Here is a 115,343-nt window from a genome sequence, read left to right as displayed (position 1 = left end):
ACGGTTGTCGCCGCCTCATCTTCCCAACTGGCTTAAACAATCGGTGGAGCCTGCCCATCTACGTCGTATGCCGTATGCCGTTCAAAAGCACATCCAATACCTGCGCCGCAGTCGCCTTCGCATCATAAACCCGTCCAGTAAACACCGCCGAGCTCAGCAACTCGTCGATCGCCCCGAACATGCAATGCGCCACCACCCCATCCGAGACGTCCGCCCGAAAGATGCCTTCCTTCTGCCCCCGCCGCACCACCTCCCGCACCACCTGGATGTACTTCACCAGATGATGATGCGAGAACTCCGCGATAAACTTTGCGCTCTGCCGCACCTCGGTCTGCATCAGAATCGCCATGCTCCGGTTCACCGCATGGCTCTCCAGATGCACCTGCGCAATATACTCCAACTGCTCTCGGGGCCCATGCAGCGTCTCGAACCTCTCCGCCACCTGCTTGTAGAACCGGTCGAACGTCGTATCGATCGCCGTCCGCAGCACCTCATCCTTACTCTTGAAGTACAGATAAATCGTCCCGTCCGCCACCCCGGCCCGAGCCGCAATCGCGCTCACCGGCGAACTAAAATACCCGTTCTCCGCGATCACCTCGACCGCCGCGTCCAGAATCCGCTGATACTTATCGCTCCCCGGCCCAGTCGCCGGGACACCCACGCGCTCGCCGGACTCTCCCTCGACCGGTCCAGGACCCTCCGGGCCAACACCCTGACCCCGAACACGTCCTCCCGCACTCTCTCTGCGCTTCAGTCGAGCCCCCACTTTCGAAAAACGTCCATCCTCGCACTCTAATCAAAACTGTCCCCCTTGCCAAGAATGAACCCACCCACTTACCCCAAAACCAGCAAAGGCAGGGTGGGTGGGATCGACAGACCCCCCACCCCGCCTGAAGATTACTCGACGAACTTCGCAGGAAACTCCGCAACTCGCTCCAGATAGAAGTACTGATGCCGTCCATCCTGGACAACCTCTTGGCCATTCGGTAAGGTCTTTCCGTTCACGACACCAAGCAGCGTATTGTCATCCACCTTGCGAAGATGCCCAAACATCGGCACTCCGTCATAGACCACCGTGGCCGAAACCTTCCCTCGAAACTCCATCATCCACAGGCTGGCCTCTCCATTCATCGCCTGACTCGAAGAGAGATTCCCCTTCTCGTCGAAGCAAATCAGAGGCTTCGCATCGAGCTTCGAGACGAGCCACTTCCCGTACCACTTCATATCGACCAACACCTGCAAAAGCCAGTGCCCCGTATCGAAACCGCCACCACGCCACTTCGACCGAATCTCTTCGCATGTCACTGGCTCGAGCGAGTCGAACAAATTCGATAAAGCGATATCATCCGCCACCACATGCTGCTTCTTCAGTTCTTGGAATCTTTCAACAGGCTTCATTTGTTTCATCCTTATCTTTTGCGTGTATCTTTCAAAAAAATGAGTACGTTCATTCCGTTGGCGATCGTCGACAAGACTCCGCAGTTACAAATAAATCCGTCCAACCTACTTCGAATAAGTGCGTCTTTACAGGAGAATTGCGTACCTCCCATCGCATCATCGAAAACACAGCATGTCGACAAAAAAAAGCATATATGGCACAGTTCTAAAAGAACAGTACGCACCTTTTTGTGCCTGCCTGCGAGGATCAAATGCCCGGAAAACCAGCCGATCTCTTCGATCCAGAGTGTCCCTCCCGCGATGTCTTGGAGTTAGTGGGCAGCAAGTGGTCCATGCTCCTGCTCTGCACCCTCAAGAACGGCCCGGTCCGCACCGGAGAGCTCCGCCGCGCCGTCACCGGCATCTCCCAGAAGATGCTCACCCAGACCCTTCGCGATCTCGAACGCAACGGCATCATCGACCGCATCGATCACGCCGAGGTTCCCCCACGCGTCGAGTACAAGCTGACCAAAGTAGGCCACTCGCTCAGCCGCCTCATGAAACAGATGGAGCACTGGATCGTCGATCACTACGACTACATCGTCGCCTCGCAAGGCCGCTACAAACCCCACCACGACCACACCGAAGATCAGATGAGCGCCTGAAGCAGCAAAAGGAACTCGCTACGGCGACAGACAAAGCAGACTACGAGTGAGTCGCGCCCTCAAGCCTCTTAGCCGTACTCTTACGAGCCACACCTAAAATCACCTCAGGCACCTTCTCATCCGCGCCGCCGAGAACATCCGCCTCTTGGATCAAAGCAGGCATGGAACGCGCGTCGAGGTATGCGCAGCACATTAAGATCAACTCCCGGCACAAAATATCGCGCTGCTTCTCAGGCGAATCCGATTCCAGGATCCTTCGGCTAACCCCCACCATCGCCCCTTGTATGACGGAGACAACAGTCTGCGGATCGACCGTAAACGGCTCGGAGGCACTCTCAAACATCTCAACGATCGCCCGATCGCTCCGGCCTCGCGTCTCTTGCACGATCTTCGCTCCATCCACATCGGAGCTGACAGAGTACAGAACGACACTCGACTTCGCATCCCGCATCTTGGCTTGAAGAAACGCAGTGATGAGAGCCGTCACCATCTGTCGCGGCGTCTCCCCCTTATGCTCCTTGCAAACAACCTCGATAGCGTCCGTAACCTCACCCAGATGTCGCTTCAAGACCGCTTTTAAAAGCGCGCTCTTATTCGGAAAGTACTGATACAGCGTTCCGACCGACACGCCCGCTCGCGCCGCCACCATCGTTGTGGTCATCTGCTCCTTGCCAGCACGGAGCAAAACCTGAATAGTGGCTTCGAGAATCGCGTCCACGCTCGCAGTGGAACGCGCTTGAACAGGCGATTTACGGGGCTCTAGCAGCACACGCGGATGAGAGGGCAAATGCGAACTCCTAAGCGGAAGCGTACTCCATCTAATCATAAGAACCCGACAAATTGGAGAAGAAAACGCTATGACCACACAGATAGATCTTGGGGGCAACTTCACTCTTCCCGGCACATCGATCGCCTTAAACCGTCTGGGCTATGGCGCCATGCAACTTAGCGGACCGCAGGTATGGGGCCCCCCGCGCGATGTCGACGCTGCAATCGCAGTCCTACGGGAGGCGGTTGGGATCGGAGTCAATCACATCGATACCAGCGACTACTACGGCCCACATGTGACGAATCAGCTGATCAAGCAGGCACTCCATCCCTACCCGGATGACCTCGTGATCGTAACGAAGGTGGGATGTCGCAGAGCTGCAGACAAGTCTTGGCCTCTTGCTCTTACACGTCAGGACCTTACCGATGCCGTTCACGACAATCTTCGCAATCTGGGACTCGACGTGTTGGATATCGTGAATCTTCGTGTCGGAGGCGTACACGGGCCAAGCGAGACATCCATCGAAGAACCGCTGACTGTGCTCGCCGAACTCAAGCAACAGGGACTGATCCGTCATCTCGGCCTAAGTAACGTCACCCCGAACCAGTTGGCACAGGCCCAAACGATAACGGAGATCGTCTGCATCCAAAACATGTACAACCTGGCACATCGCGAGGATGATGCCTTCGTCGAAGACCTCGCGAAACAGCACATCGCATACGTGCCCTTCTTCCCACTGGGAGGCTTCAATCCTCTCCAATCGTCGGTACTCGACGCGGCAGCAACTTCACTCGAGGCCACACAGATGCAGGTCGCGCTGGCCTGGCTCCTTCAACGCTCCCCCAACATCCTGCTGATCCCGGGAACATCCTCAGTCAAACACCTTCATGAAAACCTCAAGGCTTCAACCCTACAAATTCACTCTGATGGAATCACCAGCCTAGACTCAATAGCCGCAAGCTCCCACCCCTAACACCAATCCACCGCAGACCACAAAAGCGGGCGCTCATCCATAGCGTCTTTGTCCTTCGCAATGGGTGGGAACTAAACCCCTAACCCAGCCCCAAACCGGAGCAGCACAAAAGCGGGTGCCCCATCCTTTTTGCAGCTTCATCGCAAATAGGGTGGGGTGTCGTGCGAAGCACGACCGCCCTCCCTCCCCAACCCACACCACCTCAGGACAACCCCGTCTTCCTTCCATAACCCAGAGTTCAGGAGACGCTGTCTTCCTCTCCCCCTCCGAAACCGCCCGGGTACCCCATCCTTCGCGCCTTTGTCTTTCGCGAAGGGTGGGAAAAAAAACCTAACCCAGCCCCAAACCGGAGCGGCACAAAAGCGGGTGCCCCATCCTTTTTGCAGCTTCATCGCAAATAGGGTGGGGTATCGTGCAAAGCACGACCGCCTTCCTTCCCCAACCTCAAAACCCAATTAAAATCACACCACGTCCAACGGCCTCAACCGCTCTAGGTAGTAAGAACGACAGAAAACATTACTCTCGATCAAACCCATAATCCAATTAAGCACTACGAACAAGCAAGAATTTCCTTCCCGCACGCGACCCTGTCCGAGGATTGATCAGACAAGATCTAGGGGATGGCAAGAAAGCCTTCTAACGAGGAACCTAGACTTCGGGACAAATCAAGGTACGGAATTGGTCTCCCCCGCCCGTCTAACGAGCCCAAGCCGTGAGTCCCCCGTCGACGATCATGGACTGGCCTGTGATGTAGGAGGCGGCATCGCTGCAAAGCCAGAGAGCAGCCTGGGCAGCTTCCTCCGGCATCCCAACTCGGCCCAAAGGAACGCGTGCCGCATATCCTTTGAATGCATCCTGAATCTTGTCAGGATTGCCACCCACCATTTGACTGACCGCCGTTCGCAGCATCTCGGTATCGAAGCTACCGGCGACGAGTGCATTCACCCGAATCCCGTCCATCGCATACTCCTGAGCTGCTGATTTGGTAAGCGCCAGAATACCGGCTTTGGACATGGAATACAGAGCTCCGAACCCCGCTCCCCCCAGTCCATTAACGGAGGAAGTATTGACAATCGCACCACCGCGCGGCTCTTGTTGAAGCATCTGCTCCAGTTCGTATTTCATACACAGCCAAACGCTCTTGAGATTGGAGCTAACTTCGGTATCGAAATCAGCTTCGCCAAAATCTACTGTGCGGGCCAATTTGCTTAACGCAGCCGCGTTATTGAACGCACAGTCCAGCCGCCCGAACTTCTCCACGATTCGCGCAATCAATGCTTGCACTTGTCCGCCATCGGAAACGTCAGTCTGGACGAAAAGAATCTTGCCCCCCGCGACCCCGATTTCGTGTTCTGCTTGTTGTCCGCGCTCAACTCCGCGCGCGGCGATAACAACGCTTGCACCGGCTTCGACAAACAGTTTAGCCGCAGCTTTGCCAATACCAGCACTGCCGCCAGTAACTAGAACGACCTTTCCATTCATAGAAGAACCTTTCTAATGTCTCCAGACGACCGGCCAGAGCAGCCTCCGGATAGTCTCGCCTTTTTAAAGGGAGAGTTTCACGGAGGCCTTTTTTCGGCCACGAGCTCGCGCTGCCTTCAAGACAGCGACCTTTCGCTCCCGAATCAGGTTACGCTCGAACTCGTCGAGTGCCTCAAAGACATTAAGAAAATTGGTCATCCGTCAAGACGCGAGCGTAGCCGATGCACATGTCCTGAATTGGAAAGAAAGCCTTGTAAAAAGAAACCTAATTACCCTTCGAATCAGCCTGAGAAGCATGCAGTGTACTCATCTCATGCTTGCGCCGCATCCCGACATGTAACCGTACTCTCTGGCCCGGCTGAGCACTCACTCGAAACAATGCAGTAGATCCGACGATCTCCGTCGGCCGCGGATCCGAGTCGATCTGCCAATCCTGAGGAACGGCCTGCTCGACGACAAAGGTAACCGGCTCTGCCGTCACATTCTGCAGAAGGTACTCCTGCTCCGCGATGGAAACGACACTATGGCGCGCAACGCCCTCGACGGTCGTCTCCTCCGGATGGTCCGACTTGGACACACTCTCCAGATGACAGATCTCTGGATTCGCCGCCAAACCCGACTCAGAGCCACCAGTAACTCCGTGAACCTGATCCTGCAGAATGTGGCAGCTCTGGTCTACGTGAATCTCCTTCAACGCAACACCGGAGACCGTAGGAGCAACCGAGTTAGAAGCCAACTGTGAAGAACCGCGCGAGTGACACCCAGCAGCCCCAAGAGACACCACCGTGCTCAACAAAAATAAAGTGTGTGTGTAATTTGCCTTATGCATGCGCAACATCTTAGCAGTCGAATATTACGATCCTGCGATCAACCCCACGAGATCTACACCGTACATTTTTTAATCTTAAATCTCGTTCCACCCCTCAAAAACACCAGCAAAATCGAATGTCAAGCCCCAAAATCAACTAACCCATTGATCCGCCTCAACATAAAAGTGGCACGTTAGTTATGGTCCAATTCGTAAAATAGAACTAGAGATAAAAACAACAGGCCCGGCCAAAAGCCGGGCCTTCCCATTGAGCCGAAAAGGGGAGCGAAAAGTCCAAAGCTAAACCCTTTTCTTAGAAGAATCTGGCCCAAAATGCCGGGGGGAGGGGGTACCAGGAGGAGACACCATATGCCGCCACAAACAACAAGGAGCACCTCACCAGAGGTGCTCCTTGAAGAGACAGACTAGACAAACCAGATGCTAGACCTGGGGCTTAGGAGTCAACCGCACAAACGGAGCGGCCTTGGTCTCCCAGTCCGCCAGCATGGCCTTGGCCAGGCTGCTCTCGGAGCGCTCTGCATGCTCCTCCAGCAAAGCCTTCAAAGCCGCCTGCGACTCGGCATCGACGCTTCCGAACGACTCCGCATCGACGAACTCCGGATGATGCCGCTGCTGCGAGATAAACGTGCCGTCCGCGTCATAGACCCACGCTAGACCGCCCGTCATACCCGCACCGAAGTTCAGCCCGGCTGCGCCGAGAATCGCGACTACGCCGCCCGTCATGTACTCGCAACCATGATCGCCGACGCCCTCGACCACCGCCGTGGCGCCCGAGTTGCGCACTGCAAACCGCTCCCCGGCCCGTCCGGCTGCAAACAACCGCCCGGAGGTAGCGCCATACAACGCGACGTTGCCGAGAATCACATGCTGTCCGCTGTCCCTGGCTGCCAGACCGCGAGCGCGAATCACGATATCGCCGCCTGACAGGCCCTTACCAACAAAGTCGTTCGCTTGGCCCGTCAGAATCAGCTTCACGCCCTCAACCGTAAACGCACCGAACGACTGACCCGCGGTGCCCAGAAGATTGAAGGTAATGTCCGCTGGAACCTCAGCCTGAGCCCGTTGCAGAGCCAGCTCGCCCGAAAGCCTAGCTCCAATCGCACGGTCACAGTTCGCGATCGGTGAATCGACGACATAAGGAAGGCCCTCAGCAACGGCAGCCAGCGCAGGCTCAACCCAGGCCTCATCCAGCGGAGGTCCCGGAACTGGCTGTGTATTCCGGATTCCCATCCACTTGCCCGCACCGTCCGAGACCTTCGCCAGCATCGGCTGAAGATCGAGGTTCCCGTCAAAGCGAACCTGCTCCAACAGATCGGTCCTTCCGATCGCAGCTTCGATCGAAGGCAGTCCGTAACGCGCCAGCAGATGCCGCAGATCCGACGCAAGCTCCTCGAAGAACCGAGCGACATACTCCGGCTTTCCGCGAAACTTCGCCCGCAACTCCGGCTTCTGAGTAGCGATTCCCGTAGGACAGGTATTGAGATGGCACTGTCGAGCCATATCGCAGCCAAGCACCACCAGCACTGCGGTCCCGAAGGCGTACTCATCCGCTCCCAACAACGCGGCCACCAGAACGTCTCGGGCAGTAGCCAAGCCGCCATCGGTACGCAGACGAACCCGTCCTCGCATCCCGTTGTCCATCAGCACTTGCTGCGCCTCGGCCAGACCAAGCTCCCACGGATTGCCCGCGTACTTGATGCTCGAGAGCGCCGCAGCTCCTGTTCCGCCAGTGTTGCCCGCGATGACAATGAAATCCGCATAAGCCTTCGCCACGCCCGCAGCGACCGTTCCAACGCCGCAACTGGACACAAGCTTTACGCCCACAGCCGCGCGAGGGTTCACTCGCTTCAGGTCATAGATCAACTGCGCCAGATCCTCAATCGAGTAGATGTCATGGTGCGGTGGTGGAGAGATCAACGCGACGCCTGGCTGAGCATGACGTAACCGTGCAATCAGTCCGCTCACCTTGTGCCCAGGCAACTGACCGCCTTCACCGGGCTTCGCTCCCTGCGCTACCTTGATCTCGATCTCCTCGGCATGCGCCAGATACTCTGCCGTAACGCCGAAGCGGCCCGAAGCGACCTGCTTGATCTTGTTGTTCAAGGAGACATGAACCGCCGGAGCAGCAACCGCAGCCGCAGTCAGCAACGTGCTGCCTCCAGCCTGCGCCTGCATCCCGGAGTGATCGTTCCGCGAGAAAGAATCATTCGTCACCGGTTGCAGCCGGTAGACGTTTGGATCCTCTCCACCTTCGCCGGTGTTTGAGCGGCCACCAACCATGTTCATCCCTGCGGTGATGGTCTGGTGCGCCTCCGGACTCAGAGAACCCAAGGACATAGCACTCGCAATGAATCGTTTGCAAAGGCTACTTGCGGACTCCACATCCTCAAGATCCAACTCCGGCCCAGCGGGACGAATTTCCAGCAGATCCCGAAGAACCGCCGGATCGCGAGCAATGACGTCCCGCGTATAGATCGCAAAGGCTCCCGCCGGATCCGTAGGTTGCGCAACACCGCGAGCGCTCCCTACGACCGATTGCAGCGCCTTCACCGTCGGCGGCTGCCAGGCATGTGGCTCGGAGACATCAGCCTTGCGGAAACGCACCCATCCGTAATCGGGCAGATCCGCAGACGCTGGTGCTTCCGCTCCAAGAACCTTCCAAGTCTGCCGCAACTGCCGCTCGATCTCGGCAAATCCGATGCCCGACAAAGGCGCGGGAGTTCCGGTAAAGCAACGATCCACCACACTCGAGTGCAGCCCAAGGATGTCGAAGAGATGTGCTCCGCGATAGCTGTCCACCACCGAGATGCCCATCTTGGACATGACCTTAGCCAGGCCAGCGTCGAGAGCCTTCAGCATCTTCCGTTCGCACTCCGCCGGCTCAACTCCCACCGGAGCCAGATGGATCGCCGTCTCCAGTGCAAGCCACGGACAGACAGCACCTGCCCCATAACCGATCAGGACCGCTGCATGATGAATGTCCCTGCAATCGCCCGCCTCGACGGCCAAACCAGCCAAGGTTCGCAAACCAGCCGCTACCAAGGCCTGATGCACTGCTCCTGTCGCCATCGCCATGGGAATAGGTAGCAATTCAGCGTTTGCGGACCGATCCGTGAGCAACAGAATTCGCCCGCCGTTGCGCACTAGTTCAATGGCGCGAGAACAAATCTCATCCAATGCTTCAAGAAGCGAGATCTTTGGACTGAAGACGCACTGCAATTCAACCAACGTCAGTTCGTCAGCATGAGCATGTTTCCGGGTGCGAAGCGCCTCAACCTGTCCCAACGACAGAAACGGAGAGGACAAAGAAAGCCCAGGTAAAGCTGCATCCTTGTCGAGCATATGTGGCCAAGGGCCAAGACGCGTATGCAACGAAACCACGCAAGCTTCACGCAGAGGATCGATCGCGGGATTCGTAACCTGCGCGAACCGCTGCCGGAAGTAGGCATAGACCGGTCGCGGAGAGCGAGCGAGGAAGGCGAGCGGAGTGTCATCTCCCATGGACCAGACCGCATCCTTGCCCTCGATCGCCATCGGCTGCAGGATCATCTTGACGTCTTCCCGCGTGTAGCCAAAGCCTCGCTGGTTCGCCGACAACACCTCCGGCTGTATGGACGCGAGATCTACTGCCGGTAAAAGAGTGACATCAGCGACCAACTTTGCATAGGTTGCGCCCGCATCGAACAGCTCCAGCAACTCAGCGTCTTCATAAACCTTGTTGCGGTCGAGATCGACGACCAGCATCTGTCCCGGTCCAAGCCGTCCGCTGTGAGTTACCTCCTCAGGGTCAAGGTCAACTAGACCCGCCTCTGAACCGGCAACCACAAGGCCGGACTTGGTAATTGCAAACCGGCAAGGTCTGAGACCGTTGCGATCAAGTGCAGCGCCAACAACATGACCATCGCTGAAGGAGATCGCCGCTGGCCCATCCCAAGGCTCGGCACAGTCCGTGTGATAGCGCAGGAAAGACGAGGTCTGGTGCTCAGAGACGGCAGGAGGCATCAGAATTCTGATCGCTTCGGCCAAAGTTCTGCCGTTTTGCGATAGCAACTCGACAGCCTCATCCAGACTTGTAGAGTCGGTGCCACCCTGGGTCAAAACGGGTTTGCACTCCACCGGCAGAGTTGAATCGCGTGCGGCCATCCGCGCCCGATTGCCCCACACCGTATTAATCTCACCGTTATGTGCGAGTTTTCTTCCCGGTTGCGCCCGATGCCAGGTAGGCAAAGTGTTCGTCGCATATCGCTGGTGAAAGATAGCAAAAGGGGTAACGTACTGCTCAGAGGCAAGATCAGAGTAGAACTGGCTCAGTAGATTTCCTGAGCACATGGACTTATATATGATCGTGCGCGTCGAAAGGGAGCAAATATACCCTGTCACATCCCCTTGTTCCTGCAATCGCTCAAATTGTTTGCGGGCAAGATAAAGCCTTCTCTCAATTGTCTCTGGTTCCTTGTCTGCAGCGTCGACAACCAACACCTGTCGGATTCTGGGCATTGTGCTGAGCGCAATCTCGCCAAGGCATTCCGCGTGGACAGGAACATCGCGCCATTTCAGAATCTTCAGATCATGCGATCCTAAGCATCGCTCCAGGACCTCCTCCGCACGCGACTCCTCCATCGGAAGGAGCAGCATCCCGACACCGAGCGGTTCTTCATCAGATATCGAGAGACCTGCTTCTTGCACAAGGAGTGATCTCGGAATCGCAGTCATCACACCGACGCCGTCACTACTTTTCCCGTCGGCGGCGGTCGCACCTCGGTGCGCAAGTCTTGCAAGTGCCGTTAACGCCTGCCTCAGAATGGTATGAGACGGCTCTGCATTGACAGACGCTACGAACCCCACGCCACAGGCGTCACGGTCAAAACGACTATCAAGCAATGAAGATGACGATCGGGTGCTGCTGGTGTTAAGTCCGTCTTCAACACGAATTAATTTTTGGTTCAAGGAATCCATGATCCACTATACGTCGGACTAGCTGAAATCTTCGCCGAGTTCCTTCCCTGCAAATTGCTGCGCAACATAACGTCTTGCATATTTATACAATAAAAGCGGGTAATGGTGTATAAATATACACAGCCAGCATCACTGTATTTGGATGAAACCAAAATACAGTTCATATAAATGTTACTAGAGCGAATGCTTCCATGAAACAGCAACGTCATTCATCCATCCGAGAGCTGCTTAGCAAGGCGGCAGTAGCGAATCAGGATGAGCTGCGCATGAAATTGGCAGACCGAGGATTTCATGTCACGCAAGCGACTCTCTCGAGGGATATTCACGAACTGCGTCTGTCCAAAGGACCAGCCGGTTATGCACTCCCCTCCGAAGAGTCCGAGTCGAGTTCCTTGCCTGGAATACAAGATGTTCTGCGGAGTTTTGGACTAGAGGCTCGACAGGCTCTCAACCTTCTCGTGTTAATCACTACGACTGGTGGTGCTCAGCCGGTAGCTGCTGGCATCGACTACGAGGATTGGCCAGAGGTGGTTGGAACCATTGCAGGCGATGACACAGTTCTGATTATCTGCCCAGACAATCGTCGTGCTCAAAAGCTCAAAGCCCGGATAGATGCGTTCATTGGTTAATTTATTCCAAATCGGCGGAAATTCGAGTTCGACCCTGTCCTCAGCCTTTATGCAGAAGACGGTATGGACCAGTGTTTGTAAACTCAAGAGAGCGCTCTTAATAGAAGATCTTCGATCTCTTTGGCATCACGCTACGGATCGAAGTGCAAAACCTGAAGTTGTGTGGATGGGAACGGAGGGCATGTTTTGAAATTCGTCGTGAAATTAGGAGGCGCAACTCTCGAAGACGCGAAATTGCTTCACATTTGCGGCAAAGCCATCGCTGAACTTGTGGCCGATGGAAATCAGGTCGCAGTCGTCCATGGCGGCGGTGTGCAGCTAACGAAGACGTTGGCGCAGATGGGCAAGGTAAGCGAGTTCATCTCGGGTCTGCGCATCACGGACGCCGAGACACGAGATGCTGCACTGATGGTGCTGGCTGGGCGAGTGAACAAATCGCTCGTCGCTGCGCTGGGATCGCATGGACAGGCTGCCGTTGGACTTTCAGGTGGAGATGGCCACGTCTTTCGCGCCCGGAAGAAGAAGACAAATCCAGATCTCGGCTTTGTTGGAGAAATTGCGGCGACCAACCCACGCTGGCTCGACGCTATTTGGACGATGGGGGCCGTTCCCGTTATCTCGTCTATCGCGCTAGGCTTCGACGGCGAATACTACAACATCAACGCCGATGAAATGGCTGCGGCTTGTGCAATCTGCACCCGGGCAGATGCGCTCGTCTTTCTTACAGACGTACCCGGCGTCAAAGGTGCAGACGGCAATGTAATGCGTTGGCTCACCTTGCCTCAGATCCCTGCTTTAGAGAAGCAGCAGGTCGTCTCTGGCGGAATGTTGCCCAAGCTTAACGCTTGCCGCGAGGCTCTGACCCATGGCGTAAAACGCGTAAGAATTTTGCCTGCAGAGGCTGCTGCGCTCTTGCCTGACCTCTGCTCAACCAAGGTGGACTACGGAACGGAGGTCATGGTCGCATGACGTTAGCGTCGATTCAAGCAGCGGAGAGCAAACTGTTACTCCAGACATACGAGCGAAATCCACATCTCATCGTCAGTGGCAACGGTGTTTACCTTACGGACGGCGATGGTCGGGATTACCTCGATCTTCTCAGCGGAATTGGTGTGTCCGCGCTGGGTTATCGACATCCGGCGATCGAGGAAGCGATTCGCATTCAAAGCACTCGCTTGCTCCACACGTCAAACCTCTTCTACCACGAAGGAACTGCCGAACTCGCTTTGCGTCTCACAGAGATCAGCGGATTGGATCGAGTCTTCTTTTGTAACAGCGGCACAGAGGCCTGGGAGGCGGCGTTAAAGCTCGCCCGCGCTCATGCTGGCGTTCTCCGTTCTGAAGGTAAACAAGTTGGGACGAAGTTTCTCGCGCTGGAGCACAGCTTCCATGGCAGGACCATGGGCTCTGTCGCCACCACTCACAAAGAAAAATATCGCGAGCCCTTTGCACCTGTCATGCCAGGGGTGGAGTTCGTTCGATTCAACGATGTCGCCGATCTTCGCAGTAAATTCTCCAAGGAGTTCTGTGCGATCTGCATCGAACCACTGCAAGGCGAAGGCGGTATCCACCCTGTGACGCAGGAGTTTTTCGCAGCGGCTCGTGAACTATGCGATTCTACCGGCGCTCTACTGCTGGCCGACGAGATTCAGAGCGGCATGGGTAGAACTGGCGAATGGTTTGCATATCAACACTACGGAATCATGCCAGATGTAACGACTGTAGCTAAGCCTCTTGCCGGCGGAATTCCGATGGGCGCTATGCTCTGTTCCGAAGAAGCAGCTCGCGCCTTTACTCCTGGGATGCACGGTACGACCTTCGGAGGAGGACCACTTGCCTGCGCCGTGGCAATTGCTGTAATCGACACAATTCGTGCGACGGACTTGCTTGCCCATATTCGCGACGTCGGAGGCTACTTTAAATCGAAACTTAAGTCTCTCGCCGAGCAGCACGATTGCATCACAGATGTGCGGGGTATGGGGCTTATGTTGGGCATCGAACTGAACTCGTCTGAACTGGCTAAAAACATTGCGTCTCAGATGATGGAACGTCAAATCATCATCAACAGGACCAGTGAAAACGTCCTTCGTTTCCTGCCTCCTTACATTCTTGAGCGCAAGCACGTCGATATCGCCATTACAGCTCTCGAAGAGCTTCTCACTTCCAATGCAGCATTTGCCGGAGTTACGTCGACAGGAGGACATGCAAATGGGTAGTAAAACGGTAACGATTGGTTCCAAGCCTCTCGACGATTCTGGTGCAGAGGCTGCTCCACTCAAGTCCCTTGCAACACTGGGCATTCAGTCCGATACGTCTTTTAGCGAAGCATCGAAACGTCTTTGCGGACGAGATCTATGCTCTATCGCCGATCTAACCGTCGAAGAGATGGCTGCGATCATGGAGCTGGCTCACGCGGTCAAGACTCATCCGGAAGACTTTCGCCATGCACTCGATGCACGCCAGATGGTGATGTTCTTCGAGAAGGCATCGCTGCGCACTCGTCTCACCTTTGAATCGGCGATCAATACGCTCGGCGGAAATGCGATCTTTGTCGATCAGACACAATCGCCTCTTGGCGAACGCGAGTCGCTCTCGGACATGGCCCGCAACCTTGAGCGCTGGATGAGCATTATTGTGCTTCGCACCTACTCCCACGAGACCATTACGGAGATGGCGGCTTACTCCAAGGTTCCGGTCATCAACGCTCTCTCCGATCTCGAGCATCCGTGCCAGGCGATCGCCGACTTCTTCACCTTGGAAGAGCGTTTTGGCTCGGCTGAGGGACTGCACTTTGCTTACGTGGGAGACGGCAATAATGTATGTCACTCCCTGATGCTTACAGCGGCGCAGTTGGGAGCGCACTGCAGCGTTGCCTCGCCGAAGGGCTTCGCGCCGAAGCTGGATATCATCCACAAGGCGATGCAGATCAGCGAAGCAACCGGCGGAAGCATCACGCTGTTGCACGATCCCATCAAGGCTGTCACGGGCGCGGATGCAGTCTACACCGACGTCTGCACCAGCATGGGCTTCGAGCATGAGGCTACCAAGCGTGCGCCGATCTTCAAGCCCTACCAGGTGAATGAGGCGCTGATGGCTTACGCCCAGCCGGATGCGGTCTTCATGCACTGTCTTCCTGCGCATCGCAATGCCGAGGTGACGGATGCAGTTCTCGACGGACCACAGTCGGTCGTCTTCGATCAGGCAGAGAACCGGATGCATGCCCAGAAGGCCTTGCTGCTCATGCTGCTCGGCGGAGCGAAGCGTATCTCCAACAGTCGCAGCCGCGGCATTCAGGCTCGCAAACGCTCAACCTAACCGGCAGACATCCACAATCGATCCAAGCACGGAACTAAGGAGTTTCCAATGGCAGAAAAAGTCGTACTCGCATACTCGGGAGGTCTCGATACCTCCATCATCATTCCCTGGCTCAACGAGAACTACGGCTACGACGTCATCGCCTTCATCGCCGACGTCGGCCAGGGAGAGGACATCGACGCCGTCGTCAAGAAGGCCTATGCCACGGGCGCCAAGAAGGCGATCGTCAAGGATCTTCGCGAGGAGTTCCTGAACGAGTACGTCTTCCCGACCGTCCGCGCCGGCGCTGTCTATGAGCACAAGTATCTGCTCGGCACCTCCATCGCTCGTCCTGTCATCGCGAAGCACCAGGTCGAAGTTGCGCTCGCTGAGGGCGCGACGGCTCTTGCACACGGCTGCACTGGCAAGGGCAACGATCAGGTCCGCTTCGAGCATGCCTTTCAGGCGCTCGCACCCGAGCTGAAGGTGATCGCTCCCTGGCGCGAGTGGAATCTCGTCTCGCGTGAGGACTGCCTGGACTACGCCGAGGCTCATGGCGTTCAGGTCGAGGCGAGCCGTACCAAGATCCACTCCCGCGACAAAAACCTTTGGCACGTCTCGCACGAGGGCGGCGAGCTCGAAGGTACTGACAAGCCGGTTGATCCGAGCACCTGGCGCATGAGCAATTCGCCCCAGGAGGCTCCAGACCGCGAGGAGGTCGTCGAGATCGGCTTCGAGCGTGGAACGCCTGTCTCCGTCGATGGCCAGAAGCTGCCTCCTGTGCAGCTCGTCGAGCTGTTGAACGAGATCGGTGGACGCAACGCTATCGGACGTATCGACATCATCGAGAATCGCTTCGTCGGCATGAAGAGCCGTGGAGCCTACGAGACTCCTGGTGGCACTTTGATCCTCGAGGCGATTCGCCAGCTCGAGTCGCTTACGCTGGATCGCGAGACGGCCCATTTCAAGGAGACCCTCGCTCTGAAGTACGCAGAACTGGTCTACTTCGGCCTTTGGTTCACGCCGCTGCGCGAGTCGCTGGACGCTTTCTTCAGCTCAGTGGAAGAGAACGTAAGCGGTACGGTGAAGATGTCGCTCTACAAGGGCAACATCAGCTTCATCAGCCGCAAGAGCGATCTCTCGCTCTACTCGGCCGATCTCTCCTCCTTCACCATGGGCGAGAGCTACGACCAGAAGGACGCCGCAGGCTTCATCAAGATCCTCGGTCTGCCTGCCCGCGTTCGTGCCCAGGTGATGGGCAAGCATAAGGTGGTTGCCAAGTGAGCAAAATGTGGTCGGGCCGCTTCCGCGAGCCCCTCGACACCCAGTTCGAAGCCTGGCAGCGGTCCTTTCCCTTCGATTGGCGGCTTCTCCCTCAGGAGATAGCCGCCAGTTCGGCTCATGCGCGGGTTATTGCGGCTGCTGGCATCTTGACACCTGCAGAGGCAGACCGCATGATCGCTGGCCTTGAGGCGGTCGGCAAGCTTGCGCTAAGCGAGAGCGAGTTCCACAATCCCAACTCGTCCTCAGCCGCGTCGATTGCGCAGGCAGAGGATATTCACCACTTCGTCGAGCTGGAGCTGACCCGCGAGATCGGGGATCTTGCGCTCAAGCTGCATACGGGTCGCAGTCGCAACGAGCAGATCGCCACCGACATGCGGCTGTACGTCCGCGACTCCATCGACATCATCCTCGCTGGCCTCGGCAAGTGGGCGCTGGCGTTGATCGGTCTAGCGGAGCAGGCAGGCGATGCGGTGATGCCCTCGTATACCCATCTCCAGCGGGCTGAGCCTGTACTCGTCGCTCACTGGCTGCTGACTTACGTCAGCATGATCGAGCGGGACATCTCGCGCCTGCAAGACTGCCGCAAGCGCATGAATCTCTGTCCGCTCGGCTCTGGTGCGATCGCCGGAGCGACGCTGGCGCTCGACCGCACCATTGCTGCGCAAAGTCTTGCCTTCGACGGGCCGACTTCCAACAGCATGGACGCAACCAGCGACCGAGACTTTGCGCTTGAGTTCACCCAAGTGCTCTCCATCCTCGGGCTGCATATCTCGCGCTTCGCGGAGGAGCTGACGCTCTTCTCGACCGCCGAGTTTGGCTTCCTCGATCTGCCTGAGGCCTTCTCGACTGGATCGAGCGCGATGCCGCAGAAGAAGAATCCCGACCTGACCGAGCTGATCCGCGGCAAGTCGGGCCGTCTGATTGGGGCGGCGACTAGCCTTTCGGTGCTGATCAAGGGTCTTCCGCTGGCCTACAACAAGGATCTCCAGGAGGGCCAGGAGCCGGTCTTCGATGCTTCCAGCACCGTGCAAGGGGTTCTGGCGGTTTTGCCTGCGTTTACGAGCTCGCTGCGGTTCCGCTTCGACCGGATGGCTTCTGCGGCTTCGAGCGGCTACCTCAATGCGATGGCTGCGGCGACTTACCTGTCGAATAAGGGCGTGCCGTTCCGCAAGGCGCATGAGCAGATCGGCAATGCTGTCCGCTTCGGACTTGAGTCTGGCCGCGAGCTTGAGGCGCTGACGCTGGAGGAGCTCAAACAGTTTGGCGACCAGTTTGCCGAGGACTTCTATACGGCGATCACGGTCGAGGCTACGCTCGACTGCCACGACGTGGTTGGCGGAACAGCTCGTCGTCGCGTGCATGCTGCCTTGGCAGATGGGCGGTCGAGGATTCTGGCTGAGATCGATCAACAAACGGTGAAATCTGCGAAACTAGAGTAGGAGCTGATCGTCTTTGTCCATTTCTTCTCTCATGCCCGTGAGCGAATCGACCTCATCCTCGAGGCCACGGGTGGGTGGTGCGGCCGTGCGGAAGGCGAAGCTTCAGGATGCGGTGAACATCTTTGAGCTGGTCAACTCGCTCTCTGGCGATGGGACCTTGCTGCGCCGGAACTACGCCGAGATCTGCGAGAACGTTCGAGACTTCGCGGTTGCGGAGTCCGAGGGCGGCGTATTTCTGGGATGCGGAGCGCTGCATCTTTATGGGCCGCATCTGGCCGAGGTCCGGTCGATCGTGGTGAAGCCGGAGGCGAAGGGACAAGGCGCGGGTGGGAAGCTGCTACGCGCTCTACTGGAGGAGGGCGAGGAGCAAGGGGTGGCGAGCGTATGCCTGTTTACCCGAATTCCCGACTTCTTCTTCCACTTTGGCTTTCGGGTGGTGGACCGAACCGTGCTTCCGGACAAGATCTACAAGGACTGCCAGAATTGTCCCCGGCTGTATGCCTGCGATGAGGTGGCCATGGTGCGCGGTCCCTTGCCGAGGATTGCCGTTCTGGGGCCTAGCAAGATTCCGCAGCCTGAGTTGGTGAAGCTGCAGACCGGTACGATCCCGCCGCCGAAGTAAGGCTGGGCACCTGGGCCCCCTGCAGGTACAGACCCCCTCCCCCGGCAATTTGGATCAAAATATCCCAAAGAAACGGGTTAGCTTTGGACTTCAGAGCGCCTCTTTTCGTTCAATGCGAAGGCCCGGCTTTTTGGCCGGGCCCGTTTCTTGATCTCTAGTTCTATTTTACGAGGTGGACCATAACTCAAGTGCCACTCTTATGTTGAGGTGGATCAAGGGTTAGGTGCTTTTTGGGGTTGACATGCGATTTTGCTGAGGTTTTCGAAGAAAGTTTTTCGACGGCTAGATGTCTGGAGTTTGAGTCATTATGTCTGGAGTTTGAGTCATTTCTTTGGTGGTCCAAGAGGTGATTTATTGAAGACGAACTTGGGTGGAAGTTGGTTCCCTTCTCTTAGCGTCTTTGGAGATGGCTAATCTCGCGACGTCCCGATCGTTTCCTTCGATCGAGATATTTTGACGATTTCTTATTTATCCCAGCAACCCCTTTTACCCAGGTAGCATCTCTCATCGATAAATGTACCGTAGTACAAAAGTGTCATTTTGAACTTGACCGAGATGTGCTATGGGTAGGACCTTTCGCCCCTGATGTATTGGTACGGGACAGCGGCAACTTTAGATCGCGTCCGATGAGATAACCAAGCAAGTGAACGCTGTCCAGCCAAGGAACAGCCTCTCCCTCGTATGGGACAGGTTGTTCTGTTCGTTTATTTATGACTGATTTTCCAACTAATTCGCGCATTCCTGATTGAAGTCATTTTCGAACGTTATTCCAGGGAGGATCGTCTCATGACATCGGCCGAACCCATTCTGAAAGCGAGCTCATTCGATAACCCGGTAGTACCAAGTGGCAGCATTCCTGCAACTCCACCGTCTTTTCCTTCCGAACGTACACTCAGAACGTCACGAGTGGACGAAGGCAGGATCTATGGGACTAATTTCTCCCCCAAGCGAGAGATGATCCCACCATCGAAGTCTTTCACCGCAGCCCCACCGGCGCGAGAGCCTCACGTCGAGATCGGAATACGATTTGGAAACCGGATACGGGAGCTGCGTCAGGAACGATCGTTGACACAGGTAAGAGTAGCGAAGGAGTTTGGTGTAGATCGTAGCTATATCAGCGACCTGGAGCGAGGCAGAAAGTCCATCTGCATCCACACAATGGAGATCTTCGCACTGGGTTTCAGCTTAAGTCTCTCGGAGTTGTTGGACGGCATCTGAGGCTTCAGCAGAACGTTAATAACCACACGACGTGTTCACTGGTGCTGCCTCCGCTTATACAAACAACGGAGCCAACACCAGTGTGATCGTCGCCAGCAGCTTGATGAGTACATGCAGGCTGGGACCGGCGGTGTCCTTGAACGGATCGCCCACGGTATCGCCCACGACTGCGGCCTTGTGCGCCTCGGATTTCTTGCCGCCGTACTGCCCTGTCTCGATAAACTTCTTCGCGTTGTCCCAAGCTCCGCCACCGTTGTTCATGAGCATTGCGAGCAGCACGCCGGAGATCGTGCCCACCATTAACAAGCCTGCGACAGCCTCCGCTCCCGCGAGGTTGACGGGAACACCGCCGATCGCCGGGACGGGAAGAATCGTTCCTGGAGCGTAGATGGCCGAGCTCGCCTGGTAGCTGGCGCTGAAGTTCCGGAAGATGAGTCCCACTGCTACGGGAAGTCCAACCGCCAGCAGACCGGGAAGCACCATCTCCTTCAATGCCGCTCCCGTCACGATGCTGACGCAGCGGGCGTAGTCCGGCTTTGAGGTTCCGGCCATGATGCCGGGGTTTTCTTTGAACTGGGCCCTTACATCCTGCACCACCATCTGCGCGGTGCGTCCTACCGCCTTGATAGCGAGCGAGCTGAAGAGGTAGGTCAGCATCGCGCCCAAGAGAGCACCTACGAAGACAGGGACCTGTGCAAGATTGATGTTGGTGAAGCTCCAGCCGGGAGGCATATAGCCACCGGCTTCCATGACCTTGGCAGCGACAATCGTTTTGATCTCTTCGAGGTACGCGGAGAAGAGCAGGAAGGCGGCGAGTGAGGCCGAGCCGATGGCGTATCCCTTGGTGAGCGCTTTGGTGGTATTTCCGGCGGAGTCCAGCTTATCTGTACGTTCGCGTATCCCTTCCGGTTGCGATGACATCTCGATGATTCCGCCAGCGTTATCGGTGATAGGACCGAAGGTGTCCATGGCAAGGATATAGGCCGCACAGGAGAGCATTCCCATGGTGGCGATCGCTGTTCCGTAGATGCCTTTGGCGTAGTCGCTGATGCCGGTGACTCCGGCGAGGCCTTGTACGCCGAAGTAGTAGCTCAGGAGTAGCGCTGCAGAGATGACGACGACCGGGGCTGCCGGCGTCTCCATTCCTACCGCGAGGCCGCTGATGATGTTGGTCGCAGGTCCGGTCAGGGAGGCCTCGGCGATCGACTTTACCGGGCGGTAGCGGGATTCGGTATAGTACTCGGTGATCCAGACGAAGAGGAAGGCGGTGGCGAGGCCAATTACGCCGCAGCCAAGAAGCCACATTGGACGTACCAGCGGTCCGTTCAGCATCGTGTAGACAGCGCCTGCAAATCCGGCGAGGGCCAACGCGGAGGTCACATAGAAGCCCTTGTTCAGGGCGTGCATGGGATCTTCTTCCTCACGGGTCTTGACCACGAAGACGCCCACGATGCTCGCGATGAGGTTGATGGCGTGCACGATCAGCGGGAAGAGGATTCCCTTGATCCCGAAGACCGGATAGAGAGCTGCGCCAAGAATCATGGCTCCGACGTTCTCAGCCGCGGTCGATTCGAAGAGATCGGCGCCACGGCCTGCGCAGTCGCCTACGTTGTCGCCGACGAGGTCCGCGATGACGGCGGGGTTGCGTGGGTCGTCCTCGGGAATTCCGGCTTCGACCTTACCGACCAGATCGGCTCCCACGTCCGCCGCCTTGGTGTAGATGCCGCCGCCGAGCTGAGCGAACAGGGCCACCAGCGAAGCTCCAAAGCCAAAGCCGACCAAGCGGTATGGCACGGCCTGGGGATCTTCCAGACCGCCGAAGAACAGGAACAGCACTCCGACGCCTAGAAGCGAGAGCGCGACGACTACGAGCCCAGTCACTGCTCCGCCGCGCAGAGCCATCTGGAGGGCTGCGTTCAGGCTGTTCCGGGCGGCTGCCGCGGTACGGATGTTCGCGCGGATGGAGCAGTACATCCCTGTATATCCCGCCAGCGCGGAGCAGACCGCCCCGACCAGAAAGCTCACCACCGTCTTGAGCGCGTAGGGCGCAGTTCGCGGGGAGAGGTGATAGCCAAAGAAGACCACCACGGCCAGCACCAGCGCCAGCGCTCCAATGGTCCTATATTGCCGGCTCAGAAAGGCCTCCGCGCCCTCGCGGATCGCATTCGAGATGGCCTGCATCTCTACCGTGCCCGTATCCGAGGCGATGACCGATCGCGCCAACATGAACGCGGCCAGCAAAGCCAGTAGCCCGACTCCCAATGCAATCCAAAGGTATACGCGCCCATCATCCACAGGAACCCCGGACGGAACAAAAGGCCCACCTTGCTCCTGAACCGCCACAGCCAAAAGGCTTACTGCATCCATGCAAACTCCTCCTGAGGAACGTTAAAATCGTTCTAAGTCGAGCAGGGCGCAATTAGAGCATGCATGCTCCGAAGGGGTCAATTTGGCTCCCCCCAACGACTTCCGCCCGATGGGTCAATTGCAGAGAGTCGTACCCTCCGGTGGCCGGCATACTCCCCGAAGGAGAAGGATAATCGGAAGTATCTTGAAGAGTTCTGGAAAGAACGACGCTATCAAAGGTTTGCCCATAAGGGGAAACGATCTTTCCAGCCCTGGATGCTAGCGGCCCCGGAAGCGATGGATGAGTCGCCGGTCGCGCTTCGAGGGTCTGCCCTCGGTTACGCCGTCTCCCTGCAGCATGGCTTTCCGCTCCTCCGCTACCTTCAGCCGAAGTTCCTTGCTCTCGGCCGATTCGCGATACATGCCCTGCGCCACCGCGGCCGATCCCCTGACCTCGCTCAGCATGAGGACCTCTATCGAGAAGATCCCTCCCTCATTGGTGATCTGCAGCATGTCTCCCAGCTTCACGATGCGGGAGGCCTTGGCCGTCTGCTGATTCGACTCGACTCTTCCGAGCTCGCAAGCCCGCGACGCCAGCGCACGCGTCTTGAAGAATCGCGCCGCCCAAAGCCACTTATCCATCCGTACAGAACTCATATCTCATTCTCGTATAAACGCCCGTTTGGCAGCCACCCTCCGTATACTTCGGCCATGTCTACCCTTCCGCCAGTGCCTACGCCCTCCGCGACGTCCTTCACCATGACGCCTCTCTCACCTCAACCGGTTGTCATCACCGATATCAATATGTCCATCGGAGCGATGTGCCTCTTCATGATCAAGTGGATGATCGCGGCCATTCCCGCGGCCATCATCCTTTGGGTGCTGCTGCTGATCGTTGGCGCCATCATCGCTGTAGTCTTTGGAGGCGTCCTCCATGGCCTGCTCGGTCAGTATCCTGGCCGCTTCTAGCGGCATTGATGCGGCTTCGGAGAAGCGACTGCCGGTGGTTAATGGAACCGCTCCTCCGATCCGGTATTCTGGACGGGTGGCTTCGCACGATTGGACTGCCGCAGAGAGGAGAGAGAATGCCGCCGCCAGCCACCTTTAACGACTTCCTCGGGAACTCCGTTGCTGTCGAGCACCTGCGCACGGCGATTGCCGCTGGCCGCCTTCCCCACTCTCTGCTCATCAGTGGCCCCTCGGGGGCAGGCAAATATACTCTGGCGCTGATGCTCGCGATGGCGGTGGAGTGCGAACGGCAGCCGCGCGACCACTGGTCCAATGGCCAGTCTCTGGCCTCTTTCTGCGGCGTCTGCTCGAACTGCACCCGTATCGCCAGTGCTGCCGACCTCGACGAGCAGGTCGCCACGGCGGTTGCGGCCCGCGAGGATCTGCGCGAGACCGATAAGAAGGAAACGCGAGTTCTCATCCAGCCCCACCCGGATGTGCTGATCGTGCCGCCCGATCCGCCGCAGTTGCTCATCAAACTCGGCCAGATCCGGACGCTCATCCAGCGGGCCCAGCGCCTGCCCTCCGAGGCTCCGCGCAAGATCTTCATCCTGACCGCCTCCAGCTTTATGAAGGAGGCCGCCAACTCGCTTCTCAAGTTGCTGGAAGAGCCGCCGGCCACTGTGCACCTTATCCTGTTGGCTGAGAATCCGGGAGAGCTTCTGCCGACCATTCGCTCGCGCTGCGCGACGGTTCGGCTGGGCGCTCTGCCGCTCGAAGAGATCGAGATGTTTCTCGCCGACCGCCGGCCGGACGTTGCGCCCAAACAGCGCTCGCTGATTGCACGCCTGTCGCAAGGGGCGGCGGGGAAGGCGCTTGACTTCGATCTGGAGACCTATATCGCCGCGCGTGCGGATGCGCTTCTGCTGCTGCGCAACGCGGCGGCTGAGCCTGACCACACCGCGCTCTTCAAGATGACTGAGACTTACCGGGCGGGGGCTGAGGGACAGCAGAAGACCTCTGCGCTGCTGCGCGCTCTCTCGCTTATTCTCGAAGATCTGCTCTATCTCAACTCCGGAACTCCTGAACTCGTGCGCAATACGGATCTGCGGGCTGACCTCGACCGCCTCTCCCAGGTGCTGAACTTCGCGTGGATCGAGCAGGCCTCCCGCGGTCTCGACCAGGTGTATAGCGGAATGCGCCGGAATCTGCTGCGTTCGCTCTCCCTCGACTCCTTTGCGACGCAGCTCACTAACGCCGCCCGATGACCGCCTTGACCACGGAGCGCCTGGACGCGACCCAGCCGGGTTCCCAAGCCGAGGAGGCGGTCGAACGCGCTGCCACGATTCTGCGCGGCGGTGGTACCGTGGCTTTTCCTACCGAGACGGTCTACGGGCTTGCGGCTAATGCGCTTGATGCCGCTGCCGTTGCTGGGATCTTCGCCGCCAAGCAGCGGCCTTCGTGGGACCCGCTGATCGTTCATGTGAGCGATGGTGCGATGTTGGAGCGGGTTGCCGTCCTTACTCCCCGGGCTGAGGCTTTGATTGCTACGTTCTGGCCGGGGCCGCTTACGCTGCTTCTGCCTCGCACGTCCATCGTCCCCGATGCGGTCACTGCTGGCCGCCCCCTGGTGGGCGTGCGGATGCCTTCTCATCCTCTGGCTCTGGCGCTCCTTCGCGCCGCTGGGCTGCCGCTGGCTGCACCCAGCGCTAACCGCTTCGGGCATACCAGTCCTACTACCGCCGCTCATGTGTTGGAGGATCTCGATCGCCGCATCGACGCGGTGCTGGACGGTGGGCCTACCAGCGTGGGTCTGGAGTCCACGGTGCTGGATCCTGACGGGATGGTCCTTTATCGTCCTGGAGCGATCACGCCCGCCATGATCGAGGCGGTGGCTGGTCCGGTGACTCTCTTCAAGCCGGCGGCTGTGGAGGCTGCGCCCGAGTCGCTGCCATCGCCCGGCGTCGGGATTCGTCACTATGCGCCGCGTGCCCGGCTCATCCTGGTGGCGGATGAGGTGGAGCTTCGTGCACGCATTACGGAGCTGGCTGCTACCGAGAAGCTGGGGGTCATGCTTCCTGCGGGCTGGACGATTCCTTCCGTAGGCGACGTCGAGGTCTTTCCCTGGGAGTCCTGGCAGGATGCTTCTGGCTTGGCTCATTCGCTCTTTAGCGGCCTTCGGGAGCTGGACTCGCGTGCGGTTACGGTCATCCTGTGCCCGCTGCCTGCTGCCGAGGGTCTGGGGCTGGCTATTCGGGACCGGCTTGAAAAGGCGGCTCGAGCACACTAGAGATCGATTCGTCTCATGCAAAAATCTGCGCAAATTCGGGCGATTCCTTCGAATAGTCCAGTTTTACACCGCGACACCGCCGTATACTCCACCCATGCAGAGCGCAGAGATCGAACTAAAGTTTCCCGTCTCCGATCCGGCAGCCTTCCAGTCTCGACTCCCCAGTCTCGGCTTTCACCTCGATACCCCACGCACCTTCGAGCACAACACCCTCTACGACACCGCTGCCCGCGATCTGCTCGCGCGGAAGCATATCCTCCGCATCCGGCAGTATGGGGCGGTCTGTACGGTCACGCATAAGCGCCGTCCGGGGCCGGAAGATCCTGTCGATACGACCCGCTACAAGGTCCGCATCGAGACCGAGACGGTCGTGGGCGAAGCCGCCGCGCTCGCCGAGATCTTTCAGCAACTTGGCTACGCGCCCGCCTTCATCTATGAGAAGTACCGCTCTGAGTGGTCCCACCCGATCGATCCCGACAATCCCACCATGGCTCATCTGGTTCTGGACGAGACCCCTATCGGGACCTGGGCTGAACTCGAAGGTCCTACGGCGTGGATCGACCGCACCCTTGAGGACCTTGGCATCGATCCCTCGACCTGCCTTACTGATAGCTACGGCAAGCTCTTCCTCGATTGGAAGAAACGTACCGGCAGTCCTGCCGAGAACCTGACGTTTGCAGAGGTCGGTGCGCCTGCTCTCGCTTCTTTTTAGGAGCTCCATCAAGACAGTTATGGCGTGCCTCCTGTAGAGAGACACGCCATAACTTTAGATATCACAATCAATTGAAGAGCTGTGTTAAGCTAACCGTTTCAGTTGCTAACGTAATGGGAACCGATATCGAAACTCCGTCGTCAGTTTGCCAGTTAGAAGATCTGGAAGTTGACTTCGATATTCAATTCGACCAGAACTGGCTTGCCGTTCTCCATCGCTGGCCGGAACTTGTACTGTCGAACCGCCTCGATGGCCTTTTCGTCCAGCCCCATCCCTACACCTCGGATCACACGGACGTGGCTCGGATTGCCGTTGGTGTCGACCCAGAGATTCACCAGTACATTGCCGGCGACCTTCGCTTTACGAGCCTCTTCGGAGAACTCAGGCTCGACTTCGTGGATCACCTGGGGAGCCGATACGCCGCCGCCGATACGCCGCGGTCCACCGCCGGTATTGCCGCCCGAACCCGGCCCAAGCCCCGAGCCATTGCCCGAACCCAACCCGGTTCCACTTCCGTTCCCCATCGACATTCCTACGATAGGAGAGTTTGCCACGCCGATCTGCGGCAGACTGCTGGCCATCTTGACGTCCTTCTGAACCTCGATGGTCGGAGCGATCTTGATCTTCGGCTCCTCGAGCGGAGGGGCCTTGGGCGGAACGATCTGCTGTTCGCTGAACTTCGGCGGGGTACCCTTGGTTACCGGAGTCGGACCTCTCTGGCCACCGCCTCCACCCATGGACTGCGCCTTGGGCGGTGCGGGCGGCGGGGTCAACAGCTCCACTGGAACCAAAGTCGTTACGGCCTTCGTCCCCATTGAGACATGCTTTGCCAGCATCCAGGCAATTAAACCGATGACCAGCGCATGCACCACCACGGCTACCGCGGTCGACTTCGGATCGCGCTTGACCGCCATGCGGTCCACGACGGCGATGGGCTTCGACTCCAAGACCAGCGGAGGAAGCTTTACCGGGAAGAAGACATCCCGCACACTGCTCCAGAGAGAGCCAAAGACTCCCTCTTCTTTGATTTCACCTAAACTTGGCGCATCTCCACCGTGGAGTTGCGGTGTTCCGCGGCTGGGGTCTGTCTCCGGTGGTGTCAACAACGTGTTCGCCATATGCAGTCTGCCTCGGCGGTAAAGGTTCAGGTTGCCCCTCTGCCAGCCCCATCTCGTTTGTGTGTGGCCGCTCTAAAGATTACGTACGTCTCCGGTCTTTCGCCGGTTTTATTTCTGTTGCGGCGCACTGCATCTGGCTCCCAATACATTCTACAAAGTTTCACGAGCGTGTGCTCATTTGCGTTTGACGCAGTTGCTCCGCCGGAAGTATCCCCCGTGCACATTTTATTGCCCATTCGGGCGGCTACAATAGAGGTTTGGCATTAAGCTCAACCCGGCCTGTAAGCATCTCCGTCCAGGCCTACCAGTATCTACGAGGAACGAATGTCGGAAGCACCGGAACCAAAGGCACTCAAGTCTACCCTGAACCTCCCGCAGACCTCCTTCGCCATGAAGGCCAATCTGCCCCAGAACGAGCCCGCCCGCCTCGCCGCCTGGCAGGAACAGGACCTCTACGCCCAGATTCGCGCCGCCCGCGCCGGATCCCCGAAGTACATCCTCCACGACGGGCCGCCCTACGCCAACGGAGCCATTCACCTGGGCCACGCCCTGAACAAGTGCATTAAAGACTTCGTGGTCAAGACCAAGACCATGGCCGGCTTCGACGCCCCCTTTGTCCCGGGCTGGGACTGCCACGGTCTCCCCATCGAGATCAAAGTCGACGAACAGCTCGGCCGCAAGAAGCTGGAGATGGATCCGGTCGCCGTCCGCCGCGCCTGTCGCGAGTACGCCCAGAAGTACGTCGACCTCCAGCGATCCCAGTTCGAGCGCATCGGGGTCTTTGGCCGCTGGAACGACCCCTACCTCACCATGTCCTTCGCCTACGAGGCCAGCATCGTGGAGACCTTCTACGACTTCTTCGAGAAGGGCTTCGTCTACAAAGGCCTCAAGCCCGTCTACTGGTGCATCCACGACCGTACCGCGCTCGCTGAAGCCGAGGTCGAGTACGAGCAGCACACCAGCCCCAGCGTCTACATCCGCTATAAGCTCACCAGCGATCCCGACGCGATCGACCCGGCGCTCGCGGGCCAGTCCGTCTACACCATCATCTGGACGACGACTCCCTGGACGATCCCCGCCTCGCAGGCTGTCGCCTTCAATCCGGAGATGGAGTACGTCGCCCTCAAGAACACCGACGGCAACGTCTACATCGTCGCCGACTTGCTCGCGGCCTCCGTCAAAGAGGCCTGTGATCTGCTGGACGCCACCGAGGTCGCCCGCTTCAAGGGCGAGATGCTCGACCGCGTCACCTTCCAGCACCCCTTTCTAGAGCGCAGCATCCTCGGCGTCCTCGCCTCCTACGTCACCGCCGACCAGGGCACCGGCGCAGTCCACACCTCGCCCGCCCACGGCGTCGACGACTTCGCCACCGGGGCACGCTACAACCTGCCCGATCTGCAGTACGTGGATAACGCCGGACGCCAGCGCAACACCAACGGGATGCCCTACGAAGACCTGACCGTCTTCAAATCCAACCCCGTCATCATCGAGATCCTGCGCGAGCACGGTGCGCTCCTCAGCGCCACCGCCATCGAGCACTCCTACCCTCACTGCTGGCGCTGCCATAATCCCGTAATCGTCCGGGCCACCGAGCAGTGGTTCATCGAGATGGATAAGCCGATGCTCGCGCCCGACGGCACGGAGACCACCTACCGTCAGCGCGCGCTCGACGAGATCGCCAACGTCACATGGGATCCGGCGTGGGGCGAAGAGCGCATCTCCAACATGATCGCCACCCGGCCGGACTGGTGCATCTCCCGCCAGCGCATCTGGGGTGTGCCGATCGCGGTCTTCCTCTGCGAGAAGTGCCACACTCCGCTGAACGATCCGGCGATCAATAAGTCCATCGTCGACCTCTTCCATAAGGAGAGCGCCGACGCATGGTATATCCGCGACGCTGCGAGCCTGCTTCCCGCGGGAACGGCCTGCTCGTGCGGCGGCACGGAGTTCCGCAAAGAGATGGACATCCTCGACGTCTGGTTCGAGTCCGGATCGAGCTGGCACGCCGTCCTGGATATCGAGCCTGAGCTGCACGCTCCAGCCGACCTCTACACCGAAGGCGGAGATCAGCATCGCGGCTGGTTCCACTCCTCGCTGCTTACCTCGGTCGCCGTGCGCGGGCATGCACCGTACAAGATGGTCGCGACCTCCGGCTGGACCCTCGACGAGCAGGGCCGCGCCTTCTCGAAGTCGCTCGGGAACGGCGTCGATCCTGTCGATATCGCCAAGCGTCTGGGTGGCGAGATCATTCGCCTCTGGGTCGCCAGCGTCGACTTCCGCGAGGACGTCGCCGCCAGCGAGAACCTTATGCAGCGCGTCAGCGACAACTATCGCAAGCTGCGCAACACGCTCCGCTTTCTGCTCGGCAACCTGCATGACTTCTCCCCCGCAGCCAATAAGGTCGCCTTCGGAGAGATGGAGCCGCTCGATCAGTACATCCTCGCCCGCCTCGCGGAACTCATCGCGAAGATCCGCGCCGCCTACGATACCTTCGAGTTCCACCGCGCCTACCACGCACTCAACGAGTTCGTGAATACGGATCTCAGCGCGCTCTACCTCGACGTCCTCAAGGATCGTCTCTACACCTTCGCTCCTAACAGCAAGGGCCGCCGGTCTGCCCAGACTGCTCTGTGGCAGATCGCCGAGGCTCTTACCCGCCTCATCGCTCCCATCCTCAGCTTCACGGCGGATGAAGTTTGGGCGCTGCTTCCCTCTGTGGAAGGACGTGAGGCCAGCGTCCACCTCGCCCTCTTCCCCAACCTCGCCGACATCGTCCCCGGCAACGTGACCGCGATCGAAGCGGATTGGGATAGGCTTCTTACCGTGCGCGACGAGGTGCTGAAGGTGCTCGAAGAGGAACGGGCGGCAAAGACGATCGGTAAATCTTCCGAGGCGCAGATTGTGCTTGGTTGGATCGAAGGTTTGATCCCCGAGCAATCCAGCAAGCAGCTCTTTGAACGCTATCAAGAGGTGCTTCCGGAGATCTTCGGGGCTTCGCAAGTCTCGATTCAACACGCGACGGTCGTCGAGGGCACTCCAGAAAAAGGGGCATTCTACGTCCAGGCTAAGGCCGCCGATGGCACGAAGTGCGAGCGTTGCTGGCGCTACACCCTCGACGTAGGCGACGAGACCAAGTACCCCACCGTCTGCCTGCGCTGCGCTGAGGCGCTCGAAGCGATCAGCTTCCCCCCGTACACCAAGCCCGTAGATTCGGAGGCGACCGCCTGATGACGTCGACCACAGCACTCAACACCAAGACCAGTGTCTTCCGTTGGGGGAGCCGCGCTCCTCTGCTCGCTCTTAGCCTGGTCGTCGTTCTCATCGACCGCTTCTCCAAGTTCCTGGTCGACCGGAACCTCAGGCCAGGCTCTGCGATCACCGTGATCCCGAACATCTTCCGCATCTCGCACGTTCTTAATACAGGCGCGGCCTTCAGCATGTTCTCGGAGTCCACCTCGCCCGAGGTCGTGCGTGATGGGCTCATCCTCTTCTCGATCTTCGCCGCTATCGTCGTCTTCGTGATGCTCTGGCGCGCCGGCGATGCCATCAACTTTACCTCAGTCGCACTCGCTCTAATCCTCGGCGGAGCGCTCGGCAACCTCTACGACCGCGTCCGCTACCACTTCGTCATCGACTTCCTCGAAGTCAAGATCATCCACTACCACTGGCCCGACTTCAACATCGCCGACAGTTGCATCGTCATAGGAGCCTGTCTCCTGCTGATCGAGATCTTCCGGCCTCAACCAAGCGCAAGCTAACCCCTCATCTTTAGTCCCTAATCCCTGTCTTTTTATGAATGACCAGATCACAATTCGCGGCGCACGTACTCACAACCTCAAGGGTATCGACATCGACATCCCGCACAACGCCCTCACCGTCGTCTCCGGCGTCAGCGGCTCCGGCAAATCCTCGCTCGCCTTCGACACCGTCTACGCGGAGGGCCAGCGCCGCTACGTCGAATCCCTCTCGGCCTACGCCCGTCAGTTTCTGGAGCGCATCGAAAAGCCCGACGTCGATCACATGGACGGCCTCGCTCCGGCCATCGCAATCAAGCAGAAGAACCAGACTCGCAATCCCCGCTCTACCGTCGCGACCGCCACGGAGATCTACGACTATCTCCGGCTCCTCTACGCCCGCTGCGGCACCGTTACTTGTCTGCACTGCGGAGGCATCGTCAAGCACGATACCGTCGACGAGATCGTCGCGGCCCTCCTGGCCCTGCCCGAAGGCACCCGCACCTACGCGCTCTTCCCTATCGTTCGCGCCGAGATCAAGCTGGAGCCGTTGCAGCAGGCGAACACCGAGACCGAAGCGGCTCCGCCCAAGCCTGCCAAAAAGTCTGCTTCGAAGAAGTCCGTGAAGGCCGCCTCTTCCGTGATCGGCCTCGCCTCCGTCACCGACTCGCTGCGCGACCGCCTTACCGAGCTTCGCCGCCGTGGCTACAACCGCCTCTTCCAGAACGGCAAGATCGTGGAGTTCTCTACTCCCGAGTCCCTGCTAGAACTGGACTTCGCTCAACCGATCTTCATCCTGGTCGACCGCCTCGCTCTCTCGCCCGAGGTGCGCAGCCGAATCGTAGATGCTATCGAGACCAGCTACCGTGAGTCCGGAGAGGTCCGCTTCCATACCGTCCCACGCGATGACGAAGGCGAGCCGCAGCAGCTCCGCTTCTCCGCTGCGTTTGAGTGCACGACCTGCCACCGCGCCTATCGCGAGCCGGAGCCGCGCCTCTTCTCCTTCAACAACCCCTTCGGCGCATGCCCGCGATGCCAGGGCTTCGGCAACACCATCGACTTCGATCCCAACCTCATCATTCCGGATCGCTCCAAGACGCTCTCCGAAGGCGCTATCGCTCCCTGGAACACGACGAAGTACCGTCCGCACCACGGCGAGATGCTGCGTGCTGCCAAGGAAGCCAAGATTCCCACCAACGTTCCGTGGTTCGACCTTACTCCGGATCAGCAGCGGTTCATCGAAGACGGCCGCGGCTCCTTCCCCGGCATTCGCGGCTTCTTCAGCGCGCTCGACCGCAAGAAGTACAAGCTGCATGTGCGTGTCTTCCTCTCCAAGTACCGCGGCTACGCCACCTGCCCCGACTGCCGCGGTCAGCGTCTTCGCGCCGAGGCCCGGGCCGTCCTCATCCAGTCCGGCACTGGTCCCGCTCAGAACATCTGCGAGACCTCCGCGCTCACCATCACCGCGGCGCAGAACTTCTTCGACAATTTGCAACTCTCACCGTCACAGATGGAGATCGCGGGCAAGGTCCTCGAAGAGGTTCGCCAACGGGTCCACTTCCTCCATCAGGTCGGCCTCGACTACCTCACACTGGACCGTCTCTCCTCCACCCTCTCCGGTGGAGAGTCGCAGCGCATCCAGCTCGCTACGTCGCTGGGCTCTCGCCTCGTAGGAGCACTCTACGTGCTCGACGAGCCGAGCATCGGCCTCCACACCCGCGACACCGCCAAGCTCATCCGCATCATGAAGGACCTTCGCGACCTGGGCAACACCATCCTCGTCGTCGAGCACGACCCCGACGTGATCCGCGCCGCCGACTACCTCCTCGACCTCGGCCCTGGCGCCGGCGAACTCGGCGGGCAGCTCCTCGCCGCTGGAACAGTAGCCGAAGTCACCGCCGATCCCAACTCCATTACCGGCAAGTACCTCTCTGGCCGCCTCTCCATCCCGATTCCCCGTGTCCGCCGCGAACCGGGCCGCGAGCACCTGAAGCTCACCGGAGCCCGCATCCACAACCTCCGCGGCGTCGATCTCGACATCCCCCTGAACCTGCTCTGCTGCGTCACCGGCGTCAGCGGCTCGGGAAAATCCACCATCGTGCATCAAGTGCTCTACCGCGCGCTCATGCAGGCTCTCAACCGCGAACCCGGCCAGGGTAGCCAGGCCGAGGGCGCACCCGCGCATCTCTACCGCGAGCTCTCCGGCACACAGCACCTCAACGACGTCGTCCTGGTCGATCAGTCCCCCATCGGCCGTACTCCCCGCTCCAACCCCGTCACCTACATCAAGGCCTTCGACGACATCCGCGCCCTCTTCGCCGCCCAGCCTGATGCCAAGCGGCGCGGCTTCGGTCCCGGCCACTTCTCCTTCAACGTCCCGGGTGGGCGCTGCGACGTCTGCGAGGGCGACGGCACCGTCACCGTGGAGATGCAGTTCCTCGCCGACATCGAACTCCCCTGCGAAGAGTGCAACGGTGCGCGTTACAAATCCGCCATCCTCGATATCAAGTATCGCAATAAGAACATCCACGACGTCCTGGACATGACCGTCAAAGAGGCCCTCACCTACTTCGCCGGACACCCCAAGATCGTCGACAAGCTGTACGTCCTCGACGAGGTCGGTCTCGGATACGTCCGCCTCGGCCAGTCCGCGACGACCCTCTCCGGCGGCGAAGCTCAGCGCGTCAAACTCGCCAGCCACCTCGCCACCGCCCGCTCCATCTCCACCCGCACCACCAACGAAGCAGCCGCCAAAGCCCGCAGCCGCACGCTGTATATCCTCGACGAGCCGACCACCGGTCTCCACTTCGACGACGTGGCCAAGCTCCTCGCCGCCTTCCGCAAGCTCATCGAGGGCGGCGGTTCCTTGCTAGTCATCGAGCACAACCTCGACGTCATCAAATCCGCCGACTGGGTCATCGATATGGGACCCGAGGGCGGCAGTGGCGGAGGCCAGGTCGTAGCCGTCGGCACCCCCGAAGAGGTCGCCGCCAACCCCGCCAGCCATACCGGACACTGGCTCGCTCCCGTGCTTAAACTCCGCAGCACCGTCAAAGAGGAAGACCCATCGCTTCAGGCCACAGTATGACGATCCTTCGAACACTCTCGAAACTAGCCTTCAGCCCAAGTTGGCTCCTGCTGTCGCTCGTTCTCCCTCTGGCAGCTAACGCCCAGCTCCCCGCCGGAACCACCGACGCCTCCTCCCCCACCCAAACCCAACAAGATCCCCTCCGCGCCCAAGCCAACGAGGCGCTCGAAAAACGCGACTACCCCGCCGCCCAAAAGCTCCTCACTAGCCTCGTGGAGAAGAACCCAACCGACGCCCACCTCCTCTACGACCTGGCCTCCACCCAGGACGCCCTCGACCAGCCTGCCGCCGCCGAGACCTACCGCCGGGCCATCGCCGCCGATCCCAAACTCTTCGAGCCCCACCTCGCCCTCGGCCTGCTACTCGCCCGCCAGGGGGAATCCAGTGCAGCCCATACAGAGTTAGCCACAGCCGTCACCCTGGACGCGCCCGCCCCGGCTCTCAAAGCCCGCGCCTACCGCGCCCTCGCCCGGCTCGATCAGTCTGCCTCCCAGCCCGCAGCCGCCAGCGCCGATCTCCTCGCCGCCCTCAAAATCTCACCCGAGACCCCCGAAGACATCTCCTTCACCGCCGAACTCGCCGAGGCCTCCGGCGATCTCCCTGCCGCGGAGGCCGCCTACCGCCGTCTCCTCGCCGCCTCTCCCAACGACCCCGCTGCCACCGCCGCCCTCACCCACCTGCTCCTCCGCCAGAACAAGCCCGCGGAGGCCGAATCCCTCCTCACCGCCGCCCTCGCAATAGCTCCCGAGGACACCACCCTCAACGCCCAGTTGGCCACGGTCTACATGGCCAGCGACGATCCCGCCAAGTCCTCTCAAGCTCTCCCGCTGGTGGAGAAACTCCACGCGAGTCACCCGAATGATCCCGCAGTAACCCGCATCCTTGCTCGTCTTTACAGCCGTAGCGCTCAATACGACAAGGCCGATCCTCTCTTCGCCACCCTCATCGCTGCCACTCCGCCCGGAGCCCAACCCGACCCCACTCTTCTGGACGACCGCGCCGACGCGCTCATCCATCTTCACCGTGCCGCCGAGGCGGAAGCTCTCCTCAAACGCGCCGTCGCCAACTCCACCGGCTTTCCCTCCAAAGAGGACCTCGGCATAGCTGCCAGCCACCTCGCCTTCGCCGCCTCGGAGAACAACGATCCCCAGGTCACGTTGCAAGCGTTGTCGCTGCGTGCTACAGTGCTGCCACAGTCACCCTCCGCTCTCTTCCTCGAAGCGACGGCCCGCGACAAACTGCACGAGGTGAAAAAAGCATCGGAACTCTACAACCAGTTTCTCTCCGTGGCGAATGGAAAATTTCCAGATGAGGAGTGGGAGGCGCGCCACCGCCTGATCACCCTCAATCATCAGAAGTAGGTAAGCGCTCCCAAGAGGTGCGTTATGAAATTCAGATTTCGTCCTGCTACCTTCCTCCTCCCCCTTCCCCTGGTACTTTGCCTGTGCCCCACCGGCCATGCAGCTGGGCTAGACGACGCCGTCCCCACTCCCCAAACCATCAACCAGCTTGAACAGCGCGCCCTCCAGGCCAGCCCCAGAGAGCAGTGCTTCCTCTATACCGAACTCGTCCACTCCATGACCGAGCTCGCCGGGAAGCAGATGATGGATGGCGATATCGGTCCCGCCAGCGCCACTTTGAAGCGCGTCGAACACTACGCCCGCCTCATCCACCTTGGTCTGGCTCGGGATAACAAGCGTCTGAAGAACGCCGAACTTATCATGCATCACACCACCCGCCGCTTGGTCGACTACATGCACGCCGCCTCAGGCGACGACCGTGTCGTCCTTCAAGCCACTCTTAAAGAACTCGATCAGGTTCAGGACGAGATCCTCAGTCAGGTCTTCGCACGTTAGCTCTTTCATGGCAGTCTAAAACAGCACAATGCCTCCGCGCTCCCAACGCACTCGCGCCGTTCGAATCCTGTTGTCGATTGCGCTCCTTTTTGCTCTGAAGACATCCCTCCACGCCCAGCGAGGCGAGGCCGCGCTCTCCGACGCAGAGATCGAGCAGCTCCGCGACGCCGCCTACGTCCCCTCCGACCGCGTCCTGGTCTTCGTCAAGTTTCTCGACGCCCGCACCAAGTCCATCCAGGATCTCTTCGCCAAGCCTCGCCGTCCCGGCCGCTCCCAAGACGCCCACGATCTCTTCGAGCAGTTCACCGCAGTAGCGGACGAACTCGACGATAACCTCGACGACTACGGCCCCCGCCACCGCGACATCCGCAAGGCCCTGCCCAAGCTCCTGGAAGCGACCGAGCGCTGGTCCTCCGCCCTCAAGTCCCCACCCGACGACGAAGCCTACAACGTCTCCCGCAAACTAGCCCTCGAATCCATCCGCGACATCCGCGAAACCGCTGCTCACCTCGTCGAAGATCAACGCGCCTGGTTCCTCGCGCACCCGCCCGCCAAAGAGAACAAGAACGAGCCGACAACACTGCCACGTTAGTGGTCCGGAACTGTGGGCTCGAACTCCGTACAAAAGCTCTCAGCCCGCACCAGCGAAAGTACACTTCCTCCACCATCCACACCCCGGCATGTTAACCTTTCAGTTATCGTGTCATCGGCTCTCATCCCCGTCTTCGAAGAGCAGTACCGCGAGATTCGCCCGCGAGCGCCGATGCCGCCCATCGACATCCGCTTCCGCCGCTTCACCTCGCTCAACACCACCATCCGCCTCCGTGAAGGCCGCCTCCACGTCCGCCTCTCCGACATCCTCGAGAACGCGCCCGAGTCCGTCCACCACGCTATCGCGCATATTCTGCTGGCCAAGCTCTACAAGAAGCCCATCGCCCCGGCCCACGCCGACCGCTACCGCCGCCATGTCCGCTCCGAGGCCGTCTCCAGGCAGGCCGAGCACGTCCGCCAGACCCGCGGCCGCAAGCGCATCTCCACCACACTGGGCCACCACTACGACCTCGATGAGGTCTTCGAGTCTCTCAACACGCGATTCTTCCACGGTCTGCTCGGCAGGCCGACGCTCACCTGGAGCGCCCACGCCGCCCGACGCATGCTCGGCCACTACGACGCGGCTCACAACACCATCGTCGTCAGCCGCGTCTTCGACCGGCCCGATACCCCCCGCTGTGCGATCGAGTACCTGCTCTACCACGAGATGCTCCACCTCAAGCATCCCGTTCGGGTCAAGGCCGGACGCCGTTGCGTCCACTCCCGCGAATTCCAGGCTGAAGAACGTCTCTTCCCTGAACTCGAAGAAGCCAAAGCCTACCTCAAGCTCATTTAGACAACCGCAACCGTCTTTGTTTCATAGAACAACGAGCGATTCTTCACCCGATTCATGCTAGTATCCTCCCGTTTGGAAATCCCATTCTCCGCACGCGCATGACCCCGTCGGCGAGGGAAAGATCCAGACTGAAAGAGGCTCTCCTTGCATCTCTCCAAACGTGCAGCAGCTGAGTTCTTCGGTACCTTCTGGCTCGTCTTCGGAGGCTGCGGGTCCGCAGTCCTCGCCGCGGCATTTCCCGCCCTTGGCATCGGCTTCGCCGGCGTCTCCCTCGCCTTCGGACTGACCGTGCTCACCATGGCCTTCGCCATCGGACACGTCTCCGGCTGTCATCTCAATCCTGCCGTCTCAGTCGGTCTCGTCGTCGGCAAACGCTTCCCCATCTCCGACCTGCCCGCCTATATCGCCGCCCAGGTCCTCGGCGCCGTCGCTGCCTCCGGCGTCCTCTACCTCATCGCCAACGGCAAGCCCGGCTTCTCACTCGCCGGTGGCTTCGCCTCGAACGGCTACGCCGATCACTCCCCCGGCGGCTACTCCCTCCTCGCCTGCTTCCTCATCGAGGTCGTCCTCACCGCTTTCTTTCTGCTCGTCATCCTGGGCTCAACCGATGAGCGTGCCCCAAAAGGCTTCGCACCCATCTCCATCGGTCTCTGCCTCACGCTGATCCACCTCATCAGCATCCCCGTCACCAATACCTCTGTGAATCCCGCCCGCAGCACCGGCCCCGCGATCTTCGTGGGTGGTTGGGCCCTTAACCAGCTCTGGCTCTTCTGGGCCGCACCCATCCTGGGAGCCATCATCGGCGGCCTTATCTCCGACACTCTCTTCCGTGCTCCACAACCACCCATACGCGAAGCGATGTCAAAGGATTAGCGCGAAAAAAGAGTCCGTTCGCAGTCATCGCGAACGGACTCTTCCCTGTTTCGTAATGGACGGAAGCGCTATCTGCCCGAATCCGCTGCCAGCTCAGGAGCCCACTGCACTCTCTTCGCGGATGCCGCCGCAACCAGCAGAATCCCCACAATCACCGATCCCAACGCAGCCACCTGCGCATTGCTCATGCCCCAGTAGAGCCTCGGGTTCAGCCGCACAAACTCCACCAGAAAACGTCCCAGCCCGCTCAACACCAGGTAAAGTCCTGTGATCCAGCCCACCGGCTTATGCTTCTCCGCCAGCTTCCAGAGCACCCAGAACACCACCAGCGAAAATAACAGTTCATAGATCGGAGTAGGCTGCACCAGGTCTGGCGTCGGCACCAGGGCGTTCTTTGCCATATGCACACCCCACGGCAGCGTCGTCTTGATGCCGTAGTCTCCGTCTCCGCTGGTCAAGCATCCGATCCGCCCAACACCATACCCGACCGCCGTCGCCGGAGCCGCCAGATCCAGCATCCGCAGCGCACCCACCCGCACTCCGGTTGTCTCCTGTTTTGGGCCCTTGAAACGCGCATTGCGTCCCTGCCACATCAGCATGGCGATTCCGGCCAGCATTCCGCCAAACCAGGCGAAACCCGCCTGGAACCAATGCAGAAAGCTCGTCAGCACATCCAGGGGATGCTTCAACCCCGGCGCCGCAATCAGCCGGATCGCCGCCCGCAGCTCAGGAACATCCTGCAGCTCATGCCAGGCCTTCGCTCCGATCACCCCGGAGATCACCACCAGCGCGACCACATTCAGCGCATCGGCGTCCACTCCGTTTCTTACGAAGTTCCTGTGCAGCACAACCGTTCCTGCGACCGCAGCCAGCCACAGAAACAAACCAAACGTACCCAGATGCAATGGGCCGATATCGATATAGGGATACATAATCCTCGCTTCTTCCAAGTATAGCCGGGCATCCCGGCATCCCCCGGACTACTCTAACGACTTCCCCTCAACCCCCTATTCGCGCTAACCTTTTCTTTATGGCCACCAGCACGCCCGAGCTCACCTTCCCGCCCCCCTCCACCATGGAGATTCTCTTCACCAAAGAACAGATCGCCGAACGCACCCGAGAGATCGGCGCCCAGATCACAGCCGACTACGCAGGCCAGTCCATCGTCCTCATCGGAGTCCTCAAAGGCGCAGCCATCTTCCTCGCCGACCTCGCCCGCGCTATCCAGGTTGATAACACCTTCGACTTCGTCGCCGTCTCCAGCTACGGCCGCGCCCGCGTCTCCTCCGGCGCCGTCAAGCTCATCAAGGATATCGACAACCCCATCGAAGGCAAGCACGTCATCATCGTCGAGGACATCCTGGACACCGGCCTCACCCTCAGCTACCTCCGCGGCCTCATGCTTCAGCACAAGCCCGCCTCCCTCAAGATCGCCACCTGCCTCGACAAGCCCGCCCGCCGTCTCGTCCCCATCGAAGCCGACTACGTCGCCTTCAAGATCCCCAATCAGTTCGTCATCGGCTACGGCATGGACTACGCCGAGCGCTACCGCGGCGTAGACGACATCCGCCTCTTCCCCGACGAGGCCGTCGGCCACTAAGAGCCAGCAACCGGCACAGTCCCTACCTCCCCACAGGCTGTGCCGCGGAATACCTATCTTTGGATTGTGTTTTCTGTTCTAAATAGTTCCACCAGGAATTCAAAGAACGGAGACCGCTCTCGTGAAAACTGCAGCATTCCTTCTCACCCTGCTCTTAGCGCACGACGCCTTCCCCCAAAACCAGCCGCCGTCTTGCCCTCTGCCTCCCGGAGCCGCAGCTTCGCCCGCCCGGCCGCGCCCCACTCCAGCAGCACTTCAAGCGGTAGCCTCTGCCGCCTCCGCCGACCCATCCTTCCTCATCTCCGCCGAGCCCATTCCCAACTTCGGCATCGAGCGCTTCCGCCTCGCCGACTACACCGACTGCATCGGCTCCAACGGCTGCTACTGGGCCGACCTCGACGCCCAGATCCGCCGCGCCGACGAGCATCTCACCCGCCTTGCAGCCACCCACAAAGGCCAACCAAAACTTGCCCTCGTCCTGGACATCGACGAGACCTCCCTCAGCTCCTACTGCGAGGAGAAGCGCGAGGACTACGGCTTCGTCGCCAGCATGTTCAACCAGTGGATCGTCTCTCCTCAAGCCTCGATCCCCATCCCCGGAACTCTGCGCCTCTTCAACCACGCCCGCGCCCTCGGCGTCGAAGTCTTCTTCCTCACCGGCCGCGCCCACGAGCAGACCGAGGCCACAGCAAAAAATCTCGAGACCGCCGGCTATAAAGGCTGGAAAGACCTCATCCTCCGCCAGGACTCCGAAAAGACCACGCCGACCACCGAGTACAAGTCCAACGCCCGCGCCCGCATTACAGCCCAGGGCTACCGAATCATCCTCAACATGGGCGACCAGTGGAGCGACCTCAACGGCCCATACAAAGCCGAGATCAGCGTAAAACTCCCCAACGCCTACTACTATCTACCGTAGAGCCCAACGCACGCCAGGCAGGCAAGGTCAGCTCGCAGTATCCAGATGAAACGCCTCGTCGTACCGCTTCACAGGAAAGCCCTTCGCCTTCCACGCCGCCAGTCCGCCCTCTAAAAAGCGGATACGCGTGAAGCCCATCGCCAACGCCTTCTGCAGCACCTCACGGCTGGTCTTCTGCGCCGGACAGGTGCAATAGACCACCGTCTCCTGATCTCTCGGAATGGATCGAACCTCCTCCATCACCTCCTTGGGAGCGATCCGCCTCGCACCCGGAATAATCTCCGAGTGAGCCAGCAGATCGAGCGGCTGCCGCACATCGAGCACGATGACATCCTCCTTCGCCTCAAGCAGATCATGTAGCGCCTCGGGCGCGATGCTATGTTCCTCCAACTCGCGCCTCTCCCGCACACGCTTCGACCTCACCAGAAAAATCACCAGCCCCAGGAGACCCAGAGCGACAGCGCAAATCACAATCTCCGTCATTCACACCTCCATGAATCTTTGTTGATGAGATTGACAAGACCCCTCGGAAGATTCCGGATCAGGCTTCCACTCCGAGAATAAATTCTTTTGCGAACCGAACAGTGAATCCAACTCACTACTTCACTCTTCCTCGTCCCGAAACGAACAATATGCGAAACTGAACCAGTCGCATGAACCTCGAAACCCTCCTCCACCAGACCTTCGGTCACCCCGGCTTTCGCGCCAATCAGGAGGCCGTCTGCCGCGCCGCCACCGACGGCCGCGACGTCCTCCTCGTCATGCCCACCGGTGCGGGAAAGTCCCTCTGCTACCAGCTCCCCGCCATCGCCCGCGGCGGCACCGCCCTGGTCATCTCCCCCCTCATCGCCCTCATGGACGACCAGGCCTCCAAGCTCTCCCACCTCGGCCTACGCGTCGCCCGCATACACTCCGGCCTCTCCCGCGAAGAGGCCCGCCAGGCCTGCCGCGACTACCTCGACGGCACCTTGCAGTTCCTCTTCATCGCTCCCGAGCGAATGCGCGTCCCCGGCTTCCCCGAGATGCTCGCCAAAAAGAAGCCCGCTCTCATCGCCATCGACGAAGCCCACTGCATCTCTGCCTGGGGTCACGACTTTCGCCCCGACTACCGAACCCTCGGCGACTACCTCCCCTCCCTCCGGCCCGCTCCCATCCTCGCCCTCACCGCCACCGCCACCCCCACCGTCCAGCGCGACATCGTAGCCCAGCTTCAGCTCTCCGATCCCGCTCTCTTCATCCACGGCTTTCGCCGCCACAACCTCGCCATCGAGGTCGTCGAGCTCTCCAAGCCCCGCCGCAACAAGTTCACCGCCGATCTCCTCAGCCGCCCCGAGAACCGTCCCGCCATCGTCTACGCCCCCTCCCGCAAATCCGCCGAAGAGCTCGCCTCCATGCTGGGAGGCAAGGCCGCCGCCTACCACGCCGGTCTGGAGGCCACCGTCCGCGAGCGCGTCCAGCATAGCTTCCAGACCGGCAAGCTCGAGGTCGTCGTCGCCACCATCGCCTTCGGCATGGGCATAGACAAAGCCGACGTCCGCACCGTCGTCCACATCGCGCTCCCCGGCTCCGTCGAGGCCTACTACCAGGAGATCGGCCGCGCCGGACGCGACGGCCAGCCCTCCCGCACCGTCCTCCTCCACTCCTTCGCCGACCGCAAGATGCACGACTTCTTCCTCGAGCGCGACTACCCCGCCGCCACCGAGCTCGCCCGCGTCTCCTCCGTCCTCACTCCCGAGTTCCAGATGCCGGATCTCCTCCGCCAGCGCCTCAGGATGGACGCCGCCACCTTCGACCGCGCCGTCGAAAAGCTCGCCTCCCAGGGAGCCGCTGCCATCGACTTCGAAGGCCTCGTCCGCAGCACCGGAAACGCCCAATGGCGCTCCGGCTACGACGCCCAGCTAAACTTCCGCCGCTCCCAGATCGACCGCATGGTCGCCTACACCGAGTCCGCCCAGTGCCGCATGTCCGCCCTCATCCAGCACTTTGGTGACACCGCCGACGGCCTCCGCCCTTGCGGCAACTGTGACTTCTGCTCCCCCGAGCGCGCCACCGCCCAGCCCTTCCGCGCTCCCAACCAGCAAGAGACCCGCCAACTCAACACCATCCTCCGCGCCCTCGACGGCGGCTCCTCCCGCGCCACCGGAAAGCTCCACTCCGACCTCGCCCTCGGAATCGACCGCAGCCAGTTCGAAGCCTACCTCGACGCACTCACCCGCTCCGGCCTCATCACCCTCAACGCCGACACCTTCACCAACCCTGAAGGCAACGTCATCTCCTACAAGAAGGCCTCCCTCACCCACGAGGGACGCAACCGCGACGAGTCCGCCGACCTGCCCATCCTCCTCCGCGACAGCACCTCTAGCCCGGACTCGAAATCCAAATCGCGCTCCACCAAATCCCCCAGCCCACGCAAGGCCTCCATGGAAGCCGACAAATCTTCCTTCACGCCCGCGCAGACCGAACTCGAATCCCGTATCCGCGAGTGGCGCAAAGCCGAAGCCGCAAAGACCGGCAAACCTGCCTTCATCGTCTTCTCCGACGCCATCCTCCACTCCATCGTCGTAGCCCGTCCCACCCGCATTCCCGATCTTCTTCAGATCTCCGGCATCGGCCCCGAAAAAGCCGACCGCTACGGCGCGGCGATCCTGGCCCTCTGCAACACGCAGCCCGTCCCTGGCGAGTACGGCGCGCCCGCTGTCTCCACACCATCTCCTAAAGCTGCACCCTCCCGCGCGAAACAGGCCAGCCTTCCCAACACCCGGCCCTCCGAGGCCCTCCACCGTCCAGCTCAAACCACCCCCGACTCCAACGAATCCCTCACCCCCGACCAACAGGATCTCGATCGCCGCCTCCGCGACTGGCGCAAAGTCGAAGCCGAACGCCTCGGTCTGCCACAGTTCTTCGTCTGCGGCTCCTCCACCTTGCGCAGCGTGGTCCTGCAACACCCCCGCACGCTCGATCAGCTCCGCACCATCGCCGGCATCGGTCCGGACAAACTGGAAAAATACGGAGCCAGCATCCTGGCCGTCTGCAATACCTGATCCCCATCGACTCGCACAAAGCCGTATAAAAAAGATCAGCCATTCTCTAACCCTCGGCCTATGATCGAACTGACACCGAACTCAGCGATGTACTGGTGATACGTAACTCTGGTTCCTGAACGGAGATTGAACCGTGGTGGCATCCCAGATCCCCAGCCCCCCCGTTCTTCTGGCCTCCAGCCATCCCGACCCCCATCTGCTCGATCCACTGGCACGCATGCAGCGCATCTATCTGCTGCTGGTCGGTGTAATCTCCATCACCATCCTCGTCGCCTGGCTCAGCCCTGCACTCGCCGCCCTCTTCCCCGAAGGCTGGAGTCTGATGCGCCCCAACACAGCACTGGCCATGCTGCTGAGCGTCCTCAGCCTGGTCCTCTCCCAGCCCAAGCGCTCCCCTGCCGAGCTTCGCGCCAGCCGCATCCTCGCTCTGATCGTCCTGATCACCGCATTCACCATCTTCCTGGAATACGCCTCCAACAACGCTCTCAAGCTAGGGCGATTCAACCAAATCCTCGACCTCGACTTCTACGCAACACACCCCGGACGAATGTCTCCCCAGACCGCCGCGGCATTGACGTTTCTCGGCGTCGTCATGCTGCTGCTGCGCGTTCGCAAGCGCCTGCTCTCTCACGTCGCCGACATCGCCGTGCTCCTGCTAGGCCTGATGACGTTGACCATCCTCTCCGGCTACCTCTTCGGCGCCATCCATCTCTTCGGCGTCTCCATGCAGAACCGCACCTCGCCTCAAACCCTCTTCGCCCTCTGTCTCCTCACCCTGGTCGCCTATACCCGCCGCGCCGAGTACGGCTTCCACTCTGTCCTGCTGAGCTTAGGCATCGGCGGCAAAACCGCCCGCCTCGCCATGCCCTTCGCCATCATCCTGCCCTTCCTGTTGGAGATGGTCCGCGCCGGCTCTGTCTACCTCCGCATCATCGGACCGCAATACGCAAACGCCATCGCCACCTCGGCTCTCTCCATCTTCATCGTGGGCTTCACCCTCATGGTCGCGTGGCGCATCGATAGCCTGGAGAGCGCCATCCGCGACCTCTCCCTACGCGACGAGCTCACCGGCCTCTACAACCGCCGCGGCTTTTACGTCCTCGGCGAGCAGGCCATGCGCCTCGCCCGTCGCGCCTCCAAGCCCTTCTCCGTGCTCTACCTCGACCTCGATCGTCTCAAGCCCATCAACGACACCTTCGGCCACGACGTCGGCTCAGAGGTCCTGCAGACCGTCGCCAAGCTGCTCACCCTCGTCTTCCGCGAGGTGGACGTTATCGGCCGCATCGGCGGCGATGAGTTCGTCGTAGCGGGAGAAGGCAGCACCGACGGAATGGAGATCGTCGTCGAACGGCTTCAGCTCGCCGTCGCCGCCGCCAACACCGCTCCAGGCCGCGAGTACAGCATCAGCTTCAGCCATGGCTACGTCACGCGCCTCGACGCCGCCGAGTCCTTCGAACACATGCTGGGCCGGGCCGATAAAATCATGTACGAAGAAAAACGCCTGAAGAAGAAGTAATCTCTCCCTTAGCACTCAAAGCCCCTTAGCCCACAAAGCAAAGATCGCCCCCAAAGACACCGGTTCATGCCTCTCTCTGATTCGCCTTTACTTCCTCCCGATCACACCATCGACGAACGCGCCGGCCATTGCTTCGGCTGCGGCCCCGCAAACCCCCAGGGCCTGCACCTCGACTTCATCATCGACGCCAAGGCCTGCACCGCCACCGCGCAGGTCCAACTCACCCGCCTCCACGAGGGTCCCCCCGGATACATCCACGGCGGCATCGTCGCCACCCTTCTGGACGAGGCCATGAGCAAACTGAACCGCCCGCTCCGCGTCCTCGCCATGACCCGCCACATGGAGGTCGATTACCTTCGCCCCGCCCCCCTCCACCAGCCCCTGCTTCTGGTCGCAACCCACCTCTCCCGCCCCCAGACCCCCAAAGGTTCACCCGGCCGCAAACTCTTCCATCAGGCCGAACTCCTGCTCCCCGACGGAATCGTCCTGGCCAGAGGCAAAGGCCTCTTCATCGCCTTGAGCGAAAAACATCTAACCGAAGCAGGCCTAACCGCACCAAAAACCCCCACCCCATAAACACCAACCCTCTAAGCGCGATAACCCAAACCAGACAGCCACTTACACGATCAACCCACAAAATCCCAGGAAAACACAATGTCAAGCCCCCAAAGCACCTAACTCACCCAAAATCAGAAAGATCCAAGTGGCACTTAAGTTATGGTCAAACCGTTAAAATAGAAATAGAAGATCTGGAAGCGAAAGCATCCAGAAACGCCGCTCAGCGCGGCAGACACAAGCTTTGTAGGTTCTTTGCCAATCAAACCCGCAGCCGAACGAACGCCACATCGTTCACGCTCATCCGCGAAAGAGGCGCAAGGAAGACCCAAGGCGAGTCCCCCACCAAACCCAATCAAAGGAAGACTTTGCGCAAAAACCCGGGGGGAGGGGGTAGGCCTCTCAGAAGGGCCACAACCAAATCGGCGGCATCGGTGAAGATCGGTGTTAAGCCGTCCTAAACCTCAGCCTCTCCCCAATACCCTCGGTCCCGCAGGAAGTACTCGTCATCCCAGCTATGCAGCATCGTCTGGAAGAACATCCACACCATCCGGCCATGCCCCAGCTTCCGGAATCGCCGGTTCGTGGTCAGCACCTTCCCCTTCACGATGCGGAACCGGCTCGTCGCCACTCCTTTGGAGAGCAGATAATCCTCCGCGAACAGGGCTCTCTCGTTGAATCCGCCCAGCTTCCAGAAGACCTCGCGCTCAAACAGCATGAACATTCCCGTCGCAAAAGGCTTCAGGAACGACCCGACATACTGCATGAAGTTGTTGCCCGCATACAGCATGTCGTCAAAGAATCCCCCATGCCGGCAAGCAATATTCGTCGTAGCCAGATGCAACTCCCGCCGCCGCATCGTCCACAGCGCCCGCCGCAGCAGCGTAGGCTCCGTCAGCTCCACATCCGCGTCCAGGAAGAGCACATAGCGCGTCGTAGCCATCCTCGCCCCGGCGTTCCGCCCCACCGACGGCAGTCCTCCCGGGATCACCTCCACCGCCAGCCGGTCCCGAAAGGTCAGCGCGACCTCCACCGTTCCGTCCGTCGAGCCCGCATCCGCCACCAGCACCCGGGTCCGCCGCATCCCCTCGCAGTCCTGCCGGCACAACGACGCCAACAGCCTCGGCAACATCGTTACCTCGTTCTTTGCGGGAATCACAATCGTTAGCTCGTCCTGCATCGATCCTCCTTGCTTGGATCATCCGGCCCGGTCCAGACCACGCCGCCCTCTGGCCAGAATGGTCTCAGAACGCTGACTGGCGAAGAATTTTCGTTGAATTCTCCGTGAAACCACGTCGGTCGAATCATTGCAGTCAACAGATACGGGAACTCTCTTCGTCAATGTGACAAAACTGCTAAACTAAAAAGTCTCGCGGACACAATTTTGTAACACTATTGCAATCCCCCGAGGCCGCCGGGCAGCTGTCCAAAAACAGCGTCCCATTCAGCGTAAGGAGAACTTCATGGCAGACCACACCCACAACGGCAACGGAAACTTCGGATCGACCACCCTGCGCCTCAAAACCGGACTCGCCGAGATGCTCAAAGGCGGCGTCATCATGGACGTCATGAACGTAGAGCAGGCTCGCATCGCAGAGGAAGCCGGAGCCATCTCCGTCATGGCCCTCGAGCGCGTTCCCGCCATGATCCGCGCCGAAGGCGGAGTCGCCCGCATGGCGAATCCCAAGCTCATCAAGCAGATCATCAGCGCCGTCTCCATCCCCGTCATGGCCAAGGCCCGCATCGGCCACTTCGCCGAAGCACAGGTCCTCCAGACCCTCGGCGTCGACTTCATCGACGAGTCCGAGGTCCTCACTCCCGCCGATGAGGTCTACCACATCGACAAGCACGCCTTCACCACCCCGTTCGTCTGCGGAGCCCGCAACCTCGGTGAAGCTCTCCGCCGCATCGCCGAAGGCGCGGCGATGATCCGCACCAAGGGCGAGCCCGGCACCGGCGACGTAGTCCACGCGGTTCAGCACATGCGCCAGATCGTCCGCGAGATCAAGGCCCTCACCGTCCTCGGCGACGAAGAGCTCTACAACGCCGCCAAGGTCCACGGAGCGCCCTACGAGCTCATCCGCATGGTCGCCAAGGCCGGCAAGCTGCCCGTCCCCAACTTCTCCGCCGGCGGCATCGCCACCCCCGCCGACGCAGCTCTCATGATGCAGCTCGGCGCCGAGAGCGTCTTCGTCGGCTCCGGAATCTTCATGAAGGAGCGCGCCACACCGCTCGACGTCGAGAACAACCCTCTGGAGCGCGAAGAGGCCGTCTCCCGCGCCAAGGCGATCGTCATCGCCACGACTCACTTCAACGATCCGAAGATCGTCGCCGACGCCTGCGAAGCAGTCATCGGCTCCATGAAGGGACTCGCAGCAGCAGCGATCGAAGAGCAGCACCTCATGCAAACGCGCGGCTGGTAGTTCGAAAGATTCGAAGAAGAGCCAAGCAAAGAGCCTCCTTTTCGGGAGGCTTTTGCTTTTGTCCTTATGTCGGGCACAACTCCGAATGCCAACCAACGCATCGCACCAAACAGACTCAATTACAAAAAGTTTTTGGCACTTCAAGGGAGAAGTTCGATGAAGAGGTTTATTCAAGTGGTTTGCATCTCAGCAGCTTTGACAGTCGCTGCATCCGCAGCAGACAAGGCAAAACTCGATCAACGTATCGAAGCCGCACACGATGTTCTTCACGAACTGATGGGAACCCCGGACAAGGGCATTCCGGACGACATCGCGGCCAAAGCCACCTGCGTCGCCGTCATTCCCGGCTTCAAGAAGGGTGCATTTCTCGTCGGCGGACAGTACGGTCAAGGCGTCGTCTCCTGCCGCACCGGTCACGGCTGGAGCGCTCCCGCCTTCATCCAGATAACCGGCGCAAGCTTCGGTCTGCAGGCAGGTGGTCAATCCACCGATCTCGTCCTCGTCGCCACCAACAAGGATGGCTTCCAGCGTCTCCTGAAGGACAAGGTTAAGCTCGGCGGAGACATCGCCGTCGCTGCTGGTCCAGTAGGCCGCAACTCCCAGGCCTCCACGACCGAACTTGCCCGCGCCGCAATCCTCTCCTACTCGCGTAGCAAGGGTATCTTCGCCGGCATCGACCTCACTGGCGACGTCGTCAACCAGAATCAGGACGACACCCGCGCCTACTACGGCAAGGATGTAACCCACGAGACCATCCTCACCGGTGGCGTTCCCGTGAAGCCGTCCGCCAGACACTTCGTTGCGACAGTCAATCAACTCTTCCACGCCAGTTCGAAGTAACTGAATCGCCGGAGCAAGCGAGAACTCGATTCCTCGCTTGCTCCGAACGGAAGAGAGTCGCAGTCAGGAAGTAAGCGCAATGCAATAGAATCAATAGCGTGACTACTTCACTGACCATCGGAGTTCTCGCACTGCAAGGCGCCTACGAGGCCCACGCCCAAAGCCTGCGCCTCCTGGGTGCCACTCCCAAGCTCATACGCACCCCCGAAGACCTCATCGGTCCGGACGGCAAGTCGACCGTGGACGGCCTCATCATGCCAGGCGGCGAGTCCACGACGATGCTCAAATTCCTTGAGCGCAACAACTTCTTTGAGATCTTGAAATCGTTTGTAACGAAGACGCCGACCTTCGGCACCTGCGCTGGAGCGATACTTCTAGCCAACGAGGTCGAGCATCCCGCCCAAAAGTCCCTTGCTGCTCTGGACATCACCGTAGAACGCAACGCCTACGGACGTCAGATCGACTCCACCATCCTCAAATCCGAGACCACTCTTCCCGGCGGTCCGTTGGAGATGGTCTTCATCCGCGCACCTCGTATCACCCGCACAGGCCCCAAGGTCGAGACTCTCGCCACCCGCGATGGCTTCCCTGTTCTCATCCGCTCCGGACACCTGCTTGCCGCGACCTTCCATCCTGAGCTCTCTGACGACACTCGTATCCATAAGCTCTTTCTGGATCTGGTTCGAGAGAGCAAGAGCTAATTCGGCCTGGAACTTATCACAGGCCTCGGAACCGCGAAGCTGGTCACAACGACGCCTTCCGTCTCGAAGTGAGTTACCTGATGGTCCGTGCTGTGTCCCATGAAAATCGCCTTTTTCAAAAGACGGATCAGCGGCTGCGAGTTCTCGGGAAACCAACGATCTGCTGCCTGGTCCCAATCCACCACCAGGTTGTAGGACACATCGCACTTCGGACAGCCCAACTGCATCTCCAAAGTCTTGGGAAACGATCCACTGGGCAGCTTTCCCACCGGATCGGTTCCCGAACGAATAGCGGCTATTTTTAACTTCATAAGAGCTTTTAGCCTAGCATCCCCGACCGTCCGTAGCAGGCCTCTCCAACCCGAGAGACCCAGCCTCGAATCTTTTCTCGTCCAGAAGCAATCAAACCCACCAACCGACCGTAAACGGGAGTAATCTGTCTTCAACGCGCGCTGAAAGGTTCCGGAAATGGCAGCAACGATAACGCCTATCGACTCCGAACGCGACAAAAAACGCCGCGTAGAAGAATACGACCACGGCTCCGGTAGACGTCCGCCCAACGACAATCGGGACAAGCGTACCGGAGGCGGAGGCGACGGAGATAACTTCAACAATCGTCCCGCGGGCCGTCGAGGGCCACGCGAACGGTTGGGACGTTATCGCGTTCTCATCTTCTTCGCTCTGGCTGGCGATCTCATGTTCTTCGTCGCCCTGGTGACCGTGTTTTTCGTCTCGCAGACCAATGGCCACTTCGACGCGTATAACCGCTACATCAACGATTGGCTTCCTACAACCGTTCCTCCTATTCTCTGGCTTAACACTGCTCTTCTGTTCCTCAGTTCGGTCTCCATGGAGATAGCTCGTCGCCGAATGTTCGAGGAGTCCCATGCGATGGAAGAATGGCTGGGGATCGGCCGTCCGACTTCACGCCGCGCGATTCCGTGGCTTGCCGTGACCATCATCTTGGGTGGCCTCTTCCTGGCTGGACAGACCATCGCGTGGCAGCAACTCGCCCTACAACACGTCCTCTTTGCATCCAGCCAAAGCAGCCACTTTTTCTATCTGATCACCTACACCCACGCAATCCACCTCTTTCTCGGCTTGGGCTTCCTCATTGCTGCACTCTCCGGTCTCTATCTCTCCCGCCAGATGGAGACTCGCCAGATCCTCGTCGACAGCTCGGCCTGGTACTGGCATTCCATGGGTATCTTTTGGCTCTTTATCTTCACTCTTCTTGCCTTCTTCCAGTAAACGCAACGGAGAACAGTTAGAGACTTCCAAAATCATTTTTGAGGTGGTTTGAGGTTAGACTTGAGTGTGACCTCTTTTACGTTTCTCCCTGCTAAAAGCTCTCCTGTCCCTTTTCTGTTTAGGGTTGCCGCGTGCATTGCCGTGCTCTCGGGCTTCGCGCTCGCCGAATCGTTGACTGGAACGGTGACGAACAAGACGACTAACAAGCCTTCTGCAGGGGATGACGTGGTCCTGATCCGCCTGGCGCAGGGCATGCAAGAGTTGAGCCGGACCAAGACGGACGCCAAGGGCCATTTCACCCTGGAGGTTCCGGATCCTGCGATCCATCTGGTACGTGTGACGCATGACAAGGCCAATTACTTTCGTCCAGCTCCGGCGGGGACGGAGTCGGTGGAGGTCGATGTCTATAACGCTGCGGAGAAGGTGAAGGGCGTTACCGGCGAAGCCGACGTGATGCGCATCCAGTCCGACGAGAGTGGGAAAGGGCTGCGGGTTGTAGAGAACTTCTTCGTGAAGAACGAATCGACTCCACCGATGACGCAGATGAGCGATCGGCCTTTTGAGTTTTATCTCCCACCGGGCGCGGTGGTGGAAGGATCGGCGGCTCTGAGTCCTGGGGGAATGCCGGTGCAGGCTGCTCCGGTTCCGCTGGGCGATCCGAATCACTATGCCTTTGTGTTTCCGGTTCGGCCTGGTGAGACGCGGTTCCAGATCAGCTATAAGCTGCCTTACAGCGGCAGCTTTACGTTCTCTCCAAAGCCGGCGATGGCGACGGATACGATTGCGGTGATGATGCCGAAGAGCATGACCTTCAAGGCAGGAGCTTCGTCGCCTTACTCGGCGGTGACGGAGGAGCTGACGGCACAGACGTATGTGGCGCGAAATGTCTCGCCATCTCAGCCGCTTGAATTTACGGTTTCGGGAAGTGGACAGTTGCCTCGGGATTCACAGACTGGAGCGGCTGGCGGAGCGGGACCTCAACCAGGCGGTGGAGCGGCGGCTGACTCGGCAAATGCGGCTGCGGCCGATACTCGTCCGGGAGGTGGATTGGGCACTCCGATCGATCCAGAGGGAAATAACGACCCGTGGGCGAAGTATAAGTGGTGGATCCTGGGTGGACTTGGATTGGTCCTCGCTGCGGCGGCGGGATTTCTGCTGAAGGGTGGAGGAGCGCCGGTTGTTCCAGCGGTTGCTGCTGCTTCTAGTCCGGTCGTTGCGGTGGGAGGCAATACGCTTCTTAGCGCTTTGAAGGATGAGCTCTTTGCGTTGGAGACCGACAGGTTGCAGGGCAAGCTGACCGAGACGGAGTTCCTCGAGCAGAAGGCTGCGCTGGAGGTTGTTTTGCGGCGTGCTCTGGCGCGTACTCCCGAGAGTGTGGAGACAATCTAGGGCACCCCTCCCCTCCCTTTTTTGGGTTTAATTCTTCATGAAACAGGGCTTAGCTTTGGACTAAGCTCTCTGTGGGAGGCGCCGCGTTTAAGGGGCTACTCAGACTGTCCTTCCTGGACTTGCTCTTCCTGGAGCAGATTGAGGGCGCCCTTGGAGATCAGGTCCTTTGCCATCCACTCTCCTAGGCTGGTGGAGCTGGTTTCGAGGGTGGCTTCGGTTTCGATCTGAATCATGGTCTCTCCGTCGGGCGAGACGACCTGAGCGTACATACGCCATTTGTTATCGGCGGGCATGCAGTAGACTCCGACGGGGAGTTGACAGCCTCCGCCGAGGGCTTCGAGTGTCGTGCGCTCGGCTTCGACGCAGAAGCGAGTGTAGGGGTGCTCGAGGAAGGCGATGGCGTTGCGGATGTAAGCGTCGCGGTCTTCGTCTACTGGATAGTCTGGGTGGCGAATCTCGAGAGCGAGGGCACCCTGACCGGGGGCTGGACACATCTCTTCGGGGGTAAAGCGCTGGTGGACGGATTCCGTGCGTTTGAGGCGGTCGAGACCGGCGGCAGCGAGGACGAGTGCGTCACATTTGCCGTCGGCGAGTTTCTTGAGCCGGGTATCGATGTTGCCGCGAATTTCGACGAAAGTGACGTCCGGGCGGAGGGCGAGGATCTGGGCGCGGCGGCGAGGGCTGGTGGTGCCGATGCGTCCTCCGGAGGGGAGGGTGTGGAGGGCCCAGTAGGGCTCACAGACCCAGACGTCCCGGGCATCGGCGCGCTTGGGGATGACGGCGAGGCTGAACTGCGGGGCGAGGCTGGTGGGGAGATCTTTTAGGGAGTGGACGGCGATGTCGATGCGTCCCTCTTCCAGGGCTTCCTCGATCTCTTTGGTGAAGATGCCTTTCCCGTCGACGCCGGGTGGGACTACAAACCCCGGCTGCTGCATGCGGTCCCCGGTGGTGCGGATGATCTCGAGCTCGACGTGGTAACCGGCGTCGCGAAGCGCGTAGAGGATGTGGTTGGCCTGCCAGAGCGCTAACTGGGAGCCTCGAGAGCCGATGCGGATGGGATTGCGGGGATTATTGTGTTCGCTGGACATAGTCTTCATTCAGGATACGGGATATGGCGGTGCAGATGATGAGAAGAGGTCATGGGGAAGAAGGCTTAACGCCGATCAGACCGATGACACCGATTTTAATGACACCGATTTTTTATGAGCCATCACGATACGTTGGTGGAGGTTCGGCAGATATGTCTGTTCTGTGTGGTCTGAAATATTTCCGAATCTCTTGGTTGAGATTCGCATATAGAGTTCAGCTCTTTGTTGCTTCGAGGCGTATTCAGACTGATGGGGTGGGGTTGGCTTCCGGAGGGGTACCGATCCAGTTGCTGAACATCTGGGCTAGGTCTTCGGTGTTGCCGCGAGAGAGCACCATGTTACGGAGGCGGTCGCCGTTTTCGCGGGTGAGGCCACCGTGGGATTCGAACCAGGCGATGGCTTCGTTTTCGAGGGTCTCGGCCCACTGATAGGCATAATATCCGGCGGCATATCCACCTCCCCAGATGTGGGCGAAGTAGGTGGAGCGGTAGCGGGGCCGGGCGTAGGGGAGATTGAGGCCGGCTTGGGCGAGGGCTTCGGCTTCGAGGACGTTGGGGTCCTGCAAGGGGGCATCCGGCGCGAGGGTGTGCCAACGCATATCGATGAGCGAGGAGGCGAGTACCTCGGTGAGGTGATAGCCCTTGTTAAAGTCCTTCGCCTTGCGAATCTTTTCGGCGAGGTCGGCGGGCATGGGTTCGCCGGTGGCGTGGTGCCTGGCGAAGTGATCGAAGACGGCCGGATAGGTGGACCAATACTCGTTGAACTGCGACGGGAACTCTACGAAGTCGCGGGCGACGGCGGTACCGGCGAGGCTGGGGTACTGCGCGTTGGAGAGGAGGCCGTGAAGCGCGTGGCCGAACTCGTGAAAGAAGGTGGTGACCTCGTCGAGAGTGAGGAGAGCGGGTTGGCCGGGAGCAGGCGGAGGGACGTTACCGACGTTGTAGATGACGGGCAGAGTGCCGAGCAGGCGCGACTGGGAGACGAGCGAGGACATCCAGGCTCCGCCGTTCTTGTTATCGCGCTTGAAGGGATCGGAGTAGAAGAGCGATAGGGGCTGGCCGTCGGTGTCAGTGATCTCGAAGACGCGGACGCTGGGGTGGTAGACGGGGATGTCGTGGCGCTCTTTGAAGGTGATGCCGAAGAGTTGGCTGGCAGCGTAGAAGACACCGTCTTCGAGGACGGCGTTGAGCTCGAAGTACGGCTTGATGGCCTCTTCGTCGAGGTCGAAGCGGGCCTTGCGGAGCTGTTCGGCGTAGAAGCTCCAGTCCCACGGCTGGAGCTGAAAGCCGCCGCCCTGCGAGTCGATGAGAGCCTGGAGGTCTTTGGCTTCTTCGGCGATGAGAGCAGTAGCCTTTTTGACGAGGTCGCTGAGGAAGTGCTGGGCGGCTTCGGGGGTCTTAGCCATCTGGTCGTGAAGCTTCCAGGCGGCGAAGGTCGGGAAGCCGAGGATGGTGGCGCGCTCGGCGCGGAGTTGGGCGAGGCGAGCGATGATTTCGAGGGTATCGTTGGCTCCGCCGCTCTGGGTTCGGGACCAGGATAGATCGAAGATGGCTTTGCGGGTCTCGCGGTTGGTGAGGCTATCGAAGGTGGGTTGCTGCGTAGTGTTCTGAAGAGGCAGAGCCCAGCCTTCGAGGTTGCGGGATTTGGCGAGTTCAGCAGCAGCGGCGAGTTGAGCTTCGCTGAGCCCGTCGAGAGCCGCCGGATCCTGAGTTACGAAGAGGGATTCCTTGGCAGCGGCCAGGACTTTGGTGAGGAAGGCGGTGGAGAGGGTGGAGGCCTCTTCGTTGAGCTGCTTCAGGCGAGTCTTATCGGCGTCCGAGAGGTTGGAGCCAGAGTGGATGAAGCCGTCGTAGGAGGTCTCCAGAAGACGGAGGGACTCGGGGTCGAGATTGAGCGACTGGCGCTGATGGTAGAGGGTGGAGACGCGCTGAAAGAGGTTCGCGTTGAGGTAGATCGCGTCGTGGTGCGCGGCGAGACGCGGAGAGACCTGGGTCTTGATGTCCTGCAGGGTGGGATTGGTGTTGGCTCCAGTGACTGCGCCGAAGGCGGTCAAGACTCGGGTGAGGAGAAGGCCGGACCGCTCCATGGCGACGAGGGTGTTCTCGAAGGTGGGCTCGGCGGGGCTGTCGGCGATGGCGTCGATCTCGGCGCGCTGCTGCGCCATGCCCGCTTCGATGGCAGGCAGGTAGTGGGCGTCTTCGATCTTGTCGAAGGGAGGAGCCTGGAATGGAAGTGTGCTGGGGGTGGCGAAGGGATTGGTTGGGCTAAGGGAAGCTGCGTCAGATAAAGACGGATTTGTAACGAAGGTAGCCATTACGAATAGTTTACTTCCGGCCGGGGTGATCAGGTGAGCCTGGGGCTTCGAGGCTACTCGGGATCGTTGGTTGTGGAGGAGCGGCGGAGAGCGGTGAGCTGGGGGTGGAGGAGCTTGGCAGTGAGAGAGCGGGTGAGGGCTTCGACGGCTTCGCGCTGCTCGGGGGTGAGGGTGGTGAGACGTTTGGCGGAGCGGGCGAGTTCGGCCTCGCGGATGGTCTCGGCGTTCTGCTGGAGGGCGAGGATGGCGGGGACGTTGTCGCGGGACTGGAGGCGCTGCTGGTATTTGTCTACTTCCCTGCTGACGATAGACTCGGCGGCCTCGGCTTCGCGGCTGCGGTCGGCGAGGTTGGAGGCGGCGACCTGCTGGAGGTCGTCGATGTCGTAGACGAAGCAGCCTTCGACCTCGTTCATGCGGGGATCGACGTCGCGGGGGACGGCGATATCGATGAAGAACATGGGACGGTTGCGGCGGCGCTGCAGGAATTGCTGGCCGTGGGATCGGCCGAAGATCTTCTCGGGAGCTCCGGTGCTGGTGATGACGATGTCGGCTCGGTCCGCCTGCTCGTAGAGGGAGTCGAAGGGGATGACGGCGGTGGTGATGGAGGAACTTAGAAATTCGGCGGCGAGGGCGGCGGCGCGTTCCTGGGTGCGGTTCGCGACCAGGATGCTGGTGGCTCCCTGCTGGATGAGGTGGCGGGCGGCGAGTTCGGACATCTTGCCGGCACCTACGAGGAGGATGGTCTTGCCTTGCAGGCTGCCGAAGATCTTGCGGGCGAGGTCGACGGCTACGGAGGCGATGGAGACGGAGCTGGAGCCGATCTGGGTCTCGCTGCGGACCTTCTTGGCGACCGTGAAGGTGCGTTGCAGGAGGGCTTCGAGGTTGGACTGGACGGCTCCTACCTCGCGGGCGATGGTGTAGGACTCTTTGACCTGGCCGAGGATCTGGGGCTCGCCTACGACCATGGAGTCGAGCGAGGAGGCGACGCGGAAGAGATGGCGAACGGCCTCCCGCTCGCGGAACTCGTAGAGGTGGGGCTGGAGGGATGCAGGGGTGACGGAAAAGTACTCGTGGAGGAAGCGCGGGAGGTCGGGTGGCGTGCTGGCGTTCTCCTGCAAGGTGAGGAGCTCGACGCGGTTGCAGGTGGAGAGGATGAGGCCTTCGCGGATGCCGGGCTGGTGGAGCAGAGTGCGGGTGGCGTCGGCGAGGCGCTCCGGTGGGATGGCCAGACGCTCGCGCACATCGACGGGGGCGGTGTTGTGGTTAATGCCGAGGAGAACTAACTGGCTCGCGTTGGAGGATTCACTCATGGGGTGGTGAACCTGTGGACAGAGGAGAATTGGTTTGCGGCCCAGACGGTGAGGACGACGAGGAAGACAAAGCTCGACAGGTAGACGGCACGGCGTCCGCGCAGACCGGAGTGGCGGCGGATGAAGATCATGGTGCAGTACGCAAACCACATGGCGAAGGCCAGGAGGATCTTGGGGTCGGCGAAGAAGGCGGGGCCGTAGATCTGCTCGGCGAGGGCGGAGCCGATGAGAAGGCCGGCGGTCATGCAGGGGAGGCCGAAGAGGAGGGTCTTGAGGGCGATCTGGTCGAGGAGCTCCAGAGGGGTCTCGCGCATGGGAAGAAAGCGCAGGGCAGGCTGTTTGGACTTGATACGGCGCTCCTGGATGAGGTACAGGAGGCTGGCGACCAAGGAGAGGAAGAGAGCGGCGTAGGCGGCGAGGAGTAGCGCGATGTGGAGGAAGATCCAGCCGGAGTTGTTGGGGAGAATAGTCTCCTGGCCGCGGCGGAAGGCGGGAACCAACGTGAGCAGGAAAGCGATGGGGAGGACGAAGATGCCCAGGGCCACCGTTCGGTAGCGGGCGTAGACGGCGAGAAATACCGCCACCAGAAGGATTGCCAGCAGGGAGAGGGTCTCGTGGGATTCGACCGGCAGGAGGTGGTGTGCGGCGTTGAGGGTCTCGGCGAGGGAGACGAAGTGGAAGAGGACGGCGGCGACGGTGGTGGGGATGGCGATATGCCGCCAGCGGGGGCGGTCGTACAGAGCTGCGGGCAATACCGCGAGAGCGGCGATGCCGTAGAGGAGAACCGCGACTCTGAGCCAAAGGAGAGACATACTAGGGTTCGCGCAAGGTAGCCACGAAACTTCAGTATATCGAATGATGGAGTTAGGGCTGTCAGAGCGATTTATTTTGGAGCAGATATGGCTCTAGGCGAGGTCTTAGGCTATGGCGGCTTTTTTGACCAGGGCGATCATTTCGGCTGGCTTCCAGTCGTTGTCCGGGTACCAGGCGGCGACCTTGCCGTCTTTGCCGATCAGGATGGTGGAGAGGGAGTGGGTGATGGTTTGGCTGTCGCCGGCGGTGATGCCGACGTTGAAGTACTGCGTCAGGGTGGCGAGATCGTCTTGCCGGGGGACGGCGAAGTCCCAGTGAGCGAAGGCGTCTTTGGCGGACTGGCCGATGTAGGCCTGCCCGTAGCTGCGCAGGACTTTGGGGGTGTCGTAGGCAGGATCGAAGCTGATGCTGAGGAGGTGGGTCTTGGCGTAGAGGGCCGGGTCGACTGCTAGGGCCTTGTCGACGTCGGCGAAGTTGCGGCTCATGCGGGGGCAGAAGTCGGCCAGGGGGCAACGGGTGTAGATGAAGGTGATGAGCAGTACCCTGCCCTTGAATTGGGCGATGTGGATGGGGTGAGCGCCCTGGTTGGTGAGCTTAAAGTCGGGAACGACGTCTCCCGGTTCCGGGACGTGGTATTGGACGGCAGGCTTGTAGTCGGGCTTGGACTGGGCGATGACGACGATCTTGTCGAGCAGAATGGTGTTGAAGCCGTCCGGGTCCTTGGTGACGAGGAGGGTGGCGGTGATGCGGTCGCCGGGGTGGAGCTCGCTGATGATCGAGGGATCCTTGAGCTTGTAGGACATGGTCATAGCTTCCATGAAGCCGGGGACGGCCTCGTGGTCGAGCAGTATGCTCGTTCCGGTGGTCGAGACCACTTTTCCGCGGATCGGATAGGTCTTTACGGGACCTGAGGACTGCGTTGCATCCTGGGAGGGGGCAGGTTTGCTGGAATGGCAGCCGGAGAGGAGCAAGACAAACGAAAGTACAAAGAACAGTTGACGGGGCACGGGTTGGACTCCTTTCCTGATGATAGCGGGTGCTGTGGGTCTTCCCCAATCTGAGCATGAACTGGGCTTTCGGCGGGTGTGCTTTCGTAGCGGTTGTCTGATTGGCGTCGGGATCCGAGGGCCTTATTTTCCAACGGGGCGGAGCGTATAACCGAAGGTATGGATGCTCGGGTTGAGGAGCTGCTTCCTCGGGAGATCGTAGAGGCGCTGGAGCGCGGCGCGACTGTTGTCACGGGAAACCAGCGGGCGGCGCGGACGTTGCGGAACGGGTTCGATCGGCGGAAGCGAGCGCTGGGGGCTAAGAGCTGGCAACCGGCTCGGGTGATGGCCTGGGATGCGTGGACCTCAGGGTGGTGGAGTCGGATGGTCGTGGCAGGGCGGGCCAGCAAGATGTTACTGAACCGGAGTCAGGAGTTGGCTGTCTGGCGTGGGGTGCTGGAGGCGGATAAGGAGTTGGAGAGCCTGCGGTCGGTGGAGTCGTTGGCAGAGATGGCGGCTGGGGCTTGGCGGTTTTTGTGCAGCTATAACGGGCAGGGCAGGCTGCGGGAACTGGCGGTGAGTACCGATACTCGGGCGTTTCAGCGGTGGGCGCAGGTGTTCGAGCGGAGATGCCGGGTGGACGGGCTGCTGACACAGGCGGGGTTGGAGGAGGCGCTGCGGGAGAGTCTTGCGGCTGGTGAGCCAGAGGTGGGCGAGATCGTGCTGGTAGGGTTCGATGCGCTGACGCCGGCTCAGATGGGGTTGGTGGAGGCTTTGCGGGCTGCGGGAAGTTCGGTTGAGGAGCTCCCTGTCGCGGTTGAGGGTGGGGAACGGGTGCTGGTCGAGGGTGCGGACGAGCGGGAGGAGCTGCGGGCCTGTGCGCGGTGGGTGAGGCAGTTTTTGGAGTTGCGGTCGGATGGGCGGGTGGGTGTGATCGTTCCGGGACTGGAAGGACAGCGTGCGCAGATCGACCGGATCTTCCGTGAGGTACTGGCGCCGGAGCTGGAGCGGATCGAGGCGGGTAGCGGGCGGGAGCCCTATGAGTTTTCCGTGGGGGTGGCTCTGGCGGAGACTCCGATGGTCCTGGTCGCGGTGGAACTGCTGCGCTGGGCTGTGAAGGTGTTGCCGACGGAAAGGGTGAGTGGGTTGCTGCTGTCCCCTTACTTTGCAATGGCGGAGGGAGAGCGGAGCGCACGGGCAGAGTTTGACGCGTTCGAGCTGCGGCGGGCGAGAATGCTCCGCCCGGAAATTTCACTGGAGTGGATGGTGGGAGCGTTGGAGCGATCCAGAAGACGGACGAGGCTGGACAGGCTGACGACCCGGCTGCGGGCGATGCGAGCTGTGGCGGCTGGAAGACTCGAGGGGGACGAACAGCGATCCTATGCCGAGTGGGCGGCACGGATGCGAGATCTATTGGAGACGGCGGGATGGGGCGTGGAGCGGGTGTCCGGACGAGGCGAAGACACCCTGGAGTTCCAGACGCGGCAGAAGTGGGAGAGTGCTCTGGACGAGCTGGCTACGTTGGACTTCGATGGAGCACGGGTGCAGTTTGGAGAGGCTCTGGACGAGGTGGAAAGAATTGCACGGCGAACGGTGTTTGCGCCGGAGTCGCGAGAGGCACCGGTACAGGTGATGGGACCGTTGGAGGCGGCGGGCAGCCAGTTTGATGCAGTGTGGTTCTTGCGGGCGGGCGATCTAAGCTGGCCGATGGCGGTGGGCAGCAGTTCCCTGCTGCCGTGGAGTTTGCAGCGCGAGCTGGGTATGCCTGGGGTGAACCAGGAACGAGATAGGGCTTACTCCTGGCGGGTGACGGAACGGATTGCGACGTCTGCCGGTACGGTGATCTTCGGCTATGCCAAAGAGACTACGGAGGGGCGTCAGCAATCTTCTTCGGTGCTTACGAATCTGGGGCTGGAAAGAGTTGAGGTTACGGAGTTAGCCGGAGTCGACGCAGAACGAAGTGCAATTGCGCTAGAGGAGTTGGACGATGCAGCGCGGGTGCGGCCGGTGCCCGACCGGGTGATTCGTGGCGGAGCAAGAATTCTGGAGTTGCAGGCGGCTTGCGGGTTTCGGGCCTTTGCGGAACAGCGGCTTTGGGCTTCCGAGCTGGAGGCAGTGGAGCTGGGGATGGATGCGCGAAAGCGCGGTACGGTCGTGCACCTTGTGCTGGAGCGGTTCTGGGATGCAGTGAAGACGCAGAGTACGTTGCTGGCGATGACTCCTGAGGAACGCAACGAGGTTCTGGACTACTGCATCGCCGAGGCATTGAAGAAGACGGCAGAGTCGAGCACGACGAGCTGGGATGCAGCCTACGTTGAGGTGCAGCGGGACCGGTTGAAGCGGCTGCTGGAGCCGTGGCTGGAGTTGGAGATGGAGCGCCCGGACTTCTCGGTGAAGCTGAGCGAGAAGGAGTTCAAGGACCAGCATGTTGGCCCGCTGCGGCTGGATGTGCGGGTGGATCGCGTGGATGTGACTGCTGCGGGGGAGCTGATCCTGGACTACAAGACAGGTGCTGCGGCTCCAAAGGACTGGCTTACGGAGAGACCGGACGCTCCACAGCTACCGCTGTACGCCGTATTGGCAGAGACGGACAAGTTGAAGGGGGTGGCGTTTGCTCTCGTGCGGGCGGGAGAGCAAGGGGGGATCAAGGGCTACGCATCGGAGCAGGGGGTGTTGACCAAGCCTGCGAGAACCGCGCTATCGCTCGAGGCTCAGGTGGAAGAGTGGCGCCGGGTGCTGGTGCAGTTGGCGACGGAGTTTCACGAGGGCGATGCGCGGGTGAGGCCGAAGCGGTATCCGATGACTTGTGAGCGGTGTGGTCAGAGGATGCTATGCAGGTTGGATATATCGCTGCTTGAGGATGACGAGGAGGATCAGGATGGAGCGGGCGAGGTGAATGGTGGCTGATCTTTTTGTAGTGCCTCGGGCCGAGAGTTCTGAATCTTCTGTTCAAGGCAAGGCACCCGATTTTCGTGAGCGGGAGCAGGCGCTGGATGTGCGGCGCTCGTGGATTGTAGAGGCTCCAGCGGGTTCAGGTAAGACGGGGTTATTGATTCAGCGCTACCTGAAGCTACTCGCCGATGAGAGCGTCGACGAGCCCGGGCAGGTGCTGGCGATCACGTTTACGAAGAAGGCCACGACCGAGATTCGAGAGAGGGTGGTCGCTCAACTTGAAGCAGCGGCGCGGAAAGAGGCGACGAAGGGAGAGTTCGAGCTTGCGACACGATCCTTGGCAGAAGCTGTGCTGGAGAGGGATCGAGAGCTTGGGTGGGGGTTGTTGGAGAATCCCCGACGGCTGAAGATGCAGACGATCGACTCGGTGTGCGCGGAGATTGTAAGGGCGCTGCCGGTGTTGTCGGGTGGTGCAGGCGGGCAGGCTCCGGTGGAAGATGCCTCCATGCTCTACCGGGAGGCGGCGCGGCGGACGTTGATGGAACTCGGCGGCAGCGATGCCAGCCTGAACGATTCGCTGCGGACGGTATTGCTTCATCGCGACGGAAATCTGGCGGAGTGTGAGCAGCTCATCGGAGGGATGCTGGCTCTGCGAGATCAGTGGGGAGAGCTGGTTCCGTTGGGCCGAGAGCTGGACGACGCGTTTCTAGATGGAACGGTGCTGCCGAAGCTGCAGCTTGCGCTGGAAAGAGCGATCTGCGAGGGATTGACGTATCTCTCCAAGACGGTTCCGGATGCGATCCTGCAAGAGCTAGCGATGCTCGCAGGGGAGATGGGGCATGCGCCGGGATATAACGGCGAGCCCTCGCCAATTGCGATGTGCGCGGGACTGCATGACTCTCCAGGTGAGACGGCGGAGCATCTGGAACATTGGCGGGCGTTGATTCATCTGCTGATTAAGGGTGATGGGGATTGGCGCGTAGGGTTGCGGAGTAACTGGCTGCGGTTCGAGCTGGATAGGCAACACGGGGCTCGGTTGCGGGAGATTCTGGATTCGCTGCGCGGCCGGAATGAGGTGCTGCAGGCGATCAAGGAAGTGACGACGTTGCCGCCGGCGGTGTATCCGCAGGAACAATGGCTAGTAGCAAAGGCGCTGTTTCGCGTCTTGAGACGGGCGCTGGCGGAGTTGGAGGTAGTGTTTGCAGAGCGGGGAGAGTGTGATTTTGCGCAGTTGGGACTGCTCGCCAAGGCTGCACTGCAACGGGAAGGAGGAGTAGAAGATCTGGCATCAGCTCTAGGGATGCGGCTACAGCACTTGCTGGTGGACGAGATGCAGGATACTTCGACCAATCAGTATGCATTGATCGAGCTGCTGACGCAGGGCTGGGATGGGCAGAGCCAGACGGTGTTTCTGGTAGGTGACCCGAAGCAGTCGATCTATCTCTTCCGTCAGGCGAGGGTGGAACGGTTCGTACGGACGATGTTGACCGAGCGCTTGGGGGAGCTGCCAGTGGGGTGCCTACGGCTCACGGCGAACTTCCGTTCACAGAGTGAGCTGGTGGAGGAGTTCAACCGGGACTTCTCTCTGTTGTTTCCGCGGGAGGTGAATGAGGCTCATCCGGAGGAGGTGCCTTATGTCGAGGCGCAGACCGTGGTAGGAGCGACACAGGTGGGAGGGCGGGGCGCGGTCTGGCATGCGGCGGTGCTGCCTTTTGCACGAGGGATCGAAGAGACGAAGGCAGCTCGGAGGCGGCAGGCGAGGGCGGATGCAGAGGAGGTGCGGGCGATTGCGAAGGATTGGCTGGCACGACCTCTTCCGGTGGGGCGTCGGGAGCCTTGGAAGATTGCAGTGCTCGTGCGGAGCAGAAATCATCTGGCGGATATTGTTACGGCGTTCAAGAGAGAGGACGGGGGCGGAGCGGTTCCCTTTCGTGCTGTTGATATTGAACCTTTGAACGATCGTCAAGAGGTGTTGGATCTGCTGGCCCTGACGCGGGCGCTGCTGCATCCGGCAGACCGCGTGGCTTGGTTGGCGGTGCTGCATGCTCCGTGGTGTGGGCTGGGATTGGCGGAGCTACATGTGCTGACTGGCGCGGACGATACAGACTGGGCTGAGCGGTGCATCGAGGATGTCGTTGCCGAGCGCGGAGATCTGCTGAGTGAAGATGGATGCGCGAGGCTGGCGCGGGTTTGGTCCGTGATGAGAGCGGCGGCGGAGATGCGGGCTCGGCTGACGACGTCACAGTGGGTGGAACGGACGTGGCGCTCCCTTGGAGGGGATACATATCTGAAGCCGGAGGAGCTCGTAAATGCTCGACGGTATTTGGCGCTGCTCGACGAGGTGGAGGAAGAGGCGAAGTGGATGGATCTGGCGCTGCTGCAACGAAGGCTAAAGCGGCTCTACGCCGAGGCTGCGGTGAGTGCGGGCGCGGTGGATCTGATGACGATCCATGGGGCGAAGGGGCTGGAGTGGGATGTGGTGATGGTGCCGGGGCTCGAGAGGCAGTCTCAGTCCAACAAGGCGAAGCTGATGGAGTGGAATGAGCTCGACTCGGCGGACCAGGCGGCGGCACATGTCGTGTTGGCTCCCATCGCGGGTAAGGGTGAGGGATCGAAGGAACTGAATGCATGGTTGAAGAGCATTGACCGGGCTCGAGAGGCTGCGGAGAGGAAGCGCTTGTTCTATGTCGCTTGCACCAGGGCACGGGAGGAGTTGCATCTGTTCGCGGCTCCTGCAGCGACCGCAGAGGGCGGGGTCGCCAAGGCTTTTGGAAGCCTGCTGGCCGCGGCCTGGCCTGCTGCGGAGAGGCACTTTGACGCGATGCCAGTTGCGCCGGGAGACTTGGTGGTGATGCCTTCCCGGACTCCTGTTGAGGACGGGTTTATCGGGGATCTCGCGGCGCAGGAGGAGAGTCCGCGCCCGGCCTTGTTGCAGCGGCTGCCGCTGGAGTTTGACCCGGGGGCCAGGTATGGGACGGGTGTGCGGTTTTCATCCGAGGATGCTCGGGAGATAGTGGGCGGGTCCTACTTTGAGAGGCCGGAGGGCTCGTTTGAGGCTCGGTCGTTAGGGAATGCCGTGCATGCGTTTCTGGAGAAGGCCGCGGAGTTGATGGGTCGTGGCCTGTCGGACGAAGCGCTGCTGAGTGAGGTGGAGGGTTGGCTGCCACGGATTGCGGCTGTGCTGCGCGGCGATGGGTTGCCGCCGACCTCTTTGGAGAGGTTGTCCTTGCGGGTGAGAGAGGCACTGAAGAATGCACTGCAGGATGCGGAAGGACGCTGGGTGCTCGGCGCGAGGACGGAGGGAGCGAGCGAGTTGGGATTGACGTCGTGGGAGGAACGGCGGCGGGCTGTCAGGCTGGATAGGATGTTTCGCGCAGGCAGTACGCCACTGGCCGCTGGCGACGATGTGCTTTGGATCGTGGATTACAAAACGACCGACCACGGACGCGGAGGAGTCGAGGCATTTCTGGAGGGAGAACGTGCGAAGTATGGGCCACAGATGGAGGCTTATGCGCGGATGGTTCGGTCGGGGGCCGCGGTAGAAGAGATACGGGTAGGCCTGTATTATCCGATGCTACCGAAGTTGTTATGGTGGCGAGCCGAGTAGCTACTTAGACTACGACGCTGTTGTGCCGCACGTCCTTGCCGCGAACCCAAAAGATGACGTCCTCCGCAATGTTGGTGGCGTGATCTCCGACGCGCTCCAGGTTGCGGGCGATGATGAGAGCGTTGAGGGATTGGGGGGTGAGCTCGGGCTTTTCCTTGATGAGATTGCTAAGCGAATAGAAGGCTGCGTCGTTCATCTCATCGACCTGGTCGTCGAGCTGGAGGACGGATTGGGCGAGTTCGGCGTCGGCCTCGATGAAGGCCTGGAGCGCTTTGCGGACCATGGCAGCGGAGAGTGAGGCGAGCTTGGGGATATCGACGGGAAGGTCGATGTTCGCGAAGGCACCCATTTCACGGACCCGGACGGCGATATTGACGGCCTGATCGCCTACGCGCTCGAGATCGGCGTTGATACGAATGACTGAGAGGATGAAGCGGAGGTCGATGGCCATCGGCTGCTCCATGGCGAGGAGGTCGAGAGCCATCTGGTCGATCTCGCGCTCGAGGCGATTGATCGAGGGCTCCGCTCGGAAGACGAGCTCGCAGATACTGAGGTCGCGGGTACGGTAGGCTTCGATGGACCGTTGAATCGCCTGCTCCGCCATGCCAGCCATGACGAGAAGCTTCTCTTTGAGGCCGTCGAGATTTTGGTGGAATTTGACTCGCATCAGCCAAACCTCCCGGTGATGTAATCTTCAGTCCGCTTATCGCGAGGATTGGTGAAGATCTTGTGAGTAGAGTCGAATTCGACCAATTTACCATTGAGGAAGAAGCCGGTATTCTCGGCGACTCGCGCGGCCTGCTGCATGTTGTGCGTGACGATGACGATGGTGTACTGCGACTTCAGTTGGAAGATGAGGTCTTCGATCTTGGAGGTGGAGACGGGATCGAGGGCGGAGGCGGGCTCGTCCATGAGCAGAACTTCAGGATCGACTGCGAGGGCCCGTGCGATACACATACGCTGTTGCTGTCCACCCGAGAGCGAGGCGCCGGATTTCTTTTTCAGGTCGTCCTTGACCTCTTCCCATAGGGCGGCTTGCTTTAGCGAGCGTTCGACGGTCTCATCCAGAATGCGGCGGTTGCGAAAGCCGTTGAGCTTAAGGCCGCTGGCGACGTTATCGTAGATCGACATGGTAGGAAAGGGATTGGGGCGCTGGAAGACCATGCCTACGCGGCGGCGGATCTCTACCGGAGAGGCATCTTTGTAGACGTCGAGGTCACCCATCCTGATAGTGCCGGTGGCACGAGCGATGGGATTCGTCTCATGCATGCGGTTGAGGCAGCGAACGAAGGTAGATTTACCGCAACCAGAGGGGCCGATGAGGGCGGTCGCATGGTTGGCGGGGATGTGCAGATTGATATCCTGCAGCGTGTGCGTGTTCCCGTACCATGCGTTCAAGTTCTCGACCTGGATTCCGACTCCCACTTAGCTTGCTCCTTTGAGTACGCCGCGGTTGGCGAAGATGCGGACGAGCGTGACTGCAATCATGATCATTACGATGAGGACGAGCGAACCAGCCCATGCGAGGCGATGCCACTCGTCGTAGGGAGAGATGGCGTAGACGTAGATCTGGAGCGGCAAAGCGGCGATCGGTTCGTTGAGTTTGAAGCTCCAGAACTGATTGCCGAGAGCCGTGAACAGAAGCGGCGCCGTCTCGCCGGCGACCCGGGCGAAGGCGAGCATACAACCAGTGATGATCCCCGGGGATGCAGTACGCAGGCTGATCGAAAGAACCGTGCGCCACTTGGGTACTCCAAGGCCGAGAGCGGCTTCGCGGATCGCGTGCGGAACGGTGGCGAGCATCTCTTCAGTGGTGCGGGTGATAGTCGGAACCATCATGATGGCGAGTGCGACGCCGCCGGCCAGCGCCGAGAAGTGCTTCTGACGCATGACGATGAGCGAGTAGATGGAGATGCCCATCACGATGGAAGGGACGCCATTGAGAACATCGGCGGTGAACCGGATGGCGTTCGCAAGCAGCCGGCCACGGCCGAACTCCGCCAGGTAGATCCCTGCGGCAATGCCGATCGGAATTCCCATAAGGCTGGCCAGGAGCAGGATCACTCCGGAGCCGACGATCGAGTTCGCCATGCCGCCGCCTGGTTCGCCAACAGGAGCGGGAATGTGGGTAAAGAAAGCAAGATTGAGCGAACTAGCGCCCTTGTAGATGAGATAGACAAGGATCGCGACGAGCGGCGCAAGGACGAGGATGGTGCTTAGAACGGAGAGCACGGTGACAAGGTGGTTCATCCCTTGACGACGCAGGGTATTAATCGCGGAGGGTTTAGGCTGATTCATCGGAAGTTTGTTCATGGTCAGGCTACCCTTGCCGGTGCGCCGCGGGTAACGGCCCAGACCATCAACCGTGCGATGGCGTTGACCACGATGGTGACGAGGAAGAGCGCAAGACCGATCTCGATGAGGGCGCTGAGATAGAGATCGCCGGTGGCCTCAGAGAACTCTCCTGCAATCACACTGGCAAGCGTATTGGCTGGTGCAAAGAGAGATTTACCGATGTTGGGGTGATTGCCGATGACCATGGTGACGGCCATCGTCTCCCCAAGAGCACGGCCAAGACCGAGCATAACGGCTCCGACGATCCCGATGCGCGAGTTGCGCAGGACTCCGGTGCGAATCATCTCCCAGCGAGTTGCCCCCAAAGCAAGGACACCTTCGCGCTGGCTGTTGGGCACCGCCGTCATGATGTCGCGCGTGAGCGACGAGATGATGGGCAGAATCATAATCGCCAAGATGATGCCGGCTGTGAGAAGGCCAACGCCAAAATTCGAGCCCTCGAAGAAGCCGGTCCAGCCGAGAGTTTTATAGAGGAAAGGGCCAAGATTGTCCCGCATGATGGGGACCAGAACGAAGACCGCCCAGAGTCCGTAGACCACCGAGGGGATCGCGGCGAGCAACTCTGTGAGGAAGGAGATAGGCGCACGCAGAGGGCGAGGGCATAGCTCAGTGAGGAAGATCGCTACCCCCAACGCCAGGGGTACAGCCATCAGGAGCGCCAAAAAGGATGAGGCAAGCGTGCCGAAGATGAAGGGCAACGCACCGAAGTCACCTGCGACCGGATCCCAGGCTTCGCGGGTGAAGAACTTCCAGCCGAAGGCGGTCAAGGACAGCTTGGAGCGGCTGATGAGAATGAAGAAGATGAAGAGGACGATAGCGAAGATGCTCAGCGCGCATACGAGCATGACCGCGGCAAAACTACTGTCCGCAAACCGTCCGCTGCCTCGCTTGCTGAGAAATTCGCGAATAGGGGAAGGTCCGGCTTCAACAGGCTCTGGGCCAGGGGGAGCCGCAAACTGGGCCGGTGCGAGAGAGGGCAAAGTAAGGGGAGTCCCGGGTTCGCGTTCAGTCGTCATGCGGGTGAGAGACAAATTCTTCTTCCTGAGGATCTGATCTGAATTCTCTGAATTTCTTCCTCGTCACGTCTGCGTTCTCAAGGTACGAGGCGATTGTATCTGTTTCTCACTCAATGAAAGGAGATGCCGCACAGACCCTTCTAGAGGCCTGTGCGGCGATCGCTCCCTTGCATTACTTGACCTGGGCGATGGATTTACGAACCATATCCTGAACAGGCTTAGGAAGTGGCGCGTACGTCATGCTGGCGGCTTCACCCTCTCCTTTGTCGAGCATCCAGACGAGAAACTCTGCGAGAGCCTTCGCCTTTTCAGAGTCTACCGACTTGGTGGGAATGAGCAACCAGGTGAAACTGGAGATAGGATACGAGGCTGCGCCGGGTGCGTTGGTAATAGAGATGCGGTAATCGGCAGGCATCGTCTTGGCGGCAGCAGCGGCAGCGGCCGTTACACCATCTGTGCTGGCCTTGACGAACTTGCCCGCCGCATTTTTGACCGAACCAAATTGCATATTGTTGCCGCGAGCATAAATCAGCTCGACATAACCAAAAGAGTTTGGCGATTGGCGAACCATACCAGCGATACCCTCGTTGCCCTTCTGACCGATTCCGGTAGGCCATTTGACCGAGGCCGCAGCGCCGACCTTGCTCTTGAAGTCAGGGCTCACTTTAGAGAGGAAGTCGGTAAAGATGAAAGAGGTGCCGCTTCCATCAGAGCGATAGACCGGAAGGATGGAGGCGTCAGGAAACTTTACGCCTGGATTGTCCTTCGCAATGCGCGGATCGCTCCACTTGGAGATCTTACCCAGATAGATGTCTGCGATGACGTCACCAGAGAAGTTCAGATCCTGGGTAATCCCCTTGAGGTTATACACGGGCACTACCGCACCCAGAACGGTGGGGATATGCATCGTCCTGACCTTGGCACTGTTGATCGCTTCGTCAGTCATTGGACTATCGGTCGCGCCGAAGTCTACTGTTCCTTCTGAGACCTGACGGATACCGCCGCCGGAGCCAATGGACTGGTAGTTGATGTGAACGTTAGGATGCGCCTGGCTATACTCACTGAACCATCGGGAGTAGATGGGGTTGGGGAAAGTAGCGCCGGCGCCGTTTATATTTTGGGCAGTGGCGCCCATGGTCGAAATTGCCAATACGCCTGCTGCGATGAACTTCAGATTCATACGTCTCCTTACGACTTATGGCTGCTGGAAGTGGAGAGGGCTAGGGAATATTCTTTCGGACAATCCATGAGCCGACACTTCAAGTGTGCAGACGATATGTTACGGGAAGGTTACATCTGCATAAACACGCGGATAAACCGTTTCAATGGAATGGATAAGGTGCCCGGGGCAAAGTGAAGATGAAAGTGCTTCCGGCATTAAGCTCGCTTTCTGCCCGGATGGTTCCCCCCTGAGATTGCACCACATGTTGAGCAATCGCCAGGCCAAGACCGGTCCCCCCGGACTCCCGGGAGCGAGCCTTATCGACCCGGTAGAAGCGCTCGAAGATGCGGGTAAGGTGTTCGGAGGCGATTCCCTGCCCGAAGTCTCGGACTCGAAACTCAACGGCGTCGAAGGGTTCTGATATTTGTCGAGCAGTGATCACGACGCGCGAGCGAACATTGGCACTTGGCTGACCGTACTTGATTCCATTTTCGATCAAGTTGCTTAGCACCTGCACGATCGAGTCAGAGTCGGCAAAGACCTGGGATGAGGTGGTCTCGCCGATCTCCAGAATAGCTTCCGCATCCTGTACCAGACCGCTCATGGCCTGGACGGCGTCACGTACGAGGACATCTGCGGCGATGGGAGCAGGGTGAAGCTCTTGCTCGGACGATTCGACGCGGGCCATCACGAGAAGGTCCTCTGTGAGGCGGTTCATGCGGGTTGCGTTCTTGAGAATCGTTGTAAGAAACTCGCGGGCCTGAGTGCTTAGGTTCGCCTCGTGATCGAGCAAGGTCTCGACGTAACCGGTGATGGAGGTGAGTGGAGTGCGAAGTTCGTGGGAGACGTTGGCCACGAAGTCCCGCTGGGTGCGTTCGAGCTGTTCGACTCGGGTGATGTCATGGAGAACGGCCACAGCACCTCCGCCAGGCATGGGAGAGGCGATGATCTCAAAGATGCGCCCAGGAAGCAGAGAGGTAGATCGCCGTTCGGTTACTACCCGGTCTTCGAGCGCTGTGCGGACACATTGCAGTACGTCTGGGTCGCGGATGGTCTGGACGAGGGCGTGTCCGATACGAACCGCTCCGGTAAGCGATGCTCCGGGGACGAGTTGCTGCATGTGTTGATTGGCCCACTGAATGCGTCCAGCCTGATCCACGGCCACGACTGCATCCTGCATGCTGTCGATCATGGCTACGAGCTCGTTGCGGCTCTCGGAGGCATCGGCGAGGACACGCTCGACGTGCGCCGAGACGGTCGAAATGGCGTGGGCTAGACCGTCAAAATCCTGATAGTGCTGGTCGTGCAGCCCAATCGGACGCTCCGCGATAGCAGCAGTAGAGGCTTGAAGCGCGGAGATATTTTTACGGACGGAACGCGCGAGCAACAACGCGTTGATGGCGGCCCAGGCGATGACCAGAAGGACGCCGGGAATCCATCCATACGGCATGAACCATACGCGCATGATGGCGACGAGAGCCAGTGCGATGGTCATGCGAACAAAGAAAGAAAAGAAAAGACTGCGAGTCACAGCTCACCCGATGTTGCCTGACCACTCTTCAGATTGAACCTCGAAGCTTTAACCTTAAACCTTTGCCTGGGCCTCAGCGGTTGCAACAGTTTGGAGGGGTTGGGTCATCTTGGGAATCTCAAAGCGATAGCCTGCGCCACGCATGGTCTTGAGATATCGCGGCGTCTCCGCGTCGGCCTCGATTTTTTCGCGGATGCGGCGTACGTACACGTCCACCGACCGAGGCGTGACAAAGCGCGCATCGCCCCAGACCGCGTCGAGGAGATGATCGCGGCTGAAGACCCGGCCCGGGTGACGAGCCAGATAGTCGAGCAGACGAAACTCCGTCGCGGTGGTGGTTACGAGTTCTCCGTCAACACGGAGTTGCATGGCGTTCGCGTCGATTTCGATATGCTCGAACCGGATCACAGAGGGCACGCTGGGGCGTTCGAAGCGCCGCAAGACGGCTTTGACGCGGGCGACCAGCTCGCGTGTCGCGAAGGGCTTGGTGATATAGTCGTCGGCTCCCATTTCTAGACCATGAACGCGGTCGTTCTCCGAGGCGCGGGCCGTCAGAAAGATAATGGGAACAATGCTCAGTAAGGGGTTCTGGCGCAGACGCCGACAAAGGTCGAGGCCATCCCCACCTGGAACCATGATATCCAGCAGGAAGAGCGCAGGCGGCTGCCGTTCCGCATCGGAGAGGATCTGGTTGATGGCCAGATACGGACGAACTGTAAATCCGGCACTCTCAAGATGGTATTGCACCAGCCGGGAGATGTCGGCGTCATCTTCCAACACAAAGATCGTCTGACTCAATGCTAGAACCTCATTTGCGTGAACTTACGATGACAAGGTTAGCGCATCAGATGAAAAAAATTGCGAACATACGATGAATCCGCTCGAAAACCACCGCTCGAGGTGTCTGTGGACAGTCGCACCTCTCATGTTGGACGTATACTATTGATGAACTTACAGCAATTTTGTGTTCAAAAAGGCTCTCCATGACTGAATCCCGCCTCGTTCTCTGTGTCGACGATGAAACCGTCGGTCTCCAGGTTCGGAAGTTGCTTTTGGAGCGCTCCGGTTACCGTGTATTAACGGCTCAAGACGGAGCCGGAGGAATCGAAGTCTTCGAGAGGGAGCCGGTCGAGGCAGTGGTACTGGACTACTCCATGCCAGGAATGGACGGCGGCCAGGTTGCATCCAAGATGCGAGAGGTCAAACCGCAGGTTCCGATTCTACTGCTCTCAGCCTATGTGGGTCTTCCTTCCGATGTGACCTCCCTGGTCAATCTCTATATGACCAAAGGTGAAGGGCCTGACATGCTTCTGAAGAAGCTTGGCGACTTGTTGAAGACTGTACCTGTGCCAGAAAATCAAACGAGCTAGGGGCTATTAAAAGCTCAACAAATGAGAGTGACGTGGATCTAGGCAAGTTCAAGCAAATCCTCCTGCAAGTGTTCTTTCTGCCGGTATTGGCGCTATTGCTGCTTGCGGCAGCGCTCTATGTCGACATTCGGAATGCGAATAGCACCGTCGGTCTGATCCAGCAGTCCGATGAGCGGATTGCGCAGGCAACGATGCTGACCAAGTTGATCCTGGATGAGGAGACTGGTCTGCGCGGGTACCAGACTACCTCGGACGATCGCTTTTTGGCTCCTTATACGAATGCGCAGACGGATCTCAAGAGGCAGTTCTCTGCGCTCGAGAATGTTCCTGGGGCAAATCAATCGCAGAAGGATCATCTAGAGCATCTGCGCGATGCCTATGAGACCTGGCAAGTAGGTTTCGCCGAGCCTGTGATCGCCACAATTCGCGGAGGTGGACAAGCGAATGACGTGGATCAGAATCTGCACGGCAAGCTGTTGATGGATGCGATCCGCAGCGACCTGGGCATGGTGGTTCAGGAGGCACAGAATCTGCGGGCAGATCGGATCGCAACCTGGCACTCGCAGGTTCACATCATGCTTTGGGGCATCTTCCTGCTTGCGATCGTGATGGGCGTGCTGATCGGACTGTTCACGCGAAGCAGACTTCATGCGGTATCCGATGCTTATAAGAATTCTTTGGAGATGCTGAAGAGACGGGCGGACGAGATCTATGCCTCCGAGCAGGAGTTGCGGACCACGCTGACCTCTATTGGCGATGGCGTGATCGCTTGCGATGCCGATGGTTGCGTTCAGATGATGAATCCTGTTGCGGAGGATCTGACGGGTTGGACATCGGCGGAGGCTTCGGGCGTGCCGCTGGAGAAGGTATTCGAGATTGTCAATGAGACGACTCGGGCGGTCGTGGAGAATCCGGTTGCCAAGGTGAAGCGGGTTGGAGGAATCGTTGGGCTTGCGAATCATACTGTGCTGATTCGCAAGGACCGGACCGAGTTGCATATTGCCGACAGCGGCGCTCCGATCATGAACATAAAGGGGGAGATGATCGGGATCGTCCTGGTGTTCCGCGATGTGACCATGGAGCGGCGAACCCAGGATGCTTTGCTGGCGAACGAGAAGCTGGCGGTCGCCGGGCGATTGGCAGCTACGATCGCGCACGAGATCCACAATCCGCTGGACTCGGTCTCGAACCTTCTCTACCTCATGCGCACGGGAGCGAGCGAGGAAGAGGCGAAGCAGTTCATGGCCATGGCCGAGCAAGAGCTCGCCAGGGTGACGCAGATCAGCCGGGCGATGCTGGGACTCTACCGCGAGTCGAAGACGCCGGTCCATGTGGATCTTCGCGAGATGCTGCACGAGATCCTGTTGCTGATGGAGCGGCGGCTGACCGATACGGGCGTCACGCTCCATACCGATATGCCTCCGGGAATCGTGGTCGACGGCTTCCCTGCCGAGCTGCGGCAGGTGTTTACTAACCTGATCACAAATGCGGCCGAGGCTACGGGCCGAGGCGGGGCGGTTTGGGTCAGCGTCGCTCCCGAGCCTGCGGGGCTGGGCTATGGCGGCCTTCGGACCGAGGCAGGCGCCCTCGTGCAGATTCGAGACAATGGGCCGGGAATCCCCAAGGAGATCCAGGCACAGATGTTTCAGCCGTTCTTCACCACCAAGGGTGAGAATGGCACGGGGTTGGGGTTGTGGGTGAGCCGCGGCATCGTGAACAAGCATGGCGGCAGCATCCGGATCGAGAGCGATACGTCGGAGTCGACCCATGGGTCGACGGTGAGCGTGTTTCTAGCCTCCAAGCCCACTATGCAGCCGGGTGGCGACTAGAGTTGGCGGCTACCCCTCCCCCCTTGCCTGGGCGTAAGCTGTTTCGATCGTTCGGCTTATCGCATCGTCCCCTCCGCAAAATCTTCCAAACAAGCGGCTTGCGTCCAAATAGGTGCAAACAAAAGAGATAGGCCCGATGTTTTGCGGGCCTATCTCTTTTTTCTCTACTGTTTCTATTTTAGAAGATTGACCATAACTAGAGTGCCACTTGTAATTCCTTTGTTTCTAGTCAGTTAGATTGTTTTGGGGCTTGACAAGGGTTTTTGCTGGGAAAATTGCGAAACATACTTTTAATGCCCGTAAATCGATGGGATTTATCAGGCATTTTCTGACAGCTTCAGCCCTTTGCTCCATTGGTGTGATCAGTCGCATTCGTTTGTTGGCAGATCGACCGTTTAAATATAAGCGAGTAGAAAAGGTTCCTGGGTCCATCCAGAGTCGAGCAGACAAATCGGTCGCTTCGCCATGGTCTATCCGTCGATGTGTGATCTAGTCGGTCGATATCTGCATTGATGGCATGTCTTCAACTCCGCTAATAGCGATGGCATCTTTGGCTGGTCTTTCGCGTCAGAATGCCACGCCATATTCGTCGACGAATGCGCACATCTTTTAATCGCAGTAATACGAACGTTCTATAGAATCCCTCATGCAGCAAAGCCTTTGCGTCGATAGGCTCTATATCGAGTCGTCGCGCAGGACTGTCTGTGAAGCCGGTCGAGAGAACCAGTTCCGTTTCGTGGGGTACGTGATGATGAGTGGTGACTTCGCACATCGATCCGTACCGCATGATCACCGCTAAGAGGAATCTGCAGGAGAAGTCCCTGATGGGCAGAACGAGGTGCCAACAGATGTACTAAGTGCCTCAAGTGCAGAGGCGTTTGGGCGGTCCAACGGTATCGTCCGACCTATACGGCATGGAATCGCCGAAACTAGTTATAGACTTGGCACTTTTCCATGAAGGTCCACGAACCCGAAACGCTGCTCCCCTCGAAGCACTGCTCCCCTGTAGAAGATCTCATTTCCATCTCAACCAATGTGGTTCGGGCGATTCTTGTGATCGTCGCCGGGCCATGCTGTTCAACCAACACGTCATCAGCAAAGGGAGAATGTTCATGTCGCATATCAAGGTAGAGTGCAAGTACTGCTCGCCTCACCACAAGAAGACTCAAGTTCACGCGACTCCGCGGGACTGGGAGATGCATCCGTCGTGGATTACAGGAATGGAAGCCTTGAACGCCTATGGCGACTGGGTAAGCTCCGTTGTTTTGCCAATCGCGTTCCAGTGGATCGAAGAGCATAAGCCCGAGGTTTATGCCACGGTTCCAGAGGAGCTCAAGGACGATGTGGGAGTAGTGATTGCCGCCGCCTTCAAGCTGGTAAAAGAACTTTCCACCTACAAGGAAGGCCAGGAAAAGGGTGCGGCTTATGAAGCGGCCGTGGCAGACGGGACGTGGGATCCATCCAAGACTAATCCGGTGTGGACCCGAATCGTGAAAAAGGTGCGGACCGAGACGGAAGCGGCATTCGCAGAATAACCATCGCTTCCAGGTGATACAACTCGATAGTTCGGGAACCTGGGGCGTAGCACTCCCTTGTGAGGGGATGTAGCTGATGAAGCCGCATCCTCTCCAAGGTTCCAGCATTCAGATTCGAATTTTCTCCTCCATCCCTTCGGGAGAATTGCTTTAGCTTTCGTAAAGCGGCAGGTTGATTTCAGCCAAGGCGACGCAGTTGCGCCCACTGTTTTTGGCCCGATAGAGAGCTGTGTCGACGACCCGAATTACGGTTTCAGACTCAAAACTTGGGGTGAACTCCGAGGCTACACCGAAGCTTGCGGTCACCTTCAGCGTGGCCTCGCCATCCATGATGCGCGCCGACTGCACGGCCTGGCGCAGTTCCTCGGCGCGAATAAGCGCACCTTCCATTCCACAACCTGGCAGGATAAGTAGAAACTCCTCGCCGCCGTAGCGTCCGCCACAGTCGTAGGTGCGCAAAGATCTCATAAAGATTGCGCTGAGCTCTTTCAGCACGAGGTCTCCCGCCAGATGGCCGAAGGTATCGTTGATTTTTTTGAAGTGATCGATATCAATCAGGATCACGCTGAGTGGCAGGCCATTGCGGCGCGAGCGTTCCAACTCCTGGCGTAAGCGCTCAACGATGATGCGGTGATTCCAAAGACCGGTCAAACCGTCGTGCTCGGCGTAGTGACGTATCCGCTCGCTCTCACGCATCAGTTCCGTCTTCTCCAGTTCCAGTTTTTCCTGACGGCGCTGGTCGTCGCGAACGCTGCTATAGACGGCGTAGACGATGGCGACGAGGAGAAATGCTCCGACGAGAGTGTAGAGAGAGATTGCACTACCCCCGACCGTAAAAAGGGGCGAGTCGATGCTGAACGCGATAGGCCAATCGGTGAATCGACGACCCTGTTTCACGGCATTGCGAAAGACGATCATCATTTCGTCGAGGAAGGCGGCGATGGCCACCAACCAGCGGGTCGAGTCGAGCTGTTTGCGATGGAAAAATGCGTAGCCTGCCAGGACCAAGGGAAAGGCTTCGAGAAGGGTATAGAGAAAGGCCGATGCGGCATCGGCGGTCTGAACCAGCCCGCTCCACTGCGGGTTCCAACTCACGGAAATCAACACTCCGTCCAGGATGCCGTTGGCGAGGCAGATGCAAGCAAGGATACGGGTAAGCCGGGCTATCGCACGATTTTCATGGAGAAGGAGAAGCCAGAGGAGGAGAAACCAAAGCGATACGTCGCGCATGGAGGAGAGGACCTGCGCGGTTCCCATTGCCAGAACGTAGGAGTAAGGGAGGTGAGCGTTCAGGAGCAGAAGATTGGCCGGAGGAACAATGGCAAAGCCTGTCATCCAGAACAGGAGCCATCGGGTAGGATCTCGCAACCAGAGGAGAAGGCTCAAGAACGCAACCAGGGCGCAGAGAAGATTCTCGCCAAAGAGGAATTGCCGACTGCGGAGCCACTGATAGTCGAGCGCAGCTTTAGCTGTTGCGATGGCTTCGGGGCTTCCGATCAGAGGGACTGACTCAAAGCCACCTCCCTCCGCGGAATCATCGGAGAGTAGAGGTGCCTTCCAGACGCGGACGGCTAGAACGCCGTGCTGGACCTCACCAAGGTCAAAGGTCTGCGCCGACTGAGAGTAGTACCAAACCGGATGAGGATCGAGCTTCCCGTTCCGTCCGATGAGTACGCCGTTCCAGTAGACTTCGTATGCATCATCGATATGCGGAACCAAAAGCGAATACCGCGGCGGCATGCCAGGGGTTGGGGCAAGGGTGATGGAGCACCGGTACCAGGCAAAGCCTGTGAGGTGGGCATGGCCCTGTTTGCCCCAAGGCCGTTCCGCGGTGAGCTGCTCCCAGGAAGAGCTGTCAAAAGTGGGATCTGCCCATGCAGGGTCGTCTCGAGGATGGAATTGCCAAGGGCCGTCGAGGATGGCGGTTCCGTTGCCGAGGCCCTCGATGATGAAGGGAGAGCCCGGCGTGATCTTCGCGCTCGCTTGCGACAAATCGACGCCGAGTGCAACCACAGCAATGGCGACGATGCGGGCGAAGGAGGAAAGACATGCAGGCATGTGCTAAGCATACAAACCGTATCCAGGTTTGTGGGAGATTTGGATAAGATCGTTATGACCAAAGAGTTAGCCTCGACGGATTGCTGTGTCGGGCAGATAGTGACGTAATGGTTTATGTGCTCCGCTGGAGTGATCTTAAAGATGCAGGCTAGGCTCCTGGCTTGAGGTCCGCGAGCTGGGTGGAGACGATAGCGGCGGCTTGTTCGCAGTCGGAGCGGCTGACGTCGTAGTGGGTGACGAAGCGGACGGAGTGGGGGCCGATGGCGCTGGCCAGGACGTTCTTCTGTTTGAGTGCGGCGCAGAAGGCGGGGGCGTCTCCGTTGCCGGTGAGGGTGAAGATGACGATGTTGGTCTGGACGGCTTCGAGATCAATGGTGGCGCTGGGGTGGGCAGCGACGGCTTCCGCGAGGAGGCGGGCGTTGGCGTGGTCCTGGGGGAGGAGGGCGGGGGTCTGTTCGAGGGCGATGAGGCCGGCTGCGGCGATGATGCCGGCCTGGCGCATGCCTCCGCCGAGGGCCTTGCGGTGGATGCGGGCTTGTTCGATGTGCTCAGCGGTGCCGACGAGGATGGAGCCGACGGGGGCTCCGAGGCCTTTGGAGAGGCAGAAGTTTACGGTGTCGAAGCCGCTGGTGAGCTCGGCCACGGAGAGATTGAGGGCAGAGGCGGCGTTGAAGACGCGGGCTCCGTCGAGGTGGACGGGGAGGCCGGCTTCGGCGGCTCCGGCCCAGATCTCCTGCATGGTGGCGAGCGGGGTGACGGTGCCGCCGGCCATGTTGTGGGTGTTTTCGAGGCAGATGAGGGCGGTCTGGGCGCGGTAGTAGATCTTAGGGCCGATGGCGGAGGCGATGATGGGCCAGGTGAGGATGCCGCGTTCGGCGGCGACGGTGCGGCACTGGCAGCCGGAGAAGGCGGAGGTCATGGCCATCTCCCAGTCGAAGATGTGGGCGCGGGACTCGCAGATGATCTCCTGGCCGTGCTGGGTGTGGATGCGGATGGCGATCTGGTTGCCCATGGTGCCGGTGGGGACGAAGATGGCGGCCTCTTTGCCGAAGATGGCGGCGGCAGACTTTTCGAGCTTATTGATGGTGGGGTCTTCGCCGTAGACGTCGTCGCCGACCTCGGCGGTGGCCATGGCCTGGCGCATGGCGGGGGTGGGGCGGGTGACGGTGTCGCTGCGGAGGTCGATGAGGTCGGGCATGGGTGGTAAGGGCTCCTTTGGTTCTCTTTCGAGTGTATCTGTGTGGCGTGCTTGAAAGGCCTAACACCGATTTGCACTGATGACACCGATTTTTCTGAGGGGAGTGGAGGCGTAACGGTGATCCTTGGGATAAGGGCTGATAAGAGCTCTTTTGATTTTTTTGGGGTTGGGTTTGGGCTTGGAGTTTCTATTGTCTTTCTTTTCGCTGGTTTGGGGCTCGATGGAGAATGTTCTTGTTGGAGGGACTTTTTGATCGATGTTTTAACGTGTTGTTTTTATGTGCTGCGTAAAGTGGCTGGATGAACTCTTCGCGTAGACAATTTCTCTCGATACTTGGTGGTACGGCGGCGGCAGCGGCCTTGGGTGGCGGCAATGCGTTGGCGGCTGCTAAGGACGATAGCTTTGAGTTTCTCTTTGTGACCGATACGCATTTGCAGCCGGAGCTGAATGCGACGCAGGGTTGCGATATGGCCTTCAAGAAGGCTCGTGCGATGAAGATGGATTTTGCGCTTCAGGGTGGGGACCATGTTTACGACACGATGAAGGTGTCGAAGGAGCGCGCTGTTTCGCTGTTCGATCTGTATGGGAAGACGGAGCAGGATCTGGGGATGAAGGTCTATCACACCTGCGGCAATCATGACTGCTTCGGGATCTCCAGTAAGGGATCGACGCCGCAGGGCGATCAGTTGTACGGCAAGAAGATGTTCGAGGAGCACTTCGGACGGGCATATTACAGCTTCGATCACAAGGGCGTTCATTTTCTGGTGCTGGACTCGGTTCTACCGGCGACGGACCAGACGGGCTATAGCGGGCATATCGACGAGACGCAGCTTGCGTGGATCGCGGACGATCTTGGGAAGATTGGAGCGGGGGTGCCGGTGATTGTTTCGACGCATATTCCGCTGGTTACGGCGATCGATTCGTATGTGAAGCTACCGGCGAACCATCGCAGTGGGCGGGGCGGGACTTCTATTGATAATTCGGAGCAGGTGATTGCGATCTTCGACAAGCACAACGTTATCGGAGTGCTGCAGGGGCATACGCATATCTGGGAGACCGTGACCTGGCGCGGAGTGCCGTACACGACTGGAGGTGCGGTCAGTGGTAACTGGTGGAAGGGGACGCATCTGGGAACGCCGGAGGGCTTTACGGTGGTGAAGGTGGCCGATGGCAAGATGATCACACGATATGAGACCTACGGGTTCCAGAGCGTGGCGCCGGAGAATACGTAGTCGATACGACCTCGGTGATTTGAGCTGGCGCTATTTTCCGAAGTGCTCGAAGACTTCGCTGGGGACCTCGGTGTTCGACCAGGCGAGGGTTTCCCTTCTGCGGAGTCTGCATAGATTGAGACTGACCGAGGAGGTATCGAAGCCTACGTCGGTGAGACGCAGGGAGAGGGCCTCTTCGTTGGCGAAGCTCTCGGTGGGTGCACCGCCTTCTGTCGAGTCGGTTGGGCTAAGGCAGAGGGCGAACTGATTCTCGCCTTCGCAGTCTGGGGAGCTCCACATGTGTGCAATACATTGCATTAGAAACTCCGGTGAAACCCAACTCAGATATGTGGAACTGAGCCGTGAGATGCGGAGTTTGCCTCGATCGTTGGGCTGCCTGGGAACTTTTATCCCTAAATTGAGCTCTTTTTACTGCACGACTGGAAATTATGAAGTTTAAGTGGGTGTGGTGAGGAGGAGGCGGCTGAAGACCTCGTTCGAGACCATGCGGCCGCGGTCGGTGAGGGCGATGCGGTCCGAGGTGAGATGGAGGAGGCCAGCTTCGTGGACGTCGTGGAGGGCGGGCAGGGTTTGATGGAGGAGGGCCTCGCCGAAATGGTCGCGGAGGGTGTTGAGGTTGATGCCGTCGTTGAGGCGGAGGCCGAGGAAGAGGGACTCTTCAAAGGCCTGATCGGAGGAGACGAGGTCGATCTCTGGGGGGGGCAGGGTTTCGGGCGTGGCTTGCGTGTAAATCGGGAGCGGGCTGGGGGAGGCTTCGGAGTCGGCGGAGTAGAGGTCGAGGTCGCTGGTGTTGGCGAAGCGCACGGCTCCGGTTGGGGTGAGGAGCATGGAGTGGGCGTCGAGGCCGAAGCCTAGGTAGGGATCGCGGTTCCAATACTTGAGGTTGTGGCGGCTGCGGTGGCCGGGGCGGGCGAAGTTTGAGATCTCGTATTGGTGGAGGCCGGAGGCGTTGAGGCGGTCGCAGGCTAGTTGGTACCAGTCGGCGGCTGCGTCCTCGGAGGGGACAGAGGAGGCGCTGTAGCGGGAGCCTTTGGCGAGCATCTCGCGGCCGAGGCGGGATTCGTCGTCGACTTCGAGCATGTAGACGCTGACGTGGGGGGCGCCGATGGCGATGGCGGCGGCGAGGGAGTGTTGCCAGGAGGACTCGGTCTGGTGGGGGAGACCGACGATGAGGTCGAGGTTGATGTCTTCGAGGCCAGCGGCGCGGAGGCGGGCTATTTCGTCGAGACAGATCTGCTCGGTATGGAGGCGGCCTACGGCGGCGGATTCGCGGTCTACGAAAGACTGGACGCCGAGGCTGATGCGGTTCATGCCCTGGCGGAGGAGCTCGGCGAGGGTCTCGCCGGAGAGCTGGCCGGGGGCGCACTCGAGGGTAATTTCGGCGTCGGGGCTGAAGGTGAACTCGGAGCGGAGAGTGGTGAAGAGCTGGCGGAGGTGATCGGGTGAGAGGAGGCTGGGGGTTCCGCCGCCTAGATATAGGGTGTCTATTTGCTGCGGTTGCGGGAGTTGGGCTTCGAGGCGGAGGGCTGTGGCTCGGGTGGAGGCGATCTCCTGGCAGAGGCGGTCGATGTAGCGCTGCATGCGGCTGGGCGCGAAGGCTCCGGAGGCGAAGTTGCAGAAGGTGCATTTGGCCTTGCAGAACGGAATCGAGATGTAGACGCCGAGGGGAGTGGTCATGAGCCTGGGTCGGAAGGCTGGGCGGCTTCCCTGCTTTGATTGTTTCATGACCGATTGATTAGTTGCGAATCCGATACTGGGTCGAAAACATCTAGAATATAGAAACCCGCATGGCAGACGAGAAGAAGCCCAAAGAGACGGAGAAGGATTCCGGCAAGAAGATCGCGCAGGACGATGATATCGTTGGCAAGGCCTATGACGGCCGTCTGATGCGGCGGCTGGTCACCTATCTTCGGCCATATAAGGTGCAGACTGCCCTTTCGGCGTTTGCGATTATCTTCAAAGCAGGCAGCGACGTTCTAGGACCATACCTGGTGAAGGTGGCGGTGGACACCTACATGTCCGGGGCGACGGCAGAGGAGTTGGCGCATGGCAACTGGCTGGCGCGACATCTGAATCCTGAGCCGGCGACTGGAATTACGGAGCTGGGACTGTTGTATCTGGGGACGCTGGTGCTGACATATGCGCTGGAGTTCCTGCAGACCTACCTGATGCAGTGGACCGGGCAGAAGATCATGTTCGACCTGCGAAGCCAGATCTTCCGGCACCTGCAGGGGATGCATCCTGCGTTCTTCGATCACAACCCGGTGGGCAAGCTGGTGACGCGGGTGACTTCGGATGTGGACGCTCTGAACGAGATGTTCACGTCGGGCGTGCTGGCGATCTTTGAAGACGTGTTTGTGCTGGCGTTTATCGTGATCATCATGCTGCGAATGAGCTGGCCGCTGGCTCTGCTGACGCTGGCGGTGCTGCCGCTGATTCTGTATGCGACGAAGGTGTTTCGCAAGCATGTGCGGGAGAGCTACCGAAGGATTCGACACGCGATTTCCGGGATCAATAGCTACATGCAAGAGCATGTAAGCGGCATGGCGATTGTGCAGTTGTTCAACCGGGAGCAGGTGGCTTACGACGATTTCAAGTCGATCAACCGGATGCATATGGACGCGTTCAAGGACGCGATCTTTGCCTATGCGCTGTACTATCCGGTGGTTGAACTGTTGAGCTCGATTGCTATCGCGATGGTGATCTGGCGGGGTGGGTTTGGAGTGCTGGGCAATACGGTGAGCCTGGGTGTGCTGATCGCATTCATGCAGTATGCACAGCGGTTTTTCAGACCAATTCAGGACTTGAGCGAGAAGTACAACATTCTGCAGGCAGCGATGGCGGCGAGCGAACGGGTATTCAAGCTGCTGGATACGGAGCCGGAGATTGTGTCTCCTGCGTCGCCGGTGGCTGGGGATAGGTCGGGGCGGCTGGAGTTTCGAGGTGTCTGGTTTACGTACCAGACGCTGGACGAGGCGCAGACGGCTCGGGTGGCAACGGCGACTGAAGAGGAGCTGGCAGGGTTCGCTGATATCGAGTGGATTTTGTGCGGGGTGAGCTTTACAGTGGATCCGGATGAAACCGCGGCGATCGTGGGTCATACTGGCGCGGGTAAGACGACGATTACCGGGCTGATGATGCGGTTCTACGACGTGCAGCGGGGGAGCATCCTGGTGGATGGCGTGGATGTGCGGGATCAGGATCTGAAGGCGCTAAGGCGGCGGTTCGGAGTGGTGCTGCAGGATCCTTTCCTGTTTACCGGAACGATCTCTGACAATATACGGCTGGGTTCGAAGTGGATTACTGATGAGCAACTAGAGCAGGCTGCGGACGATGTGAATGTCGGCGAGTTTATCCGGTCGCTGCCGCTGCAGTTTGCTGAGCCGGTGCGGGAGCGGGGCGCTACGCTGTCGACCGGGCAGAAGCAGTTGATCAGCTTTGCAAGGGCGTTGGCGCATAACCCGGGGATCTTGATTCTGGACGAGGCGACCTCGTCTGTGGATACGGATACGGAGATGCGGGTGCGGCTGGCGTTGTCGAAGATGATTACGGGGCGGACTTCGATTTTGATCGCGCACAGGCTGTCGACGATTCAGCGGGCGGATACGATCCTGGTGATGCATAAGGGTCAGTTGCGGGAGCGCGGGACGCATCAGCAGTTGCTGACGCAGCGGGGGCTGTACTGGAAGCTGTATCAGTTGCAATACAAGGATCAGGAGTTGGGTGTTGGGGCTGCTGGGGCTTTGGAGCCGCTTAGTGCCGACTGAGGCAATTCCGAGGGTTCGTGCTGAAGGGATAAAGGCTTAACACCGATTCGCACGGATTGCACCGATTTGGTCTTGCCTGTGGGTGGGCCTAGTGGGTTTGTTGTGGGGCGCGGGATTGATTTGGCTTTGATCTAGTTCGTTTAGTGGAGTTTATTTTTTTCGGCGCGGAGGCGTAGAGCGTCGTCGATGAGCTTTCCGACGCGTTTGGTGCGGGCTTCGGGGCTCTTGTAGTGGAAGACACCCAACAGGTGACTGCGGCGTTGATTTGGCGTCATGGCTTCCCAGCCTTTGCGGGCGGCGGGTGTTCGGTTGAGGGCTAGTTCCAGGATCGGTGGGGGGATCTTCTCCCCCTCCATGGCGAGCATGATCCGCTCGGCCGTCTGGAGGACTCGGCGCTGGCGGGCTTCGGGACTTTTGACTTCGTTGATCGATTTGGCGATCTCGAACCGGGTGGAATCACTGAGGCCAGCAAACCACTTGGCCAATGCCTTTTGGCCCTTCAGGATTTTGGCTAGTTCGGGTGGCAGGTCTGGAACACGCTCTTCCAGGTCTGGGGAGATGGTGAAGTTCACCTTTCCACCGACACGGGCTCCAGCGGCCTTCTGCATCTTCTTGTTGACCAGGACGAAGTGACCGCCACGGTTGGGAGCGGAGAAGAGCGAGGTGCGGAAGAGCTGACCAGCGATCTCTACGTTCACGCGCAGACGTACTATCTTCTTCCAGGCGGTTTCGACCTCGAATGGAAGCCATGCGACGACCCAGCCCAGACCTCCCTCGAGTGGTTCCAATATGGCTTGAAATCGTTTTGCAGCGCTTCCCGCCATGCAGGTCTCCCGGGAAAAATCTACACTGTATGGATTGTGACTGCATCCAATCCGCGTATTTTTCTTTCTGCCGGCGAGGCAAGTGGCGACCAGTATGGCGCTGAGCTTATTGCGGAGGTGAGACGACGTCTCCCAGAGGCGACGTTCTTTGGATTGGGCGGGACGAGAATGGCCGAGGCGGGGCTGGAGCGGGTGGTGAAGGCCGAGGATGTGGCGGTGATGGGGATTACGGAGGTGATCCTGCATATGCCGCAGATTTATAGGGAGTTTCGGAGGCTGGTCGGAGCCCTGAAGGCGGGGCGTCCGGATGTGGCGGTGCTGATCGATTTTCCGGATGTGAATTTTCGATTGGCACGGGAGTTGAAGAAACTGGGCGTGCCGGTGTTGTACTTCGTAAGCCCGCAGCTTTGGGCGTGGAAGCGAAGACGGCTGCGGTGGGTTCAGGAGCGGGTTGACCGAATGATGGTGATCTTTCCATTTGAAGAGAGTTTTTACCGGGCACGAGGTGTGGATGCTGAGTTTGTGGGGCATCCGCTGGCGGAGCTGGCGCTGCCGGCGAGCTTGCGGGACGAGTATGCGAGACGGCATGGGCTTCGGCTGTTGATCGAGGGTCCGGCGTCGAACCGCAAGAAGGAGTGGATTGCGTTGCTACCGGGCAGCCGCTGGAAGGAGGTTCGGTTGAACCTGCCGACCATGATTGAGGCGGCGGAGTTGCTGGGATCGGGCTATGAGTTTTTGCTCCCCATTGCGTCCACGCTGGACCGAAAGGAGGTCCAGGAGCTGGTGGACGAGCTTAGCGATGGTTCGACTCCGCAGATTACGCTGGTGGGGGATGCGCGGGAGGCGCTGTTTCATGCCAGAGGGAGCGTGGTGGCGAGCGGGACGGCGACGGTGCAGGCTGCGGTGATCGGGAATCCGTTTGTAGTGGTCTATCGTGTATCCAATATGACCTATCGGGTGGCGAAGCGGCTGGTGCGGTATCCGGCAGAGATTCCGGCGCAGGAGGATGCGGCAGGGAATCTTCCGGTCGGGATGGTGAATCTGATTGCAGGTCGCAGGGTGGTGCCGGAGCTTTTGCAGGATCGGTTTACGGGAAAGAATGTGGCTGAGACGCTGGCTCCGTTGCTGGCGGATGGGCCGGAGAGGAGTGAGATGATCGCCGGGCTGGCCCAGGTTCGGGCCAAGCTGCTGCCGGCTTTGGAGGGCGATGGCCGGCGGACGGCTATCCAAAGAGTTGCGGAGGCGGTAGAGGAGTTATTCGTGGGTGTTTCGTCTGCTGTGGCGGGGTAAAACGAGACGAGTGGCCCGATTTGCATTTATGAGCGTCTAATATCCCGGTGCTATACCGATTTTCCTGTTTGTGATTGATTGCACGAGCGTTCCGGCGACCCCTTGACGTGTTTTACGGCTGTAGGATGGACCTCTGAGGATCTTTGCCAGTATGTATTCCCTTCCCCGTACCGTTCGCGCCTCGGCTGCGATTCTTTTTACGATGACGCTGGCGACGATCCCTGGCTGGGCTGCGCCGGCGAAGGTGCCGATGCAGGTGACCGGCTATGTGATCAATGCTGATCTGGACCCGGCGGCAAATCGATTAACGGCGACGGCTGCGGTGACGTTTACCGCGCTGGACGACCTGAATAGTGTGACGTTCGAGTTGAATAATGGTCTACAACTGACGAAGCTGACGGACGCGGCGAAGAAGCCGTTGGAGTCCGAACGGCTGACTACGAATTCGACTGTGCGGATTACGCTGGCTGCTCCGCTGGCGAAGGGCACTTCGACGACTTATAACTTCGAGTATGCCGGGACGTTGACGGGGTCGGATACGAGTCCGGTGGAGGGTATCAAGCTGGCGGCGGTGGGCGAGCCGATCAGCATTCTGCTGTATGCGGGCCGGTGGTTTCCGATGACGGGACTGTTCACGAATCGCTTTACGACGGAGATGCATATTCGGGTGCCGTCGGATGAGCGGGTGGTGGGGAGCGGTGCTACCGGACAGAAGAGTCTGCCGGGCAACCGGACGGAGTACAGCTTCAATTGGACGAAGCCGGGGTTCCCGGGGACGATCGTGGCGGGTAAGTTTCTGGAGCCGATCAGTGCTCCGGGCGTCGCGAACATCAAGGTGTATGTGACGGAGGCGCGCAAGGGTGGGGCGGTGGACTTCGCGCAGACCGCGGCGAAGGAGTTCGAGTTTATGACCTCCTCTTTCGGGCAGCCGGAGTCGGGGCGGATCAATATTGTGGAGCTGCCGGATGATTCGGTGTCGGCCGCTTGGGCTCCGGAGATTGCGGCGATTGGTGGACGGCGCATTGTGGACCACAACAGTCAGCGACTGCTGGCGAATACGCTGGCGCGGCAGTGGTGGGGGAGCGAGATCTCTCCGGCTACGCTGAACGATGCTTGGATCACGAACGGCATGTCGCGCTATGCGGAGATGATGTATGTCGAGGACGCGTCGGGGAAGACGGCGTTCCAGACGGCAGTGACGGATGTCTCGGCCGGAGCGTTGGCGTATGACACGGAGCCGCTGACGACGCTGGGGCGGCTGGATCCTTTTTCGCCACAGTTTCAGTCGATGACGCTGGAGAAGGGGGCGATGGTGTTCCATATGCTCCGGTGGGAGATGGGGGATGATGTCTTCCTGAAGTTTCTGCGAGGACTGCTGTCGCAGTACACGGATAAGTCTGTCCGGAGCTCGAATGTAGAGACGGTGGCGACGGCTCAGTCGCAGGTGCAGTTTGGGCCGTTCTTCGCGCAGTGGATCGATGGGACCGGCGCGCCGGCGTTTGCGAATAAGTTCACGGTCTTCCGGTTGGGGAATAACAAGGGCTTTCGGACGGTGGGGGCGGTGACGCAGGATCTCGACCTGTTCCGAATGCCGGTGGAGTTGAGGATCGAGACGGATGGTAAGACGGAGATACGGCGAGTGGATGTGAGCGGGACGGAATCGGCTTACTCCATCGAGACCTTTGGCAGGCCGCGACGGATTGGGATCGATCCGCAGAATTGGCTGCTGAAGAGCACGCCCGATCTAGCGGTGCGGGTGGCGGTGTTGCGTGGGCAGCAGCAGGTGGCTCAGGGCGATTTGACCGCGGCTCTGGTGGAGTATCAGAAGGCGCTGGATGCGAATAAGAATAGCTCGCTGGCGGCGTACCGGATCGGCGAGATCTTTTTTATGCAGCGGAACTATCAGTCGGCGGCGAACTCGTTTCGGGATGCGTTGCGAGGGGACGGAGATCCTAAGTGGGTCGAGGTCTGGAGTCACATTGAGCTGGGACGGATCTTCGATGTGACGGGGCAGCGGGATCGTGCGGTGAACGAGTACCGGCTGGCCGTGCAGACGAATGACAATACGCAGGGTGCGGTGAATGAAGCTCGGGCGTTGATGCAGAAGCCTTATGTGCGGGAGAGGGCGGATAACTGAGGCTCATCGCGATCCTGTTTAACTTCCATCGCTAACCAGTTGCCTATGAATCTCTAAGAGGGCCGGGACGGTTGAAGGATCCCGTCTTCCGAAGCCGCATTCGGTCGCGATGTCGAATTCTCGAACGTGACGTGAGGCGGCCTCGATGCGTTGTCGCGTCCCTTGCACGCCATCGGTAAAATGAATCAACCCCAGCACCAACCGAGTAGATGATGAGACCTTCATGTGAGCGAGTGGCCTAAAGTATGAATCGTCAAATCGACTTATAGGAACCGGCATATGTACATAATCGAGTCTGCGCTCGAGGGTCTGTGATAGACCATTGGCAAAGGCTACGGCGATGGTGAGATCAATGGGTTCCACGGTGTGTTTATGCCCTAAATCTCCGTAACACAGATGGACGCCAAGCTCGGCTTCAGGTTCAACAAAGTTACTGAGATGTCCGAGACGACGGAGAGAGCCTTCGATCCCATCTGTATAAGGAAGCTGCGGACCCCCTGCGGCGGCTATGACCTCACGAGGAGCGTCCCACTGTATCGCAAGGTGCTTTGCCGGAATTGCACTTTGTATAAGCGCAACTTCTGTTAGGATCGCGGCTTCCATCGCCGGCTCCAAAGCCAGCCTGTGTTCCGGCAGGATGAAAGCGCAAAGAATCGCCATGGGTGTAGGTAATGCGACCTGGAAGCGTGTCGCAGGCAAAATTACGCCGTCGTTTACCAATTTTCTAAATATCTCATACGAGGCAGTTGCCGCCGCAGCGTATCCTAGCGAGCCAAATTGAACTGTCGCTGGATCGATCGAGTCGCGCACTTTATAGAGGCGCGGTGCAACGTTACCAGGGCCACTGTTCGCGTTGCCGTCCTCTTGAACTAGTTCGATATCTGGATTAGAAGCAATCCTGTCGCGCTGCCATTGAATCCAATGGTGGCGCTCGCCAGTCTCACCGTCAGGGATGCGAGAGCAGTGAGACCCCAGGATCCCGGATACCGTTCGGAAGACTGTCTCTGAATCCGAAAGACCAATGCTCCCCACTAAATGTACTTCTCGTTTATTTGCGGTCATTCAATTCCAAAGGCTTCGATTCTGACGCTGAAAGGCAAGATCGAGCGCTAGTTGGTGAGGGTGTCGCCTGGTGCTACGTCCATTGCGCGAACATGTCTCTCAGTTAGAGTCTTTTAAAGACCAGGCAAATATACCCATCATTCATACAATTGAAGACCATGTTCTCTGGCCTTTTTTATGGCGACAAGTCGATCTGTCATCGCAGATCTGACCGTACAGCCAAGCAATCTTTAGCAATATTCCAGACAGACATTCAGTCTGATACATGCCGACTGGCCTTAGTATATCCAGCATTGGAATGCGAAACTATCTTTCGTCGCGCTCAGTCCATCGCTTTGAATATTGTTTGATCTGATGAGATATCAGATACAAAATTCGATTTCGTCAGCGTTGCTATTCGTAGCGAAGGGCTTCGATGGGGTCGAGGTTGGAGGCCTGGATGGCGGGGATCATGCCGCTTATGGTGCCGACGATGACCAGGATTGTGGTGGCTACAACTACCGATGTGGGAGAGATGAGCAGGTGGATGTCGGCTGCGTCAGCGTTGCTGGCAAGGGCACTGTAGAAGGTGATGCTGCCGACGGTCTTGCTGACGGCGTAGGCCAGCGCGATGCCCGCGACGCCTCCTACGCTGGTGATGACCATGGCTTCGGCGAGGAATTGGAGAAGGATGTGGCGTTTGCGCGCGCCGAGCGCTTTTTCTACGCCGATCTCGCGAGTGCGCTGCTGGACGCTGACCAACATGATGTTCATGAGGCCGATGCCGGAGATACCGAGGGTGAGAGCTCCTATGAAGAGAAGCAGCGCCTGCAGCCCGAGGGAGACGATGCGGAACTGGGAGAGCTGCTGCATGATGTCGGCGACGTGCATGGCGTTACGATCGGAAGGGCGGAAGCCATGGGCGGCGCCCATCGTCTTACGCACGGCTTGCTGGACCGCGGTGTGGTCGCCGTTGTAGTTGAACCAGATGCCGTCGATGTACTTGATGTCCTTGAGGTCGGACATGGTGGAGAGGGGGACATCGATGATGCGGTTGATGTTATCGTCTCCCTCCTGCATTTTGGCTTTAAGGACACCCACGATCTCGAAGCTTACGCCGTTGAGGCGGATGGTCTGGCCGAGGGCGAAGGCTCCGGAGTAGAGCTTGGTCTTGGCTTCGGCACCGATGACGGCGACGTGGGCGCGGCGTAGCATGTCGTCCTGGGTGAGGAAGCGGCCCTGATCGATGTCCATCTTCTGGATGGAGGCGAGCTCGGGGGTGACGCCGTCGACCTCCCAGGTGAAGGTGTGGAGGTCGTTCTGGACGGGCACCTGCTTCCAGACGAAGGGTGAGACGTGGATGACGCCCGGGACGGTCTCCTGAATGCGCTCGGCGTCGTCCATCTGAAAGCGAACCTGGACGCCGGCCTTGGAGCCGCCGACCTGCTCGCTGGTGCGGCCGGGGAAGACGCCGATCATGTTAGTTCCAAACTGGGCGAAGATGGTCTCGAAGGCGCGGCCGAATCCGGCACCATAGGCCAGAAGGAGGACGACGGTGGCGATTCCCCAGGCCATGCCGACGATGGTGATGGTAGTACGACGACCGTTGTGCCGCATGGCTTCAATGGCCTGGCCGAAGATGTCTTTTAACATGACTATTCCTTTCGCAGCGCTTCGACGGGTTCGAGCATGGCGGCACGACGCGCTGGATAGAGGCCGGCGATGACGCCGGAGAGGGCGAGGGTGATGAGCGCCATGGCGGCGGACCAGGGAACGAGTCGAGGGGGGTCGAAGCCCATGGTGTTGTTGCCCATGGCCCGACCCAGCACGAACATGAGCGCGGCTGCTCCGACGATGCCTATGACCCCGCTGATGCCGGTGAGCATGAGCCCTTCGAGGAAGAACTGTACGAGGATGCTGCGATTGGTTGCGCCGAGGGCCTTGCGGAGGCCGATCTCGCGGGTGCGTTCGGTGACGGTGACGAGCATGATGTTGATGATGCCCACCGCGCCCAGAGCGAGGGTGACGATGCCGACTCCGCCGAGGAAGACGTCCATGGCAGTGAAGATGACGCCGATGGTGCGTTGGGACTTGATAGTGTCCCACTCCTCGAAGGCTTCCTTGAGGTTAGGATCGAAGCCGTGGCGCTCGCCGATGATGCGATGGACATCTGCCTTGGCGGTCTCGTTCAGGTCTTCCGTGAGGGGCTGATATTGGATCGAGGTCAGGGAGTCCTGGGGGATGTTCTCTCCCTTGAGGGGAAAGAGCTCCAACATGGTGGTGAGGGGGATGTAGATCTTCTGGTTATCGCCGTCGTCGTTGCCACGGCCGATGCGGGGTGCGACTCCGATGACCTGGAAGCGGTAGCCGTTGAGGGTGATGAAGGCTCCGAGGGAGGGGTGTCCGGGAAAGAGCAGATGGTTGTTCTTTTGGCCGAGGACGACGACCTGACGGTGTTGGGCGAGGTCTTCGTCGTTGAGGAAGCGGCCCTGCACGATGGGGAGGTTGCGGATTTGGGGGAAGTTGACCTGAACGCCCATCACAGCACCGCCGGCGCTCGTGAACTCACTGACCTCTTTGATGTCGCCACGATTAATGATGGCGGTAGCGTTGCGGACGTGGGTGGCCTGATGGAGGATGGCCTCGGTGTCAGAGAGGGTAAGCTTGTAGGGCATCATGCCGGTGTGCTGGTTGGGCAGGGCGGGAATGGTGCCGCCGAAGAGCATGATGACGTCGGTGCCTAACTCCGCGAGGCCGCGGCGCTGCCCGGAGCGGAAGCCTTCGCCCAGGCCAATAAGCAGGAGGAGTGAAGCGACCCCCCAAGCTATGCCGAACATGGTCAAGAAAGAGCGCAATTTATTTGCGGTGATGGACTGGTAGACCTGATCGAGGATATCGAGGAGTGCGCGCATGCAGGGGTTGGACTCTTCCTTAAGGAGAATCTACGTAAGCGACGAAGAAACAGTTCACGAGAATGTGAATTAAGTGGTTCCGTTGCCCCAAGATAGATTTTTGACCAGCATGGGAACGTCCGGATCGACCTCTGTTTCGACCGTCAAGCCGAGCACCTGAAAGAATGCAGCTGTAGCGATGAGAGAGTCAAGCGATGCGGACCCGTGGTAGAGGAGGCGAAGGGGAGCCGCCGATTCTCCGGGGATGAGGCTTCCGCGCAGGGCGAAGGTGCGCTCCGGGCGGTAGACGCAGGAGGCCAGATCGGTGATGCTGAGGGCTTCGGTGGGGGTACAGAGGATGGTTCGAGGCGGCGCCATGCGGTCGATCATGCTGAAGATCTCGAGTTTGGACTCGAGTTCGTCGGGGACGAAGTCGATGGCGAGGTCGGCCTCGCGGACGGCGTCCTCGACGGTAAGGGCGAGGGAGAGGCGTCCGGGGCCGGCACGGTCAGCCATGTCGGCGAAGTCCGCCTCAGCCTTGCGCAGGTTGGCGGGCATCACGTCCTCCAGGACGACGTGAAAACCAGCGCAGGCGACCGCGAGAGCGAAGCTGCGGCCAGCGGTGCCTGCCCCAATGATAGCGACGGTGCGGACCGGGGCCGCCAGACTCACTTGGTGCTCGTGACGGCGGTGATGACGGATTCGTAGCTGGGTTCGGCGGCTTTGATGTGATCGGCCACACGCTGACGCTCCTCGTCGGTAAGCGACGGAAGGACCGCGAGGATGCGGCGGAGGGTGACAGAGATGTCGTCTACGTAGTTCATGGTGCGGATGGCTTCGCCGGAGAGAGGCATTGGTACTCCTGATAAGTTTTATGCTTCTCTTCCAGTCTAAACGCTGGAGTGGGAGTGTGCCTCTCTCTAGGCCAAGACCGCCTCCGCGGGAGGGGCAGGAACGGGTACGACGTAACCGTCGCGGTCGGTCATCTCAGCGAGGGCGGCGAGTTGGGTGGAGAAGTCCGGGTGAAGGGCGTTGGAGTCGTAGCGCCAGGTCCAGTTCCCTGCTCCGGCGGAGGGCGTGTTCATACGGGCTTCGCTGCCGAGGTGCAGGACGTCTTGCATGGGGAAGATACAGACATTGGCGACGGAACGGGCGGCGGCACGCATCATCGCCCAGACGATGTCGCCTTCGAACTGGATGGTCTGGAGGTAGGCCTGGACGTTGAGGCGGTCGGGGTCGCTGAGGTCGTCGCGCCACCAGCCGAGGGTGGTGTTGTTGTCGTGGGTGCCGGTGTAGGCGACGGTGTTGGGGACGAAGCGGTGAGGGAGGTAGAGGTGGGCAGCGCGGTCGGAGAATCCGAATTGGAGGATCCTCATGCCGGGCATGCCGAAGTGCTCGCGGAGTTCGTCAACCTCGGGGGTGATGAGGCCGAGGTCCTCGGCGACGAAGGGGAGCACCCCGAAGACGTCGCGCAGGCGCTGGAAGAGCTCGTGACCGGGGGCTTTGACCCACTGGCCGTTGACGGCGGTCTCCTCTTCGGCGGGGATCGACCAGTAGGCTTCGAAGCCGCGGAAGTGGTCGAGGCGCACCATGTCGTAGAGGGTGAGGGAGCGACGGACGCGGGCTACCCACCAGTCGAAGCCGCGCTCCTGAAGCAGGCCCCATTTGTAGAGGGGGTTTCCCCAACGCTGTCCGGTGGCGGAGAAGTAGTCCGGAGGGACGCCAGAAACACGGATCGGCTTGCGTAGGTCATCCAGCTCGAAGAGCTCAGGGTGCGTCCAGACGTCGGCGCTGTCGTAGTTGACGAAGATGGCGACGTCGCCCAAGATGCGGATGTCGTGACTGCCACAGTAGGCACGGAGGGCGCTCCACTGCTCACTGAAGAAGTACTGGATGGTCTGCTCGATGGCGAGTTCGCGACCGTGACTGGTAAGCAGGGCGGAGAGAGAGTCGTGGTTGCGCTGTGCGTACTCGGCGGGCCAGTCGTTCCAGCTAATGTAGCCATGGACGCGACGGAGGACGTTGAACATGGCGTAGTCGGGCAGCCAGGAGAGGTTGTCTTCGCAGAACTTCTGGAAGGCGGCGCGCTGCTCGTCGGTGCAGCGGTCAAGGAAGTTTGTGGCGGCTTCTTCGATGAGCGGGAGTTTGAGACGCATGGCCTCACCGAAGTCCGCCGGGCCGTCGTGTCCGGGGAGGCCTTCGATGCGGTCAGCGGCGATCCAACCATCCTCAACCAGCCGCTCCAAGCTGATGAGGAGTGGATTGCCGGCGAAGGCGGAGAGAGCCGAGTAGGGCGAACTCCCATAGCCGGTGGGGCTTAGAGGAAGCACCTGCCAGAGACGCTGCTTGGAGGCGGCGAGGAAGTCTACAAAGGCATAGGCGGCCGGGCCGAAGTCGCCGACCCCACCGTAAGACGGCAGCGACGTGACGTGCAGCAGAATTCCGGACAGACGATCTTGGATGGCCGCTTCGGTGCTCATACTCCCCCTTGGGCGTTCTGTACTACATGTATCCCTTGCCCTTACGATGCCGGGTTGCGGTGGTGCTTTGCTTGGACTATTTCTAACGTTAACAGTTAGGATGCCGGTCTTGGTTCAACGGCGAAGCTTCAACGTAAAGGCTCAACAGCAAAACCAAAGGGCCTGTCACCCGCCGCGGAGGGCTGGGCGACAGGCCCTTTGGTTTTAGTACGATTAGTTGCCGAGTGGAGAGGGAGCGGACTGTTTTTGCGTTAGCTTCACAGCGCCGGCCTTTTCATACTTCTCCGTGAGGTTGCCGATGTAGACGCGGAAGATCTCCTCATGCTGCGCGCTTAGAAGCTGCTCGCGCGTCTGGGGGAAGTTCTTCGCAATCTCTTCCGGGGTAGGCTCCTGTTTGTCGACGACATCGAGGACCACTCCGACACGGCCCGCGTTGATAGGCGCAGAGATCGTGCCCTTCGCCAAGGTGAAGGCGACTGCGCCGGGACCGTTCATCGCTCCGAGGTCAGGAACTTGACCGTCCTTACCGACGAGCTCACTGGTCTTGAAGGGGATGTTCATCTCGGCCGCGGCCTTTTTCAGGTCGTTGAGGACCTTGGCGCGATCGTCGAGTTTGTTGAGCTGAGCGCTAAGAAGCTGTGGAACCTGCTGCTCGCGGAAGTCGTCGAGGATGTGTTGTTTGTACTCGGCGAAGTCTGGAGCATGCGCTGCCTTGATATCTACCACCTGGAAGACTGCGAAGCCTTCGCCAATCGCGACAGAGGCCGGAGCAGCGCCCTTCGCGGAGGAGAAGGACTGCGCGATGAGTCCAGAGCCATCGGAGAGACCGGGGATTACGCCGTCTTTGGCGATGTAGTCAGTGGTGACTATATGAAGGCCCCTGGCAGCGGCAGCCTTTTCGATTCCGTCTTTCTTCGCATCCGCTTCCAATTGCTTGGAGTAGTTCTGCTCGGCGGCGCCGGCCTTCTGCTGCTCAAGCACCGGTACAATTTCGGCCTTTACTTCGGCGATGGGACGGAGGTGTGCGGTCTTCTTCTCTTCCACCTGGAGGATGTGGTAGCCGAACTGGGTCTTGATCAGGTCGGAGGTCTGTCCTGGGGAGAGGGTGAAGGCTGCCTTGTCGAACTCCGGGACAGTCTTGCCGCGATCGAGCCAGCCGAGTTCCCCGCCTTGCACCTTGCTGCCGGGATCGTCGGAGTTCTTCGAGGCGAGGTCGGCGAAGTTGCCACCAGTTTTGATCTGTTTGAGGAGGTCTTCTGCCTTGGACTTGGCAGCGGCATCGGTCTTAGCGTCCGCGCCTGAGGGAACGGCGATGAGGATGTGGCGGACCTTCACCTGCTCCTTCACCTGGTATTGGTCCTGGTGCTGATTATAGTAGGCCTGGACTTCGGTATCGGTGACCTGAGGCTTGCCGCCAGGAAGGTTGGAGGCGTCGAAGGAGGCGTATACAAGCTTGCGCGTCTCAGGAATCGCATTGGCGTATTTCGCAGCGTTTTGCTTGAAGAAGTTCTGCAGATCGCTGTCGGAAGGATTGATTCCCTTGCGCAGATCCTCTGCGGAGACGACGGCGTAGTCGAATTTAACCTTGGTGCCCTGAATCTTGTAGGCATCACGGACGGCGTTGTCGGAAACGGTGACGCCGCCGGTGACCAGTGCCTGGAGGCGATTCAACTCAAGGTCGCTCTTGACCTGCTGCTCGAAGTCGGAGCGGCTGATCTGGAAGGCCGACTGGACGAAGTTGATGTAGGCATCATCGCCGATGTAGGAGCCGTTGGGGAAGAGATACTGGGCGAAGGGTCCGGTCTGAAGCTCGCGGCGGAGGTCCTCATCGCTGACCTGAAGGCCCATACGGTCTGCTTCGTGCTTCAGGATGGCCCGCTGTACCAGAATCTGTCCGGCTCGCTGCGCCATGTAAGGAAGCAGGAAGTCGGGAAGACGCTGCTGCTGCAGTTGACGCTGCGCAAGCTGATTGACTTCAGTCGCTTTGACCGGGGTGCTATCGCCGAAACGGCCAAAGAAGCCGGGCGCATGGACCGTGGCAAAGATGTTGGGATCGCCCGTGGATGCGCTATCGAAGATTCCCGGCACGAGGGTTATCACCATGGTGATAACAGCGGCTCCAATGATTACAGCGAAGAGAACCTTGGTGAACTTATTATTCTGCTGCAGAATACGAATCATGCTTGGCTAAAGACCTTCGCTTCGCGCGTCGCCATTTCCGGAGATTTGGCCGCGTGCCCGGGATTTTGCGCGAGGTGGACCCATGTCTTTCGACGTGCGCCACGCTTGTTGCAGGGCAAGCGACAAGTATAAATCAGTGGGCGGCGCAATTCACGTTTCGGATCGAGTTGAGCTCGAAAGCGAGAGGCCGTCTCCACATGGAGACAGCCTTCGTTGTAGGTGATTCCCTGCCCTAGTATGGGTAAGGATAGTAGGCCGGATAGGGACGAGCATAGTAGCCAGGTCCGTAATACCCACCGTAAGGAGGCCCAGGACGACGCATGAGACGGGGCTGGGATCCGGTGGGAACGCCATATCCGAGGCGGTCCATCTCTGCCTGCGAGACTGTCGCAACCTGAGTCGGCTGGGTCAGATGGAAGGTGAGGATGGCCTCGGGCGGAACGAGCGCCTGACCTCCGCCAGAGGCTGCCGAGGCACCAAGTCCGGCGGCTCCGCCTACTCCTGCCCCGATAGCCGCACCGGGGCCACCACCGGCGACGGCACCGATAATCGCTCCAACAGCACCCAGGCCAATTGCACTATTGACGGTGCGAGCAGTCTTGTCGACCCCGACGTTGGACCAGCGATCCGAGACAAGGGGGTAGGATTTACCACCTAGGGTGACTTGCGTCAGTTGGAGAGATATCTCCCCCCGTCCCTTGAGGGCGCCGGAGGCTTTAGCGTCTACGACCGAGCCTTGAATGGCTGCTCCGCGAGGAATTGCGACGGCTCCATCGGCGACTACATCGTTCAATACGACTCCATCAAAGATGTTACCGGGTTGCGCGTGCTGGCTATCTAAGCCCTGATTGATGCGAATTCGGACCATGGATCCGCTAGGAACTACAACGGACACACCCGCCTTTTGGGCTCCATAAGGTTCGCCTTGAGGATAAGAAGACGGTGGTGAACCGTATGGCCGGCCTCCGTAGGGTCCCTGGTCGGGAGGAGGAGGAGCGTGCTGCGCGGTAGGACCGTTGGATGGAGGATATTGAGGGTTCTGTTGGGGATATGGGGGAGGCTGCTGGGGGTATTGAGGGTTCTGCTGCGCATTTCCCTGACCAGGAGGGTAAGGGTTTGCCTGATCACCTTGCGGCGGGGGCGGAGCCATTGTGCCGTCGGATTGGAGGTTGGGATTGGTGCCGGGAACAGGAGGCCCTTGAGGCTGATCGGGGGCAGAGGCGGGCGAGGTTCCGATAGTCAGCTCTCCGACAACTTTCTTCACTCCGGGGGCGCGCGAGGCAAGGGTTTCCGCCAGGGTTCGCGTCTCCTCGTCCCGAACGGTGCCCGATAAGGTCACTACTCCGTAGACGGTCGTGGTTGTGATGTTCTGATCGGCTAACTGCGGTGCTCCAGCCAGAGCCTTCAACACGTTGGCTTCCACCTGAGCATCAGGAACGTTGGACGACTGAGGCGCACCAGCCTGCGCGGCAGGAGGATTTTCCTGAGCTTGGACGGGCAGTTGTGCCAGCAAAAATACAGCCGCGAGAACCCCGGAACTATGAAGAGATCGAAGAGAAGTGCCGAAACGCATGAAGTCCTCCAGGCCATCTATCGGACTGATTGTCCGACGGCCATCGTATCAATGAAGACCCGTTTTCTGACAAAAAGTTACCGTTGGTGAATTGCAATTCAGTTTAGTGGTCATCGGCAATCCTAAGAAGGATAGAAGTGTGGCAGATTGACCTCAGTTCACAAGAGAGTTATATTAGGTATGCGGGGTGGAGCAGCCCGGTAGCTCGTTGGGCTCATAACCCAAAGGTCGTAGGTTCAAATCCTACCCCCGCAACCACTTAGCGGAAACGCCAACCCCAGATAACCCCACGTAAGAGAAGCCAACAATTCTCCGAGGGGTTTTCTGCATTTTGGCAACGTTTCCCTTCATCGCTACGAGCTCCTCAAGATCTTGTTTACAACTGCTGTGTTCGCCTCGCGCTTGGACTCCATCAGGGCGTTGCCGTAGACGTTCATCGTGGTAGAGACCTGGGCATGCCGCATCAGCTTTTGTTGAATGCCGATGGGTGCTCCCGTGTCGTCAAGCCATGAACGGTACGTATGGCGGAAGGTGTGCCAGCCGACATGGCCGTACTTGCCCGCCGCCTCCCAGCGCTCATCGTGAATCGGTAGACGCTTTCCGTTGGGCACCGGCGAGTCCGTGAGACACCAGACGCCGGCACCGGCCCCACACGTTGGACACGCCACGAGGCAGCACCATGCAGGACGGAAATAGTCCTGTTGGATGGGCGACGCATGGTAGTGGCGTCCCGTGACGGGACTCGTGAAGAGAAGATCGGATTCCTCAACCTCGATTCCGGTTCTCTCGAACGCCTCCCGGGCCTCAAGTTCGCATTGGCGTATCCAGTCCAACAGGATCGCCGCGAGGTCTGGATCGAGCGGCAACTCATCCTCGGAATACTCAGTCTTCACGAACTTGGCCCGCCCGTGGACAACCGCGCGGAAGAGCTGAATGCTGAGCTTCTCAAAATGAATGTCCGGCTTCTCGATCGCGAGAACCTCTTCGGCGCGTACTCCTGAACAGATCGCCACCAGCACCATCGTGCGATAGGGCTGGGGCACGAGTTCAAAGCCCAAAAAGAACTGATCGACCGTCAGGATCAATGGCCGTTTGCGCCGCTTGCTGATCCCTTTGATCTCCACGAGTTGCATAGGATTGCGCTGCCATTCGACTATCTCCCAAAACATCGCCTTCTCGAACAAGCGGTGCATGACAGCCTTGATATGGCCTTTGGTCTTCGGTGCCAAATCAAGGCCCTTCAACCACTCCTGAATCTTCATCGGCTTCATCCGAGAGAGGCGGGTGGTTCCCCACTTCTCCCGAATACGCTTAATGTTGCTGAGGTAGCCTGAAGCCGTTGAATAGCTCAGTTCGCCGATGCCATCGCTTCGTTCACCTGGGCGCACACTCTTGATTTCAAGCAAGCGTTCTTCGGTGATGAAACGATCAAGGATGATGTCAAAGGTCGGGTCTAATACAGCGAGGGTTGGATTTTCATCGTTGAGTTTGAGCACAAACGATCCCAGATGCCTTTCGGCAGCGGTCTGTGTCGGGAACTGTTCCACGCTCAGATACAAGGATTTTCTCTTATTGGTTTCGGGGTCTTGGTATCGGTATTCCCAAGCCCATTGATTGTCTGCCCGCGCAACTTTGCGCAGGGTGCCGCGCTGAAAACGCTGCCGTGTGAACTTCAAGGACGCTCCTGTCCAGTCACAGCGGCCTGATCGGTTGTATTCGATTTTAGGCCTGTCTCTAGCCACGAATCCAGGGAACTTAAACGGAATCTCCAACGTTTTCCTACCTTGAAAGCGGGCACTTCTTTGTGGCGTGCCTTCCCCTCTAAGGTCTTCCAATGCATCCCCAATACCGAAGCAGCTTCGTGAAGATCGAGCAATGGCTCGAACGCAGGAATTAGCCTGCGGGGGTTGGGCTTTGCGGTTGAGAGCATGGAACCTCCCGTCGAAGCGGCCCTGGCGCGGCTCAGGGCAGAGATAACGTACCGTGCTCCGAAGATGGCCCACCATGCGATACGGTGTCCAATTCACAAAGAGAGGCTACTTATCAACAGGAAGAATAAGGATCATCACGTTTACCTTTTTTGTGCAGGTTGCATCTAATGTCGCAATGTTTTAGCGGTGGGACGTCCAGCGCGCATCCAGTTCATTTGACACCGCTTATCGCTTCGCCAGCGCGTCGTCCCATCCCATCTACTCAGAGTTCATGGGAGCCCGTATGCTGCGAAATGAAACGAAATTGATGGAATCGGCCATCGCTCTTGCTGAAGAGTTGCATTATCAGCGGGCAGCGCGGAAGGTCCGTATCAGTCAGCCGATGCTGACGAAGAACATCCAAGACCTTGAAACGATTGTCGGCGGACCACTATTCGTTCGGAACCGCAAAAGCGTGCTTTTGAATGATGCGGGGCGGGCCTACATCCAACAAGCAAGACTTTCCCTCCTCTACAGCGAGCGAGCCGTTCAAGCGGCCAGGGCCGTGATGCAGGACGTGGACGTGCCTTTCCATATCGGACGTTCCCCGTATACCGACCCATTCCTCACTTCGACTCTGATGTCTATCCACCTTCCGCTCTACCCGAAGCTGAGGATTGAATTGGCAAGCCAATACTCCGTGGACCTCGTCCACGATCTAATGGACGGCACACTAGATTTGGCGATCGCTAACGAGCCTCCAGAATCGGCGTTGCTTACCCAAATCCAGATCGCGGACACTCCCTTCTATATTGCGATGGCGCGGAGAGATGCTTTGGCGGAGAAACCAGAAGTCACCTTCGCCGATATGAACGGGCGCAAATGGATTCTCTTTGAACGTAGGCTGCACCCTCCTCTGTATGATCTGATCCTCGAAGCGGCAGAACGACGTAATGTGCGTCCCGGACGTATCCAGCACATCACCGCCCCGGAAGAGGCATTTCCGTTTGTTGCGGACAGTTCAGCGGTGGCATTCTTAGTGAAGGCGGGAGCTTTGCTAATGGCTCGCAACGGAGTGACTATCCGGCCACTTGCGGAGCATAATGTCCGGCTACGAACATTCCTCGTCTCCCGAGCAGATAATGAGTCCAAGATTGCGAGCGAAATCGTGCGGTCGTTCGTCCGCAAAACTTCTGAAATAAGCACCTATAAACAGTTACCACTTCCGATTTCGGCGTAAGCTCTACCTCTCCTCCTCACGCTTCGGTGCCGGACCGCTACTACCAACAATCTGAATCTCGATCTTGCCCGCCCACTCGCAACGGGGGCACGATACGATTCCAGTCGTTATCGCGCGGAGATCTATATCCGCAAGATTGATGACGTATCCACAATTAGGGCAGACGTGGACACTCTCCCAAGGCCCTCCCCCTACTCCGTTAGCTCCGGTCTCGCTCATTCGCCTTCATATCCGATCTATAGGAACTCCCCACTGACTGCATGAGGAGAGGCTGCATTGCTTTTGAAGTCTGATCTGCCCTCGCGTTTATGGAGTAAGGCTTTGTAAAAGTTTGTAAAGATTGCGGTAGCAAACTAATCATGGCGCAAGCTATCATTGCATAATGGTAGCGACCGCTACCAAAAAGGATGAGGTCTGTGATGAAGATTTCCAAGAAGAAAGCCGCCGAGAACCGAGAGTTGATTCTGACAAGCGCAGCGAAATTATTTCGGGAACGTGGAGTGCCGGGTGTTGGCGTCGACGCTCTGGGTCAAGCTGCGGGGATGACCCACGGCAGCCTGTACAGCCAGTTCGGTTCCAAAGAGAAGCTTTTGGCGGAAGCGCTCGACTTCGGATTCGAGCGTACAGGTGCGATGGCCGCTCGGCTCAACCCGAGTATCGAAGAAGCAATTTCTCGATATCTAACGCCTGGTCATCGGGATAATCCCGGCTCTGGCTGTTTTATGGCCGCACTGGGCGGGGACATGCCGAGGCAGGGAGCGACGGTTCGCAATTCGTTCACCCGCATTGTGAAAGGTGCCGCTGCTCGTTTAGGAGAGAAGCTTCCGGAAAGACGAGGAACCTCTCTGGAGCGACAGGACGAGATGCTCGCCACCGTAGCGTCCATGGTCGGAGCGATGATTCTGGCTCGCGCCGTGGACGACAAAGAATTTTCGGAACACATACTTACCGTTACCCGTTCAAAACTGCTTAAGGATTTGACATGAACTATCTTTCATCGGCCCAGGTAAGCGCGATGCTGGGGAGTCTGATTGTCAGCACCCTGCTCGCTCTTTGGTACTACGTTCCCTGGTCTTTGCGAGTGACGCGCCGCGATGCACTCCTCAGCCTCCTTTGGCTCCATGTTCCGAGATACGTCACGCTCATTCTGTTCTCGGCACAGCACGACGGTTACCCCCTATCGAACCGCGCAGCACTTGAAGCGGTGGTCGGAGATGTCGCGGGCGCTGCCATCGCGCTCTTGTCGATCATCGCAATCCAATCGCTTCCTTCTGCACACCGACGAATTGGGATTTGGTTCTCATGGATTCTCGCCACAGAGACGACAGTGGACATGATCATCGGGATTCTACGAAAGGCGCATGAGCCTTTGTGGGGGAAAGCAGCCGGAGTCACTTGGCTAATCCTTGATTTCTATATCCCTGTGCTGATGGTGAGTGTGCCACTCCTCGTGTGGCAACTGATTTCACGAAGAAACGAACCGTTATCGAGTGTTGCAGCATTGTCCCGTAAACAAGATGCGAGGCAGCGCATCGCTTCTGCGTGACTGCACTTGCCTCATTGATTCAACGCTAAGCAAGTTACGAGGCCAGATGACTACCCGAAGTGAAGCAACACTCGACATCCCGATTCCCATTTCAAGTGAACCTTCTCCATCACTTTCGTTCGGATCGAACAAGGCGTTTCCTCTGCGAGAAATGCTCCCCGTCGTCTTGATTGTTGCCGTCGATTTTATGGGGCTCGGTATTGTTGTACCGCTGCTCCCTTTTTACACGGAAAGAACCGGAGCTTCGGCGTTCACTGTTGGGACACTCATCTCGGTCTTCGCATTTTGCCAGTTCCTTGCTGGACCGGTTCTTGGCCAACTGTCCGATCGCCTCGGACGCAAGCCCATTCTGCTTGTGAGTCAACTGGGCTCCCTGGTCGGTTACGTCCTCTTCGCACTCTCAAATTCTCTCTGGTTGATCTTTCTCTCGCGCATCATTGATGGCCTGAGTGCAGGCAACATGTCGGTTGCGCAAGCCTATGTTTCCGACAACACAACCTTTGCTGAACGCACGAGAGGTTTCGGTCTTATCGGTGCCGCGTTTGGGGTCGGGATGATGATTGGTCCCGCCCTTGGCGGACTACTCTCCCTCCGCAACATTCACGCGCCGCTCTGGGCAGCGGCTGCGCTCTCGCTTCTGAGCCTGATTCTGACGTGGATATTTCTCCCACACAATAAGCCACTGCGACACTCACGGGAATTTGACGAAGTGTTTGCCTTGCGGACAATCTCAAACGTATTCAGCGCGCCATCCACAAATCACATTGCATGGTTGATGACAGCTTTCTACCTTGCCCTTTCAACGTACATGTCAGGACAAGCGCTGTTTCTCGCAGGCCGGTTCACGTTTCACGACCATCCATTCAACCCGGCGAACATTGGATTGGTCTTCACCTACGTTGCATTGATCAACATCCTTGTTCAGATCTCGTTGATGAAATCTTTGACACGACGATTCTGTGAAGAACATCTACTTTCTCTCGGCTTTCTGCTCCTGCTCGCCGGCTTCGTTGGGGTCGGATTCTGTACCAACTTAATCGCCCTTCTCCCACTTCTCACGGTCGCGAACATTGGCGCCTCAATTCTCCGTCCGCTTGTACTGTCTCAACTTTCAAAGCGAGTGAGTCCTGGGAAGCAAGGCGCAGTGATGGGCGTCAATCAGTCGGTATTTTCTGTCTGTGCGATTCTTGCGCCGCTCCTCAGCGGTGGCCTTATTAGCCGTGGCATGTACTCACTCTGGGCATGGTCTGTCGCGATCTTTGGATGTGTAGGTTTGCTCATTGCAGTGGCGTTGAAGCCGCAGGCAACTGCTTCTCGGAATGAATAATGACTCCGGTCGTAGCCCAAACGAAGGGTCGCCATACACATAGAAGAGCGACCGTACTGAACTGATCAGCCGTTGTAACCACTAACTAACAACCATTTGAAAGGACTACGACATATGAAGCGTCTCTTGTTATCAGCTGCAATGTTCTGTTGTGTAGTTTGCTCGAAAGCGCAGACCTCAACCTCCAACACACCCCCTGGTTCCATCATCGAACCATCCGTGGCACTCAACGCTATGCTCAGCGGCACCGAGAACCAGATGATGAGTCTGGTCAAAGCGATGCCCGCAGACAAATATGACTTTGCTCCAAGTGCCGCCATCTTCGTACCGTCCCAGAAGACCGACTTCAGCGGGGTACGCACCTTTGGAGCCCTGGTAATTCACGTCACGCAGGCGAACTACGGTTTCGGTGCTCGATTCGGAGGAATCAAACCCGATGTGGATCTGAAGTCCCTCGCGCAGCTCAAGGACAAAGACCAAATCGTCGCCGCGCTTGCAGCTTCGTTCGCCTTCCTGCATAAGGCCATAGGCACGATCACGACCGCGAACGCCTTCGAGAGCGTCAACGCGCCTGGAGGCGGGTCTGTAACGCGAGCCACTGCAGCCGGTGGCGTCGTCGTACACACAGCCGACGAATACGGCCAAATGGTCGAATACCTCCGCATGAACGGAGTCATTCCGCCAGCCAGCGTAAAGTAACGGTCTTGTCCCGCTTCTCCCTATCTCAATTGCTTTTCGATCTCAGGAGACCTTCATGAAGAGGCACATCGTTTATTTGTTCCTGGCAGCCACCTTTTGCGTAATACAAGGCTCTGCCCAGTCCACCAACGCATCATCAACCCCGACGGGCCCAACAGGACCAACGGTGAAGGTTCTTGCGATGTCCCGCCTGCTGGCGGACCCGCGATCAGCGGAGGTTCAGAACACCTTACCCTACGAACGCAATGCGATCGTCCGGCTGTACTTGTCGGGAAAGATCGATCAGTGGTTTGTGCGACAGGATCGGAACGGACTGATATTAGTCCTGGATGTGAAATCAGTGGAGGACGCTCGGAAGATGCTCGAAGATCTTCCGCTGGATAAGGCGAAGCTGGGAACATACGACCTTGTTCCGCTGACCACCTGGCTTCCTCTTGAAAGCCTCCTCGCTACCGCTCCGATGAAGCCGGTTCAGTAGCAACGAGACATGCGAAGCCGTGCCGAGATGCCCAATGTAAATGTATGTAAAGGCGGTATCTCGGCACTGCTTCCGGCCCTTAGGATGGACATGGAGATTGAACGTGAAGGCATGAGCCGGCTGTTGATAATTGACGATGATCGGGAGCTCTCCGTGCTCTTGGCCGAGCGTATGGAGTCGGAAGGGTTTCAGCTTGAGGCAGCCCACGATGGTCGGAAGGGTCTTGAGCTGGCAACCACTTGTCAATATTCCCTGGTGATTCTGGACATCATGATGCCGCGCTTGGGTGGCATGGAAGTTCTAAAGGCGCTAAGAACGAAATCTGCGGTGCCGGTGTTGATGCTCACGGCCAAAGGAGATGACATCGACCGTATCCTTGGCCTAGAGCTTGGAGCGGATGACTACCTTCCGAAGCCCTTCAATCCTAGAGAACTGATCGCACGCATTCGAGCCATCCTACGGCGGGTCGAAGAGCGAAGCCAGACTTCAACTCGCGTCGACGCGGACGATATCGCAATCGATGCAGAGCGACGCGAGGCACGCTTTCAGGGAAAGCCCCTCGTCCTCACAACCGTGGAGTTTGCGATTCTTGAAGTGCTCGTTCGCAACGTGGGGCGTGTGCTCTCGCGGGATTTTCTAACCGATGCAGCGATGGGACGTAGCCTCGGCTTCGCTGACCGCACCGTCGATGTGCATATTAGTAATCTTCGGAAAAAGCTGAGTACGAACCGGGGAGTTGAGCGGATCAAGACCGTGCGTGGCACCGGATACATCCTGACGCCGAAGTCAAACGGAAGTGATCTATGACAAGGCTCTTCCTTAAGATTTTCTCGTGGTTTTGGGCAACGGTCCTCCTAACCGGGATCACTCTCGTAGCGATTGTGATGTTTCAGAATCGTCAGATACGTCCACAAGATCATGAAGGTCTAGTCGAGACGGTGCGCTATTTTGGCACGGCTGCCGCGCACATCACCGAAGGCCAGGGTCAGGCAGCGGGAACCACGTATCTGACAAATCTCTCGCGTGATGTGAGAATTCGCGCATGTCTCTTCAACACTGCAGGGCAGACAATGGCCGGAACGCAATGTGACACCTTCGGTCCAATGATTCGTGGTATCCAACGGGGTGCGGGTTCCGAGTTCTCGATGCCCAATGGAACGGTCCGTATCGCTGTGCGCATTGCGGAGGAGAATCGAGAGCCGCTCCTCTTTGCTTCTGAACTCCCGGTTGCGCCGCGCGCAATGCTACAAAGCAATATCCCCTCGCTGCTTCTCCGTGGGGGATTCGCCATCTTGATTTCGGGGTGGATTTGTTACGCGCTGGCGCGATTCGTGACACGGCCAGTTTTGAATCTGCGCCTGGCTGCCCAAAGGATCACCGCTGGCGATCTGAGCGTTCGAGCAGACGAGCACCTCACGAAGAGACGTGATGAACTCGGAGATCTTGTCCAGGACTTTAACTGCATGGCGGATACCAACCAGAGAGTGATCTCGCGCCAACGACAGTTGCTCTATGACATCTCGCATGAACTGCGATCACCGCTAACCCGCATGAATGTCGCGATTGATCTTTTGCGTGGCAGAGTTGGCGAGGACGCTGCTCTCGTGAGGATTGAGACCGACACGGTACGCCTGAACGAACTGATCGGTCGTCTACTGACCGTCACGAAGCTGGAGAACACAGCTACCCTTTTGAATCCCACCCGTTTGGCACTGAGCGATTTGGTGAGAAGCATTGCCTCGGACGCCGATTTTGAAGCACAAAAAGCGGGGAGCCATGTACTCGTCACAAGCGAGTCTGACATCTCCCTGCAGGGTGACTACAGCCTACTGCGGAGCGCCATCGAAAACGTAGTGCGAAATGCCGTAAGACATACGGCTCCGAACACATCCGTGGACATCCATCTCGCCGGCTCGAACAAGGCGGACCCCGCAAATGTGACCATCACCGTTCGGGACTACGGCGAGGGTGTGCCCGAAAAGGAGCTTAACAACATCTTCGAGCCGTTCTATCGCGTTATCGATGCTGATAGAGCCGCCGACGACGACGGCGTCGGCTTGGGTCTCTCAATCACGGATCGGGTCATCCGACTTCATGGCGGAACGATTCAAGCCTCAAACGCAACATCAGGGCGGGGTCTCCTTGTGACCATTCGCCTCCCCTTAGCTCAACCCATCTGCTGAGGGCTTTACCGATCCAAACATCTCTTTACATTGTGAGGCTGCCGTAAGCGATGTAATCGACCCACAGCGATGAATGCCTTATCCAACGCCGCCTCTCTTACGCTTCCGGGAACCATACCGGGAGCCGCGTCTGTCGACTCACTTTTCGCCAGCTATCGGTCGCGACTGTTTCGACTTGCATACCGTATCACTGGAAATCACGAAGATGCTGAAGATGCCGTACAGGAAACGCTTTACCGCGTAGCGACAAAAGCCCATCAGTTCCGTGGGCAGTCACAATTCTCAACCTGGCTGACTCGCATTGCCATTAATCAGGCTTTGACCTGCCTCCGGCAGCGCAAGCGCGACCGCGCGGTCTCCCTCGATGAATACCTGGCGGGCGATGACGACAGACCCCAATTTGAGCTACGTGATTCCCGACCCACGCCCGATGCTGCCTTATATGCGGGAGAGTCGAAAGCTCTACTTGAGCGATGCACCACGCGGTTACCGAAGATGTACAGGGAGATCATCAAGCTCTACTACGTTGACGAACTTTCCATCGCCGAGGTTCGAGGAACTCTCAACTTGACGGAGCCTACAGTCAAAAGCCGCTTGGTCCGTGCGCGGCGGATGTTGCGAGATCAACTTGAGGCGGCCCGATGAAGACCGCCCGTTCATCCTCTTCTCCTCAAACCATTTGCCGGGATAATGCAGACAACGAATTGCAATCCCGTCGGTTCAAGCATCGTTTGACGGCACAAGGCATTCAGTCCATCTGCCTCCTCTGCAATCGGTTGGTTGGTGAGGCACAGGACGAGTGGTTGTTGCTCTCTCTTGAACTCGTGCATCTCTGTGCTGATGAACGTGGTCTGTAATTCTTCGCTGGTGGAAGGCTGAGAAGCCCCTCCCACCGCCTACGTCGAAGTGGGCTCCTCCTTACAAACCTTTACAGACCCTTACGTCAGTGGGTGTGCGTTCCCCTTGTAATGTGCATTGGGGAACGCGGACTGCGGCTAGCGATGCAGCGCGTTTCTACCGATGTGAATAGAGGTAGCAATGCTCAAGATCAGGTTCCAATCGTTCGTTGCCTCAATGATGGTCATCGTTCTTCTTACGGGCTGCACATCCATACGCAAGCGTCTCGTAGGTTTGCCGGGAAGCCCACCCGCGGAGGGTTCACGCGCGGTTACGGATGGTGGGATCTCCGGCTGGAGTGGAAAGGTCGATGCCGCTGAGCAGAAAGCTGGCATGTCAATTTCCGATGCAAGGCTTGCAGAGGAAACCGGTGCATTTCACATCACAACCGGTCCAGCCGTTAGTTACTGGAAGACGGGTTCGATTGTCACAGGAAACTACACGGTGACAGCGACCTTCAATGAACCCAAGTTCATGAATCTCAATTCTCATCCTCATCCCTACGGAGTCTTCATCGGCGGGAACGATATGGGGACCTCGTCCCAAACCTCGTTCTACTGTGGCGCGTACGGAGACGGAAGATTCATAGCGCGTGGGTTTGGGCCAGCACCGTTCCGACTAAACGGTCTCTTTGGAGAGAAACATCAAGCCATCCATAGAGCCTCCGACAAAGGCCAGCCTGTAACGCAAGACATCGCGCTCTCGGTCAAGGACGACAAAATCACTTGTTCGATCAATGGAGCTGCGGTCGGCACATACGACAAAGCCACACTGACTGGACCCAAGAGGCTCAAGTCATTCGACGGTTCTTATGGCCTTCGTTTTGCGCATAATACGGACGTATTTGTGACGAACTTCAAAGTGCAACAGCAGTAAGCCTTGAGAGCTCTCTTGCTTTACCTAACTTCACACAAGCTTACGAAGCAGGTCTTCAAAGGGAGCTGTAATCAAGTCCAGATCGGTTGCACTTCAGTGCTCGATCGAAGGAGCGAATACAGCATGAAAACCATTTTTAGGAACGCGTTCTTTGCCTTTGCTGCGGTAATGATTACTGCACTGGCTGTCGCCCAGGGGCCTGGAATTAACTACGCGAAAGTACAGTTCATTCCCCAGCAGCTCGCGCCGAATGTCTACATCCTTACCGGCTCGCCCGGCGCGGATGCTGGCCATCCCGAAGCAGCCGGCGGTCGTATCGGTATCCTGGCGGGACCGGAGGGAGTGTTGATGGTCGATGCGACCTACGCGCCTCTTTCCGATAAGCTCGCTGCTGCGATCAAGCAGATCAATCCCGGCCCGATCCGGTTTCTGATCGACACCCATTATCATCCTGACCACACTGGGGGAAATCCTAAGTTTGCAAAGGTGGGTGCTCTCATCTTCGCCCGTGAAGAAGTGAGACAGGCTCTCATCACGCCACCTCCTCCGGCAGTTCTGGCAGCGATTGGAGATGCTGCTTCTTGGAAAGATCCCGAGCGCCTTCCCATCGTGACCTACGGAAGCAATTCGCCGTTGAAGATTCACCTCGACGGTGAAACGGTAGATCTCATCCCCCTTCCATCAGGCCACACCAACGGCGACACGATGATCCGCTTCGAAACGGCCAATGTCATCATGATCGGCGACTTTTACCGCAACTACGGCTATCCGTTTGTCGACGCGACTCGCGGTGCCTCATTCAAGGGAACGCTCGAAGCCATCGATCTGTTGCTGAGTACCGCTGATGCAAATACGAAGCTCGTGCCTGGGCATGGGTCGCTGCCCACACTCGCAGATGTCAAAGACTACCGCGACATGATCGTAGATATTCGAGCCAAGGTTCAGGCGATGGTGGCGAGTGGAGCCTCGCTTCAACAGGTGATCGCTGCGAAGCTCACCACTCCGTACGACGCCAAGGTTCCGGGTGGGACAGATCCCTTGCCCGCTGGCCTAGGCAATAGTGCTGATCGGTTTGTGTCGGCTCTGTACGCGGAAGCGAAGGCGACACGTTAGATCCCCGCGATTCGGAATACCGGCCCCATATGGGGCTCCCCACATAGAAACAGTGCTCAGGAGCAACCAATGAAAACTCTGAAGACTTTGAAGATCGCGTATTGGGCAAGCACAGGTTTGTTTTGCTGCGTGTTTCTTTTCACCGGGACCTCGTATCTGCTGCACACGCAGATTATGGATACGAAATTCCACGAAATAGGCTTTCCCCTTTACATCATGAACCTGATCGGAATTCTGAAAATAGCTGGCGCTATCACTCTCTTGGTACCCAAGTATCCAAGGCTCAAGGAATGGGCTTATGCAGGTTTCGTCTTCGACTTCGTCGGAGCAGCGTGGTGCCATTTTGCCGTTCAAGGGTTCGCCCAAGGGGTGAGGCTCGTGATTCCAATCACGGTTGTTTTCATTTCGTACTTCACCTACCACCGGCTGAACGATCAGCCGGGCCTGTCTACCCAGGCCGCCGAAGAACACTCTGCGCTGTAGGCGATCTATTTGCTCATAAGCCCAAACAACTGATTGTTCAGAAGGAAGTGTCCCTCAAATGAAGAATGTTCCCGCGTTGATTCGCTCCAAGTTCCACCTTTCAACTCTAGTGCTCCTCTGTCTCCTTGGCGGATCGAGAATGCAACTGGTGGCCCAGGCAGTGTCCTCATCTGCCGTGGCAGAAATCGTCAATACAGAGCTTCCCGACTCGCCGATGCCGGTATCGACATCTCAGAACGAGCGCCCCGGTGCTACGTCTCAGTCATCATCAGTCCCGTCTCCTGCGCCCAATCCGAATTACCGCCCCATGAAGGTGCGCGAGAAGCTCTTCCTTTACGACTTGATTGGACCGGGAGCATTCCTCGTACCCGCGCTTCAGGCAGGTGTCGACCAAAGCCGCACGTTGAAGGTTCCATATCCTCCTGACGGATTTGTTGGCCCGGGAAATCATCCTGCGCACGGTGCCATACCTGAGTGGGGCGAAGGTGCAGATGGCTACGCGAAGCGATATGCATCCAGGTACGGGCAATACCTTGCAGGGACAACCTTGCGCTACGGACTCGGCGAGTTGTTGCGCCAGGATGTGACGTACCATCGCTGCGACTGCACCGGCTTACTGCCTCGTGTCTCCCATGTATTCGTCTCGTCTCTCGTGGCTCACACGCGGAGCGGAAAAGCGGTTCCTTCCATCCCCGCAATCGTCTCGCCGTTCCTCGCTTCGGAGATCGCTGTCAAAGCGTGGTATCCAGCGCGCTACAACACGAGCGACGCACTGCGGACAAGTGCAAATGTGTACTACACGCTCCCCTTCAAGAATCTGTTCCTCGAATTCAAAAAGCGCTAGGAGGCAAGATGCACAAGAAATCGCATACGTCCGCAGCCAGATTACTGTCCATCTCCTTGGCGCTGGCTCTATCCGGTACCGCCTTCGCGCAATCGAAGAACGCGCCGCACTCACAATCGAGTGTCGCGGGACTTCGTGCTCTGCTGCTCTCGCAACTTCGCTCCACCCATACTCAACCCGAATGGTTCCTTCCCCTCAACACGGCGATTTCGGGCCTAACGGCAGAACAAGCCAAATGGATACCTACCAACGCCTCTGGCAAGGTCAATCCAAATGCGAATCACTCCGTTGGAATGATTGCAAATCATATCTTGTTCTGGGATTCGAATGCGCTCGCTCAACTCAAAGGTGAACCCGTCAAGAATCCTCAAACGAACGACGAGACATTCAATGACTTCGATCCCTCGAAGTGGAGCAAGCTCGTTCGTGATCTCAACACAGTGATGGTCTCTCTCGAAGACTTGGTCGAACATTCGGACGATCGAACGCTCTTAGAAATCGCTCCCACGATTGAACACATCAGCACTCACAATGCCTATCACACGGGCCAAATCTTTTATGTAAGGAAGCTGCAGGGCAGCTGGAAGCTCGATAACGACGTGAGCAAGTAGAGGTCAACGCCAATCATGCTCCGCTGTGCTGCGGCGACAGCCACACTCTCGGCTGCTGCATCGGGGCGAACATCGACTATGACAAGACCCAAATCATTGCACAGAAGCTTGCGCCGAAGTTTTAACCATCAATGGAGGTCAACAAAATGGTAAAGGGTCTATTCATCAGCCTTGTCGTCTACAGCTTAATCGCAATTTGGTACGTAGCTCCTTGGCTCAAGAAGTTGGACAAGCGCCAAGCGCTAACCGCGCCTTTATGGGTTCACGTTTTCCGCTATCTTGCGCTCTATCTCTTAGTTGCTCGGCGAGACGGGTATGCGATCTCTGACCAAGTGTTGAATGTGGTCGTGATCGGCGACCTCACGGGAGCCGCGCTCGCCTTGGCCGGCATCATATTCTTGCGGGTGCGTTCGCGTTTGGGTCCAATCTTTGCCGCGTTGGTGCTCATTGCGTCGATAACCGATTTTGCCGTTGGCACATACGTCAGAAGTCATCATGGACAGGACCCAGAGGCAACCGGTGTGTGGTGGCTGGTCTTTGTTTTCTTCGCTCCGCTCGTCCTCGTCAGTTTGCCTCTTCTCGGTTGGCAACTTTACCAGCGGCGAGGGGAAGCTCTGTCCGGCCCAAAATAACTGTTGTCCATCGGCTATTACGGGATTCGATTCACCCATCCCATTACTAATCTGGCCTCGATGAGTGCCTCGGCGATTTGGCACTTGTCCAGACGCTTCCCCGAGACGTGCGTTAGAAACTCGATAACGACGTGAGCAAGTAGAGGTCAATGCCCAGCCGCAGCAATAATAGCGCTCGCCAGCATTGACAATGCTAGCGGTCGCAACTATTATTGCCCCATTCAAGCATTTCAATTGATTCGCGTGGCCTCGCAACTCCGTTGCGATGGAGTTAATCAGCGCCGCATGACGGCGACGAAAAGGGGCAATCGATGGGGATTACGAGGCGTGACTTTCTGATGCGGGTCGGGCAGGCTGGCGGATACAGCGCAGCGTTCGCAACGATGCAGTCCCTTGGCCTAATGGCAGCCAAGGGCGAACAGGTGCAGCCTATCCAGGCTTCGGCTGGCATTGGCAAAGGCGTGAAGGTCATTGTCCTGGGTGGCGGCATTGGTGGGCTAGTGACTGCTTACGAGATGAAGAAACTGGGTTATGACGTGATTCTTCTAGAGGTCCGAGACCGTCCAGGCGGTCGTAACTGGACGGCGCGCGCCGGGACGAAGATCGAATTCGTTGATGGCACAACGCAAACGGTGAATTGGGAGGCGGGCAACTATCAGAATCTCGGCCCAGCGAGATTGCCCAGCACTCACTGGACCATGCTTGAGTATGCTCACGAACTCGGCGTGCCCATGGAAGTCGAGATCAATACGTCCCGCTCAACTTTTTTACAAAACGATAAAGCAAACGGCGGCGCACCGATGCTTCAACGCAAGGCCATCAACGACACGCGTGGTCATGTCTCAGAATTGCTGGCGAAGAGCATCAGCGGCGGCGCATTGGATGCTGAGCTAACTAAGGAGGACCGCGAACGCATGATGGGGTTTCTCAAAGTCTATGGCCCGCTCGATCCCAAGGGAGCTTATCGAGGCTCACCCCGTGCAGGATATAAGGCGGCTCCGGGGGCAGGAACGGACGATGGAGTCGTCGAAGAGCCAGTCGATATGCACACACTTCTCGATGAGAACTTCTGGCAGTTCATGCTGACGGAAGAGACGTGGGACTGGCAGGCCACAATGATGCAGCCCGTGGGAGGCATGGATCGAATTCCGTATGCCTTTGCGAAATCACTCGGTTCTATCGTGCATTACAGAGCTGAGGTGCAGGCCATTCGCAGAACCGACAAGGGCGTGGCGGTGCAATATGTCCAGGCGAGTATTAAAAAGCAGGCCGAAGCCGCATACTGCGTGATCGCTCTACCGTTCGAGATGCTGAAGAAGATTCCGAACGATCTGTCACCAGAGGTGAAGACGGTTGTAGAGGGTAGTGTACCGTTTGGCTTTTACAAGACGGTTTGGGAGAGCCGAAGATTCTGGGAGAGGGACTACAACATCTACGGCGGTCTGTCGTACACCTTGCAGGGGCCCGGCATCGTTTGGTACCCGAGTGCGGGCCTGATGAGCAAAACCGGCATTCTGCTTAGTGGATATGGCGAAGAAGTGGGATCGCCGCTCTGGAACATGAGCCTGGAAGAAAAGTTCGCATCTTCGCGGGCTGTGGTGGAGAAGTTCCATCCGGGCCACGGGAAGGAACTCGCGAAGCCTGTCTTCTGCGGATGGCGCCGGGTGAAATGGAACGAAGGATCTTGGATTCGCACGTTTGGCGGAAGCGACGGCTACAACACTGTCATCAAGAATGATGGCCCCTTCTACTTCGCGGGCGATACGGTCAGTCACATCCCTGGCTGGCAGGAGGGCGCAGCCCTTAGCGCACGTAGAGCAGTTTCAATGATTAGCGAGCGGATCAAAACGAAATCGGTGCCGAGCTAGCTCGGCGACTCTCTGCGATGTCCGCAAGAACA

98 protein-coding genes and 1 tRNA gene are annotated in these 115,343 nt (G+C 58.9%); 59 read left to right on the top strand and 40 right to left on the bottom strand.

Going from position 1 to position 115,343, the window contains the following annotated elements:
* Window positions 1-58: 58 nt before the first annotated feature.
* Window positions 59-766, bottom strand: coding sequence for a TetR/AcrR family transcriptional regulator (locus HB393_RS01260; RefSeq protein WP_213803330.1), 708 nt, complete (start codon window positions 764-766; stop codon window positions 59-61).
* A gap of 131 nt (window positions 767-897) precedes the next feature.
* On the bottom strand, window positions 898-1,398 hold the full coding sequence (locus HB393_RS01255; RefSeq protein WP_213803329.1) for a DUF4334 domain-containing protein: 501 nt from the start codon (window positions 1,396-1,398) through the stop codon (window positions 898-900).
* 251 nt (window positions 1,399-1,649) lie between these two features.
* On the opposite strand from HB393_RS01255, the gene HB393_RS01250 reads away from it, so the two are divergent.
* Window positions 1,650-2,042 carry a helix-turn-helix domain-containing protein gene (locus tag HB393_RS01250; RefSeq protein WP_213803328.1) on the top strand — a complete coding sequence of 131 codons (393 nt, stop codon included), beginning with the start codon at window positions 1,650-1,652 and terminating at the stop codon, window positions 2,040-2,042.
* Window positions 2,043-2,082: 40 nt separating this feature from the next.
* Here the strand turns inward: HB393_RS01250 and HB393_RS01245 are convergent, their stop codons facing one another.
* Window positions 2,083-2,829, bottom strand: coding sequence for a TetR/AcrR family transcriptional regulator (locus tag HB393_RS01245; protein WP_255550703.1), 747 nt, complete (start codon window positions 2,827-2,829; stop codon window positions 2,083-2,085).
* A gap of 70 nt (window positions 2,830-2,899) precedes the next feature.
* Here HB393_RS01245 and HB393_RS01240 point away from each other — a divergent pair, with 70 nt between their 5' ends.
* Window positions 2,900-3,784 carry an aldo/keto reductase family oxidoreductase gene (locus HB393_RS01240; RefSeq protein WP_213803326.1) on the top strand — a complete coding sequence of 295 codons (885 nt, stop codon included), beginning with the start codon at window positions 2,900-2,902 and terminating at the stop codon, window positions 3,782-3,784.
* 696 nt (window positions 3,785-4,480) lie between these two features.
* Here the strand turns inward: HB393_RS01240 and HB393_RS01235 are convergent.
* The 4 genes from HB393_RS01235 to HB393_RS01220 form a co-directional block, all read right to left on the bottom strand.
* Window positions 4,481-5,266, bottom strand: coding sequence for an SDR family oxidoreductase (locus HB393_RS01235; protein ID WP_213803325.1), 786 nt, complete (start codon window positions 5,264-5,266; stop codon window positions 4,481-4,483).
* 63 nt (window positions 5,267-5,329) lie between these two features.
* Entirely contained in the window at window positions 5,330-5,464 is a 135-nt protein-coding gene (locus HB393_RS01230; protein WP_213803324.1) for a recombinase family protein, read from the bottom strand.
* Between the two features lie 67 nt (window positions 5,465-5,531).
* The gene (locus tag HB393_RS01225) at window positions 5,532-6,095 is read right to left on the bottom strand and encodes a hypothetical protein (RefSeq protein WP_213803323.1); all 564 of its coding nucleotides are present in this window, start codon (window positions 6,093-6,095) and stop codon (window positions 5,532-5,534) included.
* A gap of 420 nt (window positions 6,096-6,515) precedes the next feature.
* Complete coding sequence (locus tag HB393_RS01220) at window positions 6,516-10,940, bottom strand: glutamate synthase-related protein (protein ID WP_345944999.1); 4,425 nt, start codon at window positions 10,938-10,940, stop codon at window positions 6,516-6,518.
* Between the two features lie 302 nt (window positions 10,941-11,242).
* On the opposite strand from HB393_RS01220, the gene HB393_RS01215 reads away from it, so the two are divergent.
* From HB393_RS01215 to HB393_RS01180, 8 genes are all read left to right on the top strand, one after another.
* Window positions 11,243-11,680, top strand: coding sequence for an ArgR family transcriptional regulator (locus HB393_RS01215; protein ID WP_213803321.1), 438 nt, complete (start codon window positions 11,243-11,245; stop codon window positions 11,678-11,680).
* A 186-nt stretch (window positions 11,681-11,866) separates the two neighbouring features.
* Window positions 11,867-12,649 carry an acetylglutamate kinase gene (gene argB, locus HB393_RS01210; protein ID WP_213803320.1) on the top strand — a complete coding sequence of 261 codons (783 nt, stop codon included), beginning with the start codon at window positions 11,867-11,869 and terminating at the stop codon, window positions 12,647-12,649.
* Window positions 12,646-13,896, top strand: coding sequence for an aspartate aminotransferase family protein (locus HB393_RS01205; RefSeq protein ID WP_213803319.1), 1,251 nt, complete (start codon window positions 12,646-12,648; stop codon window positions 13,894-13,896). The genes argB and HB393_RS01205 overlap by 4 nt, the downstream gene beginning before the upstream one ends.
* A complete protein-coding gene (argF, locus tag HB393_RS01200; RefSeq protein ID WP_213803318.1) occupies window positions 13,889-14,995 on the top strand; it encodes an ornithine carbamoyltransferase in 1,107 nt (368 codons plus the stop codon). The genes HB393_RS01205 and argF overlap by 8 nt, the downstream gene beginning before the upstream one ends.
* Before the next feature lie 48 nt (window positions 14,996-15,043).
* Window positions 15,044-16,258 carry an argininosuccinate synthase gene (locus HB393_RS01195; RefSeq protein WP_213803317.1) on the top strand — a complete coding sequence of 405 codons (1,215 nt, stop codon included), beginning with the start codon at window positions 15,044-15,046 and terminating at the stop codon, window positions 16,256-16,258.
* Between the two features lie 5 nt (window positions 16,259-16,263).
* On the top strand, window positions 16,264-17,697 hold the full coding sequence (gene argH / locus HB393_RS01190; protein ID WP_213803644.1) for an argininosuccinate lyase: 1,434 nt from the start codon (window positions 16,264-16,266) through the stop codon (window positions 17,695-17,697).
* A 31-nt stretch (window positions 17,698-17,728) separates the two neighbouring features.
* Window positions 17,729-18,319 (top strand): GNAT family N-acetyltransferase, encoded by a 591-nt coding sequence (locus tag HB393_RS01185; RefSeq protein WP_213803643.1) that lies wholly within the window; start codon window positions 17,729-17,731, stop codon window positions 18,317-18,319.
* 954 nt (window positions 18,320-19,273) lie between these two features.
* On the top strand, window positions 19,274-19,537 hold the full coding sequence (locus HB393_RS01180; protein ID WP_213803316.1) for a helix-turn-helix transcriptional regulator: 264 nt from the start codon (window positions 19,274-19,276) through the stop codon (window positions 19,535-19,537).
* Between the two features lie 54 nt (window positions 19,538-19,591).
* Here HB393_RS01180 and HB393_RS01175 read toward each other — a convergent pair whose 3' ends face one another.
* Together HB393_RS01175 and HB393_RS01170 are read right to left on the bottom strand one after the other, a co-directional pair.
* Window positions 19,592-21,904, bottom strand: a complete 2,313-nt coding sequence (locus tag HB393_RS01175) for a sodium-translocating pyrophosphatase (RefSeq protein ID WP_213803315.1) — start codon at window positions 21,902-21,904, stop codon at window positions 19,592-19,594.
* Between the two features lie 258 nt (window positions 21,905-22,162).
* Window positions 22,163-22,540, bottom strand: a complete 378-nt coding sequence (locus HB393_RS01170; protein WP_213803314.1) for an RNA-binding S4 domain-containing protein — start codon at window positions 22,538-22,540, stop codon at window positions 22,163-22,165.
* A 54-nt stretch (window positions 22,541-22,594) separates the two neighbouring features.
* Here HB393_RS01170 and HB393_RS01165 point away from each other — a divergent pair, with 54 nt between their 5' ends.
* The 4 genes from HB393_RS01165 (at window position 22,595) to HB393_RS01150 (ending at window position 25,833) form a co-directional block, all read left to right on the top strand.
* A complete protein-coding gene (locus HB393_RS01165; protein WP_213803313.1) occupies window positions 22,595-22,852 on the top strand; it encodes a hypothetical protein in 258 nt (85 codons plus the stop codon).
* 116 nt (window positions 22,853-22,968) lie between these two features.
* Window positions 22,969-24,099: a DNA polymerase III subunit delta' gene (locus HB393_RS01160; protein WP_213803312.1), complete on the top strand. Its 1,131-nt coding sequence runs from the start codon at window positions 22,969-22,971 to the stop codon at window positions 24,097-24,099.
* Entirely contained in the window at window positions 24,096-25,121 is a 1,026-nt protein-coding gene (locus HB393_RS01155; protein WP_213803311.1) for an L-threonylcarbamoyladenylate synthase, read from the top strand. Before HB393_RS01160 ends, HB393_RS01155 begins: the two co-directional genes overlap by 4 nt.
* 94 nt (window positions 25,122-25,215) lie before the next feature.
* Complete coding sequence (locus HB393_RS01150; protein WP_213803310.1) at window positions 25,216-25,833, top strand: class IV adenylate cyclase; 618 nt, start codon at window positions 25,216-25,218, stop codon at window positions 25,831-25,833.
* Window positions 25,834-25,985: 152 nt separating this feature from the next.
* Here HB393_RS01150 and HB393_RS01145 read toward each other — a convergent pair whose 3' ends face one another.
* Window positions 25,986-26,951, bottom strand: a complete 966-nt coding sequence (locus HB393_RS01145) for an energy transducer TonB (RefSeq protein ID WP_213803309.1) — start codon at window positions 26,949-26,951, stop codon at window positions 25,986-25,988.
* A gap of 324 nt (window positions 26,952-27,275) precedes the next feature.
* Between HB393_RS01145 and ileS the strand changes: the two genes are divergently transcribed.
* From ileS to aqpZ, 8 genes are all read left to right on the top strand, one after another.
* On the top strand, window positions 27,276-30,179 hold the full coding sequence (ileS, locus tag HB393_RS01140; protein WP_213803308.1) for an isoleucine--tRNA ligase: 2,904 nt from the start codon (window positions 27,276-27,278) through the stop codon (window positions 30,177-30,179).
* A complete protein-coding gene (lspA, locus tag HB393_RS01135; protein WP_213803307.1) occupies window positions 30,179-30,709 on the top strand; it encodes a signal peptidase II in 531 nt (176 codons plus the stop codon). Before ileS ends, lspA begins: the two co-directional genes overlap by 1 nt.
* Window positions 30,710-30,743: 34 nt before the next feature.
* Entirely contained in the window at window positions 30,744-33,773 is a 3,030-nt protein-coding gene (gene uvrA / locus HB393_RS01130; RefSeq protein WP_213803306.1) for an excinuclease ABC subunit UvrA, read from the top strand.
* Entirely contained in the window at window positions 33,770-35,134 is a 1,365-nt protein-coding gene (locus tag HB393_RS01125) for a tetratricopeptide repeat protein (RefSeq protein WP_213803305.1), read from the top strand. The genes uvrA and HB393_RS01125 overlap by 4 nt, the downstream gene beginning before the upstream one ends.
* 24 nt (window positions 35,135-35,158) lie before the next feature.
* Window positions 35,159-35,629, top strand: coding sequence for a hypothetical protein (locus HB393_RS01120; RefSeq protein ID WP_213803304.1), 471 nt, complete (start codon window positions 35,159-35,161; stop codon window positions 35,627-35,629).
* Between the two features lie 70 nt (window positions 35,630-35,699).
* Window positions 35,700-36,221, top strand: coding sequence for a hypothetical protein (locus HB393_RS01115; protein WP_255550701.1), 522 nt, complete (start codon window positions 35,700-35,702; stop codon window positions 36,219-36,221).
* 108 nt (window positions 36,222-36,329) lie between these two features.
* A complete protein-coding gene (locus tag HB393_RS01110; RefSeq protein ID WP_213803302.1) occupies window positions 36,330-37,016 on the top strand; it encodes a M48 family peptidase in 687 nt (228 codons plus the stop codon).
* A gap of 144 nt (window positions 37,017-37,160) precedes the next feature.
* A complete protein-coding gene (gene aqpZ / locus HB393_RS01105) occupies window positions 37,161-37,889 on the top strand; it encodes an aquaporin Z (RefSeq protein WP_213803301.1) in 729 nt (242 codons plus the stop codon).
* A 68-nt stretch (window positions 37,890-37,957) separates the two neighbouring features.
* On the opposite strand, the gene HB393_RS01100 is transcribed toward aqpZ, so the two are convergent.
* On the bottom strand, window positions 37,958-38,821 hold the full coding sequence (locus HB393_RS01100) for a prolipoprotein diacylglyceryl transferase family protein (RefSeq protein ID WP_213803300.1): 864 nt from the start codon (window positions 38,819-38,821) through the stop codon (window positions 37,958-37,960).
* A 98-nt stretch (window positions 38,822-38,919) separates the two neighbouring features.
* Here HB393_RS01100 and hpt point away from each other — a divergent pair, with 98 nt between their 5' ends.
* Window positions 38,920-39,489 carry a hypoxanthine phosphoribosyltransferase gene (gene hpt / locus HB393_RS01095; protein ID WP_213803299.1) on the top strand — a complete coding sequence of 190 codons (570 nt, stop codon included), beginning with the start codon at window positions 38,920-38,922 and terminating at the stop codon, window positions 39,487-39,489.
* A gap of 121 nt (window positions 39,490-39,610) precedes the next feature.
* A complete protein-coding gene (locus tag HB393_RS01090) occupies window positions 39,611-40,408 on the top strand; it encodes an HAD family acid phosphatase (RefSeq protein ID WP_213803298.1) in 798 nt (265 codons plus the stop codon).
* A gap of 27 nt (window positions 40,409-40,435) precedes the next feature.
* Here HB393_RS01090 and HB393_RS01085 read toward each other — a convergent pair whose 3' ends face one another.
* On the bottom strand, window positions 40,436-40,891 hold the full coding sequence (locus HB393_RS01085; RefSeq protein ID WP_213803297.1) for a rhodanese-like domain-containing protein: 456 nt from the start codon (window positions 40,889-40,891) through the stop codon (window positions 40,436-40,438).
* A gap of 170 nt (window positions 40,892-41,061) precedes the next feature.
* On the opposite strand from HB393_RS01085, the gene HB393_RS01080 reads away from it, so the two are divergent.
* The 3 genes from HB393_RS01080 to HB393_RS01070 all read left to right on the top strand — a co-directional run bounded on the left by HB393_RS01080 (window position 41,062) and on the right by HB393_RS01070 (window position 45,541).
* Window positions 41,062-43,449: a RecQ family ATP-dependent DNA helicase gene (locus HB393_RS01080; protein WP_213803296.1), complete on the top strand. Its 2,388-nt coding sequence runs from the start codon at window positions 41,062-41,064 to the stop codon at window positions 43,447-43,449.
* Window positions 43,450-43,585: 136 nt separating this feature from the next.
* On the top strand, window positions 43,586-44,965 hold the full coding sequence (locus HB393_RS25595; protein WP_213803295.1) for a GGDEF domain-containing protein: 1,380 nt from the start codon (window positions 43,586-43,588) through the stop codon (window positions 44,963-44,965).
* Window positions 44,966-45,031: 66 nt separating this feature from the next.
* A complete protein-coding gene (locus HB393_RS01070) occupies window positions 45,032-45,541 on the top strand; it encodes a PaaI family thioesterase (protein ID WP_213803294.1) in 510 nt (169 codons plus the stop codon).
* A gap of 436 nt (window positions 45,542-45,977) precedes the next feature.
* On the opposite strand, the gene HB393_RS01065 is transcribed toward HB393_RS01070, so the two are convergent.
* Window positions 45,978-46,700, bottom strand: a complete 723-nt coding sequence (locus HB393_RS01065) for a glycosyltransferase (RefSeq protein WP_213803293.1) — start codon at window positions 46,698-46,700, stop codon at window positions 45,978-45,980.
* Between the two features lie 283 nt (window positions 46,701-46,983).
* Between HB393_RS01065 and pdxS the strand changes: the two genes are divergently transcribed.
* The 3 genes from pdxS to pdxT all read left to right on the top strand — a co-directional run bounded on the left by pdxS (window position 46,984) and on the right by pdxT (window position 49,484).
* The gene (pdxS, locus tag HB393_RS01060) at window positions 46,984-47,943 is read left to right on the top strand and encodes a pyridoxal 5'-phosphate synthase lyase subunit PdxS (protein ID WP_213803292.1); all 960 of its coding nucleotides are present in this window, start codon (window positions 46,984-46,986) and stop codon (window positions 47,941-47,943) included.
* Window positions 47,944-48,099: 156 nt separating this feature from the next.
* Window positions 48,100-48,783, top strand: coding sequence for a lipid-binding SYLF domain-containing protein (locus tag HB393_RS01055; protein ID WP_213803291.1), 684 nt, complete (start codon window positions 48,100-48,102; stop codon window positions 48,781-48,783).
* Between the two features lie 98 nt (window positions 48,784-48,881).
* Window positions 48,882-49,484, top strand: a complete 603-nt coding sequence (gene pdxT / locus HB393_RS01050) for a pyridoxal 5'-phosphate synthase glutaminase subunit PdxT (RefSeq protein ID WP_345944966.1) — start codon at window positions 48,882-48,884, stop codon at window positions 49,482-49,484.
* Here pdxT and HB393_RS01045 read toward each other — a convergent pair.
* Window positions 49,481-49,795 (bottom strand): hypothetical protein, encoded by a 315-nt coding sequence (locus tag HB393_RS01045; protein ID WP_213803290.1) that lies wholly within the window; start codon window positions 49,793-49,795, stop codon window positions 49,481-49,483. The two genes, pdxT and HB393_RS01045, sit on opposite strands and share 4 nt — an antisense overlap.
* Before the next feature lie 157 nt (window positions 49,796-49,952).
* Between HB393_RS01045 and HB393_RS01040 the strand changes: the two genes are divergently transcribed.
* Both HB393_RS01040 and HB393_RS01035 read left to right on the top strand, forming a co-directional pair.
* The gene (locus tag HB393_RS01040; protein ID WP_213803289.1) at window positions 49,953-50,735 is read left to right on the top strand and encodes a cytochrome c oxidase subunit 3; all 783 of its coding nucleotides are present in this window, start codon (window positions 49,953-49,955) and stop codon (window positions 50,733-50,735) included.
* Window positions 50,736-50,801: 66 nt separating this feature from the next.
* The gene (locus HB393_RS01035) at window positions 50,802-52,124 is read left to right on the top strand and encodes a carboxypeptidase regulatory-like domain-containing protein (protein ID WP_345944998.1); all 1,323 of its coding nucleotides are present in this window, start codon (window positions 50,802-50,804) and stop codon (window positions 52,122-52,124) included.
* 95 nt (window positions 52,125-52,219) lie between these two features.
* On the opposite strand, the gene hemC is transcribed toward HB393_RS01035, so the two are convergent.
* From hemC to HB393_RS01010, 5 genes are all read right to left on the bottom strand, one after another.
* Complete coding sequence (gene hemC / locus HB393_RS01030; RefSeq protein ID WP_213803288.1) at window positions 52,220-53,212, bottom strand: hydroxymethylbilane synthase; 993 nt, start codon at window positions 53,210-53,212, stop codon at window positions 52,220-52,222.
* 241 nt (window positions 53,213-53,453) lie between these two features.
* The gene (locus HB393_RS01025; protein ID WP_213803287.1) at window positions 53,454-55,526 is read right to left on the bottom strand and encodes a M3 family metallopeptidase; all 2,073 of its coding nucleotides are present in this window, start codon (window positions 55,524-55,526) and stop codon (window positions 53,454-53,456) included.
* Between the two features lie 53 nt (window positions 55,527-55,579).
* The gene (gene hemA / locus HB393_RS01020) at window positions 55,580-56,836 is read right to left on the bottom strand and encodes a glutamyl-tRNA reductase (protein ID WP_213803286.1); all 1,257 of its coding nucleotides are present in this window, start codon (window positions 56,834-56,836) and stop codon (window positions 55,580-55,582) included.
* Window positions 56,833-57,648, bottom strand: a complete 816-nt coding sequence (gene ccsA, locus HB393_RS01015; protein WP_213803285.1) for a cytochrome c biogenesis protein CcsA — start codon at window positions 57,646-57,648, stop codon at window positions 56,833-56,835. The genes hemA and ccsA overlap by 4 nt, the downstream gene beginning before the upstream one ends.
* Before the next feature lie 105 nt (window positions 57,649-57,753).
* The gene (locus HB393_RS01010; RefSeq protein ID WP_213803284.1) at window positions 57,754-58,656 is read right to left on the bottom strand and encodes an SCO family protein; all 903 of its coding nucleotides are present in this window, start codon (window positions 58,654-58,656) and stop codon (window positions 57,754-57,756) included.
* 159 nt (window positions 58,657-58,815) lie between these two features.
* Here HB393_RS01010 and HB393_RS01005 point away from each other — a divergent pair, with 159 nt between their 5' ends.
* Both HB393_RS01005 and HB393_RS01000 read left to right on the top strand, forming a co-directional pair.
* Window positions 58,816-61,542: a PD-(D/E)XK nuclease family protein gene (locus tag HB393_RS01005; protein WP_213803283.1), complete on the top strand. Its 2,727-nt coding sequence runs from the start codon at window positions 58,816-58,818 to the stop codon at window positions 61,540-61,542.
* Window positions 61,532-65,134, top strand: a complete 3,603-nt coding sequence (locus HB393_RS01000; RefSeq protein WP_213803282.1) for a UvrD-helicase domain-containing protein — start codon at window positions 61,532-61,534, stop codon at window positions 65,132-65,134. The genes HB393_RS01005 and HB393_RS01000 overlap by 11 nt, the downstream gene beginning before the upstream one ends.
* 4 nt (window positions 65,135-65,138) lie before the next feature.
* Here HB393_RS01000 and phoU read toward each other — a convergent pair whose 3' ends face one another.
* From phoU to HB393_RS00965, 7 genes are all read right to left on the bottom strand, one after another.
* On the bottom strand, window positions 65,139-65,801 hold the full coding sequence (phoU, locus tag HB393_RS00995) for a phosphate signaling complex protein PhoU (protein WP_213803281.1): 663 nt from the start codon (window positions 65,799-65,801) through the stop codon (window positions 65,139-65,141).
* The gene (gene pstB / locus HB393_RS00990) at window positions 65,801-66,559 is read right to left on the bottom strand and encodes a phosphate ABC transporter ATP-binding protein PstB (protein ID WP_213803280.1); all 759 of its coding nucleotides are present in this window, start codon (window positions 66,557-66,559) and stop codon (window positions 65,801-65,803) included. Before pstB ends, phoU begins: the two co-directional genes overlap by 1 nt.
* Entirely contained in the window at window positions 66,560-67,447 is an 888-nt protein-coding gene (gene pstA / locus HB393_RS00985) for a phosphate ABC transporter permease PstA (protein WP_213803279.1), read from the bottom strand. It lies immediately after the preceding gene.
* Window positions 67,448-67,449: 2 nt separating this feature from the next.
* On the bottom strand, window positions 67,450-68,520 hold the full coding sequence (gene pstC, locus HB393_RS00980) for a phosphate ABC transporter permease subunit PstC (protein WP_255550699.1): 1,071 nt from the start codon (window positions 68,518-68,520) through the stop codon (window positions 67,450-67,452).
* 157 nt (window positions 68,521-68,677) lie between these two features.
* Window positions 68,678-69,685, bottom strand: a complete 1,008-nt coding sequence (gene pstS, locus HB393_RS00975) for a phosphate ABC transporter substrate-binding protein PstS (protein ID WP_213803278.1) — start codon at window positions 69,683-69,685, stop codon at window positions 68,678-68,680.
* A gap of 142 nt (window positions 69,686-69,827) precedes the next feature.
* Window positions 69,828-71,198, bottom strand: coding sequence for an ATP-binding protein (locus HB393_RS00970; protein ID WP_213803277.1), 1,371 nt, complete (start codon window positions 71,196-71,198; stop codon window positions 69,828-69,830).
* A 54-nt stretch (window positions 71,199-71,252) separates the two neighbouring features.
* Entirely contained in the window at window positions 71,253-71,996 is a 744-nt protein-coding gene (locus HB393_RS00965) for a response regulator transcription factor (protein WP_213803276.1), read from the bottom strand.
* A gap of 185 nt (window positions 71,997-72,181) precedes the next feature.
* On the opposite strand from HB393_RS00965, the gene HB393_RS00960 reads away from it, so the two are divergent.
* The 3 genes from HB393_RS00960 to HB393_RS00950 all read left to right on the top strand — a co-directional run bounded on the left by HB393_RS00960 (window position 72,182) and on the right by HB393_RS00950 (window position 75,932).
* A complete protein-coding gene (locus tag HB393_RS00960; RefSeq protein ID WP_213803275.1) occupies window positions 72,182-72,568 on the top strand; it encodes a response regulator in 387 nt (128 codons plus the stop codon).
* Between the two features lie 32 nt (window positions 72,569-72,600).
* On the top strand, window positions 72,601-74,397 hold the full coding sequence (locus tag HB393_RS00955; RefSeq protein ID WP_213803274.1) for an ATP-binding protein: 1,797 nt from the start codon (window positions 72,601-72,603) through the stop codon (window positions 74,395-74,397).
* Between the two features lie 1,112 nt (window positions 74,398-75,509).
* On the top strand, window positions 75,510-75,932 hold the full coding sequence (locus HB393_RS00950; RefSeq protein ID WP_213803273.1) for a hypothetical protein: 423 nt from the start codon (window positions 75,510-75,512) through the stop codon (window positions 75,930-75,932).
* A gap of 150 nt (window positions 75,933-76,082) precedes the next feature.
* On the opposite strand, the gene HB393_RS00945 is transcribed toward HB393_RS00950, so the two are convergent.
* Both HB393_RS00945 and HB393_RS00940 read right to left on the bottom strand, forming a co-directional pair.
* Window positions 76,083-77,990, bottom strand: a complete 1,908-nt coding sequence (locus HB393_RS00945) for a diguanylate cyclase (RefSeq protein ID WP_213803272.1) — start codon at window positions 77,988-77,990, stop codon at window positions 76,083-76,085.
* Window positions 77,991-78,138: 148 nt separating this feature from the next.
* Entirely contained in the window at window positions 78,139-79,188 is a 1,050-nt protein-coding gene (locus HB393_RS00940; RefSeq protein WP_213803271.1) for a GntG family PLP-dependent aldolase, read from the bottom strand.
* A gap of 299 nt (window positions 79,189-79,487) precedes the next feature.
* Between HB393_RS00940 and HB393_RS00935 the strand changes: the two genes are divergently transcribed.
* Entirely contained in the window at window positions 79,488-80,420 is a 933-nt protein-coding gene (locus tag HB393_RS00935) for a metallophosphoesterase (RefSeq protein ID WP_213803270.1), read from the top strand.
* Window positions 80,421-80,450: 30 nt separating this feature from the next.
* Here HB393_RS00935 and HB393_RS00930 read toward each other — a convergent pair whose 3' ends face one another.
* On the bottom strand, window positions 80,451-80,717 hold the full coding sequence (locus HB393_RS00930) for a hypothetical protein (RefSeq protein WP_213803269.1): 267 nt from the start codon (window positions 80,715-80,717) through the stop codon (window positions 80,451-80,453).
* Window positions 80,718-80,855: 138 nt separating this feature from the next.
* The gene (hemW, locus tag HB393_RS00925) at window positions 80,856-82,097 is read right to left on the bottom strand and encodes a radical SAM family heme chaperone HemW (RefSeq protein ID WP_213803268.1); all 1,242 of its coding nucleotides are present in this window, start codon (window positions 82,095-82,097) and stop codon (window positions 80,856-80,858) included.
* A gap of 110 nt (window positions 82,098-82,207) precedes the next feature.
* Here hemW and HB393_RS00920 point away from each other — a divergent pair, with 110 nt between their 5' ends.
* Window positions 82,208-84,187, top strand: coding sequence for an ABC transporter ATP-binding protein (locus HB393_RS00920; RefSeq protein WP_213803267.1), 1,980 nt, complete (start codon window positions 82,208-82,210; stop codon window positions 84,185-84,187).
* Window positions 84,188-84,327: 140 nt separating this feature from the next.
* On the opposite strand, the gene HB393_RS00915 is transcribed toward HB393_RS00920, so the two are convergent.
* Complete coding sequence (locus HB393_RS00915) at window positions 84,328-85,011, bottom strand: YdeI/OmpD-associated family protein (RefSeq protein WP_213803266.1); 684 nt, start codon at window positions 85,009-85,011, stop codon at window positions 84,328-84,330.
* 36 nt (window positions 85,012-85,047) lie between these two features.
* Between HB393_RS00915 and lpxB the strand changes: the two genes are divergently transcribed.
* Both lpxB and HB393_RS00905 read left to right on the top strand, forming a co-directional pair.
* A complete protein-coding gene (gene lpxB, locus HB393_RS00910) occupies window positions 85,048-86,301 on the top strand; it encodes a lipid-A-disaccharide synthase (RefSeq protein WP_345944963.1) in 1,254 nt (417 codons plus the stop codon).
* A gap of 151 nt (window positions 86,302-86,452) precedes the next feature.
* Entirely contained in the window at window positions 86,453-88,438 is a 1,986-nt protein-coding gene (locus HB393_RS00905; RefSeq protein ID WP_213803265.1) for a M1 family aminopeptidase, read from the top strand.
* An 18-nt stretch (window positions 88,439-88,456) separates the two neighbouring features.
* Here the strand turns inward: HB393_RS00905 and HB393_RS00900 are convergent, their stop codons facing one another.
* From HB393_RS00900 to HB393_RS00865, 8 genes are all read right to left on the bottom strand, one after another.
* The gene (locus tag HB393_RS00900; RefSeq protein ID WP_213803264.1) at window positions 88,457-89,500 is read right to left on the bottom strand and encodes a hypothetical protein; all 1,044 of its coding nucleotides are present in this window, start codon (window positions 89,498-89,500) and stop codon (window positions 88,457-88,459) included.
* 393 nt (window positions 89,501-89,893) lie between these two features.
* A complete protein-coding gene (locus tag HB393_RS00895) occupies window positions 89,894-91,132 on the bottom strand; it encodes an ABC transporter permease (protein WP_213803263.1) in 1,239 nt (412 codons plus the stop codon).
* 2 nt (window positions 91,133-91,134) lie between these two features.
* Window positions 91,135-92,391 (bottom strand): ABC transporter permease, encoded by a 1,257-nt coding sequence (locus HB393_RS00890; protein ID WP_213803262.1) that lies wholly within the window; start codon window positions 92,389-92,391, stop codon window positions 91,135-91,137.
* 69 nt (window positions 92,392-92,460) lie between these two features.
* A complete protein-coding gene (locus HB393_RS00885) occupies window positions 92,461-93,042 on the bottom strand; it encodes a 3-hydroxyacyl-CoA dehydrogenase NAD-binding domain-containing protein (RefSeq protein ID WP_213803261.1) in 582 nt (193 codons plus the stop codon).
* Window positions 93,039-93,224, bottom strand: a complete 186-nt coding sequence (locus HB393_RS00880) for a hypothetical protein (protein WP_213803260.1) — start codon at window positions 93,222-93,224, stop codon at window positions 93,039-93,041. Before HB393_RS00880 ends, HB393_RS00885 begins: the two co-directional genes overlap by 4 nt.
* A 66-nt stretch (window positions 93,225-93,290) precedes the next feature.
* Window positions 93,291-94,850 (bottom strand): 4-alpha-glucanotransferase, encoded by a 1,560-nt coding sequence (malQ, locus tag HB393_RS00875; protein ID WP_213803259.1) that lies wholly within the window; start codon window positions 94,848-94,850, stop codon window positions 93,291-93,293.
* A gap of 213 nt (window positions 94,851-95,063) precedes the next feature.
* Window positions 95,064-97,031, bottom strand: a complete 1,968-nt coding sequence (locus HB393_RS00870; RefSeq protein WP_213803258.1) for a peptidylprolyl isomerase — start codon at window positions 97,029-97,031, stop codon at window positions 95,064-95,066.
* 232 nt (window positions 97,032-97,263) lie between these two features.
* Window positions 97,264-98,604 (bottom strand): BON domain-containing protein, encoded by a 1,341-nt coding sequence (locus HB393_RS00865; RefSeq protein ID WP_213803257.1) that lies wholly within the window; start codon window positions 98,602-98,604, stop codon window positions 97,264-97,266.
* 181 nt (window positions 98,605-98,785) lie between these two features.
* Between HB393_RS00865 and HB393_RS00860 the strand changes: the two genes are divergently transcribed.
* Window positions 98,786-98,862 (top strand) — tRNA-Met (locus HB393_RS00860).
* A gap of 95 nt (window positions 98,863-98,957) precedes the next feature.
* Here the strand turns inward: HB393_RS00860 and HB393_RS00855 are convergent.
* Window positions 98,958-100,280 carry a site-specific integrase gene (locus HB393_RS00855; protein ID WP_213803256.1) on the bottom strand — a complete coding sequence of 441 codons (1,323 nt, stop codon included), beginning with the start codon at window positions 100,278-100,280 and terminating at the stop codon, window positions 98,958-98,960.
* Between the two features lie 538 nt (window positions 100,281-100,818).
* Here HB393_RS00855 and HB393_RS00845 point away from each other — a divergent pair.
* From HB393_RS00845 to HB393_RS00765, 17 genes are all read left to right on the top strand, one after another.
* Complete coding sequence (locus tag HB393_RS00845) at window positions 100,819-101,754, top strand: LysR substrate-binding domain-containing protein (protein WP_213803254.1); 936 nt, start codon at window positions 100,819-100,821, stop codon at window positions 101,752-101,754.
* A 419-nt stretch (window positions 101,755-102,173) separates the two neighbouring features.
* Window positions 102,174-102,740: a TetR/AcrR family transcriptional regulator gene (locus HB393_RS00840; RefSeq protein ID WP_213803253.1), complete on the top strand. Its 567-nt coding sequence runs from the start codon at window positions 102,174-102,176 to the stop codon at window positions 102,738-102,740.
* Window positions 102,737-103,300 carry a hypothetical protein gene (locus HB393_RS00835; protein ID WP_213803252.1) on the top strand — a complete coding sequence of 188 codons (564 nt, stop codon included), beginning with the start codon at window positions 102,737-102,739 and terminating at the stop codon, window positions 103,298-103,300. Before HB393_RS00840 ends, HB393_RS00835 begins: the two co-directional genes overlap by 4 nt.
* Window positions 103,301-103,346: 46 nt before the next feature.
* Window positions 103,347-104,627: an MFS transporter gene (locus HB393_RS00830; RefSeq protein WP_213803251.1), complete on the top strand. Its 1,281-nt coding sequence runs from the start codon at window positions 103,347-103,349 to the stop codon at window positions 104,625-104,627.
* 219 nt (window positions 104,628-104,846) lie between these two features.
* Window positions 104,847-105,326 (top strand): DinB family protein, encoded by a 480-nt coding sequence (locus HB393_RS00825; protein ID WP_345944960.1) that lies wholly within the window; start codon window positions 104,847-104,849, stop codon window positions 105,324-105,326.
* Between the two features lie 55 nt (window positions 105,327-105,381).
* Window positions 105,382-105,804 (top strand): hypothetical protein, encoded by a 423-nt coding sequence (locus tag HB393_RS00820; RefSeq protein ID WP_213803249.1) that lies wholly within the window; start codon window positions 105,382-105,384, stop codon window positions 105,802-105,804.
* Between the two features lie 90 nt (window positions 105,805-105,894).
* Window positions 105,895-106,611 (top strand): response regulator transcription factor, encoded by a 717-nt coding sequence (locus HB393_RS00815; RefSeq protein WP_255550698.1) that lies wholly within the window; start codon window positions 105,895-105,897, stop codon window positions 106,609-106,611.
* A 77-nt stretch (window positions 106,612-106,688) separates the two neighbouring features.
* Complete coding sequence (locus HB393_RS00810) at window positions 106,689-107,987, top strand: ATP-binding protein (RefSeq protein WP_213803248.1); 1,299 nt, start codon at window positions 106,689-106,691, stop codon at window positions 107,985-107,987.
* Between the two features lie 69 nt (window positions 107,988-108,056).
* Window positions 108,057-108,632, top strand: coding sequence for a sigma-70 family RNA polymerase sigma factor (locus tag HB393_RS00805; protein WP_213803247.1), 576 nt, complete (start codon window positions 108,057-108,059; stop codon window positions 108,630-108,632).
* Window positions 108,629-108,844, top strand: coding sequence for a hypothetical protein (locus tag HB393_RS00800; RefSeq protein ID WP_213803246.1), 216 nt, complete (start codon window positions 108,629-108,631; stop codon window positions 108,842-108,844). Before HB393_RS00805 ends, HB393_RS00800 begins: the two co-directional genes overlap by 4 nt.
* A gap of 181 nt (window positions 108,845-109,025) precedes the next feature.
* Window positions 109,026-109,760: a hypothetical protein gene (locus HB393_RS00795; protein WP_213803245.1), complete on the top strand. Its 735-nt coding sequence runs from the start codon at window positions 109,026-109,028 to the stop codon at window positions 109,758-109,760.
* A gap of 123 nt (window positions 109,761-109,883) precedes the next feature.
* The gene (locus HB393_RS00790) at window positions 109,884-110,873 is read left to right on the top strand and encodes an MBL fold metallo-hydrolase (RefSeq protein WP_213803244.1); all 990 of its coding nucleotides are present in this window, start codon (window positions 109,884-109,886) and stop codon (window positions 110,871-110,873) included.
* A 69-nt stretch (window positions 110,874-110,942) separates the two neighbouring features.
* Window positions 110,943-111,356, top strand: coding sequence for a DoxX family protein (locus tag HB393_RS00785; protein WP_213803243.1), 414 nt, complete (start codon window positions 110,943-110,945; stop codon window positions 111,354-111,356).
* A gap of 58 nt (window positions 111,357-111,414) precedes the next feature.
* A complete protein-coding gene (locus HB393_RS00780; protein WP_213803242.1) occupies window positions 111,415-112,200 on the top strand; it encodes a hypothetical protein in 786 nt (261 codons plus the stop codon).
* An 8-nt stretch (window positions 112,201-112,208) separates the two neighbouring features.
* On the top strand, window positions 112,209-112,811 hold the full coding sequence (locus HB393_RS00775) for a DinB family protein (protein ID WP_213803241.1): 603 nt from the start codon (window positions 112,209-112,211) through the stop codon (window positions 112,809-112,811).
* Between the two features lie 146 nt (window positions 112,812-112,957).
* Window positions 112,958-113,443 carry a hypothetical protein gene (locus tag HB393_RS00770; protein WP_213803240.1) on the top strand — a complete coding sequence of 162 codons (486 nt, stop codon included), beginning with the start codon at window positions 112,958-112,960 and terminating at the stop codon, window positions 113,441-113,443.
* 311 nt (window positions 113,444-113,754) lie between these two features.
* Window positions 113,755-115,311, top strand: a complete 1,557-nt coding sequence (locus HB393_RS00765) for an FAD-dependent oxidoreductase (protein WP_213803239.1) — start codon at window positions 113,755-113,757, stop codon at window positions 115,309-115,311.
* Window positions 115,312-115,343: the final 32 nt, after the last annotated feature.

Origin of the sequence: Granulicella sp. dw_53 (assembly GCF_018449545.1) — a bacterium.
Classification (GTDB): domain Bacteria; phylum Acidobacteriota; class Terriglobia; order Terriglobales; family Acidobacteriaceae; genus Edaphobacter.
Note: the sequence above shows the minus strand (reverse complement) of the source record. Positions and strands in the feature narration are given on the sequence as shown.

Excerpts from the sequence above, each read along its gene's own strand:
- HB393_RS01255 (WP_213803329.1), bottom strand. The coding sequence starts at position 1,398 with ATGAAGCCTGTTGAAAGATTCCAAGAACTGAAGAAGCAGCATGTGGTG.
- HB393_RS01250 (WP_213803328.1), top strand. The coding sequence starts at position 1,650 with ATGCCCGGAAAACCAGCCGATCTCTTCGATCCAGAGTGTCCCTCCCGC.
- HB393_RS01240 (WP_213803326.1), top strand. The coding sequence starts at position 2,900 with ATGACCACACAGATAGATCTTGGGGGCAACTTCACTCTTCCCGGCACA.
- HB393_RS01235 (WP_213803325.1), bottom strand. The coding sequence starts at position 5,266 with ATGAATGGAAAGGTCGTTCTAGTTACTGGCGGCAGTGCTGGTATTGGC.
- HB393_RS01230 (WP_213803324.1), bottom strand. The coding sequence starts at position 5,464 with ATGACCAATTTTCTTAATGTCTTTGAGGCACTCGACGAGTTCGAGCGT.
- HB393_RS01225 (WP_213803323.1), bottom strand. The coding sequence starts at position 6,095 with ATGCATAAGGCAAATTACACACACACTTTATTTTTGTTGAGCACGGTG.
- HB393_RS01215 (WP_213803321.1), top strand. The coding sequence starts at position 11,243 with ATGAAACAGCAACGTCATTCATCCATCCGAGAGCTGCTTAGCAAGGCG.
- HB393_RS01205 (WP_213803319.1), top strand. The coding sequence starts at position 12,646 with ATGACGTTAGCGTCGATTCAAGCAGCGGAGAGCAAACTGTTACTCCAG.
- argF (WP_213803318.1), top strand. The coding sequence starts at position 13,889 with ATGGGTAGTAAAACGGTAACGATTGGTTCCAAGCCTCTCGACGATTCT.
- HB393_RS01195 (WP_213803317.1), top strand. The coding sequence starts at position 15,044 with ATGGCAGAAAAAGTCGTACTCGCATACTCGGGAGGTCTCGATACCTCC.
- argH (WP_213803644.1), top strand. The coding sequence starts at position 16,264 with ATGTGGTCGGGCCGCTTCCGCGAGCCCCTCGACACCCAGTTCGAAGCC.
- HB393_RS01185 (WP_213803643.1), top strand. The coding sequence starts at position 17,729 with ATGCCCGTGAGCGAATCGACCTCATCCTCGAGGCCACGGGTGGGTGGT.
- HB393_RS01180 (WP_213803316.1), top strand. The coding sequence starts at position 19,274 with ATGATCCCACCATCGAAGTCTTTCACCGCAGCCCCACCGGCGCGAGAG.
- HB393_RS01175 (WP_213803315.1), bottom strand. The coding sequence starts at position 21,904 with ATGGATGCAGTAAGCCTTTTGGCTGTGGCGGTTCAGGAGCAAGGTGGG.
- HB393_RS01170 (WP_213803314.1), bottom strand. The coding sequence starts at position 22,540 with ATGAGTTCTGTACGGATGGATAAGTGGCTTTGGGCGGCGCGATTCTTC.
- HB393_RS01165 (WP_213803313.1), top strand. The coding sequence starts at position 22,595 with ATGTCTACCCTTCCGCCAGTGCCTACGCCCTCCGCGACGTCCTTCACC.
- HB393_RS01160 (WP_213803312.1), top strand. The coding sequence starts at position 22,969 with ATGCCGCCGCCAGCCACCTTTAACGACTTCCTCGGGAACTCCGTTGCT.
- HB393_RS01155 (WP_213803311.1), top strand. The coding sequence starts at position 24,096 with ATGACCGCCTTGACCACGGAGCGCCTGGACGCGACCCAGCCGGGTTCC.
- HB393_RS01150 (WP_213803310.1), top strand. The coding sequence starts at position 25,216 with ATGCAGAGCGCAGAGATCGAACTAAAGTTTCCCGTCTCCGATCCGGCA.
- HB393_RS01145 (WP_213803309.1), bottom strand. The coding sequence starts at position 26,951 with ATGGCGAACACGTTGTTGACACCACCGGAGACAGACCCCAGCCGCGGA.
- ileS (WP_213803308.1), top strand. The coding sequence starts at position 27,276 with ATGTCGGAAGCACCGGAACCAAAGGCACTCAAGTCTACCCTGAACCTC.
- lspA (WP_213803307.1), top strand. The coding sequence starts at position 30,179 with ATGACGTCGACCACAGCACTCAACACCAAGACCAGTGTCTTCCGTTGG.
- uvrA (WP_213803306.1), top strand. The coding sequence starts at position 30,744 with ATGAATGACCAGATCACAATTCGCGGCGCACGTACTCACAACCTCAAG.
- HB393_RS01125 (WP_213803305.1), top strand. The coding sequence starts at position 33,770 with ATGACGATCCTTCGAACACTCTCGAAACTAGCCTTCAGCCCAAGTTGG.
- HB393_RS01120 (WP_213803304.1), top strand. The coding sequence starts at position 35,159 with ATGAAATTCAGATTTCGTCCTGCTACCTTCCTCCTCCCCCTTCCCCTG.
- HB393_RS01100 (WP_213803300.1), bottom strand. The coding sequence starts at position 38,821 with ATGTATCCCTATATCGATATCGGCCCATTGCATCTGGGTACGTTTGGT.
- hpt (WP_213803299.1), top strand. The coding sequence starts at position 38,920 with ATGGCCACCAGCACGCCCGAGCTCACCTTCCCGCCCCCCTCCACCATG.
- HB393_RS01085 (WP_213803297.1), bottom strand. The coding sequence starts at position 40,891 with ATGACGGAGATTGTGATTTGCGCTGTCGCTCTGGGTCTCCTGGGGCTG.
- HB393_RS01080 (WP_213803296.1), top strand. The coding sequence starts at position 41,062 with ATGAACCTCGAAACCCTCCTCCACCAGACCTTCGGTCACCCCGGCTTT.
- HB393_RS01070 (WP_213803294.1), top strand. The coding sequence starts at position 45,032 with ATGCCTCTCTCTGATTCGCCTTTACTTCCTCCCGATCACACCATCGAC.
- HB393_RS01065 (WP_213803293.1), bottom strand. The coding sequence starts at position 46,700 with ATGCAGGACGAGCTAACGATTGTGATTCCCGCAAAGAACGAGGTAACG.
- pdxS (WP_213803292.1), top strand. The coding sequence starts at position 46,984 with ATGGCAGACCACACCCACAACGGCAACGGAAACTTCGGATCGACCACC.
- HB393_RS01055 (WP_213803291.1), top strand. The coding sequence starts at position 48,100 with ATGAAGAGGTTTATTCAAGTGGTTTGCATCTCAGCAGCTTTGACAGTC.
- HB393_RS01045 (WP_213803290.1), bottom strand. The coding sequence starts at position 49,795 with ATGAAGTTAAAAATAGCCGCTATTCGTTCGGGAACCGATCCGGTGGGA.
- HB393_RS01040 (WP_213803289.1), top strand. The coding sequence starts at position 49,953 with ATGGCAGCAACGATAACGCCTATCGACTCCGAACGCGACAAAAAACGC.
- hemC (WP_213803288.1), bottom strand. The coding sequence starts at position 53,212 with ATGTCCAGCGAACACAATAATCCCCGCAATCCCATCCGCATCGGCTCT.
- HB393_RS01025 (WP_213803287.1), bottom strand. The coding sequence starts at position 55,526 with ATGGCTACCTTCGTTACAAATCCGTCTTTATCTGACGCAGCTTCCCTT.
- hemA (WP_213803286.1), bottom strand. The coding sequence starts at position 56,836 with ATGAGTGAATCCTCCAACGCGAGCCAGTTAGTTCTCCTCGGCATTAAC.
- ccsA (WP_213803285.1), bottom strand. The coding sequence starts at position 57,648 with ATGTCTCTCCTTTGGCTCAGAGTCGCGGTTCTCCTCTACGGCATCGCC.
- HB393_RS01005 (WP_213803283.1), top strand. The coding sequence starts at position 58,816 with ATGGATGCTCGGGTTGAGGAGCTGCTTCCTCGGGAGATCGTAGAGGCG.
- HB393_RS01000 (WP_213803282.1), top strand. The coding sequence starts at position 61,532 with ATGGTGGCTGATCTTTTTGTAGTGCCTCGGGCCGAGAGTTCTGAATCT.
- phoU (WP_213803281.1), bottom strand. The coding sequence starts at position 65,801 with ATGCGAGTCAAATTCCACCAAAATCTCGACGGCCTCAAAGAGAAGCTT.
- pstA (WP_213803279.1), bottom strand. The coding sequence starts at position 67,447 with ATGAACAAACTTCCGATGAATCAGCCTAAACCCTCCGCGATTAATACC.
- pstS (WP_213803278.1), bottom strand. The coding sequence starts at position 69,685 with ATGAATCTGAAGTTCATCGCAGCAGGCGTATTGGCAATTTCGACCATG.
- HB393_RS00960 (WP_213803275.1), top strand. The coding sequence starts at position 72,182 with ATGACTGAATCCCGCCTCGTTCTCTGTGTCGACGATGAAACCGTCGGT.
- HB393_RS00950 (WP_213803273.1), top strand. The coding sequence starts at position 75,510 with ATGTCGCATATCAAGGTAGAGTGCAAGTACTGCTCGCCTCACCACAAG.
- HB393_RS00945 (WP_213803272.1), bottom strand. The coding sequence starts at position 77,990 with ATGCCTGCATGTCTTTCCTCCTTCGCCCGCATCGTCGCCATTGCTGTG.
- HB393_RS00940 (WP_213803271.1), bottom strand. The coding sequence starts at position 79,188 with ATGCCCGACCTCATCGACCTCCGCAGCGACACCGTCACCCGCCCCACC.
- HB393_RS00935 (WP_213803270.1), top strand. The coding sequence starts at position 79,488 with ATGAACTCTTCGCGTAGACAATTTCTCTCGATACTTGGTGGTACGGCG.
- HB393_RS00930 (WP_213803269.1), bottom strand. The coding sequence starts at position 80,717 with ATGCAATGTATTGCACACATGTGGAGCTCCCCAGACTGCGAAGGCGAG.
- hemW (WP_213803268.1), bottom strand. The coding sequence starts at position 82,097 with ATGACCACTCCCCTCGGCGTCTACATCTCGATTCCGTTCTGCAAGGCC.
- HB393_RS00920 (WP_213803267.1), top strand. The coding sequence starts at position 82,208 with ATGGCAGACGAGAAGAAGCCCAAAGAGACGGAGAAGGATTCCGGCAAG.
- HB393_RS00915 (WP_213803266.1), bottom strand. The coding sequence starts at position 85,011 with ATGGCGGGAAGCGCTGCAAAACGATTTCAAGCCATATTGGAACCACTC.
- HB393_RS00905 (WP_213803265.1), top strand. The coding sequence starts at position 86,453 with ATGTATTCCCTTCCCCGTACCGTTCGCGCCTCGGCTGCGATTCTTTTT.
- HB393_RS00900 (WP_213803264.1), bottom strand. The coding sequence starts at position 89,500 with ATGACCGCAAATAAACGAGAAGTACATTTAGTGGGGAGCATTGGTCTT.
- HB393_RS00895 (WP_213803263.1), bottom strand. The coding sequence starts at position 91,132 with ATGTTAAAAGACATCTTCGGCCAGGCCATTGAAGCCATGCGGCACAAC.
- HB393_RS00890 (WP_213803262.1), bottom strand. The coding sequence starts at position 92,391 with ATGCGCGCACTCCTCGATATCCTCGATCAGGTCTACCAGTCCATCACC.
- HB393_RS00880 (WP_213803260.1), bottom strand. The coding sequence starts at position 93,224 with ATGCCTCTCTCCGGCGAAGCCATCCGCACCATGAACTACGTAGACGAC.
- malQ (WP_213803259.1), bottom strand. The coding sequence starts at position 94,850 with ATGAGCACCGAAGCGGCCATCCAAGATCGTCTGTCCGGAATTCTGCTG.
- HB393_RS00870 (WP_213803258.1), bottom strand. The coding sequence starts at position 97,031 with ATGATTCGTATTCTGCAGCAGAATAATAAGTTCACCAAGGTTCTCTTC.
- HB393_RS00865 (WP_213803257.1), bottom strand. The coding sequence starts at position 98,604 with ATGCGTTTCGGCACTTCTCTTCGATCTCTTCATAGTTCCGGGGTTCTC.
- HB393_RS00845 (WP_213803254.1), top strand. The coding sequence starts at position 100,819 with ATGCTGCGAAATGAAACGAAATTGATGGAATCGGCCATCGCTCTTGCT.
- HB393_RS00840 (WP_213803253.1), top strand. The coding sequence starts at position 102,174 with ATGAAGATTTCCAAGAAGAAAGCCGCCGAGAACCGAGAGTTGATTCTG.
- HB393_RS00835 (WP_213803252.1), top strand. The coding sequence starts at position 102,737 with ATGAACTATCTTTCATCGGCCCAGGTAAGCGCGATGCTGGGGAGTCTG.
- HB393_RS00830 (WP_213803251.1), top strand. The coding sequence starts at position 103,347 with ATGACTACCCGAAGTGAAGCAACACTCGACATCCCGATTCCCATTTCA.
- HB393_RS00820 (WP_213803249.1), top strand. The coding sequence starts at position 105,382 with ATGAAGAGGCACATCGTTTATTTGTTCCTGGCAGCCACCTTTTGCGTA.
- HB393_RS00815 (WP_255550698.1), top strand. The coding sequence starts at position 105,895 with ATGGAGATTGAACGTGAAGGCATGAGCCGGCTGTTGATAATTGACGAT.
- HB393_RS00810 (WP_213803248.1), top strand. The coding sequence starts at position 106,689 with ATGTTTCAGAATCGTCAGATACGTCCACAAGATCATGAAGGTCTAGTC.
- HB393_RS00805 (WP_213803247.1), top strand. The coding sequence starts at position 108,057 with ATGAATGCCTTATCCAACGCCGCCTCTCTTACGCTTCCGGGAACCATA.
- HB393_RS00800 (WP_213803246.1), top strand. The coding sequence starts at position 108,629 with ATGAAGACCGCCCGTTCATCCTCTTCTCCTCAAACCATTTGCCGGGAT.
- HB393_RS00795 (WP_213803245.1), top strand. The coding sequence starts at position 109,026 with ATGCTCAAGATCAGGTTCCAATCGTTCGTTGCCTCAATGATGGTCATC.
- HB393_RS00790 (WP_213803244.1), top strand. The coding sequence starts at position 109,884 with ATGAAAACCATTTTTAGGAACGCGTTCTTTGCCTTTGCTGCGGTAATG.
- HB393_RS00785 (WP_213803243.1), top strand. The coding sequence starts at position 110,943 with ATGAAAACTCTGAAGACTTTGAAGATCGCGTATTGGGCAAGCACAGGT.
- HB393_RS00780 (WP_213803242.1), top strand. The coding sequence starts at position 111,415 with ATGAAGAATGTTCCCGCGTTGATTCGCTCCAAGTTCCACCTTTCAACT.
- HB393_RS00775 (WP_213803241.1), top strand. The coding sequence starts at position 112,209 with ATGCACAAGAAATCGCATACGTCCGCAGCCAGATTACTGTCCATCTCC.
- HB393_RS00770 (WP_213803240.1), top strand. The coding sequence starts at position 112,958 with ATGGTAAAGGGTCTATTCATCAGCCTTGTCGTCTACAGCTTAATCGCA.
- HB393_RS00765 (WP_213803239.1), top strand. The coding sequence starts at position 113,755 with ATGGGGATTACGAGGCGTGACTTTCTGATGCGGGTCGGGCAGGCTGGC.